Source organism: Sphingobium trunci (assembly GCF_022664535.1).
Classification (GTDB): Bacteria; Pseudomonadota; Alphaproteobacteria; order Sphingomonadales; family Sphingomonadaceae; genus Sphingobium.
The window spans coordinates 1-94882 of record NZ_JAKUJY010000019.1; the positions used below are offsets into that span (position 1 = coordinate 1).

Here is a 94882-nt window from a genome sequence, read left to right on the forward strand (position 1 = left end):
GCAGCAGCTTCCAGATCGGGAGCAGCAGCCCCGAGACCATGTGCAGCGTCGAGGTATCATGGCTCGGCAGTCCGCCAAGCTCGGTGGCCCAAGCCGCGCTGAACGTCGCACGATCCGTCTCCTCCCACGAACTTGCCGCCAGCATCTCGGCGCGCATCACGCTGTCAGTGAGCGGCCAGATCAGGCGGACGCGCGGGTGGATCGCGCCGTCATCATCGGTGACGCTGCGCGCGCGGCGCTGGACGGCCACCCGGCCGGTCTTCGCGTTGACCAGCAGCTTGCCGCCACGATCGTCGGCCATGGCCAGCGCATCGGCGAGCGAAAGCGGCATCAGCCGATCCTTGCGCTCGATGGTGAGCAGCGCGGTTTGAGCACCGGTGCCAGGATGGGTATAGATCGGCGCGCGCGCGATGATGCGGAAGCTCTCGGCCTGCAAGGTCTCCAGCCCCACCTCATAGCTGCCGGACGCCTGCGCCTGTTCGATGCGGGCGGTCAGCAGCCCTTCGAACGCCTCGAACAGCAGGTTCTGCATGGCGACCGTCAGCGCCAGCATGCGGTTCAGGAAAATGTTGATGCCGGGCAGCTCATCCTTGAGACCACCGTCGCTGTCGAGCAGCGACAGGCCGGTCGCCGCCTCGAAGCGGTCGAGCGAGCAGCCCTCGACCTTGCCGCGCGACAAGAGCACATAGAGCTGGCGCAGCGCATCGCGCGCTTACCAGCTCTCCTGATTGTCAGCCGCGCTGAACATATTCTGTCCGCCGGTCTGGCGCTGGCCGCGCGTGATCGCGCCGAGCGTGTCCAGCCGCCGGGCGATGGTCGAGATGAAGCGCTTCTGCGCCTTCACGTCGGTCGAGACCGGCCGGAACAGCGGCGGCTGCTTCTGGTTCGTGCGGTTCGTCCGCCCGAACCCCTGGATCGCGGCATCGGCCTTCCACCCGGCTTCGAGCAGATAATGGATGCGCCGCCGTTGATTCATCGCGCCGAGATCAGCGTGGTAGCTGCGACCGGTGCCGCCTGCGTCGGAGAAGATGAGGATCTGCTTCTTGTCCTGCTGGAAGGCATCGGTCTCGTGGAGCGCTGCCGATGCCGGACGGTTCTCGACTGCGAAGCGGACCGAGCCGTCGTCGTTGTGCTTCGGCACGACGCGGCGCGACCGGCCCGTCACCTCCGCGACCATCTCTGTCCCGAAATGCTGGACGATCTGGTCGAGCGCGCCGGGCACCGGCGGCAAGGCCGCGAGCCGCTCGATCATCGCGTCACGGCGACGCACCGCCTCGCGATTGAGGACGGGCACGCCATTCTCGTCGCTGACCGGGCGCGAGGAGAGATTGCCCTCGCCGTCGGTGAACGGCTCGTACAGCTGCACCGGAAAGCTGTGCTGGAGGTAGGAGAGAACGCCGTCCCTCGGAGTGATATCCACCGAGACGTCATGCCATTCATCGGCCGGAATCTCGGCGAGGCGGCGTTCCTGCATCGCCTCACCAGTCGAGACGATCTGCACCACGGCCGCATGGCCCGCCTCCAGATCGCGCGCGATGCTGGCGATGACGGCGGGCGTCTGCATGCTGGTGATGAGGTGGTTGAAGAAGCGCTGGAGCATGCCCTGATAGGCGGACTTGGCCTGCGCCTTGGCCTGCCGGTTGAGCGTACCGTGAGCGGAACTGGTGACGCCAGCCGCTTCCAGTGCGGCATCGAGATTATTGTGGATCACCTCGAACGCCGAGGCATAGCTATCATAGATGCGGACCTGTTCGTCCGTCAGCTTGTGCTCCAGCATCTCATATTCGACGCCGTCGAACGAAAGCGACCGGGCGGCATAAAGGCCGAGCGCCTTCAGATCGCGCGCGAGCACCTCCATTGCCGCGACACCGCCATTCTCGATCGCGGAGACGAACTCGCCCCGCGTCGCGAACGGGAAGTCCTCGCCGCCCCACAGGCCAAGACGCTGGACATAGGCAAGGTTCTGCACGGTAGTGGCGCCGGTCGCCGAGACATAGACGATGTGGGCATTGGGCAGCGCATGCTGCAGGCGCAGTCCTGCACGGCCCTGCTGCGAGGGCGCGACATCGCCGCGCTCGCCCTTGCCGCCGGCGGCGTTTGCCATCGCATGGGTCTCGTCGAATATGATCACCCCATCGAAGTCGGCGCCAAGCCATTCGACGATCTGGTCGACGCGCGACTTCTTGCCGCCGCGTTCCTGCGAGCGCAGCGTTGCATAGGTGGTGAACAGCACGCCTTCCTCAAGCCGGATATCGCTGCCCTGTTTGAAGCGCGACAGCGGCGTCACCAGCAGGCGTTCCTGCCCAAGCACCGACCAGTCGCGCTGCGCGTCTTCGAGCAGCCGGTCCGAGACCGACAGCCACAGCGCGCGGCGGCGGCCTTTCAGCATATTGTCGAGGATGATCGCGGCGACCTGCCGACCCTTGCCCGCGCCGGTGCTGTCACCGAGGAACCATCCCCTGCGGAACCGGACGGCCCCTTCGGCATCTTCCGACGCCGCAGTGATCGTGTCGAACATCTCGTCGACCTTCCACGCGCCCGACAGATACCCCGCATGGGCTTCACCAGCGTAGATCACGGATTCCAGCTGGGCGTCCGACAGGATGCCGAGCGTCACAAGCTGGGACGGCAGATGCGGCCGGTAAGAGGGCCTGGGCGGCGCGACCGAGGCCATTGCCGCCGACTGGACCAGTGGGGTCGGATGCGGTTGCGCGCCCTCGATCCGTAGCGACTGGGGCGCATAGGGCTCGTAGATGCTGTCGCCCAGACGCTCGGCGGGCGGTGTCCAGTCGATCGTCCCATAAGCGAGTTCGACCGCCGACGTGTCCGGGACAGAAGGAGCAGCCACCGAAGCCACGGCCCGCGTCTTTGCGCGCGCCGGCATGGCGGAGGTGGTAACCGGCAGCGCCGCAACCGGCGATGGCGTGATCGGTGCGCGCGGCGGCACCTGGTCGAGCACCCACTGAAGCAAGGTCGCGGTGTCGGGCGCTTTGCCGGCGCTCTCGACAAAGCTGGCCGGATCGTCGGCGGGCAGCTTGTCGATGACGGTCAACCGCGTCTCGATCGCCGTGCCATGTTTGGCATAGACCTTCCCGTCAATCGCGGCGGTGAACACCACGCGCGCCTGTTCCTGCAGTCGGGTGAAGGCCCTGCGCCAGTCGGACGATGCCGGCGCGCAGCTTGCGCCCGTGATCGCGACCAGGCGACCGCCCGGTTCGAGGCGCGCGAGGGCGGATTGAATGTGCTGCATAGCGGCGTCGCGCATCGTGCGATCGACGTTCGCGACCGCCGAGAAAGGCGGGTTCACCAGCACGATGGTCGGCCGGATCGGCATGGGCAGTCGGTCGTCGATCGAGGCGGCATCATGGCCGGAGACAGCCACGTCCGGGAACAGCAGCCGCAGCATCTCGGCGCGGGTCTCGGCCAGTTCGTTGAGTGTGAGGCCCGCCCGCGCGAGCACGGCGTGGACGGCGAGCATTCCAGTGCCGGCGGACGGTTCCAGCACATGATCGGCGGGCTGGATCGAAGCCGCCACAGCGGCGACAAAGACAAGGCCCGGCGGGGTCGAGAATTGCTGCAAGGCCTGGGAGGTCTCCGAACGACGGGTGTGCGTGGGCATCAGCGCCACGATGCGTTCGATCAGCGCCAGCGCGCTTAGCGGTGCGCGGCCGACGATCGTCGGGCCATAGCGGCGCAGGAACAGGATCTCCGCCGCCTCGCAGGCGTCATAGGCGGTCTTCCAGTCCCAGGCGCCGGTCGCGTCGCTGTCGCCGAAGGCGTCGGTCATCGCGGTGCGGAGTTGCGCGGCATCGATCGTGCGCCCCGCTTCGAGTGCCGGCAGAAGGGCGCGCGCGGCGGCCAGCAGGGCGACGGCCCGGCTGGCGAAAGGGCATGCAGCGGTGGAAGGCGCGGCGCGCAGCGCCGCGTCGGACAGGATATGGGTCATCGGTGGAAGTCTCCGGGAGAGCGGGAAGCGGAAGCCCCAGCGGACGCTCTCTCTAAGCCCGACCGGGTTCGCTCCTCCGGCCGCGCCTCTCCCTCTCACACGGGATTGCATCCCGTCCATTACCGTCGGCGGCAACAATCCCCCTCAGAGGCTTCGGTGACGAACGCATCTTCAGGCGCCGTCATATGCGTGAGGTGTTTGCCGATCCAGCATTGGAGAACCCAGCGTTCGCAGCGCCCCCATGCAGAAACGGCAAGCTTCGCGTTGGAGACCCGGTCAAGGCGAGAAGGGCATTTGCAATCGCGGGCGCGATCGGCGGCACGCCGGGTTCGCCCATGCCGGACGGCCGGTTGGTGGATGGGATGATGTACGTCTCGATCGCAGGCATCTCGTTCATGCGCACGACGGGATAGGTATCGAAATTGGTTTCCTGGACTATGCCGTCCCTGAGGGTGACAGCGCCGTAGAGCGCTGCCGAAAGGCCGAAGCCTATCCCGCTTTCCATCTGCGCGGCGATCTGGTCGGGCGAGACAGCGATCCCGCAATCGACCACCGCGACGACCCGGCGCACAACGGGGCGGCCGTCTTGCAACCGGACCTCTGCGACCTGCCCGACGACCGTGCCGAAACATTCATGGACGGCGATACCCTGCGCCCAGCCGGGTTCGAGAGGTTGGCCCCACGCTGCCTTGCCGCACAGTTCGTCCAGCACCGCCAGATGCCGCGTCGCGCCGGCTCTTTGGTAGATCGCCCGCCGATACGCTGCCGGATCGCGCCCAACACGCCGGGCAAGTTGATCGACGACATGCTCCATTACCATACCGTTGAACGAATGGCCGACCGAGCGCCAGAACGCGACCGGCACCGGAAAGTTCGGCGAGAAAATCTTGCCATCGATGACTTCCGCGGCGGTCAGGTAGGGCGATTCCGCGATACCCTCGACAGCCTGCGCATTGGGTCCGACCGGTAGCAGTGGCTGGGCAACGACGTGGTGGCGCCAGCGCGACGGAAAGCCGTTCGGGGCCAGTTCGACCCAGATGCGGTGGTGCGCCATCGGCCGGAAAAGCCCTGACGACATCTCATCTTCCCGCGTCCAGATCAGCTTGACCGGTCGCCCGGATGCGCGCTTGGCGATCCGCACGCATTCGACGAGATAGTCGGCGGCCAGGTTGCCGCGCCGGCCGAACGAGCCACCCGCCGGCACAATCTCGACATCGACGCGACCGGGGATGGTGGCGGCTGCCCGCGCCGCCTGCACCTGATCCACCGTCGCCAGGTGCGAACCCGAGATGATCTTCACGTCCCATCCGCTGACTTGGGCGACGCAATCCAGCGTTTCCATCGGCGCGTGCGCGAGATAGGGGAAGTCGAACGCGAACTCGATCGCGTCGGGACCGAATGCGACCTCCGCATCCTTTCCCTTGCTGTGAAAGTCGCTCGGTTCCAGGTCGGTTCGCCGGGCGGCGGTTTCGTGATAATAGCGCACGAGTTCAGGCGTGGATCGCGTCTCCGCCACGCTGTCGTCCCATTCGACCCTGAGTGCATCGCGCCCTTGTCGGGCGGCGAAGGTGCTTTCCGCGACCACGGCCACGCCCGTCTCGATCGCGAAGACGTCGACGACGCCCTTGACCTTGCGCGCATCGGAGGGATCGAACTTTGCCATCCGTCCGCCGAAGCGCGGGCTGTGCGCGACCATCGCCACCAGCATATCCGGAAGTTGGATGTCCTGAGCATAGATTTGGGCGCCCGTGCTCTTGGGAAGGCTATCCTTGCGCCGCACCCGGTCGGTGCCGATCAGTCGATAGTCCTTGGGTTGCTTGAGCGCCGGTTGCTGTGGCGGCGTCTGGCGCGCGGCGTCGGCCAACAGTTCCGCAAAGGTCGCTGACCGTTTTGAGGCGGGGTGCGAGACGACACCATTGTGCACATCAATCAGCTTGCGCGGCACGCCCCAGCGTAACGCGGCCGCGGCCACGAACATCGCGCGGGCTGCTGCGCCAGCATTGCGCATCGGATCCCAGTTGGTTGCGATGGAGTTCGATCCGGCAGGCCCCTGCATACCATAAGCGCGGAAATTGGCGTGTGCGTCGATCACGCGGACGCGGTCCCAGTCCGCATCGAGTTCCTCGGCGATCATGGCCGCCATGCCGGCGTGGACGCCCTGGCCCAGTTCCTGCTGCTTGTTGACGATCGTCACCCAGCCGTCTGGAGCGATTCGGATAAACGACCCGAAGGCGCTCGGCTCCGGATCGGGACCGCCGCCCTGGAAGATGGCGCCGGCGACCTGCATCGGGTGGGTCGCGGTGTAGCCCACGACCATTGCGCCGCCGACCAGCGTTCCGCCCAGGATCATCTTGCGGCGCGTCATCTCGAAGCGGCGTTTGGGTGCCGATGCCTCTATCACAGGCGTTCTCCTATTCGCTGGCGGATCAGGCGGGGCATTTGCCACCCGTATCCAGCCAGGCCTTGATGAGCGCACCAAACTCCGCCTGCGTGCCCGGCGCGGGTGTACGCTGGCCGCCGGGGTGCCAGGCCCAGCCGACAAGCTCGTCTTCTGTCATGTGGTGCAGCAGTTGTTCGCGATTCATATGCGCGCGGGGCGGGTCGAGAATTTGCCGACATATCTGCCCAAGCGTCTTGCCCTGCCAGGCCATCTCGATGGGCGCGAGTCGCCACTTGGGATTGCCGGGCACGCCCGAGGCCGCGAAGTTCGCATCATGGTGACAAGTCGCGCAACGCAGCGTCTGCGCGCCGGCATCATCGGTGCCACGCGTGACCCACGGCATGTGCGGACGCATCGCGTCGGTCTGCGTCGGCCGGTCCGTGCGGGGATGGCAATTCATGCAGCGCGGGTGCTGGATCACCCGGCCCGCCTCCTCGAACAGCGCAATCGAACGCGCCTGCGGGTTGGCGATCGACGCGAATGCGGCGACAGGGCGCAACTGCACGACTTCAGTACGCAGATGATTGGCAGGAAGCGACTGTGCCTGCGGCAGCGGCTGGGGACGCAGGAGGATCGCCAGCGCGAGGACGATAGCCACGACGACCAGCGCCAATATCGGCAAGCAGCCGAAGCGTCGACGCTGGCTCTGCCCGGAGGAACGTCGCCACCTCACGACTGGCCGGACCCAAGCCTACCAGCAGCGTCGTGAATCGCTGCGCGGATCCGATTGTAGGTGGCACAGCGGCAGATGTTACCGCTCATGGCGATATCGATATCGTCGTCGGTCGGCGCGGGAATCGCACGGAGCAGCGCTACCGCGCTCATGACCTGACCTGATTGGCAGAAGCCACATTGCGGCACGTCGCGCGCGACCCAGGCATCCTGAATCGCCTTGGTTTCTGCGCCGTCCACAGCCTCGATCGTCACGATCTGCGCCGACGACACGGCCTCCAGCGCAAGAGAGCAGGAGCGCATCGGCTGACCATCGACATGCACGGTGCAGGCGCCGCATTGCGCCACGCCGCAGCCGTACTTCGTGCCCGTAAGCTTCAGCGTGTCGCGAAGCACCCAGAGAAGCGGGGTCTGGCCGTCCTCATCGACGTGGTGGATCCGACCGTTGATCGATAGCGAAAAACGCATGGATTAGGTCCGAATAACGATGGTCATGGCTATAAGGCTACGCGGCTTCGGCGGAGCAAAGAACGCCGGATCCCACATAAAACATGCCTATTCCTATTGTGGCGGATCGATGATGCTTCTTGAACGCTCCCAGGCAAGTGCGCGACCCGACAGAAACGGAGCGATGTCAAGGAGTGCGATTATTGCGATACGAACTTTCAGATGATTGCGGATGTCCGAACGACTGAAATCTTGCGGACATATCCCACGTCATCAACCAAGGTCAGCACAACGTCGGCAGTCGCCGCACAGGCGAGGAAGAACCATAAGCCATGTCCGACAGCCAATCCTGACAGGCAGCACCGCGACGATGAAGATATTCACTGTCCAGTCCAGCCGTTGGTCCAGCTTCATCGAGTGATCGCGTTCCGGTTGGGCGGGCCAGAACATCAGCCGGCATCCGCCCGGGACGCGAGCCGGTACACAGATGCCGGTGGGACGTTACGGAGGGTTGTCCCCACCCGATCCGCGACGAGCCCGAGACGGGTCAGCACGTCCACCGGCACCGAGCATCGTCGGCCATAGGTGAAGAGGTAGAACGCCGCGTCAGGCGTCATGCGCGAGAACGCGGCATGGATGATGGCTTCGATTTGCTCGGCATTCATGCTTCGCAGACCCAGTCCACAGATGGTGGCGCCGAAGTCGCTGCTGTCAGCCTTTTGGGCGTGGGTCAGATCAGCGGCGTCGATGCCGAGGACCGTCGCGCGAGGAAAGCGCTGCTTCAGCAGCCGCGCGAAGGTCGGATTCTGTTCGACAAGTGTGAGGTCCCACTCGGCGACACCGCGCGCGATCAGATTCTGCGTGAACACCCCGGTTCCCGGACCAAGTTCGAGTACCGGGCCAGTCCATTTATCCACGCTGCGGGTTATTAGCGACGCCAACGCCTTGCCGGATGGCGCGACTGCCGCGGTGCCGGCCGGGTTGCGCATCCATTCGAGCAGGAACCGGAGCGTGTCCAGCCGTTCCCCATTCGCTGATCCGAGGGCCGTCGGTCCAGCCTCATCGCTGTTCCAACCTCGACCATCCGTGAGAACGCTGGCAGCGCGCCGCCTTGGCAATACCCGGTCATTATAGTGTCGATCGTCCTTGCCGCCGACATCGATGCCGAAACATTTCCACCATGGTGGAGCGGCGCTTTCCGATGATGTCATCGATCTAGCCGCCATCAGTTCGTGAAGGTCCGCATATTCTCGCGCGCATCCGGTTCAAACCGCACGGCGGTCAGCGCTTCGGACACCTGCCAGAGACGGGCGGCAACCGCCTCGTCCAGAGCGTTCGGCGGCACCTTTGCCAGCGCCGGGAACCCTCGCGTCTCCCCCATCTTGTCCGGGCCGTAATAGGCACCGCCCTGTGCATCGGGCGATGTTGCCGCGAAAAGCGTCGGGAGGGCGCCTTGGGAAGCGGGCTGGAAGAGAAACGGCAGGATGGATCGCGCGATGCCGTGTGCGCTCCAGCGACCAGGCGCATTGTGCAACAGATCCGTGCGCGCAATGCCCGGATGGGCGGCAATGCTGGTTATGCCCCAGGCGCCGGCCTTGCTGCGCCGCTCCAGTTCGAAGGCGAACATCAGGCAGGCGATCTTCGACTGGCTGTAGACGGGCATCGGCTTGTAGCTGCGCTTGGCATTCAGATCGTCGAAATTGATCGCGCCGCTTGCGGCAGCGACGCTTGAAAGCGATACGACCCGAGCATTGCTGCCCTTGTGAAGAAGGGGCAGGAGATGGGCAGTGAGCGCGAAATGGCCAAGATAGTTGGTGCCAAGCTGCAATTCGAAACCGTCTTTGGTTTCCTGTCGCTTTGGCGGAACCATCACACCGGCGTTGTTAATCAGGAGGTCGAGGCTGTCCCGTGTCTTCCCGAGCCGGACGGCGCACTGCGCAATTGACGCGAGGTCGGCGAGGTCGAGCGGCTCAAAGCTGATCCGCGCCTGCGGCACGGCCCTTCGAATTCTGTTGACCGCCGCCGATCCCTTCTGGGGGTCGCGACCAGCGATAATCACATCGCCCCCCGCCCGCGCGAGTGCGAGCGCATCCTCGAAGCCGAGGCCGCCGGTGCCGGTGACGACGGCCGATCGGCCATGCTGCGGCGGAATGTCGGATGCTGTCCAACGGGTCATGATACTGTCTTTCGAAGGTTGCGCTGGTTGCATCCAGAGATACGCGCGAGCCACGCAAGCGCCATGCCGGAACCTGCGAGACACGTGCCTATTCCTACGATTTGGATATTTGGGCCTGCCTGCCGATCATGTCAGATAACTCCCGACGTTGCGATGCCGAGAAGCCGGCTTCCTCCAGGCTCATCGTTGGGACGCTTCGCGGGAACAGTGCGCGGGCAAGTTCGGCATAGGCGCGCAACGCCTCCAGGCGCGGATTGGCAAGGGAGACGGGTGTCGGCCTTGCGAAGAAGATGAGGACGTTTGACAACCGCGATCGATTGCGAACAATCTCGCCGTCCTTGATCCCGATCTTGATGGCCATTCGTTCCAGATACGAGAAGACGGGCGCGAGGACGGCGGGCTTAGCCTCGCCGATCGACCTCGTCGGCGACAGGTCCATGAACATTGGGCTTCTCCATCGATCAGAGTTGCTGAGCGACTGTTCATGCCGATCCACGGACCAGGCATCCTGTCATCTCGTTCCCAATGTGCCCGCAACCGCCCTGCGGCGAAATGCCCGAACCCGTCTAATATTTGCCCATTTCTCTATGGGACTAGGCGTGAGGCGCACGCGGTAGAATCTTTCAAGAACATGGACGGGCGCGCAGACCCGAGGCGCGCCCGTGAGGCTGCTACTTGTGAAAGCTACGTCAGCGCGGCCTTGAGGCTCATCGCATCGCGTTTGGGCGCGACACCAAAGGCGCGCGAATATTCGCGGCTGAATTGGGACGCGCTTTCGTAGCCGACCTGGTAGGCCGCCTCGGCGACATTTACTGCATCCGCGATCATCAGGCGGCGCGCCTCCAGCAGGCGAAGCTGCTTCTGGAACTGGAGCGGCGTCATCGAGGTCAGCGCCTTGAAATGCTGGTGGAACGAGGACGGGCTCATATGCGCAGCCTCCGCCAGACGCTCGACGCGCAGCGTTTGTGCGAAATTATCGCGAAGCAAATGAATCGCCCTGGCGATGCGCTCAAGATGTGAGTCCGGCATGGCCTGCTTACAGAGTTCAGCGCCGTTGGGACCGTTTAGAAGCCAGTAGTAGAATTCACGCATGAGCGCCGGGAAAAGTATTCGGATGGCCTTGGGCGTGTCGGTCAGCCGGACCATGCGCGTGACGCAGTCTGCAAGTGGGCCTTCCACCTCGGCGACGAACATGCTCCGAGCGGTACTTGTGGTCGGAACCGGAGGGCTTTCGAGCTGCTCCAGCACCTCGCGCATCATCATGACGTCAAATTCGACCGAGACGCCGACAAAGGGTTCTTCCGGGCTCGCGGCAACGATCCGTCCGCAGGCAGGAAGATCCACGCCCACGATCAGGCACTGCATCGGACCGTAGCTGAGCGTCTCATCACCAACGAGGATGTCCTTGGCGCCCTGCAGCGTGATGCAGAGCGACGGCTGATACACATAATGGTTGTCCATATGATGGAACGACCGGATCATGTGAATGCCGGCGCCAGGCACCGGGAAGTACCCCTCTCCGCCGCCATGTGCATCCATGAAGGCATTCACCACCCTAAGAAGCTCTGAAGATACGCCGCTCTTTTCCGGGCGACGTGCAATCACACCGCGATTCGCAGACACCCGCGTCGGGCCACTTGTAGGAAAAGGCAAGATTTTTCCGGTTTCCGGCATTCTGGTCATCGAACATTCCCTCTAGCTTACTGGTGCCAACCAAAGCGAGGCGAGAGACAAACATGACAGAAATCTCAGCCTCGTCAATAGATGTTATAAGTTACACTTCACGCATTCAGAAGGATGCCGATCACAAATATATAAAGAGTACCCGTATAATTCCTACTTCTTATGATGTTATTATTGGCCATAATTTTCAGAAATTCCGAAAGCTTTCCTCAATCTATTCTCGATAAATCGATAAATACAGATCTGTCTCCTAACGATAGGCAGATCGATTTACTGGCAAGCATAGTATTTGCGGGGTGCTATGCGCCGTTATTGCTACCGCTCGCGCGGGCCTCCGATCGTGGATCGCCACGTTTCGTCCTCGTCGCTTGTATCGCCATCTGGAGCGCGATGACAGTACTCGGTGGCCGCGCCGCCAGCTTCCTCCTTCTGGCTTTCACGCGGTTCGGTGTTGCGTTCGGTGAGATACCCCCTTCTCGCAGCTCCGTAGCGGGGTCGTCATCTCCTCCGCCCAGGGCGACCCCGCAGGCCACCGAAGGAGAACCGATCAACCGGGTCCCGTCGGTGGCCCTACTACCACCCTCCCCAAATAGGATCGTGCATGCGTACACTATTCCTGACCATTTTAACCTGCGGCGTCGCCGCGATGACCGCTGGCACTGCTCAGGCGCAGGCTGGCCCTCCTGACGACGGCTCGCCGCATGGCGTGGTGGCCATCGGACCCGGCGTCGTTCCTGAATTCGACGGGTCCGGGGACATGCGTGTGTTCCCGTTCGTGGTTGCCGATGTCCAGTGGCGTGGCATCAACGTTCAGGTGGGTGGCCCCGGCCTGCGTATGGACGTTGTTCCAGACCCGCGGCTCGCGTTTGGACCGGTGATCGGAATGCGTCTTCCGCGCAACGACGTGGACGGACCCGTCGGATTGCTGCCCAACATCGGCACCGCGATCGAGGCGGGTGCTTTCGTCGGTTATCGCATCGGCGGCAGCGCGTCGGGCCAGGGCTCGCTCCAGATAGAGCTATCCGTGGTCCACGATGTCTCGCAAACCCACAACGGGCTTCTCGCAACCGCGAGCGCTAGCTACGCTGCCGTTCGCCAGAGGGATTTCTTCCTCTCACTCGGCGCGCAGACCACCTGGGTGAACCAGGACTATGCGCGCACCTATTTCGGCATTGATGCGGCCGGCGCCAGGGCGAGCGGCCTTCCCGCCTATCGTCCGGACGCGGGGGTCAGGGACATTGGGGGCGGTGTGACCGCTGGCTACTGGTTCAGTGATCACCTGGGCGTCACGGCACGTGCCGGTGCGAGCTACCTCGTGGGTGATATCGCCGACAGCCCGATCACCGACAACGGCAGCCGTTGGCAGCCCGCCGCCGGTGTCATGCTTTCCTACCGGTTTTGAGGGACAGTCATGACCGACAATCCGCTTTGCGATATCCTCCTGTTCGCAGCACCGCCAAGCCTCACCGCCTTGCAGCGGTGGAGAACTGGCGCTTCTTCGCCACGAAGAGCAAGTGACGCAGGGTTAGTCTCCCCGCTGGAAGCTCCCCAGGCGTCATCTCGTTAGCCGGCAGCGAATGCGCTGTACCGTTTTTTGGATGCTAAGCGGCCCAAAAATCAACATCCCGTCAGGAGATTACCATGCATGATAAGGCCGTAGCACTGGTCACAGGTGCCAACCGAGGCATCGGCTTGCAGATCGCCAAAGAGTTGAGCGCCAAAGGCTTAACCGTATTGGTTGGAGCGCGCGACGTCGCGCGCGGCGAAGCCGCGGCCAATGTGGTGGGACAGAGCGCGGTCGCGCTCCAGCTGGACGTGACGGATCAGACATCGATCGCGGCGGCCGCGGAACGGGTTCGCCGGGAGTTCGGGCGTCTCGACGTCTTGATCCAGAATGCCGCGATCGCCAAGACCGAAGGAAGCGATCAAACCGGCGAAGAATTTGCGCAAGCCAACCGGCCAAGCATCGTCTCGCTCGATGACATGCGCGCCGTCTGGGACACAAATGTGTTCGGCGTGCTGGCGGTCTATCAGGCGATGTTGCCGATCCTGCGCGCCACGCCGAACGCGCGCATCGTCAACGTCTCCAGCGGGGCTGGGTCGCTGACGGTGGTTTCGGACCCGGACTCTCCGTTGCGGCCCCTGTTCGAGGTTAGCTATGCGGCCTCGAAGACCGCGCTCAACGCGTTGACGGTCGCGATGGCGATTGAGCTGGAGGCCGAAGGTATCAAGGTCAACGCTGTCTCGCCGGGCTACACCAAGACGCGGCTGACCAGCTTTGCTGGCACGGAGAGTGTCGAGGAGGGGGCCGCCGAGGCCGTGCGCGTGGCGCTGCTTGGCTCCGACGGGCCGACAGGGGCGTTCACGCATGCCACATTGGGCGTCGTCCCTTGGTAACACGATTATTGCGGGTCGATCGATTCTTGAGCCGCCGCGACACGATCGCCGTACGGCGCGCGAGCGCCTGGTGAGCGGTCTTTGCGGTCTGAATTACTATGCGCCTTGCCGTTAAGTAGTCAGCTCCGCCTGTCGTCGTCCGTATTGTCGCGGCGAAATGCCCATAACGCGCTTGAAGGCGGTGCTGAAGGCGCTCTCCGACTCATATCCCAGCGAAGCCGCTGTTTCGACCAGCGCGTCGCGCGAGTTGACCAATCGATCGCCGGCGAGAAGCATGCGCCAGCGCGTGAGATACCCCATTGGTGTCTCGCCGACGGTCTCGCGGAATCGCTGCGCGAACGTCGAGCGGGACATGCCCGACTGATCCGCAAGTTCCTGCAGGGTCCAGCGGTGGGCGGGATCTGCGTGCATTGCTCCGATGGCCTTGCTGATCTGTTTATCACCGAGCGCGAAGAACCAGCCCACCCGTCCTTTCAGGCCTTCGGCAAGATGCAGGCGGAGGGCCTGGACCAGCATCATATGGGCGAGATGTTGAGCAACGAGCGACGCGCCAGGCTGTGCTTCGCGGAGTTCGGTCATCATTCTCTCGACCGACCAGCGTAGCGCGGCCTGCTCGGCCTCGCGGCGAATAAGAATGATCGGAGGCAAAGTACGGAGCAGCATCTCGGCGTGGCGTCCGCTGACCGCGAAACGGCTCCCGACCAGGAAGAAGTCGCCACCTCCATTATGCGTAACCACTCCACCGGTGCGGGCAGGCGGAAACACAGTGCCTGCCAGCACTGGCTCAAGGTCGAGGTCGCTGGCAAGTCTGAATGGCCGGCCGGTCGGTAGAACGAAACACTCGCCGGCGACTAGGCGCACGGGCTCTTCTACACCCTCGACCGCAAGCCAGCACTGACCCGAGATGACAGCATAGCATTTGATCCGGCCATTCTGGTCGTCGAACTGGATCGCCCAGCTTCCGCCCGCGTCAAAACCGGCTGACACGTAACTCTGGGGCTTTAGGAGCGAGAGCACATCAGATAGGGGATCCATTAGCATCATCCCGGACGATCGCAAAGAAATTGTGGACTTAGAGGCATGGATAGTGCGGACGTCGCGGATTATCCAGAGCTTGGATTGCTTGGGACGGACGCCGCGGTGCGGGACGTCCCGACCTCGAAGATAATCCCGGCAGCAGCGACAATTTTGCAGAAAGGAAGCGGCAATGAGCACCTCTCATGTCGATGCCAAAACCACTTCGCGCGAACCGCGACACCAGCAGACTCGCGGTCAGTTCGTCCTTTTCACGGCGATCGCCGCGATTGTCGCAGCAGCTGCGGCATGGTTGAGCGAGGCCTTGGCACTTGAGGTCTGGATCATGTTCGCCGGTTTCATAGCATGGTTCACCCGCCCAACGTCGACGCGCGACGGCATCCATTCGATGATCTGCCTCTGGCTCGGCATTCTACTTGCCGCCATCTCCTACTGGGCGACCGGCAGTCTCATCTCCCTTGCAGCATCGCTCGCATTGCCACTCGTCGTTTTCGCGGTGGCGCTCCTCGTGGTTGGGCTGCGCACGACCCCTGTGCTTGACAATATGCTGGGCTGGTTTCTCGGGCTTGTGACCTACTTCGCAGCCGAACTTGAACCCCAATTGACTAGCTTCGCCAATCTCGGACTGGCCACCGCCATTGGCGGATTCGCGGGCTGGGCTTGTCAAGCTCTCAACCGGCGCTTCGCCGAAGCCTGAACCTACCTGCGTTACCCAAACGGAGACAATCATGATCGTGCTAACTGCCCCCACGGGCAATATCGGGCATCAGGTGCTGCTGCGGCTGCTCGACGCTGAAGCGCCCGTCCGCGTAATCGTGCGCGATGCTTCGAAATTGCCGGAAACGGTCCGCACCAGGGTCGAGGTGATCGAAGGCTCACACGGCGACCAGGAAGTCGTGGATCGGGCTTTTGCCGGTGCCGATACACTCTTTTGGCTGGTGCCCCCGAACCCGACCGCCAAGACCGTCGATGAGGCTTATGTGGACTTTACGCGTCCGGCGGCCGAAGCGCTGCTGCGTCATGGTGTGAAGCACGTCGTCGATATTACCGCGCTCGGTCGCGGAACGCCGTGGGCTGGCAAAGCGGGATTAGTCACGTCTTCGTTCCGCATGGATGATCTGCTTGCCGGCACCGGCGTTGCCTTCCGCGCGGTCGCCAACCCGTCGTTCATGGACAATATTGCCCGCCAGGCGACGGCGATCCGCGAAAAGGGCATGTTCTTCCTCCCTTTCAATGGCGACAAGAAGATGCCGGCGGCCGCTACCCGCGACATTGCGGCGACAGCGGTGCGCCTTTTGCTCGACACAAGCTGGGTGGGCCTCGGTCACGCCGCCGTGCTCGGGCCGGAAGATCTCTCCTTCAACGAAATGGCCACGACCATGTCCGAGGTGCTCGGCAAGCAGGTCCGCTACCAGCAGGTGTCGTTCGAGACGTACAGGGCTGGTTTCGTCGAGCGCGGCATGTCGGATGCGATGGCGCAGGGCATGACGGATATGGCTTGGGCCAAAAACGAGGGCCTCGACAACGCCGAGCCGCGCACGACCGAGAGCACGACACCGACCAGCTTCCGCCAATGGTGCGAGGAAGAGTTGAAACCGGCCTTGGTCGGCTGATCGAACATAATCTGGAAAAAGGAAATCCGTCATGGAAATGACCGGCAATACGATCCTCGTTACGGGCGGAACGAGCGGCATCGGCCGCGCCCTCGCCGAGCAATTTCACAGCCGCAGCAATCAGGTGATCATCGCCGGGCGGCGCCAGCCATTGCTGGACGAAATCACGGCCGAGCGCCCCGGGATTCGCGGTATTCAAGTCGATCTCGACGACGAGAAAAGCCTCGTGGCATTCGCCGACGGCGTGGCGGCCGAGTTTCCCGACCTTAATATGCTCGTTAATAATGCCGGCATCTCGCGGGAGGAGAACATCGTAGGTGAGGATTTCGACTTTGCTACCTCTCGTGAGATGATTCACACCAACATCCTCGCCAAGCTGCAACTCACGGGACTGCTGCTTCCGGTCCTTCGGCAGCAGCCGACCGCGACCATCATCACAACATCGTCGGGGCTGGCGTTCGTCCCGCGCCACAATTTCCCCACCTATTGCGCGACCAAAGCGTTCCTGCATTCCTGGGTTCAATCGCTTCGAACCCAACTGCGCGAGACGGCGATCAAGGTGCTGGAACTGATCCCGCCCTACGTCCAGACGGAGTTGGCCGGACCTGATCAGGCGCGCGACCCAAATGCGATGCCACTTGGAACCTATATCGCTGAAGTGGTCGGACTTCTGGAAAGTGGTGACTTGCCAAACGGCGAAATCCTAGTCGAGCGCGTCAAACAGCTCCGCTCGGCCGAACGCATGGGCAAGTATGACGAGGTCTATTCGACGCTTAACGCCAGCTAGGAGACCTATGCGCGGGAGGGTGAACGGCACTCACGACTCCACTTTCTCACCCTACAACCTTTGCCTCTGAGCGGTTTCGCTTGGAGGCAAGAAAGCCACTACAACGATGATATCGATCGGATCACATCAGCATTTCTCGCGCTGCCTGATGGACCGTCCGTACGACGGGCTGAAAGCCAAGGCTGCGCGCCAGTGAGACATCCATGTGGAGATGCCATGGATTGATCAGCGGCTCCGACGAAGGCTCCATCGTTCCGCCGGCGAGACCGACAAGCTCATAGATGGATGTGGGCGCTTCATCAGCGATATTGACGACGTGTCCGTCCATGGCGCCGGTCAGAGCGAGGGTCATGACCGTGGCGATGTCGCGGTGATGCACCATGCTCATCCGCTGCGCCGGATGCATTTTGAAGTTGGTGACCAAGCGCGGCAGTTCTTCCAGATGCCCGTCTCCGTCGCCATAGATGAAACCGAACCGCTGAACGCACCAAGTCAGCCCGCTCTCGCGCAGCACATTCTCGGCGGCGAGCTTGCTGGCGGGATAGGCCTGCTGCGGGTCCACCGCATCCGTCTCCAGTCCGGGGCGAGCAGTGCTTGCGTCATAGATGTTGGAGGTGCTGGCGAGGATGAAGCGCACCTCGGGCACGTGCGCGCGCGCTGCGGCGATGAGATTGCGCGTCCCTTCGAGGTTGCTCTTCCAGATGAGGTCGGTGTCGGGCGTCCGAAAGACCGCCGCAAGATGGATGATCGCGGACACGCCCTCCACAGCCTTGGCGAGTGAGATGGGATCAAGAAGGTCGGCCTCCACCGCGCTCACGCCCGCAGGCGGCGTCTTGCCCTCGCGCATGAGCGCGAGACAAGCAAAGCCTGCATCGACGAGACGCGGCAAGAGGCGCGCGCCGACAAGGCCGCTGGCCCCGGTCACAAGAATGGTCATGATAATGTTCCTTTCCGGGAAATATTCTCAAGGCGCTCCGTTGCGGCCCGGAGCACGCGGACCACGGTGGCGATGTCGGCCTCATCGATGCCGTCGAACGCGGCCGAACGAATGAAGGAGAGATCGGGTAGTTCGCCCCAGAGCTTCGCGCCGGTGGGCGTGATGCGCAAAAGCCTCTGCCGCTGGTCGGCCTTGTCGGACTCCTGTTCCACAAGGCCCTTGCGTACGAGCGTCGCGACTAGACTGGTCATCGTTGCGCGCTCGATCCCGAGCAGCCGCACGAGATCGCGCTGCATCGTCGGCCCATCATGCACGAGTTGGTGAAGCACATACCATTGCACGGAGCCGAGTTCATAGGGACGCAGGGCAGAATCCATGACTGCCCGGCCGGCGAAGTAGCACCGCTTGGTCCAGACTCCGATGCCGTCGCGCCCTGACTCTCGCGGCTCATCGCTCATCGGCACACCTTACATATTCGCTAGTTATCTAGCAAATATGTAAGGTAGCTAGCGAATGTCAACCCGCACATCCAATCGACTGCTGTCACTCGGCGAAGCGGCGATTAAGAGCCTTGCAGACGAAGCCGGATGCGCCGCCGATCACTGCGGCGGCAACGAGATGGACGAAGATGCGGCATCAAGCCCGGCTCCGCAGTGCCGTGCGCCGCCGTGTATCCCCTTTCTATCACTTGGACCGCACTGGCTACGTCCGGCCGGCCTGTCACCCAGCTCTGCTCGTTCTAAGCGCCTCCTTGAACAACTCGAAGGCCGTCGTGCCCTGCCGATCGGGATAATAGAGATGGTAGCCGGCAAACGGCTCGCACCAAGGCTCCAGAAGGCGGGTGAGACGGCCTTCGGCAATGGGCGAAGCTACCAGATCCTCCAGGATGTAGAGCATGCCGCACCCTTCGACGGCGGCAGCCACCAGCAGATCGGCGTCGTTGAATATCGGCCCTCGCCCTGGCACGACAGTCACGGCGTGGCCGTCGCGCTCGAACGACCACGGCGACAGGCCGCCATGCCCATCGCGATAAGCGATACAGCGATGCGCCGTAAGGTCGGCGGGTTCCATCGGCACCGGATGGTCGCGCAGATAGCTGGGAGTGGTCACCACCGCGACACGAAGCGGCGGCCCGATGGGCAGCGCGATCATGTCCTTCTCCAAATGCTCTCCGAGCCGGATACCCGCATCGTAGCGGCCCGCGACAACGTCGGTCATCCCGTTGTCCACGCGCACCTCCACCTTGATGCCGGGGTGGCTGCGCATGAACGACGGGAGCATCGGCCACAGCAACGTGTCCGCGGCGTGCTTGCCCGTCGTGATCCGGACGGTGCCGATCGCCGCCCCGCGTGCCTGGGACAGCGCCTCGATCTCGTCGTCTAGTTCCGCAAGCGCCGGCGACAGGGTCGCGAGCAGCCGCTCGCCGGCCGCGGTCGGGGCGACGCTGCGCGTCGTGCGGGTGAGCAGGCGAAAACCTAGCTGGTTCTCCAGCCGCTTCATGGTCTGGCTCAACGCCGACTGCGTCACCGCCAGTCGCCGCGCGGCGCGGGTGAAGCTGCCGTCGTGAGCGATGGCCGCGAAGATGGCGAGGTCGCCGAGCCGATCCGGACGCATTCGTGATCCCTGCTACTGGGGCATATTACTTATGAGGCGGTTATCTCTATCCATTAGCATTATAACTTAGTCTGCGACAGCAGGAGTGAGGAATGAGCTATGGCAAAGGTTTGGCTGGTGACGGGCGCGAGCCGGGGACTTGGGCGGGAGATCGCCCGCGCGGCGCTGAATGCGGGTGAAACAGTCGTGGCGACAGCGCGGTCCGTCGAAGAGGTGCGCAATGGCTTGGGAGCCGAACACGGTCTGCACGCCCTCGCGCTCGACATCACCGACGCCAAAGCCGCGAACTTGGTCGCCACCGAGACGGTCGAGCGGTTTGGCGCGATCGACGTGCTGGTCAACAATGCCGGCTATGCCGAACTGGGCTTCTTCGAGACCTTCACCGATGCGGAGGTGCGGCGTCAGTTCGAGGTCAACCTGTTCGGCACGATGAACGTCGCCCGCGCGGTCGTCCCCCACATGCGGGCGCGTCGCTCAGGCCTCATCGTCACCATCTCGTCGGTCAGCGGGCTGGTCTCCAACGGCGGGGGATCGGTCTATTCGGCGTCGAAGTTTGCAATCGAGGGGTGGATGGAAGGCTTTGCGCAGGAGTTGGCACCGCTCGGCGTCCGCTCGCTGCTCGTCGAGCCGGGGATGCTTCGCACCGACTTCATGGACCGGAAGTCGGCAAGCTTCGGCAGCATTGACATTCCAGACTATGCCGAGGCGATCGCGCAATATCGTGCGTTCGTGGACGAGGCGAACGGTAACCAGCCCAACGACCCGAGTTTGCTCGCTGCGCGAATCGTGGCGCGGGCGTCGCAAGACGGGTTGTCGTCGCGGCTGATATTTGGCGACGACGCGCTTGCGTGGGCGGGCGCGAAGGTCGACCAGTTGCGGCAGGAGATCGCCCGATCCGCCGACCGGGATTAAGACGGCGGAACAGGGCCGCGTGCGGCACAGGAGGTTATCGATGCATGTGGCCGTGACACGGACATCTTCTGCCGTAGATTTAACGAGCTCTCAGCCTGATCAATGCGGATTCACCTCTTGTCGGCTCGGGATTAAGGCATGCGCGCTAAAATGGCGAACAACCGATTTAGGGGTTGGACGTTTATCGGCGGAGTAGGACGGGAGACGGCAGCACAATCATAGTGCTACAGCGGAGACGTAGTGCTCATCTTCATCGGGCGCGTCCCGCCATACCGCCGTGCGCCGCCTTTTGCCGACGCTTCCAACTCTTGAGCCGCCGCCGGCACTCCATCTCGCTGGTCGATCTCATCGGGGTCGGCTTCCCGCAGCTTGTCGCGGACCATATCGGCGGCGCAGGTGCGAGACGGGTTCGCGTCGCGTAACATGTCCTTCAGCTCGGCGATGTCGAGCCAGACGGTGTCGGAGGGTCCGTCGCTGGCATAGAGATCTGGCATAGAGATAGAGCGCATCCCCATCCGACTCGTGATCGAACATGCCGGTCAGCAGCGCATGCTCGAGGCGGGTGATCGCGTGCGAGGGGATGTTCGGCCGAACGACGGTCGAGGAATGATAGTCAGCCATGATAGGTCTCCAGATGCGCGAAAGCCCAGCACGTGGCCGGGCTTTCGCGGGTTGGTTGGGAGGTGATGCGAGCCGCGTCAGGAGGGCGGATCGGAATCGTCGGTGCTGCGCCCCGCGAACGGATCGACATCGCGGTGGATCGGCTGGGCGCGCCCCATCCAGCGTACGGGCCGGATACAATGCACCCAATCCGCGAAGCCCGGAATGAACCCTAAATCCTCGCGGACATGCTGTTCGCCTATGAGGCGGACAGGCACGACGCGCCCCGTCGAGATGGTGATCGTCGGCCCGAAGGTCCGCTCCAACTGGAATACGCCCTGGGCATGGTGACGCAGGGCATGGTGCCGGAAATCGGCGATGATCTCCTTCGATTCGTCGAATCACTGATGGAGTGCCAGATAGTCTTCCGGCGTCCCGCCCCACTTGCGAACCGAGGAGAGCGCATGATGATAGCAATGTCCCATCGTCGCCTCCCTACAGTTCGTAGCTGTGGTTCTCGGACGTTTCGATCCGATAGTTGAAGTCGAGGGTGATGGCGCCCTTGGCGACATCGAATATGATCTCGCCATAGAAGAGCGTTTCGATGGCGTCGCGAGCGGTTCGGTCAGGCGCTCGATCGCGTCATCGCGAAAATGGGCGGGTGCGATCTCGACGGGGACGTTGGGTAGCGTGGCATCAGCGTCGCCGGGCTTGATCTCGATGCCGTCGATCTGGCCGCTGTCGCCATAGCCGTCGAACGTGAGAATAACGCTGGTGATGCCCGCGTCGGCCAGCGCCGCGAGAAGAACCGCCTTGTTGGCGGGATGCAGTTCGGCCGCACGCAGTTCTTAAGCGTGATAGCGGGCCATGAAATCGTCCATGTCGATCGTCGGCACCGGGGTTGGGGTGTCATCGGTCATTGCGGATCTCCTGAAAATGATGAAGCTCGACGCGGGTGCGCCGGGGTTTCGCTGGTCGTTGGTGATGGGAACGGGGCGACCGCAGCCGCCCCGCCCAGAGGGTCAGGCTGCCGCGGCGATATCGTCGCCCTCGTCGCCGGCCGGTTCCGGCTCATGCTCGAGGAACGCGGGCAGAACCGCCGGCTCGGCATCCACTGCCGCATCGGTCGCGGACGCGCCCTGCAGTTCGGGCGTCCGCATCGGCTCGGGCAACCAGCCGGCATCCTCCAGCAGCCGCTCGGCCTCGTTCGCCATGTCGCCCTTTTTCAGATGGTCGATCATTTCGGCGAACTTCGAGCCCTTCGCTTGCGCCACATCGGCAAGGATGCGCGGCTTGGTCACGCTGCGGAAATACCCCTCGACCGTGGGACGCCAGCCCGCGCCAACCACATCGAGCCCCACCGCCCGCGCGAGGACATGGCTATGGGTGATGCGGCGCTCGACGCTGTGCTTCGAGATGCGGCCATTGTCGTACTTTGGCACCACCTCCAGCTGCGCGTTCAACGCCTGCGAGGCACAATGCGCGAACAAGGCCGCCTGTTCGGCGCCGTCGAACGCCAGCAGCGCGTCCCACAGTTCCTTGTCGTCATCGGGCAGACGGTCGGCCCAGCGCTTGTGGCGCTCGTCGATCGCCTTGGCCGGTGCGCTGCTGCGCAGGCCAGAAGGCGCGAACCCGAACGACGCCTTGCTGAGCGACACCTGCAGGCAGGATTCGCGGCTGTAGCTGTAGAAGGTGTCGAGCACGAAGGCGTGCAGGACCGCCGCGAAGGCCGTCGACGGCTCCTGCGCGAACGCATCCTGCAGGGCGAGCGTGCGCCAGGCAGTGAGTTCGGCGACAAGACGGTCGGGCAAGGGTTTAAGGATCTCGCCATCCTCATCATCGTCGCTCGGCGCGGCGTCGATGGGGACCACGTTGGATCCGGAAACGCGGGCATCACCGGCATCATCTTCGCCATCGATATCGGCACCAGGCGTCCCCGCGACCACATCCGCCTCGCCGGGTTCGATTTCGGCGGCGGGCTCATCCTCGGGGCGGACATAGCCGCGCTCGATGCAGAGCGATCCGTCGGTCTCGATCGACACGAACGCGCCAGCGCGCGCCATCTCCGCTTGGTCGAAGACCTTCGGCCGATCGACCAATGCGCCGATCTCGGTCTCGATCGTGTCGAGGCGCTCATGCACCTCGTCGGGGACATGGGGTTCGTCGGACCATTGCTCCTCGATCCGTTCGGATTCGGCCTCCAGTTCGGCGAGCCGCGCATCTTCGTCCGCCGTGCGCGGCACCGGCACGCCGTCGATCTCGCGCAAGCCGCTGGTCACATTCCAGGGCAGATCGACAGCGGTCGCAACCCATTTCCAGCCCTCGGCGCCGATGATCTCGCCCTCGGCCTGGAGCTTCTCGGTCACCAGCCGGTCGAGCAATGCCGGATCGGTGAGCCAGCCGCCGTCGTCGGGTTGGAACAGGTCCCGCATCGCTTCCTGCCCACCGGCCGCCAGATAGGCATCGATGCCGACGAACCGCACGCGCTTGTCGGAGACCCTGACGGTCCCTTCGGTCAGCTTTTCGCGGATGAACTGCGCCGACTTGTTGTAGCTGTGGGCAAGCAGTTCCCAGACCTGCTCCTGATGCGCATGATCGTCCGACACCGAGAAGGCGATGAGCTGTTCGAGCGTCATGCCGTCCTCGGCATAGACCTCGTGCAGCTTCGGGGACACCTTGGCGAGGCGCAGGCGCTGGTTCACCACCGCGGGGGTCACGAGGAAATGCGCGGCGATCGATTCGATGCCCTCGCCCTTGTCGACCATCGCCTGCATGGCGCGGAACTGGTCGAGAGGGTGGAGCTGCTCGCGGAAGGTGTTTTCCGCGAAGCTGTCCTCTTCGGCCGAGACGGTGTCGTTGGCCGCCTTGACGACACAGGGGATGGGCGCGTTCTTCGCCAAGCGCTTCTGCTTGACCAGAAGTTCGAGGGCGCGGAACCGCCGGCCACCGGCCGGCACCTCGAAATCACCCGTCTCCTGCCCTTCCGGATCGAGGATGGGCCGGACGTTGAGGCTCTGGAGCAGGGTGCGGCGGACGATGTCCTCCGCCAGCTCGCCGATCGAGACACCGGCCTTCACCCGGCGGACATTGGACTGGGACAGACGCAGCCGGTCGAACGGAATGTCGCGCGATCCGGCGAGGACGATCTTTTGAGGCGCTTTGGCCATGGGTCTTCTCCATGACGGGCCGCCGCGAGACTCTCTCCCGGCTCCCAGCCCGTCACGAAGCCACCGGCTTCCCTCTTCCTCTCAAGGGATGGCCGGCGGCCGCCCAGCCTGCGCGGGGCGAGGCGCCACCGTTCGCCGCAACCATCTTGCCATGAAGTTCCTGATTTGTTCTCATGTCGCGATGGAACGAATCGAACGAGATCAACTCTCCGCCATTCTGCTGGCAGCGCCAGGATGGGCGCGGGTCGGCCTGACGATGCCAGACGAACGGATGCGCGAGCGCGCCGCTGACCAGCGGGTTGCCGCGCGAACGGGTTGCGTCGGATTTGGGGATCGGCAAATCGACCCTGAACAAATGGGTTTCGCATTATCGTCCGTCAGATCTGGTGTCCGCGCCGCAGGCAGACCTGGCCCGAGAGAATGAACGGCTCCGCCTGGAGAACCGTATCCTCAGGGAGGAGAGGGAAGTCCTAAAAAAGGCCACTCAGTTCTTCGCGAGCCAAAGGCCGTGAGGTTCGCCTTTGTGCATAGCTGGCGGCATCGTTGGCCGGTGGAACTGATGTGCCGTGTCCTGCAGGTCAGCGAGCGCGGCTATCGGTCCTGGCGCTCGCGGCCGATCAGTCGCCGGGAGCGGACAGACATGAGGGTGCTGGCCCATATCCGGGAGCAATATAGCCTGAGCCTTGGCAGTTACGGTCGCCCCAGGATGACGATGGAGCTCAAGGAAGCAGGGCTCGACGTTGGCGAGCGCCGGGTTGGCCGCCTCATGCGGATCAACGGGATCAAGCCAGTCCGTACACGCAAGCACAAGGTCACGACGGACAGCCATCACCGCCTTGGTGTCGTGGCGAATTGGTTGGACGGCGACTTTGCCGCCGATGCACCCAATCAGAAATGGGCGGGCGACATCACCTATATTTGGACGTCGGAGGGCTGGCTCTACCTTGCCGTCATCCTCGATCTGCATAGTCGGCGTGTCGTGGGCTGGGCAGTCAGCGACAGGATGAAGAAGGACCTGGCGATCCGGGGGCGGTGCGCCTGCGCCAGCCACCCCAAAGGCTGCCTTTTCCATTCCGATCGCGGCAGCCAATATTGCTCCTATGATTATCAAAAGAAGCTGCAGGCCTATGGCCTGCGTCCATCGATGAGCGGCAAGGGTAATTGCTACGATAACTCCGCCGTCGAAACCTTGTTGGCTTCGCCGCCCTTCGGGTCAAATCCCTGAAGGCCGAAATGATCTGGCGGCAGAGCTGGACAACCCGGCGACAGGCTGAAGCTGCCATCTTCCAGTACATCAACGGCTTCTACAATACTCGCCGCCGCCATTCATATCTGGGTGGCATCAGCCCGCTCGCATTCGAAGCCAAGGTGGCATAAGAGATAGGTGACCGGCGCAAAACCGTTACAAGTCCAGACTCCTTGCGGAGATAAAGACAATCCCATCTGGCGCGAGCCGAAGGCGTGTTGCCTACAACGAGATCGGAATGATCGGTGAGAAGTGTCCGCTGCGCGAACGCTAAGCGGGCTTCCTCCTGAATGGCCGCAAACTCGGCGGCTCCATCGAGTTGCGGCAGGCTGCCCGGATCAAAATATGGTCCCTTAGCCCTCATCGTAAGAACGCGATCTTCGCAGGGTCAGACGAGGGCGGGGACAACTGGGCGGTGATCGCCACGCTGATCGAGAACTGCAAAATCTCGGGCATCCACACGCATACTTGGCTCACCGAGACCCTCGAGCGGCAAGGCTTCCTCAGGTCCATTTTACGGGTCGAGTCCGAACTACATAAGCTAAGGGCGCGTCCAAACGAGCTTGGCGTTGCAGAATTCGCGAAGCCCGAAATGCGATAGTTCACGGCCGAAGCCGCTGGCCTTGATGCCGCCGATCGGCACGCGCGGGTCTGACGCGGCGACTCCGTTGATGAAAACGCCGCCTGTATCGAGCCGCTGCGCGATGGAGTAGGCTTTCGCGGGGGTCGAACTCCACACCGCGCCTGCAAGGCCGAAGTCGCTGTCATTGGCGATGCGGATGGCGTCATCGGCATCTTCAGCGACGATGATGGGGGCGACCGGGCCGAATGTTTCTTCGCGAAACACCGGCATGTCGGGCGTTATATCGGTCAGCACCGTGGCCGGATAAAAATAGCCCGGCCCCTCGGGAATGTCTCCACCCAGCAGCAGGGTTGCGCCACGCCGGAGGCTTTCGGACAGCTGCGCGTGGATTTCCTGCCGCGCACGGTCGCGCGCCATCGGCCCAAGCTGGGTGTGCGGATCGGCGGGATCGCCCTGCGCGAGCTTGCGGACAGCGGCCACGAACCGCTCGGCAAAGGCGGCCGAGACGGGGCGTTCCACGATCAGCCGCTTGGCGGCGATGCAGACCTGACCGCAATTCTGGAAGCGGGCGGTGACGGCCGCCTCGACGGCCCGGTCGAGATCGGCATCGGCCAGAATGATGAATGGATCTGTGCCGCCCAATTCGAGGAGCGACTTTTTCAGGTGTCGGCCCGCGTCGGCGGCAATGGCTGCCCCGGCGGACGCGCCCGCCGTCACCGTGACCGCCGCGATCCGGCTGTCCGCGATCAGCCGGGACAGGTCATGCCGCCGGACATTGAGCACGCCAAATAGGCCGGCCGGAAAGGCCGCCGCATCGAACATATCGGCGAGCGCGCGCGCCGATCCCTGCACATTGTCTGCGTGCTTGAGGACAAAGCCGTTGCCGGCCGCCATGATCGGAACCGCCGCTCGCAGCACCTGCCAGAAGGGGAAATTCCAGGGCATCACGCCTAAAATCGTGCCGAGCGGCTGATAGATGACACGGGCGGTGCCGTTGCCACCGACATCCGGCTCCTCGTCGCGCAGCAGCGTGGCGCTATTCGCCGCATACCAGTCGCACATGAACGCGCATTTCTCGATCTCCGCCCGTGCGGCGGTGATCGGCTTCCCCATTTCGGCCGTGATAAGGTTTGCCAATTGGTCGAGACGATCTCTGAGCACCGCGCCCAGCCGGGCGAAGGACCTCTCGCGGTCCTGCACGTCGATGTCGCGCCAGATTCGCTGAGCCGTGCTAGCTGCATCCAGGATCGCGTCCTGCGCGTCGATATCATGGCATGGGTAGCGCCCCACTTCCTCGCCGGTGGCCGGATTGACCGAGACCGAGAAGGGCGCGTTGGCGAGGATCGGTGCCGTGAGGTCTGTCTGGAGCATCTCAATATACCTGCTTGGGGCCGGCCGCCGGCGCGGCGTCGGTGGACTTGAAGCGCCGCGCGAGGGCCTCTGCACCGCACGCGAGGATCGTTACGTCGGTTCCCACCGCGACGAAGCTCGCTCCAAGCTCCAAGTAGCGGCGCGCGAGCGCTTCATCGGCGATGAGGATGCCGGCGGCCTTTCCGGCGTCGCGAATCTGGCCAATGCCGCTCTCGATCGCCTTCTGGACTTCGGCATGGCCTGGATCACCGAGATACCCTAGAGCAGCGGCCAGATCGGACGGGCCGATGAAAACGCCATCGACGCCATCGGTCGCGGCGATGTCAACAATCGCCTCCAGCCCGCTGATGCTCTCCACCTGCAACAGCAGGCAGATTTCCTCCTGCGCCTTGTGAAGATAGCCGGGCGTCCGGTTCCACTGGCTGGCGCGGCCGATCGCTGAGCCGACGCCGCGAATGCCCGCCGGGGGATAGCGGGTCGCGCGCACCAGCAATTCGGCCTGCGCGGCGCTTTCCACCATGGGGATGAGAAGGCTGCGCGCGCCGATGTCGAGGAGCTGCTTGATGAGCACCGGGTCGCCCACCGGCGCACGGACGACGGCTTCCGCTTCGTAAGCGGCCACCGCCTGCAAGTGCGACAGGATCAGCGGCAGGTCGTTGGGCGCATGCTCCCCGTCGATCAGCAGCCAATCGAACCCCGCGCCGGCGCAGATTTCCGCCGTATAGGGCGATGCGAGCGCCTGCCATAAACCGATTTGCGGGCGACCCTCGGCAAGAGCGGCTTTGAACGCATTGGCTTTCATGCCGTCGGCCTCGTCTTTAGAACTGACATTCGACCGCTCCCAAGGTGCCGAAATCCGCCGTGATCAGCGAGCCCGGCGGCGCTTCGACCGGACGGATGAAAGAGCCGGACAGGATGACCTGCCCCGCCTCGATCCGGTCGCCATAGGCGGCGAGCCGGTCCGCGAGCCAGGAGACGGACAGCAGCGGATCGTTCAGCACGCCCGCTCCAAGGCCGGTTTCCTCGACCTCGCCATCGCGCGCGACGATCGCGCCGATCCAGCGCAGATCGACCGTCGCGAAGTCGTGACAGGGCGTTCCCATAACGATGCCGGCATTGGCGGCATTGTCCGAAATCGTGTCCAGCACGGTGCGAAGTCTGCCAGAGCGCTGGTCTTTCCGGGTGATCCGCGTATCGAGGATTTCGAGCGCGGGCACAACATGGTCTGTGGCCGCGAGAATATCCGCGCCGGTCAGATTTCTGCCGGAAAGCGGTGCCTTCATCACAAAAGCGATTTCCGCCTCGATGCGTGGCTGGATGAACCGGTTCGGCGCGATGCGCGCACCGTTCTCGAACACCATGCTGCGTAAAAGGACGCCCGAATCCGGTATGTCGATGGATAACGCGGCCTGCATCGCCTTCGACGTCAGGCCGATCTTAAAGCCGACGAGATCATCGCCCGCTGCGCACTTGCGCCGTACCCATTCCGCCTGGATGGCATAGGCATCGTCCATCGTCATGTTCGGATGGTCGTCGCTCAGCAGCGGGATCTGGACCCGATTGCGTTCGGCCGCATCGAGCGCGGCCGCGGCCGCTTGGATTGTTGATGGGTCCAGACTCATCTTGTCCCCCGTCAGGCGGTCGCCGCGGCGCGGTTCGTGAGGAAGCCTTCCTCCGCACCGAGCAGCGCGGGTGGCTCTTTCAGGCTTTCCTGCCACAGCAGCGATTCCATGGCGATGTTGAGCGGCTGGTCCTGAATCGTCAGTTCATAGACCGGCTCGTCATAGCTGGCGTGATTGTGCACCGACCAGCCGGGCGCGGAAAGCATGAGATCGCCCGCCTTCCATTCATAGGTCTTGCCGTCGACGGTCGAACGCCCCGATCCGGAGAAATAATAGTTCACCGCCGCCGACGAATGGCGATGCGGCCGATCCACGATCTTGGGCGGGCGAACGGTCATCGTCGCGAAGAAATTGGGCGTGGTCCCATTGGTACGGCCAGTCATCGGATTGTAGAGGAGATAGAGGCGGCGGCCGATATAGTCCTTGCCCAGCCCCTCAAGCTTGTCGAGGTGATGGCGGACTTCTTCCCATGGCCAATATAGAGCAGGGCTGGTGACGGACGGCGGGTTGATAAGCCTTTCGTAGGGCATCATCCAGGCGCCGTCTTCATTGAGCTGGAAGGTACCAAAGGGGCTTTGGCGGCGGGCATCCGGTTCTGGTTGCTCCATGTCCTGATCGATGCTCCTGAGCAGGGGTTGCGGATCCTCCTCGACGACATGGATGTTCATCATTTCCAGCAGGGAGCCATTGCTGTAGGTCAGCCGGACATAGAGGTCTTCGCTGATATTCTTGTGTCGATAGATGCGCATCGACGGCGTATTCCAGACATCGTGCAGCGCCGTCTGGCGACGCTTGCCGCTGATCTCCGTCTCTCCCTGCCCACGGATGACGAAGTTCACCTGCGTGGAATTCTGCCGGAAGGTGCTGGTTTCTTCGCCGGGCAGCAGAACGTCCAACGAGACCTGGATGCCAGGGGCGAGGCCGATGGAACGCTGGTTGCGGGGATGCTGGAAGAAGGAGCGGCGGCGGCCATTGTGCGGACGCGGCAGCGCTGCGAGTCGCCCAATCTCGGCGTCGATCTCCTCCTTGCTGATGACGATCGGCTCCCAGGGCGCATCCCTTTCGAGAAGCGCGCCGCTTGCATCAATGAAAAGGGGTTGGGTCATCAACATGGCTCCTGTTTCAGCGGTTCGTCAGACGCGGCCTTGCGCGACCGGGGCGAGGGATGGGGCGGCCGACACCGGCTTTGCGCGCGCTTTCCAGCAAAACGAGGCCGAGTGAGAGGTCGGAAATGCCCATCCCCATTGCCTTAAATATGGTAAGATCGGCGTCGGCAGGGCGGCTGGCCTCCGCAGCGACGAGTTCCGACAGGGGACGCACCCGCGTCCATGCTGTCTCATCCGATCCGAACGCATTCAGGAATTCGCGGCTATGTTTGCGAATCTGCGGCACGCTGTCGGCGGCGATGACGGTCGCTCGCTGCAGCAGATCGGTTGCGAATTCGACCCGGTCGGGCAGGATCGCGCCCACGGCATTCAGATGCGTACCCGGCGCGAGCATGTCGCGCTGAAGGAAAGGCGTTGTCGCCCGCGTGCAGGCCGTCACGACGTCGGCCCGATCCAGCGCCTCCTCCAGCGTGGCGGCCGCTACCGCGTTAATGCCCAGCGCCTCGCTTGCGGCCTGCGCCAGCGCCTCGCGATTGGCGGGGGTTGGGCTCCAGATCGCCAGATGCGCAAGCGGACGGACGGCGTTCACCGCGGCGATCTGAGTAAGGCTCTGCTTGCCCGCGCCGATCATCGCCATCCTCGCCGCGTCGGCCTTCGCCATTACGCCGGTGGCGACGCCGCTGATGCCGCCGGTTCGCATCTGCCCCAAGGCGAACGCCTCAATGATGGCGAGTACTGCGCCATCGTTGGAGTCGATGAGGATCAGCAGCGGCATCGCGCCGCGCGCGGTGTGCGCCCAGGTTTTGGTGCCCGCCACCCCGCGACCTTCGATCACCGCGCCGATCGCATGCAGGGTCGAATGCCCGTCCCAGGCGGCATGCGTCTTCACCATGTTGATCGCCTTGCCGGCGGCCTCCTGGCGCAGGCCGTTCTGAAGCGCACCGATCGCCTGTGGCAACGACATGAGGTCGACGACCTCCTGTTCGGTGATCCAGATCGGATCGCTCATCCTTGGGTTTCCTCTTCAAATATCGACGGGACCGGTGGCGCAAGCGACAGGACGTTCACGATAATCGCGTGGGTGAGATAGCGCCCCACGAGAAAGAGGATCGCGATGGCCTGGTCCGGTCCGATATGATCGATCGAGGTATCCAGCAACGGACCGACATCATGGCCGCGCTGCTCGATCGCGGCGATGACGAGCCGCTGGACCGCGCGCTCGGCGTCGGACAGGCTAGGCGCGGTGTCCGGCTTCAACTGCTCGACGGCCGCAACCCACGCATCGCCGAAGCCGAGCTTGCGCGACAGCCGCTCATGCTGGTGGCGTTCATAGTCATTTCCCATGACCGACGCGACGGTGAGCGCCCCGAGTTCCGTCAGGCGATCGGGAAGCGCATTTTTGAGCGCTTCAGTCATCTCCATGAACGGCACGAGGATGTTGGGCTGATGCCCTGCGCATCGGAAAAATTCTCCGAGATAGCCCAAACGCTTGACGCGGGCCTCCAGCACGGATTGAGCGGCCGGCGCGAGTTGGTCGAAAGTCAGGCGTTCAATGCGGTCGGTCATGATGCCCCCTCACAAGGCGTCGTGATGGGATAGAGAGGCAGATTAGGGAAATATATTGTAGGATGTGCAGCTATACCTTATCCGTATAGCGATGGATTTACGCCAACTTCGTTATTTTCTGGTGCTTAGCGAGGAACTCAATTTCACGCGCGCTGCAGCCCGATGCAATGTGTCGCAGCCGCCGCTGAGCCGTGCCATCGCGCAACTGGAAAATGAGCTTCAGGCCACGTTGTTCGTCCGGGATACGCATCGCGTGTCGTTGACCGCAGCCGGGACAAGCCTGGTCGAAGATGCGCGCCGGATATTGGCCGGGGTCAATGAAGCGGGCGAAAAGGCGCGCAGCATCGCCCTGGGACAGAGAGGCACACTCAAACTCGGCTTTGGCGGGTCCACCGTCTATTCGCTCTGGCCCCGCTTGGTTCGGGGGTTTCGCGCCGCTTCGCCCAACGTCACCATCAAGTTCCTCTCCATGCCGGTGATCGAACAGATTGAAGCGCTGCGCGACGCGCGGATAGATGTCGGTCTGATCCGGGAGCCCATCCTTGACGAATTGCTCGCGACCCAAACGGTCTATCGCGAAACGCTGGCGGTAGTCTTGCCGTCCGCGCATCCACTCGCCGCGACGGAGGGAGCCATCGCGATTCAGGAGCTCGCATCGAGTCCGTTCGTGACATATGAACCCCGGCGTGGCTTCAGCTATCATGCCGATCTCCATGCCCAGTGCCGAATTGCCGGTTTCGAGCCGATGATCGCGCATGAGGCTCCTTCGACCGAGGCGGTGATCGGCATCGTCGCTTGCGGCGAGGGCGTCGCCATCGTGCCCGCCTCGGCGGAGCGCCTGCACATGCATGGCGTCTGCTTCCGACCGCTCCGTGCGACCGAACCGCCTCAGCCTTTCGAATCGGTCACATTCGGCCTCGCCTGGAACAAGCTGTCCGCTTCGGCGGTGGCGCTGGAATTCGTCGCCCATGCGCGCGCATGGGCGGAAAAATCCGGCATCTCCGAAGCCTCGCTCTCGAGCGCCAATATCGCCTCGGGGTCCGGCAGCCCGATGGGCGCTATTTCGTCATGATACAGGCGCTGCTGATAGATGCTGCTCAAATGCCGCAACGCCGACGGTAAGGCTCGCCTATCCGTTCTTGAGCGCTTCACCATAAGGCCCGCGAGGCAATTGGAGGACGATCTGCAAAATGTCCGGGGTCACCGCAGGTCGGACATGAGGAGCTGATGGCCGTTAGCGCGGTCACTGGTCGAAGCGAGCGGAAGTCGGCAAGCTTCGCTGAATGAGCGTCAACGTTTGCCCGCCGCCGGTAGGCGATCACCAAGGGCGGGCGATGCAGGTAAGGTCAGTTTATGCGGCGGCGCGTTCCCCCAGAGGGCGGCGGCGAAGTGATGCCGACGCGATGGCCGGTGGGACATAGGCCGCGCCTTCGAGCGGTGCGATATCGACGCCCGGCGGCACGATCGCATCGATCTGATCCAGTATCTCGTCGCTCAGTCTGACCTCGATACCAGAGAGATAGCCCTCGAGCTGTTCGGGAGTGCGTGGGCCGATTATGGCCGAAGTAATCGCTGGATGCGCCATGACGAAGGCGACCGCTAGATGGATCAGCGAAATGCCTGCGGCCTCCGCAACCGGGATGAGCTGTTCGACTTTATCCAGGCTGTTTTCATCGGTCATGGCGTTGGGGAAAAATTTCGCGCGCATCGTATCGGGCGTCTTTTCACCCTGACGATACCGGCCAGAGAGCATTCCCTTTGCAAGCGGACTCCAGGACATGACGCCCATGCCGAAACGCTGGCAAGCCGGCAGGACGTCCCTTTCGATGGAGCGGTTGAGGATGGAATAGGGAGGCTGCTCGGTGCGGAAGCGCGTTAGGCCACGCCGCTCGGCAACCCACTGTGCGTCGACGATATCGGCCGCGGGGAAGGTCGATGCGCCTATGGCCCGCACTTTCCCGGCGCGCACTAGGTCCGTAAGGGCCGACAGCGTTTCTTCGATGTCCGTGTCGGGCACCGGCCGGTGCAACTGGTAAATGTCGATATAGTCCGTCTGGAGGCGTCGAAGGGAGTTATCGACCGCGCGGGTGAGCCAAAGACGCGATCCGCCCCGGTCATTCGGGTTGTCGCTCATCGGCTGGAAGGCCTTTGTCGCCAAAACCACCCGATCCCGCCGGTCTTTGAGCGCCTTGCCCACCACTTCCTCCGATTCGCCGCGGCTGTAGGCGTCCGCCGTATCGATAAAGTTGATGCCGACGTCGGTAGCGCGATGAACCATGCGGACGCATTCGTCATGATCGCCATTTGCCATTTTCCCGAACATCATGGCACCAAGGCAATAGGGACTGACCTTGATGCCGGTGCGGCCAAGCGGACGATAGTGCATGAATGTCTCCTGTTCAGGGTCTGGCGCAAAGTGGGGAAAAGAGCTACATCACAACAAACGGAATCGTGTTCCACTTTATATGGACGCATGTTCCGTTTAGCAAGAGGTCCGTTTGGCGATGCGTTTTAGAATTTTGGAATGCCGATGACGGGACGATCCAGTACGTCTTTGCGGGCCGACGCGCGCCGGAACATCGATGCCCTGCTTCAGGCGGCTCTGGCCGTGTTCAGCGATCAGGGCATAGACGCGCCCATGCGAACGATCGCGAACCGCGCCGGGGTGGGGGTCGGCACTTTGTATCGCCACTTCCCGCAGCGTTCGGACCTCATCAAGGCCATTATTCGACGCGAGGTCGAGGCGCTGGTCGAAGCCGCTAACGATCTTGTTGAACAGCATGAGCCGGGGGCAGCCCTCGCGACCTGGTTGAGCCTTGTCGTCGATCTGGTCGCGACGAAGCGTGGGCTGGGGCCGGCGCTTCATTCCGGCGATGCCGCTTATCAGTCGCTTCCCGATTATGTCTTCGGCGCCTTGATCCACCCCTTGCACATGCTTCTTGCCTCCGCCGCGGCGGCGAACATCATCAGATCTGACGTCGATGCCGGCGACCTTCTGAATGCGGTCCTTCGCGTCGCCACGCCCGCTAGTGAAGGCGATGTCGCCCAGGCAAAACGGATGGTCGCGCTTCTGGTCAACGGCCTCTATCATCGTCCGAATGCGGCCCTTCCAAGCTGATCGGCGTGGGCCTTGGCTGCAAGCGAAGGCTGCACCGCGACGGGATTTCGGCCGTCAGGCCAATTGCGCCGCCGAGGCAAACCGACCGTCCACCCAGATCAAGGGGTCGATCGTTGGATGGTTCGCCACATGGCTAACCTGACCGATGAACAAGGTGTGCGTCGCGACCTCCAGCGTTGTAATGACCGTGCATATCAGACTGGCCACCGAGTCGCTGAGCACGGGCAGGCCTTCATCCGACGCATACCAGGAGCCGTGCTGAAAGCGGGCGCTACCCTTCGTCGGTCCGCTGAAAAGGGAGACGAGTTCGCGATGCCGTTCAGACAGCAGATTCACACAGAACTGGCGATGTTCCGACAGGACAGGGGATAGGCTTGTACTGCGGTTCACCGCGACCAAAATCGTAGGCGGATCGGCTGTGACCGAGGTCAGGGCCGTGGCGGCCATTCCGGTCCACTTGTCTCCGGTGCCGGACGTCACCAGCGCGATCGTGGTCGCCAGCCGGCGCATGGCTTGCTTGAAATCATTTTCGATAGTGGACGCGGACATACCCTCTCCCATTTGACTGCGAACGTCGCGGGGCTGGTCCGAACAGGCGGCAAGCGTCGATCGACGGAGGCGCGACCCGCAAGCCCAAATTGACTTGACCACGCGAACAGAATATATTGATAGTATATTCTGATTGCTTGGCTTGTCAACGGTACGACATATAGCGAACCGGAGAACAGGGGAGAGAGATGAAGCTAGGTCCACAAGGATTTCAAAGTGTTCGCATGACGCAGGCGATAGCGAGCAAATGGTGGTTGCCTGACAGCCGAGACGCGCTCCACCGCGTCATTGCGACCGCCGCATCGGTAAAGGCCAGCCGATGATCGCAACCATTGCTGAGCTCAGCGGTGCCGCAGCCGCGCGATACGGACCACGCACCGCCGTGACAATCTTGGGCGGTTCAGCGCTGAGCTTCCACGATCTCGATGCCAAGGCGGGGCGCTTGGCGGGTGGTTTGGCCGCGCACGGCCTAGGCCAAGGCGATCGAATCGCACTGCATCTTCCCAACGGCCTGGATTGGATTATCGCTTACCATGCAATTGCCCGCCTTGGTGCGGTGGTGGTCCCTTGCAACATTCTCCTGGCCCCGGAAGAGGTGGGTTGGATTACCGACGATGCAGAGGTCGCCGCGCAGATCATTGCCTCGGATCGCACCGATGCGATCCGAGGTGCGCAAAAGGTTCTCCCGCTCACGATCACGGAGAAAGATCTTGATCGGCTGATGACAAGCGACTGGATCAAGGCTGTCCGTTGCGAACCAGACGATCTGTTCACCATCGGCTACACCTCCGGCACGACCGGGCGGCCCAAGGGGGCGACCCAGACCCATCGCGCCGTGACCGCAAGCGTGGGAATGACCGCAACCATCCACGCGCGGCACGATGGGGACCGCATATTGACCGCCCTGCCTTTTCCGCATGTTTATGGCAACGTCGTGCTCAACACGAGCCTGCTCGTGGGCAGCACGCTCTTCGTGCTACCGCGCTTCGACGCGAGCGACGCGCTGGCCGCCATCGGTCGGAATGGGATAACGCTGTTCGAGGGCGTTCCGACCATGTTCTACCAGATGCTTGCCCATCCGGATGTGCGATCGGCGCAGCTTCACAGCCTGCGGCGGTGCACCGTTGGCGGCCAGACGATGCCGCGCGCCAAGATCGAGGAAGTCATAGAGCGGTTCGGTTGCCCGCTGCTTGAGCTGTGGGGCATGACCGAAGTGGCGGGGCCGGCGATCACGCACTCGCCCTACTGGCCGGCTCGGCACGGCTCGATCGGGCTCCCGTTTCCCGGAATGGAGGTGCGGATCGGTTCGCTTCAACAAGCTGGCACCGTATCCAAGCCTATGGAAGCCGGCGAGATACTGGTGCGCGGCCCGCTCGTCACCAAAAGCTATTGGCGTAATTCCGGCGCAACTGCCGAAGCGATCGATGCCGCTGGATGGCTCGCGACCGGGGACGTGGGCTATGCCGACCCGGATGGGTATATATTCGTCGTGGACCGGTTGAAGGACATGATCATCACCGGCGGCTACAATATCTATCCGGCCGAGGTTGAACAGATTCTTGCGCTCCACTCCGCAGTGGCGATGTCCGCAGTGGTGGGCGTGCCGGATGCTGAAAAGGGCGAGCTTGCCCATGCTTATATCGTGCTCGCTGGTGAGAGCGAGGCGGATGAAGCCGTCCTCAACGCACACTGCCGAGTCCATCTCGCGCCCTACAAGGTGCCGCGGCGCTATATTTTCGTGGACGAACTGCCGCGAACCAGCACCGGCAAGATTTTGCGACGTGCTCTGCGCGGGCCGTCCAGCCTGATCAACGAATGAGGATCTGAAAGATGACTATTGATTTTGACGCCGGCTACGAGATGACGATCGATGGTCGCGCGGTTCCGGCGCACGCGCATTTCGATGCCTTCAATCCCGCGACGGAAGAAGTGATCGCGCAGGTTCCCGACGCTTCGCGCGTGCAACTCGACGAAGCGGTCGCGTCGGCACGCAGGGCATTTCCTGCCTGGAGCGCGACGCCACTTGCAGAGCGACAGAAGGCCGTCGCGCATATCGGCGACGTGATCGACGAGAATGCCGAAGCGTTCATGCGACTGTTGACGCGCGAACAAGGGAAGGCGCGCAAAGGGGCCGAGTGGGAGATCGGCGGTTCAGTGATCTGGTGTCGCGAGATCGCGACCCAGGAACTCCCGCTGCATGTCGTCGAGAAAACGGAGACTCGAAGCGTCGAAACGCGGCGTGTGCCGTTGGGCGTTGTCGGCGCGATCACACCCTGGAACTTCCCGCTTCTGCTGGCGATCTGGAAGATCGCTCCAGCGCTCATAACCGGCAACACGATGGTTTTGAAGCCATCGCCTTACACGCCGCTTTGTACGCTCAAACTGGGTGAATTGCTTCGCGACGTCCTTCCTGCCGGTGTCCTTAACGTCGTCTCCGGTGGGAACGAACTGGGAGCTTGGCTGACGCAGCACCCGGACGTCAGCAAGATCAGCTTCACAGGTTCCACCGCCACCGGCCGCAAGATCATGGAGTCGGCGTCGGGCAACCTGAAGCGGATCACCCTGGAGCTTGGCGGCAACGATCCCGCGATTGTCTTGCCCGACGTAGACGTTCAGGCGACCGCGCAGGCGCTATTCTGGGCGGCGTTCCAGAACAGCGCACAATTTTGCGTCGCGGCCAAGCGCCTTTATATCCACGAAGATATTTATGACGAACTGTCCGCCGCCCTGGCGGCCTATGCCGCCACGGTGAAGGTCGGCGACGGTTCTCAGCAGGGAACCGATCTCGGCCCGATCCAGAACAAGATGCAGTTCGAAAAAGTGAAGGATCTGCTCGCCGATTCCGCGGCGGCCGGCCATCATTTTCTGACCGGCGGCGTTCCCGAGGCCGGGCAGGGCTATTTCGTGCCAGTCACCATCGTGGACAATCCGCCGGAGGACAGCCGGGTGGTGGTCGAGGAAGCGTTCGGTCCGGTCCTGCCGCTCCTCAAGTTCCGCGACATTGACGATGTGATCGATCGCGCCAACCGCACCGAATACGGCCTTGCCGCATCGGTGTGGAGCCGTGATACCGGGCTGGCTCGGTCCATTGCCGAACGGATCGAGGCAGGAACGGTCTGGATCAACGAAATCCACAGCTTTTCGCCGCATGTCGCCTTTGGCGGGCACAAGCAGTCGGGCGTGGGCATTGAAAACTCTCTCGAAGGGCTCGCCGAATATAGTAATGCCCAGACGATTATCACAAATAACGCCTGACAAAATCGGCCCGCGTATCGCTGCGCGGGCCGCGTTTGCCTGGCTATAACAGGGGCGCGTTGTAGGAGTGTTCAGGCCAAGGCCGTTCAGACGGTCATCACTTTTTCACAATAGGCGGCTTCGGGCCTGTCATTGAACAGGGGGACCAAACGCGCCAGCAAGGCGCTGGCGTCCGGGTTCTTTGCTGACTTGTGGGCATCGATACTCTCCCACGTCTCAAGAAAGATGAAGCGGCGGCCATTGTCGAGATCGTGCAGCAGGTCAATTCCGTGACAGCCGGGAGCGGATCGCGCAAGCTCGGCCAATTCGATCAAGCCCGCTTTCACGCTCAGCTCCTCACCCTGCCTCGCGTGGATGATATAATGTCTGGCTATCATGGTTCTTCCTGCAAGCGACAGAAGCTACTGGTGTCGCCTGTGCAGGCGGCAACCGGACCTTTCATTCAGGCGCTGATTGGACGATACCCCACTACAGCCAGGTCATAGCCGTCCAGGGCGATGAGGCTGTGATGGGAGTTAGTGAGAAGGATCATATCCTGAACCCCCAGTTCCGCGAGGATTTGCGCGCCTATCCCGTAGTCGCGCAGTTCGTCCATGTCCGTCTGTGTCTCGCCACCCGCTTTCAGCGCTTGAAATGTACGGCTGAACATGTCCGGTGTCCGCCGATTCAAAATAACGATAAGTCCAGCACCCTCATCGCCAATAATCTCCATCGAACGGGATAAGAGATGGCTGCGCGGCGCTTCCTGCCCGAAGGTGTCCGCGAATGGCGACATCTGGTGCATCCGTATAAGCGTCGGTCGATCTGGATCGACATGCCCCTTCTGCAATACGAGCTGCTCGGTGCCGGTCGCGCGGTTGAGGAAGATGATGGCCTTCCACTCGCCGCCCCATCGGCTGGTGAACGTCAGGTCGGAGCGCCGTTCAACGAGGTGATCATTGCGGCGGCGGTAGGCGATTAGGTCGCGTATCGTTCCTATCTTGAGACCATGTTCTTTTGCGAAGGGAATGAGATCGTCGAGGCGCGCCATCGTCCCGTCGTCCCGCATGATCTCGCAAATCACGCCAGAGGGATTGAGGCCCGCAAGGCGCGCCACGTCGACTGCGGCCTCCGTATGGCCGGTACGGACGAGGACGCCACCATCGCGTGCCACCAGCGGAAAGACATGGCCCGGCGTCACGATGTCCGACCGCCCCTTTGCCGCGTCGATCGCGACGGATATGGTGCGTGCCCTGTCGGCCGCGCTGATGCCGGTCGATACGCCCTCCCGCGCCTCGATCGAGACGGTGAAGGCGGTTTCATGTCGCGTCCCATTTTCACGGCTCATCAGCTCAAGGCCGAGTTGGCCGACACGTTCGGACGTCAACGCCAGGCAGATCAGCCCGCGGCCGTGCGTTGCCATGAAGTTTATCGCATCGGGAGTCGCCATTTGCGCTGGTATTACCAGATCGCCTTCATTCTCGCGGTCCTCGTCGTCTACGAGGATGAACATCCGTCCGTTTCGCGCCTCATGGATGATTTCTTCGGGAGGAGCGAGCGCGAGGCCCGCTTCGCGCTTTGCCAGATAGGTTTCGAGCCTGGAGATAGTCTCGGCGTCCGAAACCCAGTCATCGTCATCCAGATGGCGAAGGCCGCCGCTGGGGAGGCCAGCCGCGCGCGCCAGCCCGGACCGGGATAATCCGCTTTCCCTGATCAGTCTGCGGATCTTTTCAATAGTGCCATCACTCATAGTTTCGGTTCCTGTGGCGAGTGCCGGACCGACCCACCGCGCTTGAAGTTCGACGATGTTCGCGCTCGTAGGCGCGTAAGCCATGATGCCGAGGATCGCGACCGGCATGGAACGGGCGGCGCCTTTCACATGGCTATGCTGGGCAAAGCGCCAAGCGGCATGCTGGCGCCCAGTGCCGGTCCAGCGAAGGCGAACCGAACGGTTTCCCAACGGACGGCAATAAACCGGAGAGAACGGAGCGCGTTTGATTCGCCGACGCCTGATTGATTGCTTACCACCCCAGGTCCAGAGCGAAGCTGTCACCATCCCTTCGCACCCGGCCGACATAAGGCGCTTCGAAATGGCCGGGGATGAGCAGGGCGTTTTCGTCGGCGCAAAATTCCAGGAGATCGCGCCTAGCGGTGGCCGCCATGTCTTGATTCCAGCACACGACACTGCTCATATTCCAAAGTGGAACCTGCATCGGGGAGTGGAGCAGATCCCCGGCGAAGACGCCCGTATCCCCGTCCGACCGCAACTCGATGCGAATATGTCCCGGCGAATGTCCGGGCGCCTGACGAAGCAGAAGGCAATCGAACAGTTCGTGCAGGTCTTCCACCAGCATCATCTTGCCGCTTTCCACCACCGGATGGATGGAATCCTCAAACGTCTCCCGCAGATAGGGCGCGCAGTCTGGATCGGCCGCCTCCGCCTTCGCCGCCTCATATTCGACGCGCGAAAAGACATAGCGCGCATTTGGAAAGGTCGGAACCCAACGCCCGTTCACCAGCCGCGTGTTCCAGCCGACATGATCGACATGGAGATGGGTGCACAAGACGAAATGGATGTCTTCGGGTTGCAGGCCATGCTCCGCCAACCGCTCCAGATAGCGATTGGCCAAGTGGTGCATCTCGGCGAAGGCCCGTCGGTTCTTGTCATTACCCATGCAGGTGTCGATGAGGACATTATAGTCACCGACTTTCAGCAACCAGCTATGCACCGGCATGGGGAAGCGGCCCGTCTCGGGATCATAATGATCGGGGCAGAGCCAATGTTCGTGCGGCTTCACCGCTTCCCGGCTGAATTTGGGAAACCATGTCTGGGCGGTGAAGCCGAGCAGCGAGCTATCATATACACGGCCGATCTCCACCTTGCCGATCTTGCCAAGCGTTTTCATCGTCAATTCCTCTCCTTGATGGCCGCGTTCAGGCGGTGGGGCTCTTCAGCCGAATGTGGATGTTCTTTTCACGGGTGAACGCGAGCAGTTCCTCGAGGCATTCCTCGCGCCCCAGCCCGGACTGGCGCACGCCGCCAAACGGCGCGCCCAGGAAGTGCCGCGCCACTTCATTGACCCATACATAGCCGGCCTCGACGGCGCCCGCGAGCCGATGCGCGCTATGAAGATCGTCGGTCCAGATTGAGCATGTCAGGCCAAGGTCGTTCTGGTTCACCTGCGCAATGAGTTCGGCCTCGTCCTGCCAGCGAAGCACCGAGAGCACCGGGCCGAAAATCTCTTCCCGCGCGATCGCCATATCCATCGTCACGTCGGCAAAGAGGGTCGGCTCGAAGAACCAGCCGCTCGCGAACGCGCTTCCATCGGGATGCTTGCCGCCCGAGACAAGGCGAGCGCCTTCGGCAATTCCTTTCTGAACGAAGGAAACCACCCGATCATATTGAGCCTGAGAGGCGATGGCGCCCATCACGGTGTCAGGATCGGACGGGATGCCGGGGCTGAAGCGCTGAATCTTCTCGGCGGCCTTTTGAAGCACTGCATCGTAGAGCGAGTCATGAATGAATGCCCGGCTCGTCGATCCGCACGATTGTCCGCACCAGTCGAAGTTCATGCCGCGAATGACCGCATCCGCAACATCCTCCACGTCCGCGTCCGGAAGCGCGATGAGCGCATTCTTGCCCCCCAGTTCCAGCAGCACGGGCTTGATCGTCTCGGCCGCCGCTCGCATCACCGCCCGGCCGGTGGCGACGCTGCCGACGACGGTCACCATAGCGATGCCGGGATGCGCCGCCAGCGCGGTTCCGGCCGCCCTGCCGCCCGGCAAGATGTTGAGCACGCCGGGCGGAAGCAGCGCGTCCCATATTTCGGCCAGTTTCAACGATGAGAGCGGCGCTTGCTCGGGCGGTTTCATGATGACGGCATTGCCGGCTGCAAGTGGCGCCGCCGCCTTGCCAGCGCAGAACATGAGGGGATGATTGAACGGAATGATCCTTGCGACCACCCCTTGAGGTTCGCGCGTCGAGAAGTTCACGGTGTCCGGACCCATCGGTATCGACGCGCCCTTCATCTCGGTGACGAGGCCGGCGAAGAAGTCGAGCTGCCCGGCCGCGAATTCGACATCGCCGCGAAGCATTCGGACGGGGTTGCCGCCGTCTATGGCATCCAGGAGCGCCAGTTGGTCCACCCGCCCGCGCAGTCGAACAGCCATTTCCCGCAAGATTTTCGCGCGTTCCAGCGGCGCTACGTCACGCCAGATCGCAAAGCCGGCACGGGCCGCAGCGACGGTCTGATCCACGTCTGCCTCGTCGGCATCCGCGATCTTGCAGATCTCGGCTCCCGTTGCCGGATTATATATAGTGCGGGTGCCTCCGCTTAGGGCGCCATGCCACCCTCCTCCATAATAGAGGTCGCGTCGCGAAGGCAGTGTGTCTTCATAATCGCGATCGCTCGGCTTGAGGCTGGGGTGAGGTTGCATGCTGAAACATTCCATTCACAAGGTGTGGATCAAAGGGCGGCTTCGGTTTCGACAGAAGGGGCGCGCGCCGACGCGATCGCCTCGCCAAGGATTATGTCCGCCGCCTTTTCTGCGATCATCATCACGACGGCATTGATGTTGCCCCCGACCATATCGGGCATGACCGAAGCATCCACGACGCGCAGACCCTCGACGCCGCACACCCGTAACTGCGGATCGACGACCCGCAGGGCGTCGCCTTCGCCGCCCATTTTGCATGTGCCCGCAGGGTGGTGAACGGTCACAGCATTTGACCGGACGAAGGCGTCGAGTTCTTCGTCCGTCTGCCTTGCATCGCCCGGCAGAATTTCCGATCCTGTATGCGCACGCATGGCGTTCTGGGACATCACGGTGCGCGCCATTCTTACACCTTTCCTCAAACCGGCACGGTCGGCTTCCGCCTGAAGGAAGCGTGGCTCGATCAACGGTGGGGCCGCGGGGTCGGAAGAAGCCAGCCGAACGGCGCCGCGGCTCTCCGGCCGCAGGAGGGCGACCCGGCAGCCGAACGTGTTCGGCACCGGATGGATGAACGGCTTGAGCCAGGGCTTCGCGGGAAAGGGCGCAGCGAGGAAGAGAAACTGGATGTCGGGCAAAGCCTCGCCGCTGTCCGATTTCAGAAAGGCTGTGGCGCCAATGGGCACGTCACCGGCGAAGCTCTCGCGGCCCAGCAAAGAGTTCAGCATCGAAATCGCGAGGCGGTCATACCGCATCGCACGTTCGAACGGGGCTGGATCAGTCCTGCGATGCACTGTGATGACGCTGAGATGATCCTGAAAGTTCGCGCCGACGCCCGGCGCTGGGACATGCACAGGGATCCCCAAAGAGCGAAGCTGTTCGGGATCGCCGACGCCCGAGAGCATGAGCAGTTTCGGGCTGTCGATGACGCCACTACACAAGATTACCTCGCGACGCGCGTGCGCCACCTGCTCGACGCCGCGCCGGACATAGCGAATGCCTGTAGCGCGGCCCTGCTGGATGATGATCTGGCGGGCCGCTGCCTCGGTCTCGATACGCAAGGAGGGACGTTTCAGAGCAGGGCGCAGATAGGCGTCGGCGGAACTCCAGCGCCGTCCGCGATGGATTGTTGACTGGACCATGCCGAAACCTTCCTGATGCCTGCCGTTATAATCAGCCGTTATCGGGTAGCCTGCTTCCGCCCCGGCCTCGATGAAGGAACCGAGGATGGGGTCGCGATAACGCGTTGCCTGAGTGTGGAGCGGCCCGTTCGCTCCGCGATAGCCATCGCCGCCATGCTCCCATCGCTCCGATTTTTTGAAATAGGGGAGGACGTCAGCATAGGACCAGCCGGTGGCGCCATTCGCGGCCCAGCGGTCGTAATCGCCCGCATGGCCGCGCACATAGACCATGACGTTGACCGAGGACGAACCGCCGATCACCTTGCCGCGCGCACACTCGATAGCGCGTCCGTCGAGGCCGGGGTCCGGCTCCATGAAATAGCCCCAGTCGTGCAGCCGTTCCGGGAAAATCTTGCCGATGCCGACAGGAATGTGGATCAGTGGATCACGGTCCCACTTGCCAGCCTCCAGCAGCAATACGGAAGAACCGTCTTCCGTAAGGCGGCTCGCCATCACGCATCCGGCAGAGCCCGCCCCTACGACGATATAGTCGAACATATGCCCGAAGATGCCTTCCTTTCCCGACACGGATTACATCCCCTCCGCAATGGACGATGGAGCGAACGCCATCATTTCCGGTCCTGCCTTTCCGGACCAATGAAACGGCAACAGGCGTCCTTTGCTCTTGCTGAACATGGCCATCGTCTTACCCTCTCCTCAAGATTTCCTTCCGATACCGCAAGTCCTGCGGCAACTGCATCCTCGATTTGATAAAATCTTATACTTCATTCCATAGGATAATCACGTTCCGAAGAATTGTGGAAACGTATAAGAAAAATTCTGGTTTGGAGTTTCATCAATGAAGGATGGTTCGGAAGCTCTCAAGCGCGGAAATATAGCGCCGAAAACGGTCATCCTCTTACCGACGTATCGAGCGTTATCGCGCGACTTTGATCCGCTGGCAAAAATATTCAAGATGACCAATCGTCATCCTTCCGTCTTTGGCGTCCTCTGCAAGCAATGTGGCGTCAATTGATAGTGCGCCCCATCCCCTTCGAACTACACTTGGAACGCCGGCAGACCGGCGCCAAGGAGGGGAATGAAGAGCGATGCATGCGACAGGGCGGTTTGAGTCTGTGGCAGTCGGCATGTGCGTGCGCACCCGATGGTATGCTTTGGAAACGCGATGACGAGACCGATCACTGATCGCTGCAGCTTTCCCTCGACTTTGTGGCGGGCAATGCGGGTGGTTGGAATCGATCCTGCAGCCGTATTGCACATGGCGGGGCTGCCCGGCAGCGTCCATCTGGACCCCGCCACGTCGCTTTCCACTTCACAATATTTCGCAATCTGGAAGGCGATCAAGGCTTTGGCGAGTGAACCCTGCATCGCCCTAAAAATCATCAAAGCGGGCGACTCCACGGGTCAGCAACCGGGCTTTCTCGCTGGCCTTTACGCCGCGAACTTTCGTGATGCGATCAGCCGCCTTCTTCATTTCAAAAGCATGGTGACATCCGAAAAGATCTGGACGAAGGAAGAACAGGGACAATGGTCGATGGGCAGGGACTGGCCCTTTGCGACGGAACCTGAACCCTCGCTTTGCATTGATCTTGCCTTTGCTTTCATGGTGGAACTGGGAAGGCGTGGAACCGGGCGGCGCGTCACGCCGATCCGCGTGCAATATACCAGGGACCGGGCCGGAGACGAGGGACTCGAAATCTATTATGGTTGCAAGGTCCATTTCGGCGCGCGGCACAACAGCATAACATTCGCCAACGAAGACCTGGACATTCCTTTTCCGGGGCACAGTCCGGAGTTTCTCGAACTCGTTACCCGCAGCGTCCTTGATGCGTTCGCCAAACTTGCCGGGGAGGACACAGTCGTCGATCGCGTCAAATCCGCGATGAAGCGAGCCATGGCCACAGGACGGCCTGAGGCAGCGGCGATCGCGAGCGAACTCGGCATGAGTGAGCGCACGCTTCAGCGACGGATAACCGCAGAGGCATCATCCTATCGCGCGCTGCTCATCGAAGCGCGGCGAGAGCGCGGTCTGGAGCTGCTTAGAAACCCCAGCTTCGATATCAACGCGATCACCTCGATGCTGGGGTATGAAAGTCCCACATCCTTCTATCGCGCCTTCAAGGAGTGGGAAGGCGTATCGCCCGGCGAGTGGCGGCTGCAGCGCGGAATGGACCGCGGGATCTGATGGCGACTTCCTAATATTTCGTGATTGGCGTCATTCGAGAGAGTTTTGGCATCATCCGTCATTGTCCGGACGGGGAGGTGCCGTAAGTTCAAGGGGCATCCGGAACCTAGGGTTGCGGATAGCTTCAATGTGCGACGACATGTGTTGACGGGGGATACCGCTCAGTCAGCACAAGAAATTTGAGAGGATAGCGAGGGCGCGCGGGCCTGCCCTGCACGCTGTACCCGTCGAACCCGGTGACGCTCCAGTGTCGAGCGCGGAGCTTGTCGCCGAACGTCAGGGAACTCGTATGTTGAGGATTTATCGCCGATGCGTAACCTGCAGCTACGTTGCTCGATCGATGGGTCGAGCTATTCCGCCAAGCAGCTTGATGAGGTTCAATATCAGCGCCATATTCATGGCCTTCATTCCCTCCTGCGTCTGGGAGCCATCATCGAGCAGGACGGACAGCCGCTTTCGCACGATGCCATAGATCGCCTGCTTCCTGAGGATGCTCGCGCGGTTTCGATCGCGACCCGGCAATCCTATGGGCCGGATGGGCTTAAGGAACTGTACCGCGACCAGCTCCTGGAATCGGACAAGATGTGGAAGGCAGCGAATGACGCGCCCGCCGACGCGCCGCTGCTGCTGGCGCAAACGGATGTTACGGTAACGGGCGTATCGCTGGAAGATCTCGCCAAGGTCGTCAGCCTCGATCATATTCATCACGCCTATGCCGCGCTGCATCCGGACCATGACTTTGCGTTGGGCGACAACACATGCCTCGAGCATATGGAGACCTTCGGTCATTTCGGCGGGCCGACCTGGCTCTTTGCCCACCCGGACAAATCTATTTCCGTCCCGGTCGAGCGGGATGAGGAATATCCGATGCTCATGGCCGGTCACACGACCCTGGCCAGCGATGGCACGCCCATGAATCTCTACGCATATCACCAGTTCAAGCCGTTAGAGAACGGCTTCGCCATCAAGCAGTGCGCTGCTTTTCCGCCAAAGACGCCGCTGCCGATCGTGGATGGACACAAGCTGCATCTGGCGATCGAGATTTGGGAAGCGGCGAAACTTGCCGCCAAAGATTGAACTACAGGAGGCCGAAATGCAGGTAACACCATCTTTGCCCGATAGCGTCCGTCCCTTCGCAGGACGCATCACCGACATCGACAGCCACGAGATGGTTCCCGCCCAGCTCTGGGTGGAGGAATGGGGCGAAATCACCCGCCCCTGGGCCGAGCGCGCGATCCAGATCAATCCCAACGGCGGAGCGCAGAACATCATCAGCGTCCCCGGTTTCGCCGGCGATGTTGCCGAGATGGATCCGAAGGCGGTCTGGACCGCCAAAGGCCCGACCGCGCCAGGCGCTGCGGACATGGGGCGTCGCCTTGACCTCATGGATACGATGGGCCTCAGCCGGCAGCTCATGTTTCCCTCCGGCCCCGGCCTCGGTGGTCTGGCTCTTTACGGTTCGCCGAATGAAGCCGCCAAATATGGCGTCGGCAGCTTCGGGGTGACGGATGACGGTTTCTACAAATATGCCCGCGACCTGATGGACAGCTACAACCGGTGGTCGGTCGAAGTCGCGTCGATTTCTTCGCGTTTCCGCCCTGTCGCGCCGATCTACGGGGATACCCCCGAAGAATTATATGCGGTGACCAAGAAGCTGATAGACAAAGGCATCCGCGCGGTGCTCATTTCGGCGCCGCGCCTGCCCGGTGGCTGTTCGCCGGCGTCCAACGATCTTGATCCCTTTTATGCGATGGTGGCCGAAGCGAAAGTGGCGATCACGCTGCATATTGGCGGTGAGGATCTGTTCTTAAGGACGAATGACTGGGTTAAGGCGAAGGCATTTGAAGGATATAAGGAGACGACAGAAATCCTCCTGAATCCGTGGAAGCTGTCGACCTACCATCTGGCGGCACAGAATTTCATCGGAACCATGGTCGTCGGCGGCGTGTTCGAACGGCATCCGACGCTTCGCATGGGCGCCACCGAATTTACCGCGCATTGGGTCGGCCCGCTCGCCCGCTCGCTCGACATCTGGCACGAGCATGATTATTCGCTGAAACCCAAGGGCGTATCGAATGACCATGAAGGGCGGCGCCTGCCGATGAAGCCTTCTGAATATATCAATCGCAATGTTCGCGTCTCGCCGTTCGATTTCGAGCCGGTCGGGGAATATATCGAAATGTATGGTCTTGAGGATGTCTATTGCTTTGCCAGCGACTTCCCGCATGTTGAAGGCGGCAAGGATCCGGTAGGCGAATTCGCTTCCTCGCTGGAGCATCTTGGCCCCAGGATCATGGAGAAGTTCTTCGTCACCAACGGGGAGTTCCTTCTGCCAGAATGATTGATAGGGCGTTCGGCCGCACGGAGAAGGTGCTGCCGAGCGCTTGCCCGCCGGATAACCTGCACAGCCTCGCGACGGGCTACGAAGCTGGCGGGACGGGGTCAGGCGCCGTTATCGAAATGATCGACCTCAAGACATGTCTTATGTCGCTTCTTCAGGCTCGCGGCGGCGGATCAGGATGGTATCGAGGATCGACAGCAGCAGGACGCCATCGCTACGCCTGAGTTCGCCCAAATGCTGAGCGATGCCACAGGACGGCCGCGATTTCGAAGGCCGTTTCGATCTCCAGCTGAAATGAAGTCGCACGACATCACCCGGCCGGGCCGGAGCATGGTAGCGCGTCTCGTCAGATCCGAAGCTGGCGATGACGGTAGGGCCGAGGTTAAACTCATGCAGCAGCCGCTGCTTGACCGCGAGCATATGAGTCCCCGAAGCGGTAAGTCCTTCAAATCCGGCCGCCTTTGCAGCATCATCATTTAGATGGACGGGGAGGGGATCCCATTGCTGAGCAAAAGCGATGATCGCATCACGCTCAAAAACGACAGCGCTCGATATTTGCACGGGACCGACATCTATATCTTCAAAATATGTGCCTTGGGCGGATAGCTCGATCATTCTTGTCCCCTTAAAGATCGGGTGTTCACATCAATCACTCAATATACGAAAATGATTTTCGTAACAATCGGTTGATGTCCTCCTAGTCGCACGCTAGCCAGGAGAGCAGCCATAGCGACCGACCAACGGGCGCTGGATCTTGATTTGGAAATTGCATCAGCAGACAGCGAGTGGGGAGAGACATGTTCGATTTGACGGGCCGGGTCATCATCGTAACCGGCGGTGGCGGAGGGATCGGCGGGGCATCCGTGAAGGCGCTTAGCCAATTGGGTGCGACCATAGTGGTCGCCGACATCGAAATGGACCGGGCGCGCGCGATTGCGGGTGCAACCCGGCGGCCCGTAGTGGCCGCGCAACTCGACGCCACGGTCGAGGCGAGCTGGGCGGATCTTCTCAAACAGGTCGAGCGCGACCATGGCCGGCTTGATGCCCTCGTCAACGCTGCCGGCGTGCTGCGGCCGCGCCCTTTCAGCGAAGCCACCGTCGAGGAACTGGACGCGACCCTAAACCTCAATGTGCGCAGCGTCTTCATGGGCTGCAAGGCAGCCTCGCCGTTGATGATCGAAACCCATGAAAAACTGGGCGCCAAACCTTCGATCGTCAACCTGTCGTCGATATATGGGCTTTTCGCGGGTGTCGCGCACGTTGTTTACTCGACGAGCAAAGGCGCGGTTCGCATGATGAGTAAGGGTCTGGCGCAAGAACTGGCCAAGCATCAGATACGCGTGAATACGGTCTTCCCCGGCCCCGTCAACACATGGCTCATGACGAACTCTGTAGCACAGCTCGGTGAGTTCGGACTGCGGCCCAAGGGTCAGGACGGACTGGATCTCGTCGCCAAAATGCATCCGATGGGACGGCTGGCCGAGCCTGAAGACATTGCCGGCGTCATCACCTTCCTGTGTTCGGACGCGTCTTCCTTCATGACCGGTGGCGAGCTGGTCGTCGACGGGGGTCTGACGCTAACGTGAATGGGGTGCTTGCGCCGGGGCCTGAACACCAGATGCCGCCAGGAATTGGTCGCGTAAAACATGCTTCCGGATTTTGCCGGAGGCATCGCGATGCAATGTCTCGACCTGCCTTATCAATTTGGGAACCTTGTAACCCGCTATCGTCTCTCGCAAGCGCTTGCGCAGCCCATCCGCGTCGAGATTGTCGCCGACCACGAAGGCCACGATCATTTCGCCAAATTCGGGGTCGGGAACCCCGAAGGCTGCGCAGTCCGCGACGCCCGGGATAGCGAACAGCGCCTTTTCTACCTCAGCCGGATAGATGTTCACGCCGCCCGACACCACCATGTCGCGCGCGCGATCGCACAGGAACAGATACCCGTCCTCGTCCTGATAGCCGATATCGCCGAGCGAAACGAGGTCGCCCAGCCCGACTTCCGCGCGCTTTGCGGGATCGTTGTGATAGGTGAAATCCGGATAGGAGCGCAGCCGGCCGAAAATCTCACCTGCTTCTCCGCGAGCCACGTCCACTCCTTCCGCATCGACAATCCGGAATTCGACATCTTCAAGCGGCTTTCCGCATGTTCCCGGGCGGTCAAGCCATTCCGCGCTGCTGCACAGGGTAAGTGCGCCAACTTCCGTGCCGCCATAATATTCTGCGACGATCGGCCCCCACCAGTCGATCATGGCTCGCTTGACGTCGTCGGCGCACGGGCCGCCGGCATGAAGCGCCCAGCGAAGGGATGAGAGATCACAGGCCTGGCGGGTTTCGGCAGGCAGGCGCAGCAGGCGAACGAACATGATGGGCGCGAGGGCGACCGACGTGATCCTCTCCCGCTGGATGGTGGCCAGCATCGCCTCCGCGTCGAAGCGGGGCATGATCTCCGTATATTCCGCCGTAAGCACGCCATGGATGGCGAACTGGTTCGGGAATGCATGATACAGCGGACCGGGCACGAGAACGCGACTGCTTGCGTCCATTCGATAGAGATCGGATCGGATCGCCCGCATCGACGCCTGCTGTTCAGGCGTGGGTGGGCAACGCTTCACGCCCTTGGGCCGTCCGGTGGTGCCTGACGTGTAGACGATGCTGCCAGGCGCCTGCCTGTCGGGGCCGTTGAAGAGGTCGCTTCCATCCCGCCAGGATGCATAGGGTGAGGGTGCATCGTCCGCGCCGACGAACATTGTGCGCCTGTCCTGCTTCCAGCTTTCAGGAAGACTGGCCCCGAGATCTTCATGGACAAAAATGGCAGCGGGGTCGCAATCCTTGAGCAGGACGTCGATTTCTACGGCGGCGAAATGCCAATTGATGGGCACAGGGAAGGCACCAAGCCTGCCTATGGCAAGGCTGATCTCGACGAAGGCGATGCTGTTCTTCAGAAGCAGGGCGACGCGATCGCCCTGGGTGATACCCAGCTTCTCCAATCCACCGGTGATTCTGGCCACATTCGCATCCAGGGTCGCGCGATCGAGAGCCGCAGCGCCGCATCGTATGACTTCAACAGACATCGACATATTTTTCTATCATCTCAAAGATTGGGGGGAGCGGCATCGGTTCCTTCGGGGGACTGGGCCGCATCGCCTGTGAGCAGGATGTCTTCTACCTGCCGGGCGATGGCGATGAGGTCGGGGGCAAGCTGTTCGCGCAAATCCTTTTCCGGCAGTGCATAGGCCGGACCGCCCAGGTTGAGCACATAGATGCAATCTCCGGGATGGGCGGCGATGGGCACGGCCACGCCGCTGATGTCCTTCTGCCAATCGCCGATGCTGGTGCAGTAGCCCAGCCGGCGATGTTCATTGATGGCGTCTTCGACACCTTTGCGTATCCGTCCCCATTCGTCTCCATAGTGGGATCGCAGCCGGTCCAGAATATCCTCTCGCTCATCACTTCCGCATGCAGCAAGATAGGCCCGCCCCATAGCGGAGGTTGCCAAGGGTAACCGCGATCCGGGAAACAGTCTCAGAGCGATGAGCGCGTCGCCTTCTGCGGTATCGGTATAGATGACCTGGAGATCATCTCGAGTGCCCAGTCCGACATTGAAGTGACTGCCGGCCGCCAGGCGTCGCATCAACGGCAGGGCCAGGATGCGAACATTTGTGGTAGCCAGCGCGATCGCGCCGAGCCGAATGGCGCGAGGGCCAAGCCGATATTCACGGGAGCGAGGATCGAAAGACAAATAATTATGCAGGGCTAGCGTGTAGGCCAACCGCGACACGGTCGGCTTGGTGAGGCCGGTGCGTTCGGCCAACTCGGCATTGCCGAGGCTTGCGTCATTGCGGCTGAAAGCATCGAGCAGGGCAAGGCCGCGGCCGAGCGCGACGACAACCTGAGAATCGCCATCCTCTTCACGAGCGGCATTGCCCAATTGCCCCGCCTGACGCGGCTTCGCCCGTTCAGTTGGACTGGCTTGTGCTTTCATCTGGACCTCTTGAAATAGTGCCATGTTTGTGGGCGCTCCGCGCATGGTCCCGAAGATAACCTGCGCCGTGCCCCTCAACCATGTCTAACCAGCACTTGCACATTAGTATATTCAAGGAGGCCCTCCGTGGCGTTCTCGACCCCGAATCCCGATTGCTTGTGTCCTGAAAAGGGCAGGGTGGGCGTCATACCGTGAATCGTGTTGAGCCAGACCGTGCCGGCCTCCAACTGCCGGCCGACCTTTGCCGCCTGCTCGATGTCGGCGCTCCATACCGACGATGCGAGACCATATTCGCTGTCATTCGCGCGGCGAACAGCATCTTCGATATCGCTGTACCGCAGCAGCGGGACAAGGGGGCCGAACGGCTCCTCGCGGACCACCCGGCTGTCGTCCGGCGGATTGTCGATCAGCGTCGGCGCGATGAAGTTGCCCGGTCCGGTCATCTCGCCCGGCTCGCTCAGGAAATGGAGACCTGCGGCGCGGGCTTCCTCTATCATCGCCCTGACGCGCTCGAATTGCGCACGGTTCTGCACAGGTCCGATGCGTGCGCCCGGCATATTGCCGGGAACCGGCGGGTTCGCTCTGGCCAGCTCCGCCATCCTGGCGGCGAAACGGTCATAGATATCGTCATGCACGTAAATGCGCTTGGCGGCGATGCATACTTGTCCGGCATTGCGGAATGCGCCCCAGAACAGGCGCTCCGCAACCGATTGGACGTGGGCGTCGGGCAGCACGATTGCCGGATCGTTGCCACCCAGCTCCAATGTCAGGCGTTTGAGGTTGCCTGCGGCCCCGCGCATCACCGCTTTGCCCGTCGCCGTCGATCCGGTGAATGAAATCTTGTCGATATCGGGATGTTCGGACATGAAGGGGCCGAGATGATCGCGGCCCGAAATGGTGTTCAGAACGCCCGGCGGCAGAACGTCCAAGAGCATTTCCCCGATTCGCAACGTCGTGAGCGGGGTGAAGGGCGACGGCTTGGCGACCACGGTGTTGCCGGTCTTGAGCGCCGGCGCGAGCTTCCACGCCATGAGCTGCACCGGGAAGTTCCATGGCGCGATGGCGCCGACGACTCCGATTGGCACATGCCGTATCTCGGCAACACGGCCATCGGGTTCGCGTTGCTGCCGCACGGGGAGCGGGTGATTTGCATAGGCTTCAAACCACCGCGCGGCCGTTTCGATTTCGTGACGTGCCTCTTCGAGGGGCTTGCCCTGCTCCTGAGTCAAAAGTTGTGCGAGCGGTTCGATCTCTCCGCGCAATCGGACGGAGGCGGCGAGAAGCATGGCATCCCGGCTGGCTGATTCGATGCGTTTCCACGCCGGAAACGCATCGCGTGCCGCAGAGACGGCTTCCTCCAGATGGCTTGCTTCGCAGTCGGGCGCCTGGGCAAAGGCTTCACCGGTTGCCGGATTGATGACCGGCATGGAGAGCGGTGTATCCACGCGACGACCATTGATCGTCGCGCTGCAAATCGCGGGAAGGCCTGCCTCAACCATGGCCGATCAAATTTCTGGCGCTTCGAGGATCGTAACGACGCAAGCTGCTTCCTCAAGTCCATGGAAACCGCCGCCATTTTCCGCGAGACCGATCCGCGCGTCCTCAACCTGCCGGTTGCCGGCCTCCCCGCGCAGTTGCGTCACTAGTTCGAAAATCTGGATAGCGCCTGTCGCTCCAATCGGATGCCCTTTGGATAAGAGGCCGCCAGACACATTGATCGGCAACCGGCCGCCAAGCTGCGTTTCCCCACTTTCAGCCCAAGCGCCGCCGTCGCCATAGGTGCAGAAGCCGACATTCTCGGAGTGGAGGATTTCTGCGATGGCAGAGGCATCGTGCAGTTCTGCAACCGACACATCTTCCGGTCCGATGCCCGCCCTTGCATAGGCCCGGTCGGCCGCGACCCGCGTGAGATGTCGGTCATATTGTGCAGCGGTGCGATTGCTGCTGCTGCTCACGCCGATGCCCCGGATGTTTACTGCCCTCCGACCGCCGTTCAGTGTCTGGGTGAAGCGGCGGGATGCGATGATGAGCGCGCACGCGCCATCGCTCATTGGGGCGCACATCGACCGCGTGATGGGCCAGACGACCATTCGATCGGCAAGGACTTCATCAATGGTCAGTGGAAAGCGATATTGCGCGAAGGGGTTGAGCTGGGAGTGATTGTGATTCTTTGCGGCGACGGCGGCGATCTGCCGGGCCGTCGTTCCAAATGTCTTCATGTGAAATCGGGCCTGCGCCGCATAGATATCCATGAAGACCGAGCGTTCGGCGGAATCGACATTGCCCTCGGGGGGATCGACGCCTTCGCCGATCGCGAGCAGGGCAGCGATGTGATCGTCGGCAAGCTCCCGGTCCCAACTGCCCTTGAACGCCTCAAACATCTCGATCCGCTTGTCCGGGTAGTTCATCTTCTCCGCACCTACGACAAGCGCCACTTCGACAAGGCCGGATTCGACTGCGGCGAATGCCTGAAAGACGCCTGAGCTTGAGCTGGCGCAGGCATTGTCGGTGTTGAAGATCGGAATACCCTCAAAGCCATAGGCGCGCAGCGATGCCTGGCCCCGAACGCCATGCTGCCCTTCCAGCGCGCCTTGCCGCGTGTTGCAGAACCAGGCGGCGTCAATACGCTCCTTGCCCAGCCCCGCATCGTCGAGAGCCGCCGTGACAGCCTCCGCGGCCAAGGACCGCACGGAACGATCCAGATGCTTCCCGAGTGGCGTCATGCCGGCGCCGATTATGACAGTGTCGCTCATGAGCGGGATGTAGAACACTCAGCTTACCATGTGAAGGCGAAAATGATTTTCGCGTTTTGTTGACGAGTGAGGCCGGAAGGCTTAGCCGTGGCGACGGGCAAGCTGATAAAGAGGTGTAAATGAATCTGGGCATCCAAGATCGCGTAGCGTTCGTAACCGGAGCGGCGGGGGGTATCGGCGCCCGAACCGCAGCGATGCTTGCCGAGGAGGGCGCTTCAGTCGCAATTGGCGATATCAATTCCGACGCCGCCGAGGCCGAGGCCGAGCGGCTCCGCGACACGGGCTGCAAGGCAATGGCTGTTCAAGTTGACGTGGCGAGCGCAGCGTCGGTGGATCAGGCGTTGACGACCGTTGTCCGGGAGATCGGCGTCGTGGATATCCTCGTCAACAATGCGGGCTTTACCCGGGACAAGCGCATTGGCCGGATGGAAGAGAGCGACTGGGATGCAGTCGTCGACGTCGTCCTCAAAGGCGCTTTTCTCTGCACCAAATCTGTCCTGCCCGGCATGATAGAAAAAAACTGGGGCCGCATCGTCAATATTTCGTCACGCGCTTATCTCGGCAACCCAGGACAGGCGAACTATTCATCCGCGAAAGCAGGTCTGCTCGGTCTGACACGGTCGACGGCGCTGGAAAATGGCCGCTACAATATCACCGTAAATGCGGTGGCGCCCGGCATCATCGACACGGCGGCGGTTCGAAACCTGCCGCATTATGAGAAGGTCAAGGCGAATGCGGAAGCATCCTTGCCGTTGCCTCGGCTTGGGCGGCTCGAGGATGTTGCCGCCGCGATAGTTTTTCTCGCTTCCGAGCAGGCGGGATACATTACCGGCGACGTGCTCCATGTGTCAGGGGGGCGCTATGGCTGACTCCAAAGCCGCGGTGGACCGGCTGGCGGAGCCACGAGTTCGTTCGGTGATGGATCCGGAATCGCTGCTCAACCTTCCCCCCAGGATCATTCGTCACAGCTATACCAGACGCGATACGATGCTTTACGCGCTGGGGGTGGGGGCCGGACGCGATCCGATGGGCGAGGCTGATCTGCCATATGTCTTCGAGGATAATCTGCGTGCGTTGCCGACCATGGCGGTCGTGCTCGCGTACCCCGGATTCTGGCAGATGGAACCGCGTTACGGCATTGACTGGCGGCGGGTTCTGCACGCCGAGCAATCCTGCGAATTCCATACGCCGCTGCCGGTCGAAGGCACGGTGCGGGGCGAGTTCTCGGTCGATGCGATCGTCGATAAAGGGGCTGAAAAGGGCGCGCTGCTTCGCGCGCGACGCCTCATTTATGATGAGGCCGACCAAAGGCTGCTGGCAACGGTGAGGCAGATTTCCTTCCTGCGTGGCGATGGAGGGAGAGGCGGTGGCGGCACGGCGCTGATTCCCTTGCCGGCCGTTCCCGGTCGCACGCCCGACAAAAGGATCATGTTCGAGGTTCGGCATGAGCAAGCGCTCGTCTATCGTCTTTCGGGAGATTATAATCCGTTGCATGCGAGCCCGGCGGCTGCGCGCGACGCGGGCTTCGCCAAGCCGCTGCTGCATGGGCTGTGCACCTATGGATTCGCCGGAAGGGCTGTTCTCGCAGCGGCTTGCGGCAATGATCCTGTACGCCTGAAGACGTTGGAATGCAGGTTCACGGCGCCGGTGCACCCCGGAGACAATCTGGATGTCCTCATCTGGCAGGAAGCAGCGCAAGATATAGCATTCCAAATCATCGTTCCCGAAAGGCAAGAGGTCGTGATCGACAATGGAAAGGCGCAAATAGCCTCCTGTGTGAACGCATAAAGCCATGGGACCGTCTGGGTAGCCGGTCTGACGATGGGCTTATCGGGCGCAAATCCACCAGGGCCGCCAAGCTCGACGCGCAGATCGAGATCATGGTTAGGTAAATTGAGAGAAGGTGCAGTTGAGATGACCAAGATGGAAACCCCTTACGGACCTGTGTTGGTGACCGGTGCGACCGGCTATCTTGCTGGATGGGTCGTAAAGCTCCTCCTCGATACCGGGGTGACCGTTCATGCGAGTGTTCGAGATCCCGACAACATTGCCAAGGTGCGCCATCTGCTGGACATGGCGGACAAGGCGCCCGGATCGCTTCGCCTGTTCAAGGCCGACCTTCTTGATCCCGGCAGTCACGAGGCGGCGATGGACGGCTGCCGCATTGTCATGCACACCGCATCACCCTTCCTCCTCCCTTCGGGCATTTCCGACCCGCAACGCGACCTTGTCGAACCGGCGCTGGCGGGGACGCGTGACGTTCTCGAAACCGTCAATCGGGTTGCCAGCGTCGAGCGGGTGGTGCTGACCAGTTCCACCGTTGCGATTGTCGATCCGGTCCAAATTACCGACAAGATTCATACTGAGACGGACTGGAACGATTATGCGTCGATCGAAACGACGGCCTATCCCTATTCCAAGGTGCTTGCCGAACGTGAAGCGTGGAAGATCGCCGACAGTCAGGCGCGGTGGAAACTCGTCGCCATCAATCCTGCATTCATAGTCGGACCGGGAACCGCGTCCCAACAGACTTCGGCAACATTCGACCAGTTTCGCGCCATGTCGAATGGCACCTTCAGCAAGGCGTTGCCCTCGCGCGATGTCGGCGTGATCGACGTCCGTGATGTCGCGGAGGCGCATCTCCGGGGCGCCTATGTTCCCGGGGCCGGCGGTCGGAATATCGTTTATGCCGAGGTGCTGAGCTTCAATGACATTGCGACGATCTTGAAGGAAGAATTTGGCGAGGATACGCGTTGGCAATTCCCGCCAGAGACGCCTTGGGATTTTTCGACACCCCATTGGCGTGCCGACAACAGCAAGGCCGCGTCGGAACTGGGCATGGTCTATCGACCGCTTCGTCCCGCAATCATCGAGACTTTTCGACAGCTCACCGCCCAATCGTCCTAACCTTTCATAAGGCGATGGATCGCAGGCTTTTTGTCGCCAGAATTCCGGACCAAGGCGCAACAGCAGTTCCGGCGCGGCGCTCGCCTCGATTGGGCGGAAAGGCGGCACTTGTCGGATGGGCAACTGCCCCATTTCGTTCGACGCAAGCCCGGCGGGCACGGCGCCCGCCGCGTGCTTCACTTGACTCTTTTCTAGTCAGAATATACTTAAAGTATAATATGATTCGTGGCAGCTTGGCTCCAGAGGCAAGCGCCGACGAGAATGAATGGGAGAGCCATGAAACTGGGCCTGGTAGACGATTATATTCCCGCGTTGATCGACGGAGATTTGGTCAGGCTGCTGGCTGAGGATCTGCCGCAGATCATGGCTCTGCCGCCCCATGCGCGTCTGGCCGGACTGATCGAGCGGTGGGATGCGCTTGCTGCTCATATCAAGGCGAGCACCCGCCCGTGCGTGCCCCTCGACGACGTCGTGTTGCGCGCGCCTTTGCCGCGGCCAGCCAAGCTGCTTTGCGGACAGCTCAGCTTCAAGGAAGGCGTTGCGGAGGCCAAGGTCAAGCCGGCATTCTTTTTGAAGTCATCGACGAGCGTCATCGGGCCCGGTGAAACGGTCGAGCTTCCTCCGGTGGACGCTCCCGTGTTCCATCATGAAGGCGAGTTAGCGGTCGTGATCGGCAAACGCGCCAAGTCCATCACGCCGGCCGAGGCGATGGACCATGTCTTTGGCTACACCTGTTTTCTCGACATGTCGGCGCGGGGCGTCGGGCACGGCACCAGCTTTCAGGACAAGTCCTATGACACATTCGGGCCGATGGGGCCTTGGGTTCTCACCGCCGATTGTGTTCCGGACCCTCACGAACTCCAAGTCCGTCTTTGGGTGGATGATGAGCTTCGCCAGGATTATCCAATGTCCGACATCGGCAATCCCGTGGCTGACCTGGTTGCCTATGCCTCGTCCATCGCCGCGCTCGAACCTGGCGACGTGCTTGCGCTCGGCGTCAACCATCAGGGCATAGGTCCGATCCAGGACGGCGACACGGTGCGGATCGAGATCGAGCCGATCGGCGGCTTTTCGGTCCAGGTGAAGGACGCTCTCGGACGGCGCTGGGAGAAGGGCGTGGATACGAGGCTGGCTGCCGTCGTGCTCCGCATGGTGCGCGGAGAGCCCTTGGGCACCGTGGACTTTTCCCCACGGCTCGACCGCTGAGCGCTCCGGCATGAGGCTGATCGACTATCTCGACAAAGGCGCCGAACTCGGCAGTGCCGTCTCCTGTATCCTTCGGGGAGATCAGGCATGGTCCTATTCCCAGGTCATTGAGCGCACGCATCAGATTGCCTGCGCCTGCGCGCGGGATGGCTTCGGAAAAGGGGGCAAGGCAGCTGTTCTCAGTCCGAACGAGCCGGACACACTGGTGGCGATCCTGGGAATATTGCGGGCCGAATTGATTTGGTTGCCGATCAATCCGCGATATACGCTCGACGACATCACCGAGCTTTTGCATCGTTTCGATTGCGAACTGCTCATCGTGCATCCTTCATTCGAGCCGGCGATCGATCAGATCCAGGCCGCGGCGCCGGCCATCCGGCTCGTTCTCACTCTTGGGGAAGGAAGCGATGCGGTTGCATCGCTTGATGGCTGGATAGAGCCTCCCGGATCGCGGCACGAAGGCTCGGCCCCCAACGCCGAAGATGTCTGCGCGATCATGACGACCGGCGGCACGACCGGCCGGCCCAAGGGCGTCCTTCAAACCAACCGTGGGTTCGAGACCTATGTGGCGAACCATATCGCCACGATGGGACATGACGAACGTCCGCGGTATCTGGTCGTGGCCCCGCTGACCCATGCGGCGGGCTTCATGTGCTTCTCCATGCTCGCGCGCGGCGGCACGATCTTCATCGCGACTGGCACCGAGCCGCGAACGGTGGCGGATGCGATGAGTCGCCACGGCATCACCGATCTCTTCGCGCCGCCGACCTTGATCTATACCATGCTGGCCGATCCGGAAATCCGGGCCATGCGCTTTCCCGCGCTTAAATGCCTGTTATATGGCGCGGCGCCCATGTCGATCGAGAAGCTGCGCGAAGCGCTCGAATGGCTCGGCCCCGTCATGTACCAAGGTTTCGCGCAAGTCGAAGCCATCATGATCTGCACAGTTCTGCGGCCGCAGGACCATTTTATCGACGGCCAGATCGCCGGGCCGAAACGCCTGTCCAGTTGCGGTCGGCCAGCGCCCTTCGTGATGATGGCGGTGATGAATGAAGAAGGCGAATTGCTGCCCGACGGGTCGGTAGGCGAGATCGTCGTTCGGTCCGGAAATGTCATGCTGGGCTACTATAATGACCCGTCCGCCAGCGCCGAGGCGTCCCGTTTTGGCTGGCATCATACGGGGGATATCGGCTTTCGGGATGAGGAAGGCTTCTACCACCTCGTCGATCGCGCTCGGGACATGATCATTTCCGGGGGATATAATATCTATCCGTCGGAGATCGAGCAGGTGCTCTGGGGCCATCCGGCCGTTCAGGATTGCGCCGTCGTGGGCGCTCCCGACCCGAAATGGGGTGAGGCGGTCACTGCTGTCGTGCAGTTGAAGGCGGGTAAAACGGTCGACGCTGCCGAACTTGTCAGCCTTTGTCGGACCCGCGTCGGCTCGATCAAGGCCCCCAAGACAATTCTCTTCTGGCCCGAACTGCCCCGTAGTCCGGTGGGCAAGGTTCTCAAGCGCGACATCCGGGACAAACTGTGGGCGGGTGAGGCTCGCCGCATATGATGAGGATCGACTGATGCAACAGGTCTATGTAGTGGGAGTGGGAATGACGCCGTTCGGCCGGCTCCCCGATCTCAGCGTCAAGCAACTCGCCGCCCAAGCGACACAGGCGGCTTTGCTTGATGCCGGTATTCCCGCGAGCGCTCTTGAGGCAGCCTTCTTCGGCAATGCGACCCAGGGCCATATGGAAGGCCAGCATATGGTCCGGGGAGAGATCGCGCTTCGCGCCATGGGCATACAGGGCATCCCGGTCGTCAACGTAGAGAATGCCTGCGCGACCGCCAGCACCGCCTTCATCCTAGCGGTCAACCACCTCAAGGCGGGGGAAGGCGATGTCGTTCTCGCGCTTGGGGCCGAAAAAATGGTTTCGAGCGACAAGAGCCTTATGTTTTCGGCGTTCGACAGTGCCTGGGATGTGCATGATGTTGAAGGCAATACCGCCCGGCTCAAGAATCTGGGGAACGGCGTCACGGCTCCGCCCGGAAGCGCCTCGGAGAGACCTTATAGCGTGTTCATGGACGTCTATGCCGGGCTGGCGCGCCAGCATATGGCTCGCTTCGGAACGACGCAGCGTCAGATCGCGGCGGTCTCCTCGAAGAACCATAACCACTCGCAGCATAATCCGCTTTCGCAATTCCAGCGCCCCTTTACGATCGAAGAGGTTCTTGCGGCGCCGCCGATCACCTACCCCTTCACGCTGCCCATGTGCTCACCGATATCCGACGGCGCCGCCGCTGCCGTGATCATGACCGAAGCCGGCATGAAGCGCCATGGGATCGATCGCAGCCGCGCCATAGTCGTGCTCTCCGCCGTGATGCAGACGGGCAGCGACCGGCCGGCCGAGGCGATTGAGCAGCATTGCACCGTCATCGCCGCCAGGAAAGCCTATGAGCGTGCAGGCGTCGGGCCGGAGGACGTGTCGGTTGCCGAAGTGCATGACGCGACCGCCGTCGGAGAAATCATCCAGATCGAAAATCTCGGGCTTTGCTCATTCGGCGAAGGCGGGTTCCTGGCCGAGCGGGGCGAGACCGCTCTGGGCGGACGCGTCCCGGTCAATCCTTCCGGCGGTTTGCAGTCCAAGGGGCACCCGATCGGTGCGACAGGTCTTGGTCAAATCTACGAGCTTGTGACGCAGCTCAGAGGCGAAGCCGGGCCACGCCAGGTCGACGGTGCAAAAATAGCGATCGCGGAGAATGGCGGCGGCTCGTTCGTCGTCGAAGAAGCGGTCGCGACAATCATCATGCTTGGCCGTTAGAGGAGGGACATCATGTCTGTCATCAAAGCGATCGACCTGGCCTATGTCCGCGTTCGCGCTCCCGATTTCGATCAGGCGCGCCTGTTCCTCGCCGACTTCGGACTTATTGAGAATTCGCGCGATGGAGAGAGGCTTGGGTTCCGTGGGCTCGGGCCGGAGCCGGAAATCCTGACCGTCGAACCCGGCGGGCGTGGACTGGTGGCGATCGGGTTTGCCGCGGGCGCAAGAGACGATCTTGAGCGTTTTGCACAGGCCGCGAACAGCAGGGTGACGGAAAGGATGGGGCGTGGAGGCGGCTGGCAGGTTGTCGTTCACGACCCGGACGGCAATCAGATCGAGCTGATTTGGGGGGTAACCCCGGTCGAGCCCGTCGCGGTCGATCGTCCGCACACCAATGAAGGCAGCGACCGCTATCGTCGGCAAGGGTCTGTGCGCCGGCCGGCTTCCGGACCGGCCCATGTGTTGCGGCTGGGGCATGTCGTCCTTACCACGCCCCAGCCGGAGCCGCTCGCGCAATGGTATCGCGACATGTTCGGATTTCTGGTGTCGGACGTGGTTTACGACGGCAGCGAAGACAATGTGCTGCTTTCGTTCAACCGGCTCGACCTGGGCGACGAATATGTCGATCATCATGTCTTCCAGACCATGATCGGCCCGCCCCGCGGAATTCATCATATCTCGTTTGAAGTTCTCGACATCGACGATCTCTACATCGGCCACCAATTTCTGACGGAGCGCGGTTATCGCCATATGTGGGGCGTGGGCCGACACAAGCAGGGGAGCCAGATTTTCGATTACTGGATCGATCCATCGGGAGTCATGTATGAACACTGGACGGATACCGACCTGCTGAACGCCGACTGGACGCCTGGCATTGAATCGGCGGCCGCATCTCAAGGGCCTTGGGGGCCTCCGATGCCCGCCGAATTCATCACCCAGGTGGGGTAGCGGCGTTTGACAGCCGCGATCGCTGGCCTCGTCCCGTAATTTCCCAAGCGCCTGTTGCAGCGGTGCCGCCTGATCGAGCGCCAATCCGATTGACGCCCACGTAAAATAACAATATACTTGGTGTATATTATGCTGATCGAATGGACGGAGAGGTGAATGAAGATGGCGGCGCCTAGTAAGGTCGAGCGCTCCGGTACGGGCTTCATGACACGCAAGGAACGGCGGCAGGCGCTGCTGGCGGCCGTCGATGCCGTGGCGCCGGTCCTGTCCGCAGAGGCGCCCGATGCGGAAAAGCAACGCCATCTGACGCCGGCCGCGATCACCGCTTTGCAGGCATCGGGTCTGCTGGCGCTCAAGCTCCCGCTCGAACTTGGCGGTTTCGAGGCGGACAATGCGCTTCAATATGAAGTCATAGAACGCATCGCCTATCACAGCACCGCCGCGGCCTGGTGCATGTTCATTTACACGGACATTCTTGGGAAGGTCGCCTCCACATTGCCGGATGATGGCCTTGCCGACCTCCTTGCAGGCCAGGATCTGCCGCTCACATGCGGGGGCGGCGGCCTCATTCCTGGCTCGCTCGTTCCGGTGGAGGGCGGCTATCGGATCAGCGGTCGATGGATTTACGGCAGCGGCAATAGCGGGTCCGACTTTTTCATGGTGCTCGGTATCGACGAGACCGGTCCGGAACCGGAATTCAAGCTTTGCGTCGTGCGCTCGTCCGAGATGAGTGTCGACGATAATTGGCATGTGGTGGGCATGCGCGGCACCGGGAGTTCCGACTACCGGGCCGACAACGCATTCATCCCTTCATCCATGGCAGTGCCATTTCCTCCGGTGCCGCTGCGCGGCGGGGCCATTTTCCAACTTGGGCTGATGGGCTATTCCGCTCATACCATCGCATCCGTGGCAATCGGGGGCACCTTGCGCGCCTTGGACGAAATCGCTCGGATGGCGGAGACCAAGGCGCGTGGTTATTCCAAGAACAAAACCCCACTGGCTCGGCGTGGCGTATTCCAGACTTTCCTGGGCCGTTCCCGCCTTAGCTTGATGGCTATGCGGGCGATGATGCTTGAAGTCGGCGAGCGGATTGTTGCCGACGCCGAGCGTATCGGTGGCAACCCGTTGGCGACGGAGATCGAGAGTCGCGCCGCCGCTTCGCTCGCGACGCAGACCGCGGTCGACATCATGAGCGGCATCGTGCGTTATTCAGGAGGGGAGGGCGCTCGGGCAGGCCATCTCATCGAGCGAACCATGCGCGACGTGCAAATGGCGCAAACGCACTTCTATATAAGCGACAGCGCGCTAGAGTTGCATGGCCGCAGTCTCCTGGGTGAGACTGATCTCGACGCGGCCTCCTAAGGCGACAATCGCCGCCCGTCGTCAATGAGGCCGACGCCGGTCAGGCGCTGGCGCCGCGCAGACTTCAGAAGGCTCACTATGGTGTCTGCGGCTACCTCATAGCTCAAACCGTGTGGCGGCCTTATGTTGGAGACGCAGTTGCGCTCGCTATCCCGCCGACCCGGTCGCGGATCCCAAGTAAGGTAAGCCCCCAGGCTGTCCGAAGCACTCAAACCCGGACGCTCCCCGATAAGTATCACCGTCATATCGACGCCAAGCGCCGCCCCGATTTCGTCTGCCAACGCGACACGCCCTTGTCTTGCCAATATGACGGGAGCGATTTTCCAGTCGGGAAGGCGCGCAAGCAACGCCCCTACGACAGACGCGGCATGAGCATGCACCGCCATGGCCGAGAGGCCGTCGGCGACGATGATGGCCAGGTCTCCACCCGCCGCCGGGAGAGTGGCTGCATCGCCAGGATCAAGGGTGCGCCCCAGGTCCGGGCGTTGCAGATATTCCTGACGGTCCTTCGCGCGGCTGGCTACCTCGATGACGGGCCGCTCGATCAGATCGGCAAAGCCATCCGCCGCTAGCGGACTGTAAACGGCGTCGCGCGCCCGCGCGTGATCCATTTGGAAGTCGAGAAGCGCCCGCGTAGGCAGTCCCTGCCCGGCACGACCGAGCAGCAGCCGGGCCTGCGTTAGCGCGCGAAACCGATCGCGAATGCTGGGGAGTTCAGCCACGAGCATCTCTGAGCAGCGGAATGTGGTCGGCTAAAAGCGTTGGCGGCAAATGATCGGCAATCCGGCCATGTTCCAGCAGTCCCATATTCTGGAGCCATGTCTCGAATTCAGGGGCGGGCCGTCGATCCAGCACCTCGCGAAGGTAAAGCGCATCGTGGAAGCTGGTGGATTGATAGTTGAGCATGATATCGTCCGCTCCGGGAACGCCGATAATGAAGCTGACGCCAGCTACTCCCAGCAGGGTCAATATCGTGTCGCTGTCGTCGCCGTCCGCTTCTGCGTGATTTGTATAGCAGATGTCCACGCCCATCGGCAGGCCGAGCAGTTTCCCGCAGAAGTGATCCTCCAGGGCCGCGCGCGCGATCTGTTTGCCATCGAACAGATATTCTGGGCCAATGAAACCCACGACGCTGTTCACGAGCAGCGGTTCGAAGGCCCTCGCCACCGCATAGGCACGGGCTTCCAGAGTCTGCTGGTCAACGCCGTGATGCGCGTTCGCCGACAGGCATGAACCCTGGCCAGTCTCGAAATACATCACATTCTGGCCCAGCGTGCCACGGTCCAAGCCCCGCGTCGCGTCATGGGCCTCGCCGAGCAGGGCAAGGTCAATTCCGAAACCACGATTGGCCGCTTGGGTGCCAGCAATGGACTGGAAGCACAGATCGACAGGAGCGCCGCGTCGGATGAGCTCAAGCGTCGTGGTAACATGAGCGAGGACGCAGGACTGGGTAGGGATTGCACAGCTCAGGCGGATTTCATCGATCAGTTCGAGCAGAGTCGCTGTGGTGTCCGTATCGTCAGTCGCCGGGTTGATGCCGATAACCGCGTCGCCGGCGCCCATCAGGAGACCGTCCAATATGGACGCGGCTATGCCCGCCGGGTCGTCGGTCGGGTGATTGGGTTGCAGCCGGACCGAAAGCCGCCCGCTAAGCCCGATCGTGTTGCGGAACCGCGTGACCACCTCGATTTTCCGGGCGACCGCGATCAGATCCTGATTCCGCATGAGCTTCGAGACCGCAGCCGCCATCTCCGGAGTTATGGCGTCGGCGACGGACGCAATTTCGGCGCCGTCCACCGCGTTCGACAGCAGCCATTCCCGAAAGCCCCCCACCGTCAAATGGGAAATCGCGGAAAAAGCGGGCGCTGGGTGACTGTCCACGATCAGCCGGGTGACTTCATCCTCTTCATAGGGAATGACGGCCTCATTAAGCAGGGCGGCCAATGGCAGATCGGCCAGCGCGAACCGCGCCGCCATGCGCTCTTCCGCACTTCGCGCCCCGACTCCGGCCAGCATGTCACCCGATCGAGCGGGACTCGCGGCCGCGAGCACGGCGCGCAGATCGTCGAAGGCGTGGCGAGTGCCGCCCAGATCGGCGTGATAGCGTGGCAAGTGCGTTTCCAATCCGTTTCTTGCGCGTCGCTCCGGCAATCCGCCCTTCATCGAGGCTAGCCGCCCAATCGCCTAGCCGAAGCGCCAGTAAGTGAACCCTTGGTCAGTTATCGGCTGCTATTCACCCTGTCAATCCGCGCGCACGAGGGCGCGTCTGTTCTGGCTTGAGGCATTCCGCTCTTGCTTACCTTCGGGGACGATTCTGCGCCGCTATCGTTTCGATTTCAAGGCGGCGTTTGCGGGATTGCCGCGCTATGTGGGGCGAAGCTAAAGGGTATGAAAATACGTTCAGTCACCTTCTTTCGCTCGGAATCCCTCTATTGGGCGAAAAATCCACTTTCGCTTCGTTCATTAATGTAGTAATTGCCCATATAGTCATTTTGTCGGACCGTGCGAGAGTCGTCATTGTTGATCCAGCTTCTCTATGTGCGTGCGAGCAAGGCATGCTCTGCCGATCGGCCCCCGCGGAGCGCGGCTGCGTTGGGTGAGGCCGAAATGCCGGAGGCTGTGGGGCGTCGCCCTCGTGGCGCGACAAGCCGGCGCGAGGCGTCCTCTCCGTCGATAAGGGTAAGGGGCTGGAGATGACCGTCAAGAAGGACACGATTCTCCTTTGGATGCCCGCCTATCTGGGGTTCCACTCGATGGCGTGGCGGCAGGAAGCCGGGCGGCGCCAGTCGGAGATGGATTTCGACATGGTCCGCCGGCAGATCCAAATTGCCGAGCGCGGCAAGTTCCATGCGGCCTTCTTCGCGGATACGGTGGCGGTCGGGGTCTATTCGGCCGACGTCAGCATGGAAGCGCTGAGCCGGACGGCCAAGGCCTCCGCATGGGAGCCGGTCACGCTGCTGTCCGCGCTTGCGGCCTGCACGAACAATATCGGCCTGCTCGGCACGGTGACCACCAGCTACGCCGAGCCATATAATGTTGCCCGGATGTTCGCTTCGCTCGATCATATTTCGGGCGGGCGGGCAGGGTGGAATGTGGTTACAACCTCACATCCCAAGTCGGCGATGAACTTTGGTCGCGACGCGCATTATGGTCATGGCGAGCGTTACGAACGCTGCGAGGAATTCTTCGATACCGTCGCAGGGCTCTGGGACAGTTGGGAGGATGATGCGTTTCTGCGCGACAAGGCGTCGGGCCGCTATTTCGATCCGGAAAAGCTGCACAGTCTGAACCATCGCGGCAAGCATCTGTCGGTCGCGGGACCGCTCAACATCGCGCGGCCGCCGCAGGGGCATCCGGTCATCGCCCAGGCCGGTTCTTCCGTCGAAGGGCGCGCCTTCGCGGCGCGTCACGCCGACCTCATCTATACGATGCAGGCCGAGGTTAAACACGCCAAGACATTCTACGACGACGTTAAGGCGCAAGCCGCCGACAGCGGGCGCAATCCCGACCATGTCAAGATCATGCCGGCGATCGGTCTCATGGTCGGCCGGAGCCGCGCCCATGCCGAAGACAAGATCGCCGCCCTGGACGAACTTGTCGATCCGGTCTTCGGGATGGAAGTACTGTCCAGCTACATCAAGGCCGATCTCTCAGGCTACGACCTGGATGGCCCGGTGCCGGAGATAGCCGAAGATCAGGCGGGATCGAAGACCAGCCAGAAATATTTCCTCGATCTGGCCAAGCGCGACAATCTCAGCATCCGCCAATTGATGCAGGTCGCCGCGCGGCTGGGCACGGCCCCTGGCTCGGCAATGGATATAGCCGACATGATCGAGGAGTGGATGGAGGCAGGGGCCGCCGACGGCTTCAACATCACCTTCGCCAGCGACGAGGATTCGCTGGAAATCTTCGTGGACGACGTGATTCCCGAACTGCAACGGCGGGGGCTCTTCCAGCGCGAGTATCGCGGCAGGACCCTGCGCGAAAATCTCGGCCTTCCGCACCCGGATAACCGCTTCGTGCGCGGACAGGCGACCCGTCAGGCCCGGCGGACCCTGGTGCCGGAGACCTGAGATGCGCCTGACCCATGACGATAAGACCGATCCCGGCGCGTGCCGCGCAACAGGCCGCTTTCAGAAGTGGCATCCCCAAATGGCAGGAAATTAGGATGTACAATTTACCTGAAAGTGTCGCCCCGTTCGTGGGTCGTATGACCGATGTCGACAGCCACGAAATGATTCCGGCTCAGCTTTGGGTGGACGAATTTGGCGAAGCCGTGCGGCCTTGGGTCGATCTGGTCGTTGCTGCGTCAGAGAATACGAAGACCAACGCCAACAATATGAGCATACCGGACTTTGGCGGCGATGTGGGCGTTATTGATCATGATACAGTGTGGACTGCGAAGGGCGCCACCGCTCCCGCCGCCACCGACATGCGCCGTCGCCATGACCTCATGGACGTCATGGGCGTGAACCGCCAGTTGATGTTCCCAACCGGACCGGGACTGGGGGGCTCTATTCTTTACGCTTCAGCGGAGGACCGGCATTTTTCGATGGACCGCTTCGGTGTGCCGAAGGGGCAGGGCTATGCATTTGCGCGGGACCTTATGCGGGCGAACAATGAATGGGCCGTGGGCGTCGCCGCGATCTCGGACCGGTTCCGCCCTGTCACGCCCATATTCGGCGACACGCCGGAAGACCTTTATGCCATGGCGAAATCGCTGATCGAACGCGGTATACGCGCCGTACAGCTTTCCGCGCCCCGCCTGCCGGGCGGCGTGTCGCCGGCGCATAATGGTCTCGATCCCTTCTACGCACTTCTGGCGGAAGCCAAGGTCGCGATGACCTTGCACATTGGCGGTGACTCGCTGCTTTTCCGCACCAACGACTGGAACAAGGCCAAGGCGTTCGAAGGGTTCAAGGACACCCCCGAGGTGGGGATGGACCCCTGGACGCTGTCCGCGCTTCATCTCGCTCCCCAGAATTTCATCGCGACGCTGGTGACCGGCGGCGTGTTCGACCGTCATCCCACGCTCAGGGTCGGCGTGCTGGAATATTGCGCGCACTGGGTCGGTCCGCTCGCCCAGCTGCTGGACCTGTGGCACGACAATAACCAGTCAATTCACCCGGTGTCCTTCGCCGATGGTTCGAATGGACGGCGGCTCCCGCTGCGTCCATCGGAATATATCACCCGCAACGTCCGCGTCGCGCCCTTCGATTTCGAGCCCGTTGGCAAATATATCGGCATGTACGGTCTTGAAGACGTCTACTGCTTCGCCAGTGATTATCCTCACATAGAAGGTGGCAAGAAGCCGGTGGACAAATTCGCGGCATCGCTCGAGCCTCTGGGGCATAAAGTGATGGAGAAGTTCTTCGTCACCAACGGGGAACTGCTTTTGGCCGAGTGACGGGAAGGCGCTGTTATGCAGCAGCTTAGGCGATTCACTGTGGTCGCCGCGACATATTGACGCTTAATATTCGGATTCATAGGAGATGGCATATGTATGAACTTCCAGAGAGCGTGCTTCCCTTCGCGGGCCGCATCACCGACGTGGACAGCCATGAGATGGTTCCGGCGCAGCTCTGGGTCGAGGAATTTGGCGAAACGGTTCGGCCCTGGGCCGAAATCACGATGGCTGCGCCGATCCGCCCGAACGGAAACAACATGAACATCCCCGGCTATCCGGGCGATGTGGGTGAGATCGATCCCGAGACGGCTTGGACGACCAAGGGCTCCGCCGCGCCCGCCGCGACCGACATGAACCGTCGCAACGACCTTATGGATACGATGGCGATCAGCCGCCAGCTCATGTTTCCGTCGGGCGTCGGACTTGGCGGATCGATTCTCTACGGATCGGCGGAAGGGACCGCCCGTTACAAGACCTTCGGTGAGAAGACCTATTCCGTCGCGCTCGACCTCATCAAGGCGAATAATGACTGGGCGGTGCGCGTCGCGAAAATTTCGGATCGCTTCCGGCCGGTCACGCCGATTTTCGGCGACACCCCGGAAGAACTGATGGACATGACCAAATCGCTGATCGATCGCGGCATCCGGGCGGTGCAGATCCAGGCGCCGCGCCTCCCCGGCGGGGTTTCGCCCGCATCAAAGAAGCTTGACCCATTCTATGCTATGCTGGCCGAAGCCAAGGTGCCGCTGACACTGCATACCACCGGCCTTGAGTCTTTGTTGTTCCGCACCAACGACTGGGGCGACGCGGAAGAATTTCAGGGTTATAAGATGACCGAGGAGGGCAGCCTCGATCCCTGGACCCTGTCGATATTTCACCTCGCGCCTCAGAACTTCATTGCGACACTGGTCACTGGGGGCGTGTTTGATCGGCACCCGACCCTGCGCGTCGGGGTCATGGAATATACCGCGCACTGGATCGGCCCGCTGGCGCGCATGCTTGACCTGTGGCGCGACAATAATCAAGCCATCCTGCCAAAGACGTTCGCCGATGGATCGGAAGGCCGCCGCCTGCCCATGCGGCCGTCGGAATATATCTCGCGCAATGTCCGCGTTTCGCCCTTCGATTTCGAGCCGGTGGGCGAATATATCGAGAAATTCGGCCTGGAGGACGTGTATTGCTTCGCCAGCGACTATCCTCATGTCGAGGGCGGCAAGAAGCCGATCGACAAGTTTGCGGCCTCGCTCGAGCCGCTAGGGCATCGCGTGATGGAGAAGTTCTTCGTCACCAACGGCGAGCTGATGCTGCCGGATTGATGTGGCAATAGCTGCCGGTCGGGCGAACTGGCGCCTATAGGCTTGTCGGCGGCGCGCGTGCCGACAAGCGAGGGCATTTACGCTTTCATGGATTGAAGAGGCTTAGCAGCTGAAAGGGCTGGGCCAAGATCAATTGCCCCGAGAGACGGCGAAAGGGGTCGTTATGATTAATCTGGACGGCGATCTCGGCATTCCGAAATTTTCGCTGGCTGAGCGGGAGCATCGCTGGGCGCGGGTGCGCCGGCTCATGGAGCGGGACGGCATGGATGCCATATTCGTGCCGCCCCATACCGGCCTGTTCGATACGCAGCAGGCGAACACCCGCTACCTGACCGGACTTGGCGGCAATCATTGGACTCTCGCAACGATATTTCCGATCGAAGGCGATGTGACTGTTTTCACCAGCGCTGATGTCCATCCCACCATCTGCATGCAGCGCCAGGACTGGGTCGATGACGTGCGGGTCATGACCGGGGCCTGGGGCTTCACGCGGTCGGCGATCGAGCGGCTGAAGGAACTGCGGGGACTTCGACGCCTTGGCGTATTCGGTCTGGCCGGCAACACCCGCTTTCCGGAGGGAACGACCTCGCACGGCACGGTCCAACTCTTGCGCGAAGCGCTTCGCGATGTGGAGCTTGTCAATGCGACGTCCCTCATGGCGGAGGCCCGCTTCATCAAATCGAGAGAGGAGATCGCGTTCCTGCGGAAGGGGACTGAAATACTGGAACGGGCCATCGACGTCATCGTCCAGGAAGCGCGGCCAGGCGTTCCCGAGAATGTGATCTACGCCCATATGGTTGCCTCGCTGGTGGAGTCAGGCTCCGAACTGCCCGCTTTCATCCTCTGGTCAGCGGGGTCGCCGCAGCCGCTCTCCAACGCCTACATGCCTTCCCGGCGCGCCCTGCGTGCGGGAGACGCCATCATGACCGAGCTTCAGGCTCGTTATGCCGGCTGTGACGCCGCCGGCGCGCAAGCGTTGTTTCTGGGGCGCGCGCCGGATGACTATCATGAGATGTTCGCGCGCCAGCAAGAAGCGGTCCGCATCTGTCATGCGATGTTGCGGCCGGGTCAACCGGTGGGGGCCATTGCCGAAAGTATCAACGGCATGACAGATGCGCGGTTCGATGTTCGCGTTCTGATGCACGGCCGGGGAATGGGGGACGATTCTCCCCTTGCGGTTTTCGGCGTTCGCGATGCCGCGATGGCGAATTGGACTGTCGAGGAGAATAGCGCGTTCGTCGTGAAGCCGATCGTGTCGACCAAGGACCGCAGCAAGTGGATCTACTGGGGTGACACCGTGATCTGCACGCCGCAGGGTGCGGAGCGACTTGGCAAGCGCGCGCCCGCCATCATTGAGATACTGTAAGAAACCGGCGTCGGGCGATTAAACCTCATCAAGCCGGAGACGGTGTCGGGGGCCATCCGGTCTTCTCGTCTTCAACATCGGAAGCGGGAGGCCGCATAGTGTGGCCTCCCGTTAGATCGTCAGGCGCCCGAAGTAGGCGGCTCGAGAGATGGCAGACGCTCCCTAGAAGTTATACTTGATGCCCACGCCATAAGTCCTGGGATCATTGGGAGGGCTGACGACGAAGTTGATGGGCGTGTAGAGCGCCCGGATCGGATAGGATGCGAAGCGCCGGTTGGTAAGATTCTGCCCATATGCGTAGATTTCAAAGCCATCAACCTTGTAACCGACGCGCGCGTCCAGCTTGTCGATGCCACCTCGGCTAACCGGAAGTTCGTTCGCAGGCGAGAAGTATGCCCTGGACGAGAAATTATAGCCTATATTGGCGCGGAACTCGCCTGGACCCACCGGCAGGTTGTAATTGGCCGACACGCTGCCCGACCATTTGGGCGAGTTGCTGAGATAATTGCCCGAGCGGTCCCAGCCGGCGATGCCATTGACGTTGATGCAGGCGGCATCGTCTGCCTGGGGGGCACTGCCGCCATTGCCTTCGCAGAAGGACTTGTAGGTCGCATCCGTCCAGGAAAGGTCGCCACTGAGCGTCAACCCGCGCACAGGGCGCAGGACAAGACTGGCTTCGAGACCTTTGATCTTCGCGCTAGCGGCGTTTTCGATGATCTGGACGCCGACCGTCACGATGTTCCTGACCTGAAGATCCTTATAGTCATAATAGAATCCGGCGAGATTGAAGGTAAGGAGGCGGCCGAAAAACTGCGACTTTATACCCGCCTCATAGGCCAGGAGCGTTTCCGGCCTGAATGTGAAGGCGCTTTCTGAGCGGATCGAGTTGTTGAAACCGGGCGCCTGATAGCCTTGGCTCACCTTGGCATAAAGCAGGATGTCGCTGTCCGGCTTGTAATTGACGCCGCCGTTGAAGATCGGCTTGTTCGCCCTCACCGAGCCGTTGATCAGCGGTCCGGGAACCGCCGCCTTGCTGTAGTCGATCACGAAATCCTGCGTCTCGTGAATATAGCGCGCTCCGCCCACCAAGGTCAGGTCGGGCGCGACGGTAATTTCGGCCTGGCCGAATACGCCCACTGCCTCGAGGTTGGATGTGTCGCGTGGGTTGGCGTAAGGCAGGGTCGTGCCCAGCGCATGCGGCGATTGGGTCGCGTAAAGTTGATCGCTTCTATAATAGTTGACGCCTGCGGTAATCGTTAGCCAGTCGCCGGTATAATTGCCGCGAAACTCGGAGTTGAAAGTCTTGTATCGGATGATCGAGCCGCCGGCCAGATCAAATACCGGAGTATAATAGGAAATATCAACACGATAATTGCGGTGCGTCGTGATGGATGTGAATTGCAGTTCGGGCGATGCCTTGTAGGTCAGCGTTATTGCCTGACCCTCTGACTTGTTGTCGTTGATATAGGTTTCATCCGCCCTCGCCGGAACGGTGATCATGCTCGGGTTCGGCAGGCCGATGAAGACGTTCCCGGCCGGATTGTAGAGCGAACTCCAGATCGTCGAGGGATTGTCGCGGCGCCATGTATCTGCTGCTGCAAGAATTGAGAAATTCTCGTCAGGTGACTGATAATGTAATTTTCCACGGAGGACGTAGGATCGCAGATCATCTATCGGGTTGCCCGTCGTCGAGTTCTTGATGAAACCGTGGCGGGTCTCATAGCTCGCGGAGACGCCCGCGCTCAAACCGGCCGCCAGCGGCCCGCTGACGGATCCGCGCGCTAGGACATGATCGTAATTGCCGTAGCTGACGTCGAAGCCGGCCTTAAGCTCCTGGCCCGGCACGCGCGTGATGATGTTGATGGCGCCGGCCGTGGAGTTTCGACCGTAAAGCGTGCCTTGCGGGCCGCGAAGAACCTCCACGCGCTCGACATCATCCAATGTAAAGAAGGCGGCGTCCGTCGTCGGCAGATATTCCCCGTCGATATAGGTCGCAACCGGCTGGGCGGTGCCGATCGGGCTTCCCTGCCCGGATATGCCGCGGATCGAAACCTGATGATTGCCTGACACGCCGCCCGCGCCGGTGATCTGGACCGATGGAGCGACGGAGGAAATCGACTGGAGGTCGAACACGTTGCGTGCGGTCAGTTCCTCCGAGGTCACCGCCGTGATTGCGATGGGAACGTCCTGGAGCTTTTGCTCGCGCCGCTGGGCTGTTACGACGATGTCCGTCCCGCTGCCTTCGCTGGTGGGAAAGGGCGTCTCGCTCAGGCCGACATCGGGCGCCTGTGCATGGGAGGTCGAGCACATCAGCGCCGCCATGATCGGCGCAAGGCTGGAGCAAGTAGCGAAGCGAATGATGTTTTTTGGCATGAGGCCCCCTTTTTGCCGCCCTCAGATTTCTGACCAAAAGTATGATCAAGCGACAAATGCGATAAAAATGATAACCATGTCGGCTTGTCAATAGGCAAAAATCAGCAATAAAATGATCTATAAGTCATTATTGGATTGTTTGACGAGGCTGGGGGAGGCGATAAATGTCTGAATTTAGGCCAATTCTTCGGCCTGGCCGACGCAGCTGGTGAACAGCGTAAAAATATAGACAAGTCGTCACATTGCTTCGGGGGGCATCCGAATGCGCCGTTCCCCGGCGGGCGCGGCCTACCCGACTTCCGAATGCAGCGATCGTTCGATCAACCGCGCTTCGCAACGATATGACGATGCGTCATAAAGCATGGCAGGTTGCCAGCGGTTTCCCCACTGGCTAGGTAGCGCTTATGACAGTTTCTCCCATCACTGCCAATGCCGTGCCAGCGATCGACCAAGAGGCAAAGGTCCGGGGCGGGCGCCGTGACCGGACGCGCCAGGCCCTGATCGATGCGGGCCTGCATCTGATTGCGCGCACATCGCTCAGCGCGGTGTCGATCGATGAGATCGTTGCCGAAGCTAATGTAGCAAAGGGCACATTTTACAATCACTTCGTCGATAAGGACGAACTGTTCAATGCGATAGTGGATTCCGTTCGGCACCAGGTTCATTCGCGCGTGGTCGCGGAGACCAAAGCCTTGCCGGATCCAGCGCGGAAGGTCGCCAGAGCCTTTTGCGTGGGCTTGCGCTACCAGCTTGACCATAAGGAACAGGTTCTGTTCCTGATGCACAGCCGCTTTTCCATACGGCCGTTGAACGATCCGGTCGATGTCGGAATCGTCAGCTATATCGCCGAAGGCATCGCTTCCGCCCGCTTTAGGCTCGCGACCACCGAAGGGGGCGTGCTGCTCGTGCACGGCCTCAGCGGCGCGGCCTATGCCTATTCGATCGACGAGGCCGACGCATTCGGCATCGTGGCGAGAGGGCAGCAACTGGCCGCGATCATGTTGCGCGGCCTGGGTCTGCCGACCGAGGAGGCGGAAATGATCGCCGCGCAAGAGGCCGATCTCATCCTGCGACGGCATTTCGCGGCGGGGTAAGGCTGGCGCACCGGCGCGCGGGACGGGCCGCCGATGCCGAGCCAACCAGCCGGGCCGGCCAGGATCGCCAGCTACGACATGAACGCCAGCGAAGGCTGAGCAAAGCCGCCGGCATGATCCGGCGGGTGCATATCTCCCTTCGGCAGGCGATTGTCGCCTTATGCAGCCCTTTTGTCATCTCCCGCGATTGCTCCGCCAGCGCTGAGCTTGGACATTCCCCAATGCAAGGGGACGGCGGCTTTTCGACGCCACGCATCGACTGTGCGCTAATAATGGCGTCACAGGCGGGTGGATCCGCGGGTTCTCAATCCCGGCCTGACAAGGATCGCCGGCGCGGCGCGAGCTGACCGTCCGACCACCTATTATCAGTTCTGGAGGCAATGGCAGTGACATCTCAAGCTGCGACGCGGGCGTCGGTTCAGGATCGACTCGATCGGGCGCATTATGCGATCCACTTCGCCAATCGCGCCCTGGTGAAAAATGACTGGAGCGAGCCGGCTTATGTGCCGGCCCGCAAAGCGCTGGACGAGGTTATGCTGATCCTGTCCAAGGCGAAATGGCTGTTGGGTCGCGTAACAGGCGCCTTGGCCGGATATGCCGACCCGTTCGAGTCGCCAGATGCCGAAGCCGATGCTTTGCAGGAGGTGTCCGATCTCTTCGAGCAAGTCATCGCGCGGGCAAAGGATGTCCAGGATTGCCTCGAAACTGGGCGGTCGTTGCAGCCCTTCATCTTGTCCGGGGCACTGGAAAGCCAAGGAACCGAAACTCTGTTCTATGATGGCGTCCCGATCGTGCCGTCGATCAACCCGATCGTGGTTCTGAAGGGTTCCAATCGCGACATGGGCCGCCAATATGCCGAACAGGTACTGGATATCTATGGCCCCTTCATCTTCGATTGGCATGGCCGGCGGCTGTTTTCCGCCGATGATCTTGCGGAGTTGCGTCGCTGGGAAGCTGAGCTTCGGACGCATATGCCAGAAATCCTCGACTTTGCACGCGGCTGGGCAGACGGCGCGACCCGGCGGGGCGTGGCGATGAGCTATTACCAGGCGCTCGCCATCTGGACCGGCGTCAATCCTCCGGCGAGGGCAGAGGAGTTGATGGAGGATGCTGGCCTGTTCAACGCCGAGAAGAGCGCCACCGCATTACATGCGAGCGACCGGAACGACATGTGCAGCGGCGTCGCCGCCTGGGGCCAGGCGACCACCGATGGCGCGCTGCTATTGGCCGCCACGCAGGACCAGGACTGCACGTTCGAGGCGACCATCGTCGCCTTTCCCGACGAAGGGAACGCCTTCATCTACACCCCCTTCGCCGCCAACGGTTCGATACCGGTAATGGGGCCGCATTTCATGGCGGGGCATCCGGGCATGAACAACAAGGGTCTGGCCTATGTCCACCATGCGGGCGCCGGTGGGACGGAGCTTCCCAACGAATGGGGCTATGGCATTCGACGGGGACCGATGACCTTCCATATCCTGCAATATGCCAGTTCGGCCAAGGAGGCTCTGAGCAAAATCCTAACCTATCCGGTCGGCGATCTGGGCGTCGTTCTCGGCAGCGTCGGCGGGTTCTGGGCCGACAGCGCCTATGGCTTTTCGCTCGAGGGCCGCCCGGGCGCGCCGAATCCGCCAAGCCCCGTCATCCGCGAAGCGACCTACGACAGGCAAGGCAATGCCTATCAATTCCTCTACGCCAGCAACAATTCGATCAGTCCCCAGTCCGGCCATGCTAATGCGGCCCCGAGCCAGGAGCTCGGCGGGTATACATATGAACTGGAAGCGGGCTGGTTTACGGCCGATCCCAATCTCATTCATGCGGACGGTTTCATAAAGTCGATGTGGCGTCGCGCAGCGCGATGCAGCGCCGCTCGCAATCGCTATCAGCACCGGATGATGCTCAACGGCTATGGCCGCGTCGATCTGGATTACATGACCGTAGTCGTTCGCCAGAGCGGCGAGCTTCCTTTCGGCACGTTCGACGAGATTTCAGCACGCTTCAGTGACGGCGAGGAGTGGAGCGTCTCGATAGGCCACCGCATGAACGCCTTCACCGTCGTGGCAAAGCCCGATAATGGCGATCGCGGCATCTACCGCGGCTGCATCGGTCCGGCCAACCGTGCCGTGAACAGCAAGGATCCCGGCCATGGCTATTATTATCATGACGAGACGGCGGCCTTCTGGGAGCTGACGCTTGCAAAAGACCCCGAGGCCGTCTGTGCAAAGGCGCGCCATGTGGCCCAACATAATATCGCGGAGGCTGATGGACTGTTGGCGACGGTTGAAGGGCAGAGCTTCGCGGGTTTCGGAGCGCTGGAGGGTTTTCTGCTCGAAGCACGCGCCGCTCTCCAGGACGGCGAAGAGATCCGGGAGCAAGCGCTGGCGCTGGAGGGCGATACGCGCTGGGCAGCGATTGCGCGGGCGGTGCGTCGTTTCACGCGCGCGCAGGTAAGGGCAAGCCAGGTTTGCGACGCCATCGTCAAGCCAGCCGACAAGGCCGAGGTGCTGAAGCAGTGCGAAGGGGCGGCGTAACAGCCGCCCGGTCCGGGGACTGTCCGGCAACGTCCTAAAATCCTTGGATTGCCCTTACGTCCACGCTCTTGGCAGAGCGGTTGAGGGGCATGGCTGCATCGGATATTCGGTCCTGGTGGCCTACCACGATCGGGTCTGGACAAGTCCCCGACGCTGCGGCTCGGGCACCGCCCGCTGGCCATGGGCTTCGGACCTTCGCCTGTCTCACCCTTGAAAAATAGAGGCCCGCATGCGCTTTCGCGGCGCATGCGGGCCTCAGGCGGGTAGGATCAATATTTGAAGCCGACGGTCACGCCGTAAGTGGCAGGCTTGCCCATATAGTCCATGGCGGTATCGATGCCGAACCGGTTGGTGAGCGCATAAGTCTTGTTGAAAACATTGCGTCCCCACACATAAGCGCGCCATTTTCCGTTAGGGGATTCCACGCCGGTCGACAGATCGACCAAGGTGTAGCCGTCGACCTGCTCGCCCGAAAGTTCTCCCAGGTAGCCGGGGTTGGCGGCAGCAACCTGGGCAGGCGAGATTTCGCCCAATACCGTCTGGGAACTGCTGCGATAGGTCAGGCTTCCGCTCACGAACATGTCCATCCGCTCGCTTACCGCCCATTGATAGCGCGCCGTGCCGTTCACCTGCCAGCGCGGCGCGTTGGCAAGGTCGGTCTTGTGGAAATCGACCACATTGCCCAGATCGTTGGTGTCGGTATAATGACCAAGCACGTCGGTCCGGGTGTAGCCGGCCGCGGCGCTGATGGTCAGTCCCTTCACAGGCGCCGCCTGGATTTGCAGCTCGGCGCCATAAACGCGCGCCTTGGGGATGTTGGTGAGGCCGCCGAGCGGACCCAGCACGGGATCGACGATCGTCCCGATTTCCTGCTTGTCCTTGTAATCGCCGTAGAAAACCGCGCCATTCAGCTGGACCTTGCGATCTGCCAGGCTGGCCTTGAACCCGGCCTCATAGGCAAGCACCGATTCCTGGCGCGCGGGGGTCAATGCCCCGCTGAAGGTGGCGTTCACGAACGGGTGACCGCCCATCTTGTAGCCTTTCGATAGGCTGGCATAGAGCATGACGTCGTCGATCGGTTTTAACTGGATGCCGGCCCGCCATGAGAGATTATCCTCATCATAAGGGGTGGTGACGGGCCCCGGCAGCAGGGTAGGGGGACTCGTGCTCGCATCCAGCGTGGTGCAATCGCCCGCGCCCAGGGGCGCGCTCAACGGATCGTAGCCGAACAGGGAACGCAGATAGTTGCTCAGATTGGTATAGGCCGGTCCCGCGCTGCCGTCCGCCGACACCGCCAGACATCCCCGATAGGCGATCTTCGAGCGGGTGTAGCGCAAGCCGCCCTGCAGCGTCAGCTTGGGCGTGAGTTCAAACTCGATATTGCCGAAGGCGGCGTAGCTTCTGGCCTTGGAACGAGCCTTGACCTCAAGTTCGCGCACGTCGGTTCCATCGCCGAAGCCGAGCGAAAGGCCGATGATGGGGGAGGCGGTGGGAAGCATCTCCACCGTGGATTCAGATGGCCGGTCATGCTGAAAATTGGCTCCCACCGTCAGCCGCAGACGATCGATCTGCGCGGTCGCCCGCAGTTCCTGGGTGAAGGTCTTGTTCCGCGAATTTGTGATGAACGCCGTATTTTCGGTGGGCACGCCGTCGGCTTCGCTGTTCACATATGTTTTGAAATGGCTGTAGCTGGTCAACGATGTCAGCGTAATCTGATCGGTCGCATCGAAGTCGATCCGACTTGTCAGCATGGTGAGCCGGTTGTTTTTGGCGAGATCCTGGCCCGGATCCCAGTCCGCCCAGCGATTGCCACGATGCCGATACGGGTAGTCCGCAATCCCCGTAAGCGCACCCAGCGAAGGCTCCTGCGGCTTGAACATGTAAGCCTGCGAAACGGCGGCGTCGGAACGATCCACCCAACGCTGCGCGGTAAGCGCGATGCGCAGCCGATCGGTCGGCTTCCACAACAGACTCAGGCGGCCATTGTTGAAATTCTGCTGGCCCGCTGTATCCGATGGCCGCGAGATGCTCTTCTGCCAGTCACCGCTGCCCTGATGCTCGACCGCCAGCCGAAGGCTCAGCGTGTCGGTAACAGGACCGCTGACATAACCGCTGACGTCGAACTGGTCGAAGCGACCATAGCTCGCCGTGGCTCCAGCCTCGAAACGGTCGGACGGCTTGGCCGCGACATAGTTGATGGCGCCGCCGGTCGAGTTGGCGCCGAACAGCGTTCCCTGCGGGCCTTTCAGCACCTCGACATGATCGGCGTCCAGCCCGGCGCCCCGCGTCATCGCGGCAAATGGAATGGGCGCTTCGTCGACATAGACGGTCACCGCCGGGCGCGTGCTGAGCGAGGAGTCATTGAACCCAACGCCGCGAAGCGTATAGACGCTCACGCCCGTCGGCGTCTGGACGACATTGAGCCCCGGCGTAATCCTCGGCAGATCCTCCACCGCCTTAATTCCCGCCAGTTGCAGTTGCTCCCCGGTGGCTACCGTGATCGTCATCGGCACCGCGTTCGCGCTCTGCTGATATTTCTGCGCCGTGACGATGATGTCCTGAAGCTGGTTGTCGTCGGCCGACGGCGCCGCGCTTGACTGGGCAAGCGCCACGCCGCTCATCGTCGCGAGCGAGAATAAGCAGCATCCTGAATAGAATATGGCTTTCACGGTCATGTATCTCCCCTTCCTAACTGTGATTTATCTGCTGCAATGGTGAATGTGGCGCGCGCTTGCGCAAGCAGAATGATTTTATAGTATAATGTGAGTCGGAATGGCCCTCTATCTGCCGCGACTCGTTCGAGGCGAGGTCGAGCGGGCAGCCTGCCGCGCAGTGGGCCTGCGGGTTGAGCATCGGCATGGATGGAGCTTTTCGCTGCCCGATCGGCAAAGCCACTGTTTTGGAACCGCTCCGCGCGACGTGACGATAAGGCGGATCTGAAGCGCCGGACCTCAATGCCCATGCAAGGTCTCGACGCCATCGGGCTGAGCGCCCGAGGCCGCTTCCTCATGGGACTGGCTGCGACCGGGAAGATCACGGTCGCGCTGTTACTCAGGCAGGCTGTCATTGCCGATATCACCGCATCCTCACCCAACATCATATTCTTCGTTTATCACTGCTTATTCCGATCTGACGGAACGGCCAAATCGCTTCTCACATTTGGATTCGCCCGCTCAGAGCAAGCTTCGCACTTGCCGCCCCCGGCCCTGCCTAGCGTCCATATTTCGCCTCGTGACAAGCTTATCCGGATGTCGCGTCAATCAGAATGAACATGAAATATATTCTAAAGAAAAATCCGCGTCAAGGGAGTGATGGGGCAGCCGTGCGCCGCATCGCCTGGCGCGCATTTGCAGGCTATCGAAAGCAGCCGCCATCTATAGTGCCTTCCAAGCGGAGACTTGCCGGCCGGCCGAACCTGGATCGAGCCGAAATATGACTAAGATGCAATGCGCCGACCGCATTTTCGTTGAGCAAGCGCGAAGGAGGGCGTCATATACGCGCTCCGAGCCACTCATTTTGCCCGCGACGAACGATCTCTGATTGCCAGTCCGACGAAAATGACTTATCGTTCAATTCATTCGGCGCCCTTGCTGCGAAAGCCTCAGCGAGTTGGTGGCGGACAGCTATCAAAATTCTGGGCAGGAAATATGGCGGCCTTTAGCGACCTTGATGCTGCGCCCTCGGCCTTCGGCGCTCAACGGCGCCAGGCGCCGCTGCTGTCCTTATCCTTGTTGATCGCGGCCTTTTTTCTCGGGCGCTTCAATCAAAGCTCGCTCTACCCCCTGCAAGAGGCGATGGCGGCGGCCAAGGGGCTGACCGACAATGATGTCGCCCTGCTGCATGGGCCGGCCTTCATCCTGCCGTTTGTGATTCTTTCCATTCCTGTCGGCATGGCCGTGGACAGGGCGCTGCGCGCGCCGTTGCTCATTGCTGCCCTTCTAATGGGAGCGATCGGCAGCGTGGCGACCGCTTACGCCGATTCTCTCGCGACTATGTTCCAGGGCCGCGCCTTGGTCGGCCTTTCGACTAGCGCGGTTACGGTGACCGCGTTTTCGATGATCTCCGATATTTTTCCCGCCGAGCAGCGCGGTCGCGCGAAGTCGGCCGCCGACGTTGCCGGACAGATCGGCGGTTCCGCCGCCTTTCTTTTCGGCGGCTTCCTGCTGGCGGCTAGGGGCGATGGAGGGCAGGGCTGGCGTTCGGCATTGCTGATCATGACGATGCCGCTGGTGGTCGGCGCCGTCCTCCTGCTGGCTCTGCGCGAACCTGTCCGCACGGAAAGGCAGGTTGTCGGTTCATCGACAGGGCAGATGCTTGCCGAGTTGCGCCCCTGCCTCCCTCTCATTCTGCCATTGATTATGGGCGCTGTCCTCATCGAGATCCCGATCATCGCGGCCTTCACCTGGGGCGCGCCGATATTGACGCGAAGCTTTTCGCTGAGCGCGGCGGAGGTGGGTGGCATCATGGGCGCCATCCTGCTCCTCAGCGGACTAGCCGGGCCGATATTGTGCGGGCTGTTGAGCGATGTGTGCTATCGAGCGGGCGGTCCGCGCAAGGCGATTGGCGCGGTGGTCCTGCTCATCTTCGTAAGCACGCCGGGCGCTCTGTTCGTGGCAGCGCCCAGTGCCGCCATAGCGGCGATAATCCTGGGGCTGTTCATGACGTGCCTCATCGGTGCTCTCAGCATGATCGTGACCGCCTTCACGATCATCATTCCCGGCCAGCTCAGAGGCTTGTGCCTCTCTATGCTATCCGCCTCGGCGGCGGTGGGCGGGGTGGCGCTGGCGCCGCTGCTGATCAGCTGGCTGTCCGTCGCCTTCGGTGGGCCGGCCATGATCGGTAAGGCCCTTGCCTGCATATGTATCCCAAGCAGCTTGCTTACATGTGCGAGCCTGCTCCTTGGGATGCGCTCTCTCGCGCGGATCGGTGACAAGCCGCCCGGACGGGTAATCGGGCCATAGCCTCCGCTTCTGCCCGTCTGCCTGCTGTTTCCGCCATCGACAAAAAAGGATAATTTTCGGATGCCTGACGTTCATGTAGCGTGTTCCATCGGCGGCCAAAGCTTTTCCTACGCTCAAATCCGAGACGTCCAATATCATCGCAACCTGCGCCTACTGCACGAGATGAAGCGGCTGGGCGCCGACATAGTATCGGCGGACGGCGCGGCGTTGTCGAACGAGGACATTGATTTGCTCGGCAGGCAAGCTGCCAATCGTCTTTCCGTCGATGTCCGCAAGGCGTTGGGCGCCGCTGGACTGAGGGACTTGTTCAAGGCGCAACTGCGCGCGTCCGACCGGATGTGGAAGAAATTAAGCGCCTCGCCGAGCGACGCGCCGCCGAAAGTCTGTTTCGCCGACATGAAAGTGACGGGTCTCGCGTTCGAGCAATTCCAGGAAGCGATCGCGCTTGAAAATTTCCAGCGGAGATATGCCGAGATCAATCCCGATCACTGTTTCCTCAATCTCCGTGACAACGGCATTCACAGCATGGAGATTTTCGGAATGTATGGCGGGCCGTCCGAGGTCCACCTGACCATCGACCCGAATATCGACCTCCCGTTTGAACCCGATCCCGATTTTCCGACCCTGGTAAAGGGTTTCACCACGCTTGCCAGTGACGAAACACCGATCAACATCTTTGTCGCACACCAATATAAGCCGCTGGAAAACGGCGTGGCCATGCGGCTGGGATGTATCTTCCCCGCGGCGACGCCGCAGGAACTGGTGGACGGCCATAAATGGCACTCCGCCATAGAATTCTGGGAACTGGTTCAGCCCGGCGGCCCCGATTGATGGCGCCAACAACGACCGGCGTGCTTTGGCCGCCCAGCGATTCACCAACACGATTTCCGATCGGACTAGAAGGACCGACCGCATGAGCAAGATGCTGCACATGGCTTTTTTTTCCCAGGCCGGGAATGGGAACGCCAACCGGGCGGGCAGCTGGGCGCGGACCGTCGACGGCTATGACTGGCGCTATCCCGAATTGCATCAGGACATTGGGCGCCTCGCCGAACGCGCCAAGTTCGACATGGTTTTCTATGCCGACGCGCTTGCCGCGCCCATGGTGTATCAAGGCTCTTTCGATCATTATGCCCGCGCGGGGATCATGATGCCGGTCCATGATCCGATCCCGATCATGGGAGTGCTCGCCGCCTCTACCAATCGGATTGGGCTGGTGTCGACGATATCGACGTCTTTCTACCCTCCGTTCATGGCCGCCAGGGTTCTGTCCACACTCGACCATCTCAGTCGCGGACGGATGGGTTGGAACATCGTCACATCAGTCCAAAAGAATGCTGCCGAAAACCTCGGTCTGGATGATTTGCCGCCGCATGACACGCGTTATGACATCGCCGAAGAATATCTCGATCTCTGCCGCAAGCTGTGGGACAGCTGGGAGGCCGATGCGATGGTCAAGGACCGGGCGAGCGGCGTTCTCGCCGATCCAAGGAAAATCCGTGCCGTCAATTTCGTGGGGGAGCATTTCAAGAGCCGCGGTCCGCTGAACATATCCCGCTCGCCCCAAGGGTACCCCGTGATCGCGTCCGCAGGTCAGTCGCCGCGCGCGAGACGCTTCGCCGGAAAACAGTCCGAGATCACGATATTCGCCAAGCGCACGATAAGCGAGATCAAGGCATTCACCAGCGAGGTCCGCGCCCAGGCGGTCGCATCTGGGCGGGACATGCGGTCCTGCAAAATATTCAACGTCATCCAGCCGTTCATCGGCGAAACAGCGTCGATCGCGCAGGAACGCTACGCCGCTTTCCTGGAAGGCATCGAGGTCAAATCGGTGCTCGCCAGCATGTCGGACGGGCTCGGCTTCGACCTGTCCACTTTGGACGCCGACAAACCGATCCCGCCTGAGGCGTTCGAGGGGAGCAACGCCATGCCCCACGCCTTCCGCGACTATTACACGGATGGAGCCAGTCCGACCCTTGGGGACATCGCGCGGGACATCAGGGGCAAATATCTCCTGACCCCCGTCGGAACGCCCGATGATGTGCTCGACATCATGGAGGAAGTGGCAAGGGAGGGCGATCTGGACGGCTTCTTCCTCGAATATGCCATTACCGACTATGCCGCTTTCGTCGAGTTCGTGGACAAGGTCGTGCCGCGCGCGCAGCAGCGGGGGATGATGCGGCGCGACTATACGGGTTCGACGCTGCGCCATCACCTCACCGAATTTTAAGCCGGGCTCGTGGGAAGCACCATGTCGATCACGCATGCCGAGCTCTTGTCGGGGCCTCCTCATGGACACCCGGTTGGCCTTGAGCGTGACCTGGATGGATCAGGCGCCGCCTACACATGGTATGTCATCTCCATCATCTTCCTGGTCAATATCTTCAATTTCATGGACAGGATGGCGCTCGCGGTTCTCGCGCCTTCCATTCAGCAAGAGATCGGCATTTCCGACTCCGAGCTTGGTCTGCTGACGGGGTTTGCCTACGCCATTTTCTATTCTTGTGCGGCAATCCCCATCGCACGGCTGGCCGACCGTTCCAGCCGCAAAAATATCATCGCGGTCTCCCTCGCGATCTGGAGCCTGATGACGGCGCTGACCGGCGCTGCACAGACCTATTGGCAGTTGTTCATAGCGCGGATGGGGCTGGGCGCCGGGGAAGCGGGTGGAGGACCGCCGGCGCAATCGCTGCTTTGCGACTATGTGTCACCGGCCAAGCGGCCACTGGCTATCGCGGCCAACTCGATCGGCTTCGGCGTGGGGATCGCGGTCGGGATGGCGCTGGCAGGATTGCTCGGCAAGCTGCTGGGCTGGCGCTTGGCCTTCGTAGCTCTGGGAATGCCAGGCATGTTGCTTGCGTTGCTCGTCTTCCTGTCGGTGCGCGAGCCTCCGCGTGGGAAGTTCGATGGGGCAAGTGATGGCGTTCAGCCCTCGCTGCTCGCGACTTTCAAGATGCTGCGGGCGAACCGCTTCTATCTCTGGCTCATGATTCACGCCGCGGCAGCCAGCATCTCTCTGTTCGGGCTGAACCAGTGGTGGCCGGCATTTCTGGTGCGGACGCATCATCTCCCGCTACCCAGCGCCGGCTTGCTGCTGGGCGCGGCTATGGGATTAGGTGCGAGTGGCGGGCTGCTGGCCGGTGGCTTGATCGGCAACAGGTTAGCGCGCAATGGCTACCGCCCGGCGTTGATCGCCTGCATCATAGCCATGCTGTCGCTGGCGCCGATTGCGATCGCTGCGAATCTTGCCACCGATCCGCATATCGCCGTCGCCCTTATGGGGCTCAGCATGTTCTTCCACGGTTTCGCCACGACGCCCACCGCCGCGGCCGTCTATAGCGCCGTCAGGCCGGAGATACGCGCGACAGCAGGCGCGGTTGCGGTGTTTTTTCAGACCGTCATCGGGTCGTCCGTGGGGCCGCTGATTGTCGGCGTAGTCAGCGAATATCTTTATCCAAGCGTCGGAGCGGACGCCCTGGGCTACGCCTTGATGCTTCCGGCCCTGGCGGCCGTCCCTGCGGCTCTTGCGCTGGCGGCGGCGATCAACGCTCTGACCAAAACAGAGGTTGTTTAGGCCGTCGTCGCCTTTCCCCCAATTCGTCATCGCCTGAGAGGAGACCGAAGTGACCATCATGAAAACAGATATCGACGTCCAAAGCGCCGACGGGCAATTCAGCGCCTATGTCGCCTTGCCCGAACAGGGCAATGGCGTTGCCGTGATCGTGTTTCAGGAGATATTCGGGGTCAACGCCAATATCCGCCAGATCGTCGATGACTTCGCGGCCGCCGGCTATGCGGCGGTGGCGCCCGACCTCTACTGGCGCCAGCAGCCCGGCATCCAGCTGGACCCCGGCAGCGACGTGGGGCGCGCGCAGGCCATGGCGTTGATGGCGGGGCTGAACCGCGATCAGGCCGTGCTGGACGGAGCGGCGACGTTGAACATGCTGCGGGATCGTGTGGCCGGCCTCATGCGATCGGCGGCGGTCGGCTATTGCTTCGGGGGCGGGGTGGCGTATCTGATGGCGGCGCGCGGACTGGTCGATGCAGGCGTATCCTATTATGGCACGGGTCTTCAGCAATTGCTGCCGGAAATGGTCGATTCGCAGAGCCGGCTGCTGCTTCACATCGCGGCCGACGATCACCTATGCCCGCCGGAGGCGCAGCATTTGATCGCCGAAGCGGCGCATGATGCGGGCTCCAAGGTATCCGTGTCGATCCACGCCGGGGTAGGGCATGCGTTCGCGCGCATTGGTGGCGCGACATATAATCGCGAAGCCGCCGATCGGGCCAATGCCGAGACAGTTGCGCTTCTCGAAACGCTGGCCTCGACCGCATGACGTTCATTTTTGCGGCATGTCCGATGGCCTCTGCCGTGTGCGGCAAGGGCCGGCGGTTCCAGCGGCGGGCATATGGGCAACGAAGCACAGCGATGCTATCATCGCGAGGGCCTGGTGACGGGCCTGTCGAATGATCTGGGAGAAGGGCGGCAGTGACGAGGCTGAGCGCGGATATCTGTCGCTTTCCATCGACTTTATGGCGGGCGGTTCAGGCTCTGGGCATCGCGCCATCCGCCATATTGCGGCAAGCGGGCTTGCCTTTCGGGGCGTTCCTCGATTCCGCCACACCGCTTTCCACGCCGCAATATTTCGCTATCTGGAAGGCGATCGAAGCGCTTGCTAACGACCAGAATTTGGCGATGCATATCGTGGAGAAAGCCGACCGTACCGGGCATCAGCCCGGCTTCATCGCCGGCCTTTATGCGTCGAGTTTCCGCGACGCCGTGAATCGTCTGCTCCACCTGCGCGCCATGTCGTCCGAACAATTATGGACCCGAGAAGAACATGGCCGCTGGACGATCGGCAGAAGCTGGATTTACGCGACTGAAGCCGAGCCGGCCTTGTCTATCGACCTCACCTTCATCCTCCTGGTAGAACTGGGTCGGCGCGGCAGCGGCCAGCCCATCAAGCCGGTCAAAATCGAATATGCAAGAAGCCCGCAACCCAGTGCGCGGCTTGAGGCATTTTACGGATGCCCCATTCATTTCAACGCGCCGCAAAACGCCATCACCTTTCACACCGTCGATCTGGACATAGCTTTCCCCAGATACAGCCCGGAATTTCTGGAGCTGGTCACGCAGAGCCTGAAAGCCGCGGTGGAGGAGCTCAAGGACTGCGGTAGCCTCTGCGATCACGTAAAGTCGGTGATGAAGCATGAAATGATGAAGGGGCGGCCGGAGATCGCTCATGTCGCGAGCGAATTAGGGATGGGCGTGCGAACACTTCAGCGGCGCATCACGGATGAGGGGACGAGCTATCGCGCCCTGCTGATCCAGGCGCGGCGCGAACTGGGCCTGCAACTGGTGATCAATCCCGATCTCGATATCGACTATATAACTTCGATGCTGGGATATCAGGATGCGGCATCCTTCTACCGTGCGTTCAAGGAATGGGAGGGAATGTCGCCGGGCGAATGGCGGGCGCATCATAGCCTGGCGAACGTCGCCCTTGATGGGGAGCCAGCCCTTCAGCCGTGAAGCGCCATATTTCTTGGATTGAAAATCCGAAAATGATTTTCGTGTATAGAATGCGCCGCTATGAAGGAGCTTGTTAAGAGGAGCCAGTCTCGATGGTGATGAAGGGCGGATGCCTGTGCGGGGCGATTCGGTATGAAATAGCCGACGACGCCACCCCATCGGCGGTATGTCACTGCCGCAATTGCCAGAAGCAGAGCGGGGCGAGCTTTTCCATCAATCTGCTGGTCAGCACGGCCGATTTCACGATGAGCGGGACGCCGCGCCGCTTTATCGACACATCTGATCGTGGCACCGAAGTCCATCGGGAGTTCTGCGGGCAATGCGGATCGCCGCTTGTTTCACGCAGTCCCGCCCGGCTCGACCGGATCGCAGTGAAGGCCGGGACGCTGGATGATCCATCGGGGTTGAAGCCCAGCATCCAGGTCTGGTGCGATTCCGCTCAGCCTTGGCTGTCCTTGCCCGACCTGCCGTCCGTCGCGCGGCAGCCAACCCCGGCGGACACGTCTCTGGCTTCGCCGACCGGAGATCGATGAGGCGGGCTGCAGCCTCCGCTTTTTCGCGTATTGAGCAATCGGTCATATAATTGCCATGTATCGCGCCCTCATTAGCTCTTGGAAGCATTGCTGATATAAAATTCCGGATATTTTTTGTCCTTATAGTCATATAATGGTTGAAAATGTCGCCTGTTGGTGCATTCTCTCGTCAGAGGCCGCTACGGCCGTCTGCGCCTTTCCGATCGGCGCGGGTGACGGGGGCGGTCATGGCATATTGTCCCGCGGAAGGATGATCGATGCGTGCAAAACGGGAAGCTGTCCTCTTCTTCATGCCGACATATCGTGGTTTTCATACCGCGGCGTGGCGGGCCGAGAAGGATATCGAGCACAGCGTGGAGATGGATTTTTCCATCGTCCGGCGTCAGATTCAGCTGGCCGAGCGTGGCAAGTTCCACGCTGCATTCTTCGCCGACGGTCTGGTCGTCGGGATGGGGCCGGCCGACGTCAGTCTGGACGCCTTGAGCCGCACGACGGCGGGATCCAAGTGGGAGCCGTTGACATTGTTGTCGGCGCTTGCGGCTTGTACGAAGCAGATCGGCTTGCTCGGGACCGTCAGCACCAGCTACTCCCAGCCCTATAACATCGCCCGCATGTTCGCGTCGCTCGATCATATTTCCGGCGGTCGAGCCGGCTGGAACGTGGTCACTTCTGCGCATCCCAAGGTCGGGCTCAATTTCGGCGATGAGGCGCTCATGCCCCATGACGAGCGCTATGCCCTTGGGGAGGAGTATTTCGACGTCGTCGCTGGACTATGGGATAGCTGGGAGGATGACGCCTTTCTTCGAGACAAGGCAAGCGGGCGCTATTTCGACCCGGCAAAGCTTCATGCGCTCAACCATCGCGGCAAATATCTGTCGGTGGCCGGTCCTCTCAACATCGCCAGGCCCTTACAGGGGCATCCTGTCATCGCGCAGGCAGGCTCCTCGGCGCCGGGGCGGGCCTTCGCCGCGCGGCATGCCGACGTCATCTACACGATGCAGGCAGAGATCGCACAGGCCAAGGCGTTCTACAGCGACGTCAAGAATCAGGCTGATGCGGCGGGCAGGAATCCCGATCATGTGAAAATCCTGCCCGCGGTCATTTTTTCGGTGGGTCACAGCATGGCCCATGCCGAAGACAAGCTTGCCAGGCTCGATGCGCTGGTCGATCCGGTCGTCGGGATGGAGTTGCTCGGCGCGGTCTTGAAGATGGATCTCACGCCATTTCCACTCGACGGGCCGCTACCCGAGGTACCGGTCGACCAGAGCGGATCGAGGACGACCCAGCAATATTTCGTCGACATCGCCCGTCGGGACAAGCTCACCATCCGCCAACTGATCCAGGTCATGGCGCGCGTGTCCAGCATTGCCGGCGACGCGACCAGCATCGCCGACCGGATCGAAGAATGGATGGAGGCGGGTGCGGCGGACGGCCTCAACATCCAGTTCGCCAATGACGAAGACTCGCTGCCCATCTTCGTCGAAGAGGTCATCCCCGAATTGCAGCGGCGCGGTCTTTTCCATCGGGACTATCGGGGCAAGACGCTGCGTGAGAATCTGGGCCTGCCGAGACCGGCCAACCGATTTGTGCCCGATCCGGACGCTGCTTCGGTGAAGCAATTGACGCCCGCCATGTGACGGGGCGCGGGGCGCGCCCGGACGGCAGGAAAGATGTTCAAGCGAATTAGCGAGTTAAGGATCAATAATGCCAGTCACATATAGCTGTGGACCCAAAGATGGTCCGGTGCTCGTAACGGGAGCGACCGGCTATGTCGCGGGATGGGTCGTCAAAATGCTGCTCGACGCGGGCATCGCCGTCCACGCAGCGGTGCGCGATCCCGACGATGGACGAAAGGTCAGTCATCTACATGCGATGGCGGATGCCGCGCCAGGGACGCTCACGCTGTTCAAGGCGGATTTGCTTGAGCCCGGAAGCCATGAAGAAGCGATGCGCGGGTGCCGTGTCGTGATGCACACGGCATCGCCTTTTCTTGCGCCGTCGCGCATTTCTGATCCCCAGCGCGATGTGGTCGATCCCGCGCTTAAGGGAACCCAGGACATCCTTGAAACCGCAAATCGCGTGGACAGTGTCGAACGCATCGTGGTCACAGGCTCGATCATCGCGATCGCGGATCCGCAATGCGCGCGCGAAGATGCCCGAACCGAAGCCGACTGGAACGAATCCCCCACGCTGGAAACGGGAGCCTATGCCCTGTCCAAGGTTCTGGCCGAGCGCGAGGCATGGAAGATTGCCGCTGAACAGGAACGCTGGAAGCTGGTGGTCATCAATCCTGGATTCGTCGTCGGGCCAGGCGTTTCGGCGTCGCAAACCTCCGCGTCGTTCGACTATTTTCGCGCCTTCGTCGATGGCACCTACAAAGATGGCGTCCCAAGTTTCGACGTGGGAACCGTCGACGTTCGCGACGTTGCCGACGCCCATATGCGCGCCGCCTTCATTCCCGAGGCGGAGGGACGGCATATCGTCTTCAATCAGATTTTAAGCCTGAACGAGAAGATCGGGATTTTGAAGGCGGAACTGGGGGAGGATAAATATAGTCTCCCGCCCGATACTCCGTGGGATCCCGCGTGCCGCCATATGAATCTCGATAACGGCAAGTCCAAAACCGCGCTGGGAATGACCTACCGGCCGCTCGAGCCGGCATTGGTCCGGATGTTCCTCCAGGCCGTCGAATATAAGCAATAAGCGCGCAGGTCGGACGGACGCCAGTCGGGAGTATCGATGAATGACGAATATCGTGTCCGCCCCCTTCGGTTCCACGGCGGCGCAAGGCGCGCCGACCAACAAGGAAAGAATGGTAAGGCTGCTCGCGGAAGAATGGCGGGAGGGATGGCGGCCAGGCTTTGCGGCTGTGCTTGGCTGTGCGCTGGGCTACACATTGTGGCTGGTGCTCTCCAGTTTCTTCGTAGAGCCGTTGCAGAAGGAGTTCGGCTGGTCTCGCGGCGATATCGCCTTCGCCAATTCGGCCGGGATCGTGACCGGTTTCGCTGCACCGCTCCTTGGCCGCATCGTCGATCGGCTCGGGGCCAAGACCGTGATCCTGGCGGGCCTGGCGACAAGCACCCTGTGCTATCTCGTCATGGCGATGATGAGTGGATCGCTGGTCCTTTATTATGCCGTCTATTTTCTGCTGACGGTCGCCGGCATGGCGACCACCGGCATTACTTACGCGCGGATCATCGTCGGCACCTTCGTCAAGACTCGCGGCACATCGCTGGCGATGTTGCGGGTCGGTGTCGCCTTGTCTCACGCGCTTATGCCGCTGCTGCTGTTCCCCGTGATCGCACGCTTCGGATCGGCAGGCGGCTTCCTGATGTTTGCCGCCATCAATGGGCTGGTCACCTTGCCCATCGTGCTGCTATGCGTGCCGGTCAGAGTTTCGCCCGTAGGCGTCAGCCGCGAACATGCGGCACGCGACGCGCCGACACGATGGCAGTTGCTGCTGCGGCGTCCGAAAATCCTGGTGATTTCGCTCGCCGCGATGCTCCACACCGCGCCCGTCATGGCGATCATGACTCAATTGAAGCCGATTGGCGTATCCCTGGGGCTCGGCCCCGCAACAGCGGCCGGGGCGCTATCGGCGCTGGGCGTTGCGGCGATCATCGGGGCTCTCGTCGCTGGGCTGTTCGTTGATCGCATCTGGGCACCGGCCATCGCCTTCCTGCTCTGTTGCGCGGTTCCAGCGGGTGGGTGCATCATGCTCGCGATGCTGGGCGATGGCATATCGGGCTCCCTCTTCTATGTTGCCGTGATCCTGATCGGAATCGGCATGGGCGGGGAGAGCGACGTGCTGAGCTACATGGTCGCCCGCTATTTCGGCGTTCAGGACTTCGCCACCATCGCCGGAATAGCGGCGCTCACGGTCACGGTGGGCATTGCCGCAGGGGCTTCACTCATCGGCCGGACCTATGACATCTTCGGCAATTATGAGGTTTCGCTGATCGCTGCCGCCGCAAGTCTGATGCTGGCGGGTGTGGCTTACCTGATGATGGGCAGATATCCCACAGCGCCGGCATCCGGGCATTAAACGACTTTGCTCATTCCGGTGGCGTGCCGGCGGATGGTGTCACCTTCTTCTGTTCCGATTTCCACCACGGCAACAGCCCAGGGGCGCGCTGTTTCAGATCCTGTTCCGCCCAGCGAACGGCTTGCGAAGCGCGCTCCTCGGATGTTCCGGCAGCCAACAGCAACATGCGCGAGACTTCACGGATGTAGGTCGCGCGCCCACGCTTTTTCGCCTGAAGCTGTTCGGCTCCACGTACAAGTGCGCCGATATGGAGATCGACCGCCGCGTTAATATCAATCAAGCGAAAATCGCCTCTTTTCCTGCCCTCGACGAGGTGACCCCGAATCGCTGCCACAAAGTCAGAGCGCTTAGAGAAATCTTCGCTCTGGGCGATGATCTTTCCCCAGCTCGGTTCCATCATCGCACGGGCTAACACCAGTTGCGGGCCGACCGCGGTGTGCAAAACAGGATCGGATATGTGCGCATACATCGTTCGGAATACATGCACTGCTTCGTCTGCTAGCTCATGGCCTAACGTTGCAATTGCCTTTTGAAGAGAGTCAAAATGGGCGTAGAACGTGCCGCGCGAAACGCCCGCTGTGTTGAGGACGTCTTCGATTATTGCTGCTTGAGGTCCGCGCTCGGCACAAACGGCCATAGTTGCTTCAAGGAGCTTCGCCCGCATCCGCTCACGCTTCCTTGCAGCTGACCGGACGCGAAAGTCCTCGCCTTCTGTGGCGGTCTTGAGCTTCGTAGCTCCCATAAATCCTCCTGGTTCACCAAAAGCTCTCGCATGGCGGATGCGCGACAGCAATAGCCTGCGCATTTTACCCGGATAGTCAGATAAGAT

The 94882-nt window shown here is 61.7% G+C and carries 77 protein-coding genes and 6 pseudogenes; 43 read left to right on the forward strand and 40 right to left on the reverse strand.

Features of this window, described 5'->3' with window-relative positions:
* The 8 genes and pseudogenes from MJ601_RS15690 to MJ601_RS15725 all read right to left on the reverse strand — a co-directional run.
* Positions 1–3946, reverse strand: a pseudogene (locus MJ601_RS15690) (strawberry notch-like NTP hydrolase domain-containing protein); the annotation flags it as partial.
* Positions 3947–4127: 181 nt separating this feature from the next.
* Positions 4128–6347: a xanthine dehydrogenase family protein molybdopterin-binding subunit gene (locus MJ601_RS15695; protein WP_242128083.1), complete on the reverse strand. Its 2220-nt coding sequence runs from the start codon at positions 6345–6347 to the stop codon at positions 4128–4130.
* 25 nt (positions 6348–6372) lie between these two features.
* The gene (locus tag MJ601_RS15700) at positions 6373–6999 is read right to left on the reverse strand and encodes an Isoquinoline 1-oxidoreductase subunit (RefSeq protein WP_242128085.1); all 627 of its coding nucleotides are present in this window, start codon (positions 6997–6999) and stop codon (positions 6373–6375) included.
* A 56-nt stretch (positions 7000–7055) separates the two neighbouring features.
* Positions 7056–7526: a (2Fe-2S)-binding protein gene (locus MJ601_RS15705; protein WP_242128086.1), complete on the reverse strand. Its 471-nt coding sequence runs from the start codon at positions 7524–7526 to the stop codon at positions 7056–7058.
* A gap of 428 nt (positions 7527–7954) precedes the next feature.
* Positions 7955–8716: a class I SAM-dependent methyltransferase gene (locus MJ601_RS15710; protein WP_242128088.1), complete on the reverse strand. Its 762-nt coding sequence runs from the start codon at positions 8714–8716 to the stop codon at positions 7955–7957.
* 14 nt (positions 8717–8730) lie between these two features.
* Positions 8731–9681, reverse strand: a complete 951-nt coding sequence (locus tag MJ601_RS15715; RefSeq protein ID WP_242128090.1) for an SDR family oxidoreductase — start codon at positions 9679–9681, stop codon at positions 8731–8733.
* 94 nt (positions 9682–9775) lie between these two features.
* The gene (locus MJ601_RS15720; protein WP_242128092.1) at positions 9776–10126 is read right to left on the reverse strand and encodes a hypothetical protein; all 351 of its coding nucleotides are present in this window, start codon (positions 10124–10126) and stop codon (positions 9776–9778) included.
* Between the two features lie 239 nt (positions 10127–10365).
* Positions 10366–11364, reverse strand: coding sequence for an AraC family transcriptional regulator (locus tag MJ601_RS15725; RefSeq protein ID WP_242128094.1), 999 nt, complete (start codon positions 11362–11364; stop codon positions 10366–10368).
* Positions 11365–11529: 165 nt separating this feature from the next.
* Between MJ601_RS15725 and MJ601_RS22120 the strand changes: the two genes are divergently transcribed.
* From MJ601_RS22120 to MJ601_RS15735, 3 genes are all read left to right on the forward strand, one after another.
* Positions 11530–12051 (forward strand): MFS transporter, encoded by a 522-nt coding sequence (locus MJ601_RS22120; protein ID WP_491572925.1) that lies wholly within the window; start codon positions 11530–11532, stop codon positions 12049–12051.
* Positions 11966–12766, forward strand: coding sequence for a MipA/OmpV family protein (locus MJ601_RS15730; protein WP_242128096.1), 801 nt, complete (start codon positions 11966–11968; stop codon positions 12764–12766). The genes MJ601_RS22120 and MJ601_RS15730 overlap by 86 nt, the downstream gene beginning before the upstream one ends.
* Positions 12767–13005: 239 nt before the next feature.
* Positions 13006–13761 (forward strand): SDR family NAD(P)-dependent oxidoreductase, encoded by a 756-nt coding sequence (locus MJ601_RS15735; RefSeq protein ID WP_242128098.1) that lies wholly within the window; start codon positions 13006–13008, stop codon positions 13759–13761.
* A 111-nt stretch (positions 13762–13872) separates the two neighbouring features.
* On the opposite strand, the gene MJ601_RS15740 is transcribed toward MJ601_RS15735, so the two are convergent.
* Positions 13873–14796: an AraC family transcriptional regulator gene (locus tag MJ601_RS15740; RefSeq protein WP_242128100.1), complete on the reverse strand. Its 924-nt coding sequence runs from the start codon at positions 14794–14796 to the stop codon at positions 13873–13875.
* A 172-nt stretch (positions 14797–14968) separates the two neighbouring features.
* Here MJ601_RS15740 and MJ601_RS15745 point away from each other — a divergent pair, with 172 nt between their 5' ends.
* From MJ601_RS15745 to MJ601_RS15755, 3 genes are read left to right on the forward strand one after another with little or no spacing between them, the layout of a single operon-like run.
* Entirely contained in the window at positions 14969–15493 is a 525-nt protein-coding gene (locus MJ601_RS15745; protein WP_242128102.1) for a DUF1097 domain-containing protein, read from the forward strand.
* Positions 15494–15524: 31 nt separating this feature from the next.
* Positions 15525–16409, forward strand: coding sequence for an NmrA family NAD(P)-binding protein (locus MJ601_RS15750; protein WP_242128104.1), 885 nt, complete (start codon positions 15525–15527; stop codon positions 16407–16409).
* 31 nt (positions 16410–16440) lie between these two features.
* Positions 16441–17196: an SDR family oxidoreductase gene (locus MJ601_RS15755; protein ID WP_242128106.1), complete on the forward strand. Its 756-nt coding sequence runs from the start codon at positions 16441–16443 to the stop codon at positions 17194–17196.
* A 121-nt stretch (positions 17197–17317) separates the two neighbouring features.
* Here the strand turns inward: MJ601_RS15755 and MJ601_RS15760 are convergent, their stop codons facing one another.
* The 3 genes from MJ601_RS15760 to MJ601_RS15770 form a co-directional block, all read right to left on the reverse strand.
* Complete coding sequence (locus MJ601_RS15760) at positions 17318–18133, reverse strand: NAD-dependent epimerase/dehydratase family protein (protein WP_242128109.1); 816 nt, start codon at positions 18131–18133, stop codon at positions 17318–17320.
* On the reverse strand, positions 18130–18591 hold the full coding sequence (locus MJ601_RS15765; protein ID WP_242128110.1) for a MarR family winged helix-turn-helix transcriptional regulator: 462 nt from the start codon (positions 18589–18591) through the stop codon (positions 18130–18132). Before MJ601_RS15765 ends, MJ601_RS15760 begins: the two co-directional genes overlap by 4 nt.
* A 262-nt stretch (positions 18592–18853) precedes the next feature.
* Positions 18854–19747, reverse strand: a complete 894-nt coding sequence (locus MJ601_RS15770; protein WP_242128113.1) for a LysR family transcriptional regulator — start codon at positions 19745–19747, stop codon at positions 18854–18856.
* 99 nt (positions 19748–19846) lie between these two features.
* Here MJ601_RS15770 and MJ601_RS15775 point away from each other — a divergent pair, with 99 nt between their 5' ends.
* Complete coding sequence (locus tag MJ601_RS15775) at positions 19847–20659, forward strand: SDR family NAD(P)-dependent oxidoreductase (protein WP_242128115.1); 813 nt, start codon at positions 19847–19849, stop codon at positions 20657–20659.
* A 224-nt stretch (positions 20660–20883) separates the two neighbouring features.
* Here MJ601_RS15775 and MJ601_RS15780 read toward each other — a convergent pair whose 3' ends face one another.
* The 5 genes and pseudogenes from MJ601_RS15780 to MJ601_RS15790 form a co-directional block, all read right to left on the reverse strand.
* Complete coding sequence (locus MJ601_RS15780; protein ID WP_242128117.1) at positions 20884–21153, reverse strand: hypothetical protein; 270 nt, start codon at positions 21151–21153, stop codon at positions 20884–20886.
* 204 nt (positions 21154–21357) lie between these two features.
* A pseudogene (locus MJ601_RS15785) lies at positions 21358–21744 on the reverse strand (DUF6915 family protein).
* 10 nt (positions 21745–21754) lie between these two features.
* Positions 21755–21865 carry a DUF6878 family protein gene (locus MJ601_RS22125; protein ID WP_491572926.1) on the reverse strand — a complete coding sequence of 37 codons (111 nt, stop codon included), beginning with the start codon at positions 21863–21865 and terminating at the stop codon, positions 21755–21757.
* A gap of 17 nt (positions 21866–21882) precedes the next feature.
* Positions 21883–22104 (reverse strand): annotated as a pseudogene (locus MJ601_RS22130) (DUF6878 family protein); the annotation flags it as partial.
* 177 nt (positions 22105–22281) lie between these two features.
* On the reverse strand, positions 22282–24426 hold the full coding sequence (locus MJ601_RS15790; RefSeq protein WP_242128119.1) for a ParB/RepB/Spo0J family partition protein: 2145 nt from the start codon (positions 24424–24426) through the stop codon (positions 22282–22284).
* 181 nt (positions 24427–24607) lie between these two features.
* Here MJ601_RS15790 and MJ601_RS22045 point away from each other — a divergent pair.
* The 3 pseudogenes from MJ601_RS22045 to MJ601_RS22135 all read left to right on the forward strand — a co-directional run.
* A pseudogene (locus tag MJ601_RS22045) lies at positions 24608–24667 on the forward strand (DUF6771 family protein); the annotation flags it as partial.
* Positions 24661–25803: pseudogene (locus MJ601_RS15795) on the forward strand (IS3 family transposase). The pseudogenes MJ601_RS22045 and MJ601_RS15795, both read left to right, overlap by 7 nt.
* 221 nt (positions 25804–26024) lie before the next feature.
* A pseudogene (locus tag MJ601_RS22135) lies at positions 26025–26273 on the forward strand (hypothetical protein); the annotation flags it as partial.
* Here MJ601_RS22135 and MJ601_RS15800 read toward each other — a convergent pair.
* Genes MJ601_RS15800 through MJ601_RS15825 form a run of 6 tightly spaced genes read right to left on the reverse strand, consistent with a single transcriptional unit; the run spans position 26214 to position 31920 of the window.
* Entirely contained in the window at positions 26214–27626 is a 1413-nt protein-coding gene (locus MJ601_RS15800) for an NAD-dependent succinate-semialdehyde dehydrogenase (RefSeq protein WP_242128121.1), read from the reverse strand. The pseudogene MJ601_RS22135 and the gene MJ601_RS15800 sit on opposite strands and share 60 nt — an antisense overlap.
* A gap of 1 nt (position 27627) precedes the next feature.
* Positions 27628–28428: a 4-hydroxy-2-oxoheptanedioate aldolase gene (gene hpaI, locus MJ601_RS15805; protein ID WP_242128122.1), complete on the reverse strand. Its 801-nt coding sequence runs from the start codon at positions 28426–28428 to the stop codon at positions 27628–27630.
* A gap of 16 nt (positions 28429–28444) precedes the next feature.
* Complete coding sequence (gene hpaH, locus MJ601_RS15810) at positions 28445–29344, reverse strand: 2-oxo-hept-4-ene-1,7-dioate hydratase (RefSeq protein WP_242128124.1); 900 nt, start codon at positions 29342–29344, stop codon at positions 28445–28447.
* Positions 29260–30354 (reverse strand): cupin domain-containing protein, encoded by a 1095-nt coding sequence (locus MJ601_RS15815; protein WP_242128126.1) that lies wholly within the window; start codon positions 30352–30354, stop codon positions 29260–29262. The genes hpaH and MJ601_RS15815 overlap by 85 nt, the downstream gene beginning before the upstream one ends.
* Before the next feature lie 16 nt (positions 30355–30370).
* Positions 30371–31363 carry an ornithine cyclodeaminase family protein gene (locus MJ601_RS15820; protein WP_242128128.1) on the reverse strand — a complete coding sequence of 331 codons (993 nt, stop codon included), beginning with the start codon at positions 31361–31363 and terminating at the stop codon, positions 30371–30373.
* Positions 31360–31920, reverse strand: a complete 561-nt coding sequence (locus tag MJ601_RS15825; RefSeq protein ID WP_242128130.1) for a carboxymuconolactone decarboxylase family protein — start codon at positions 31918–31920, stop codon at positions 31360–31362. Before MJ601_RS15825 ends, MJ601_RS15820 begins: the two co-directional genes overlap by 4 nt.
* 91 nt (positions 31921–32011) lie before the next feature.
* Here MJ601_RS15825 and MJ601_RS15830 point away from each other — a divergent pair, with 91 nt between their 5' ends.
* Positions 32012–32992: a LysR substrate-binding domain-containing protein gene (locus tag MJ601_RS15830; protein WP_242128132.1), complete on the forward strand. Its 981-nt coding sequence runs from the start codon at positions 32012–32014 to the stop codon at positions 32990–32992.
* Positions 32993–33271: 279 nt separating this feature from the next.
* Here MJ601_RS15830 and MJ601_RS15835 read toward each other — a convergent pair whose 3' ends face one another.
* Positions 33272–34306: an aldo/keto reductase gene (locus MJ601_RS15835; RefSeq protein ID WP_242128134.1), complete on the reverse strand. Its 1035-nt coding sequence runs from the start codon at positions 34304–34306 to the stop codon at positions 33272–33274.
* Between the two features lie 144 nt (positions 34307–34450).
* Here MJ601_RS15835 and MJ601_RS15840 point away from each other — a divergent pair, with 144 nt between their 5' ends.
* On the forward strand, positions 34451–35038 hold the full coding sequence (locus MJ601_RS15840) for a TetR/AcrR family transcriptional regulator (RefSeq protein ID WP_242128136.1): 588 nt from the start codon (positions 34451–34453) through the stop codon (positions 35036–35038).
* Positions 35039–35092: 54 nt separating this feature from the next.
* Here the strand turns inward: MJ601_RS15840 and MJ601_RS15845 are convergent, their stop codons facing one another.
* Positions 35093–35587, reverse strand: coding sequence for a flavin reductase family protein (locus MJ601_RS15845; protein ID WP_242128137.1), 495 nt, complete (start codon positions 35585–35587; stop codon positions 35093–35095).
* 319 nt (positions 35588–35906) lie between these two features.
* Between MJ601_RS15845 and MJ601_RS15850 the strand changes: the two genes are divergently transcribed.
* Together MJ601_RS15850 and MJ601_RS15855 are read left to right on the forward strand one after the other, a co-directional pair.
* Positions 35907–37406, forward strand: a complete 1500-nt coding sequence (locus tag MJ601_RS15850; protein WP_242128139.1) for a class I adenylate-forming enzyme family protein — start codon at positions 35907–35909, stop codon at positions 37404–37406.
* A gap of 11 nt (positions 37407–37417) precedes the next feature.
* Positions 37418–38842 (forward strand): aldehyde dehydrogenase family protein, encoded by a 1425-nt coding sequence (locus tag MJ601_RS15855; protein WP_242128141.1) that lies wholly within the window; start codon positions 37418–37420, stop codon positions 38840–38842.
* An 86-nt stretch (positions 38843–38928) separates the two neighbouring features.
* On the opposite strand, the gene MJ601_RS15860 is transcribed toward MJ601_RS15855, so the two are convergent.
* The 5 genes from MJ601_RS15860 to MJ601_RS15880 form a co-directional block, all read right to left on the reverse strand.
* Positions 38929–39219, reverse strand: coding sequence for a putative quinol monooxygenase (locus MJ601_RS15860; RefSeq protein WP_242128144.1), 291 nt, complete (start codon positions 39217–39219; stop codon positions 38929–38931).
* A gap of 65 nt (positions 39220–39284) precedes the next feature.
* Positions 39285–40571, reverse strand: a complete 1287-nt coding sequence (gene ribB, locus MJ601_RS15865) for a 3,4-dihydroxy-2-butanone-4-phosphate synthase (protein WP_242128229.1) — start codon at positions 40569–40571, stop codon at positions 39285–39287.
* A gap of 271 nt (positions 40572–40842) precedes the next feature.
* On the reverse strand, positions 40843–41727 hold the full coding sequence (locus MJ601_RS15870; RefSeq protein WP_242128145.1) for an MBL fold metallo-hydrolase: 885 nt from the start codon (positions 41725–41727) through the stop codon (positions 40843–40845).
* Positions 41728–41755: 28 nt separating this feature from the next.
* A complete protein-coding gene (locus tag MJ601_RS15875; protein ID WP_348635588.1) occupies positions 41756–43273 on the reverse strand; it encodes an aldehyde dehydrogenase family protein in 1518 nt (505 codons plus the stop codon).
* Between the two features lie 14 nt (positions 43274–43287).
* Positions 43288–44931, reverse strand: coding sequence for a GMC family oxidoreductase (locus MJ601_RS15880; RefSeq protein WP_242128149.1), 1644 nt, complete (start codon positions 44929–44931; stop codon positions 43288–43290).
* A gap of 301 nt (positions 44932–45232) precedes the next feature.
* Here MJ601_RS15880 and MJ601_RS15885 point away from each other — a divergent pair, with 301 nt between their 5' ends.
* The 4 genes from MJ601_RS15885 to MJ601_RS15900 all read left to right on the forward strand — a co-directional run bounded on the left by MJ601_RS15885 (position 45233) and on the right by MJ601_RS15900 (position 48920).
* Complete coding sequence (locus MJ601_RS15885; protein ID WP_242128151.1) at positions 45233–45409, forward strand: hypothetical protein; 177 nt, start codon at positions 45233–45235, stop codon at positions 45407–45409.
* Between the two features lie 114 nt (positions 45410–45523).
* Complete coding sequence (locus tag MJ601_RS15890) at positions 45524–46579, forward strand: helix-turn-helix transcriptional regulator (RefSeq protein WP_242128154.1); 1056 nt, start codon at positions 45524–45526, stop codon at positions 46577–46579.
* A gap of 309 nt (positions 46580–46888) precedes the next feature.
* A complete protein-coding gene (locus tag MJ601_RS15895) occupies positions 46889–47656 on the forward strand; it encodes a hypothetical protein (RefSeq protein WP_242128156.1) in 768 nt (255 codons plus the stop codon).
* Positions 47657–47672: 16 nt separating this feature from the next.
* Positions 47673–48920, forward strand: coding sequence for an amidohydrolase family protein (locus tag MJ601_RS15900; protein WP_242128159.1), 1248 nt, complete (start codon positions 47673–47675; stop codon positions 48918–48920).
* A 141-nt stretch (positions 48921–49061) separates the two neighbouring features.
* Here MJ601_RS15900 and MJ601_RS15905 read toward each other — a convergent pair whose 3' ends face one another.
* Entirely contained in the window at positions 49062–49535 is a 474-nt protein-coding gene (locus MJ601_RS15905; RefSeq protein WP_242128160.1) for a MaoC/PaaZ C-terminal domain-containing protein, read from the reverse strand.
* 182 nt (positions 49536–49717) lie between these two features.
* On the opposite strand from MJ601_RS15905, the gene MJ601_RS15910 reads away from it, so the two are divergent.
* Positions 49718–50506, forward strand: a complete 789-nt coding sequence (locus MJ601_RS15910; protein ID WP_242128162.1) for an SDR family NAD(P)-dependent oxidoreductase — start codon at positions 49718–49720, stop codon at positions 50504–50506.
* On the opposite strand, the gene MJ601_RS15915 is transcribed toward MJ601_RS15910, so the two are convergent.
* The 4 genes from MJ601_RS15915 to MJ601_RS15930 all read right to left on the reverse strand — a co-directional run bounded on the left by MJ601_RS15915 (position 50498) and on the right by MJ601_RS15930 (position 55676).
* Positions 50498–52000, reverse strand: a complete 1503-nt coding sequence (locus tag MJ601_RS15915) for an AMP-binding protein (RefSeq protein ID WP_348635589.1) — start codon at positions 51998–52000, stop codon at positions 50498–50500. The genes MJ601_RS15910 and MJ601_RS15915 overlap by 9 nt on opposite strands.
* A 14-nt stretch (positions 52001–52014) precedes the next feature.
* Positions 52015–52905 carry an IclR family transcriptional regulator gene (locus MJ601_RS15920; protein WP_242128166.1) on the reverse strand — a complete coding sequence of 297 codons (891 nt, stop codon included), beginning with the start codon at positions 52903–52905 and terminating at the stop codon, positions 52015–52017.
* Between the two features lie 74 nt (positions 52906–52979).
* Positions 52980–54332 (reverse strand): aldehyde dehydrogenase family protein, encoded by a 1353-nt coding sequence (locus tag MJ601_RS15925; RefSeq protein WP_242128168.1) that lies wholly within the window; start codon positions 54330–54332, stop codon positions 52980–52982.
* Between the two features lie 78 nt (positions 54333–54410).
* Positions 54411–55676 (reverse strand): thiolase family protein, encoded by a 1266-nt coding sequence (locus tag MJ601_RS15930; RefSeq protein WP_348635590.1) that lies wholly within the window; start codon positions 55674–55676, stop codon positions 54411–54413.
* 101 nt (positions 55677–55777) lie between these two features.
* On the opposite strand from MJ601_RS15930, the gene fabG reads away from it, so the two are divergent.
* The 8 genes from fabG to MJ601_RS15970 all read left to right on the forward strand — a co-directional run bounded on the left by fabG (position 55778) and on the right by MJ601_RS15970 (position 64894).
* Positions 55778–56527 carry a 3-oxoacyl-ACP reductase FabG gene (gene fabG, locus MJ601_RS15935; protein WP_242128170.1) on the forward strand — a complete coding sequence of 250 codons (750 nt, stop codon included), beginning with the start codon at positions 55778–55780 and terminating at the stop codon, positions 56525–56527.
* Entirely contained in the window at positions 56520–57446 is a 927-nt protein-coding gene (locus tag MJ601_RS15940; RefSeq protein ID WP_242128172.1) for a MaoC/PaaZ C-terminal domain-containing protein, read from the forward strand. The genes fabG and MJ601_RS15940 overlap by 8 nt, the downstream gene beginning before the upstream one ends.
* A 33-nt stretch (positions 57447–57479) precedes the next feature.
* The gene (locus MJ601_RS15945) at positions 57480–58565 is read left to right on the forward strand and encodes an NAD-dependent epimerase/dehydratase family protein (RefSeq protein ID WP_242128174.1); all 1086 of its coding nucleotides are present in this window, start codon (positions 57480–57482) and stop codon (positions 58563–58565) included.
* Positions 58566–58841: 276 nt separating this feature from the next.
* On the forward strand, positions 58842–59771 hold the full coding sequence (locus MJ601_RS15950) for a fumarylacetoacetate hydrolase family protein (RefSeq protein ID WP_242128177.1): 930 nt from the start codon (positions 58842–58844) through the stop codon (positions 59769–59771).
* Positions 59772–59781: 10 nt separating this feature from the next.
* Positions 59782–61332, forward strand: coding sequence for a class I adenylate-forming enzyme family protein (locus MJ601_RS15955; protein WP_242128180.1), 1551 nt, complete (start codon positions 59782–59784; stop codon positions 61330–61332).
* A gap of 13 nt (positions 61333–61345) precedes the next feature.
* Entirely contained in the window at positions 61346–62584 is a 1239-nt protein-coding gene (locus MJ601_RS15960; RefSeq protein WP_242128182.1) for a thiolase family protein, read from the forward strand.
* 12 nt (positions 62585–62596) lie between these two features.
* Positions 62597–63532 carry a VOC family protein gene (locus tag MJ601_RS15965; protein ID WP_242128184.1) on the forward strand — a complete coding sequence of 312 codons (936 nt, stop codon included), beginning with the start codon at positions 62597–62599 and terminating at the stop codon, positions 63530–63532.
* A 156-nt stretch (positions 63533–63688) separates the two neighbouring features.
* The gene (locus MJ601_RS15970) at positions 63689–64894 is read left to right on the forward strand and encodes an acyl-CoA dehydrogenase family protein (protein ID WP_242128186.1); all 1206 of its coding nucleotides are present in this window, start codon (positions 63689–63691) and stop codon (positions 64892–64894) included.
* On the opposite strand, the gene eutC is transcribed toward MJ601_RS15970, so the two are convergent.
* Both eutC and MJ601_RS15980 read right to left on the reverse strand, forming a co-directional pair.
* On the reverse strand, positions 64891–65616 hold the full coding sequence (eutC, locus tag MJ601_RS15975) for an ethanolamine ammonia-lyase subunit EutC (RefSeq protein ID WP_242128188.1): 726 nt from the start codon (positions 65614–65616) through the stop codon (positions 64891–64893). The genes MJ601_RS15970 and eutC overlap by 4 nt on opposite strands.
* Positions 65609–67057 (reverse strand): ethanolamine ammonia-lyase subunit EutB, encoded by a 1449-nt coding sequence (locus MJ601_RS15980; RefSeq protein WP_242128190.1) that lies wholly within the window; start codon positions 67055–67057, stop codon positions 65609–65611. Before MJ601_RS15980 ends, eutC begins: the two co-directional genes overlap by 8 nt.
* 530 nt (positions 67058–67587) lie before the next feature.
* Here MJ601_RS15980 and MJ601_RS15985 point away from each other — a divergent pair.
* The 4 genes from MJ601_RS15985 (at position 67588) to MJ601_RS16000 (ending at position 72983) form a co-directional block, all read left to right on the forward strand.
* Entirely contained in the window at positions 67588–68967 is a 1380-nt protein-coding gene (locus MJ601_RS15985; RefSeq protein WP_242128192.1) for an LLM class flavin-dependent oxidoreductase, read from the forward strand.
* Positions 68968–69062: 95 nt separating this feature from the next.
* On the forward strand, positions 69063–70301 hold the full coding sequence (locus tag MJ601_RS15990; RefSeq protein WP_242128194.1) for an amidohydrolase family protein: 1239 nt from the start codon (positions 69063–69065) through the stop codon (positions 70299–70301).
* 92 nt (positions 70302–70393) lie between these two features.
* Entirely contained in the window at positions 70394–71617 is a 1224-nt protein-coding gene (locus MJ601_RS15995; protein WP_242128196.1) for an amidohydrolase family protein, read from the forward strand.
* 163 nt (positions 71618–71780) lie between these two features.
* Complete coding sequence (locus tag MJ601_RS16000; protein WP_242128198.1) at positions 71781–72983, forward strand: M24 family metallopeptidase; 1203 nt, start codon at positions 71781–71783, stop codon at positions 72981–72983.
* 162 nt (positions 72984–73145) lie between these two features.
* On the opposite strand, the gene MJ601_RS16005 is transcribed toward MJ601_RS16000, so the two are convergent.
* Complete coding sequence (locus MJ601_RS16005; RefSeq protein ID WP_242128200.1) at positions 73146–75356, reverse strand: TonB-dependent receptor; 2211 nt, start codon at positions 75354–75356, stop codon at positions 73146–73148.
* A gap of 404 nt (positions 75357–75760) precedes the next feature.
* Here MJ601_RS16005 and MJ601_RS16010 point away from each other — a divergent pair, with 404 nt between their 5' ends.
* The gene (locus tag MJ601_RS16010) at positions 75761–76450 is read left to right on the forward strand and encodes a TetR/AcrR family transcriptional regulator (protein WP_242128202.1); all 690 of its coding nucleotides are present in this window, start codon (positions 75761–75763) and stop codon (positions 76448–76450) included.
* Between the two features lie 386 nt (positions 76451–76836).
* Positions 76837–78981, forward strand: coding sequence for a C45 family peptidase (locus MJ601_RS16015; protein ID WP_242128204.1), 2145 nt, complete (start codon positions 76837–76839; stop codon positions 78979–78981).
* Positions 78982–79250: 269 nt separating this feature from the next.
* Here the strand turns inward: MJ601_RS16015 and MJ601_RS16020 are convergent, their stop codons facing one another.
* Positions 79251–81656 carry a TonB-dependent receptor gene (locus MJ601_RS16020; RefSeq protein WP_242128205.1) on the reverse strand — a complete coding sequence of 802 codons (2406 nt, stop codon included), beginning with the start codon at positions 81654–81656 and terminating at the stop codon, positions 79251–79253.
* A gap of 972 nt (positions 81657–82628) precedes the next feature.
* On the opposite strand from MJ601_RS16020, the gene MJ601_RS16025 reads away from it, so the two are divergent.
* The 10 genes from MJ601_RS16025 to MJ601_RS16070 all read left to right on the forward strand — a co-directional run bounded on the left by MJ601_RS16025 (position 82629) and on the right by MJ601_RS16070 (position 94053).
* On the forward strand, positions 82629–83942 hold the full coding sequence (locus tag MJ601_RS16025) for an MFS transporter (RefSeq protein WP_242128208.1): 1314 nt from the start codon (positions 82629–82631) through the stop codon (positions 83940–83942).
* Between the two features lie 162 nt (positions 83943–84104).
* Positions 84105–84773, forward strand: coding sequence for a hypothetical protein (locus tag MJ601_RS16030; RefSeq protein ID WP_242128210.1), 669 nt, complete (start codon positions 84105–84107; stop codon positions 84771–84773).
* Positions 84774–84873: 100 nt separating this feature from the next.
* Positions 84874–86172, forward strand: coding sequence for an NtaA/DmoA family FMN-dependent monooxygenase (locus MJ601_RS16035; RefSeq protein WP_242128212.1), 1299 nt, complete (start codon positions 84874–84876; stop codon positions 86170–86172).
* A gap of 21 nt (positions 86173–86193) precedes the next feature.
* The gene (locus MJ601_RS16040) at positions 86194–87516 is read left to right on the forward strand and encodes a spinster family MFS transporter (protein WP_242128214.1); all 1323 of its coding nucleotides are present in this window, start codon (positions 86194–86196) and stop codon (positions 87514–87516) included.
* A gap of 58 nt (positions 87517–87574) precedes the next feature.
* A complete protein-coding gene (locus tag MJ601_RS16045) occupies positions 87575–88279 on the forward strand; it encodes a dienelactone hydrolase family protein (protein ID WP_242128234.1) in 705 nt (234 codons plus the stop codon).
* 152 nt (positions 88280–88431) lie between these two features.
* Positions 88432–89475 carry an AraC family transcriptional regulator gene (locus MJ601_RS16050; RefSeq protein ID WP_242128217.1) on the forward strand — a complete coding sequence of 348 codons (1044 nt, stop codon included), beginning with the start codon at positions 88432–88434 and terminating at the stop codon, positions 89473–89475.
* Positions 89476–89567: 92 nt separating this feature from the next.
* The gene (locus tag MJ601_RS16055) at positions 89568–90008 is read left to right on the forward strand and encodes a GFA family protein (RefSeq protein WP_242128219.1); all 441 of its coding nucleotides are present in this window, start codon (positions 89568–89570) and stop codon (positions 90006–90008) included.
* A gap of 257 nt (positions 90009–90265) precedes the next feature.
* Positions 90266–91645: an LLM class flavin-dependent oxidoreductase gene (locus MJ601_RS16060; RefSeq protein ID WP_242128221.1), complete on the forward strand. Its 1380-nt coding sequence runs from the start codon at positions 90266–90268 to the stop codon at positions 91643–91645.
* Positions 91646–91712: 67 nt separating this feature from the next.
* Positions 91713–92711 carry an NAD-dependent epimerase/dehydratase family protein gene (locus MJ601_RS16065; protein ID WP_281061348.1) on the forward strand — a complete coding sequence of 333 codons (999 nt, stop codon included), beginning with the start codon at positions 91713–91715 and terminating at the stop codon, positions 92709–92711.
* A gap of 40 nt (positions 92712–92751) precedes the next feature.
* Positions 92752–94053 carry an MFS transporter gene (locus MJ601_RS16070; RefSeq protein ID WP_242128225.1) on the forward strand — a complete coding sequence of 434 codons (1302 nt, stop codon included), beginning with the start codon at positions 92752–92754 and terminating at the stop codon, positions 94051–94053.
* 10 nt (positions 94054–94063) lie between these two features.
* Here MJ601_RS16070 and MJ601_RS16075 read toward each other — a convergent pair.
* Positions 94064–94882 (reverse strand): TetR/AcrR family transcriptional regulator (locus tag MJ601_RS16075; protein WP_242128228.1); only part of this gene is annotated, 819 nt, incomplete at its 5' end.

Coding starts and splice junctions, on each gene's coding strand:
- MJ601_RS16030 (WP_242128210.1), top strand. CDS start 84,105: ATGAAGCGGCTGGGCGCCGACATAGTATCGGCGGACGGCGCGGCGTTG.
- MJ601_RS16005 (WP_242128200.1), bottom strand. CDS start 75,356: ATGCCAAAAAACATCATTCGCTTCGCTACTTGCTCCAGCCTTGCGCCG.
- MJ601_RS15850 (WP_242128139.1), top strand. CDS start 35,907: ATGATCGCAACCATTGCTGAGCTCAGCGGTGCCGCAGCCGCGCGATAC.
- MJ601_RS15980 (WP_242128190.1), bottom strand. CDS start 67,057: ATGAAGGGCGGATTGCCGGAGCGACGCGCAAGAAACGGATTGGAAACG.
- MJ601_RS15755 (WP_242128106.1), top strand. CDS start 16,441: ATGGAAATGACCGGCAATACGATCCTCGTTACGGGCGGAACGAGCGGC.
- MJ601_RS15730 (WP_242128096.1), top strand. CDS start 11,966: ATGCGTACACTATTCCTGACCATTTTAACCTGCGGCGTCGCCGCGATG.
- MJ601_RS15790 (WP_242128119.1), bottom strand. CDS start 24,426: ATGGCCAAAGCGCCTCAAAAGATCGTCCTCGCCGGATCGCGCGACATT.
- MJ601_RS15815 (WP_242128126.1), bottom strand. CDS start 30,354: ATGACCCAACCCCTTTTCATTGATGCAAGCGGCGCGCTTCTCGAAAGG.
- MJ601_RS15845 (WP_242128137.1), bottom strand. CDS start 35,587: ATGTCCGCGTCCACTATCGAAAATGATTTCAAGCAAGCCATGCGCCGG.
- MJ601_RS15860 (WP_242128144.1), bottom strand. CDS start 39,219: ATGATAGCCAGACATTATATCATCCACGCGAGGCAGGGTGAGGAGCTG.
- MJ601_RS15950 (WP_242128177.1), top strand. CDS start 58,842: ATGAAACTGGGCCTGGTAGACGATTATATTCCCGCGTTGATCGACGGA.
- MJ601_RS15725 (WP_242128094.1), bottom strand. CDS start 11,364: ATGACCAGAATGCCGGAAACCGGAAAAATCTTGCCTTTTCCTACAAGT.
- MJ601_RS15905 (WP_242128160.1), bottom strand. CDS start 49,535: ATGATCGAGCTATCCGCCCAAGGCACATATTTTGAAGATATAGATGTC.
- MJ601_RS15960 (WP_242128182.1), top strand. CDS start 61,346: ATGCAACAGGTCTATGTAGTGGGAGTGGGAATGACGCCGTTCGGCCGG.
- MJ601_RS16000 (WP_242128198.1), top strand. CDS start 71,781: ATGATTAATCTGGACGGCGATCTCGGCATTCCGAAATTTTCGCTGGCT.
- MJ601_RS15880 (WP_242128149.1), bottom strand. CDS start 44,931: ATGTTCGACTATATCGTCGTAGGGGCGGGCTCTGCCGGATGCGTGATG.
- MJ601_RS15825 (WP_242128130.1), bottom strand. CDS start 31,920: ATGACCGACCGCATTGAACGCCTGACTTTCGACCAACTCGCGCCGGCC.
- MJ601_RS15955 (WP_242128180.1), top strand. CDS start 59,782: ATGAGGCTGATCGACTATCTCGACAAAGGCGCCGAACTCGGCAGTGCC.
- MJ601_RS15995 (WP_242128196.1), top strand. CDS start 70,394: ATGTATGAACTTCCAGAGAGCGTGCTTCCCTTCGCGGGCCGCATCACC.
- MJ601_RS15910 (WP_242128162.1), top strand. CDS start 49,718: ATGTTCGATTTGACGGGCCGGGTCATCATCGTAACCGGCGGTGGCGGA.
- MJ601_RS15745 (WP_242128102.1), top strand. CDS start 14,969: ATGAGCACCTCTCATGTCGATGCCAAAACCACTTCGCGCGAACCGCGA.
- MJ601_RS15920 (WP_242128166.1), bottom strand. CDS start 52,905: ATGAAAGCACAAGCCAGTCCAACTGAACGGGCGAAGCCGCGTCAGGCG.
- MJ601_RS15985 (WP_242128192.1), top strand. CDS start 67,588: ATGACCGTCAAGAAGGACACGATTCTCCTTTGGATGCCCGCCTATCTG.
- MJ601_RS15895 (WP_242128156.1), top strand. CDS start 46,889: ATGCGTAACCTGCAGCTACGTTGCTCGATCGATGGGTCGAGCTATTCC.
- MJ601_RS15965 (WP_242128184.1), top strand. CDS start 62,597: ATGTCTGTCATCAAAGCGATCGACCTGGCCTATGTCCGCGTTCGCGCT.
- MJ601_RS15720 (WP_242128092.1), bottom strand. CDS start 10,126: ATGTTCATGGACCTGTCGCCGACGAGGTCGATCGGCGAGGCTAAGCCC.
- MJ601_RS15705 (WP_242128086.1), bottom strand. CDS start 7,526: ATGCGTTTTTCGCTATCGATCAACGGTCGGATCCACCACGTCGATGAG.
- MJ601_RS15775 (WP_242128115.1), top strand. CDS start 19,847: ATGGCAAAGGTTTGGCTGGTGACGGGCGCGAGCCGGGGACTTGGGCGG.
- MJ601_RS16025 (WP_242128208.1), top strand. CDS start 82,629: ATGGCGGCCTTTAGCGACCTTGATGCTGCGCCCTCGGCCTTCGGCGCT.
- MJ601_RS16035 (WP_242128212.1), top strand. CDS start 84,874: ATGGCTTTTTTTTCCCAGGCCGGGAATGGGAACGCCAACCGGGCGGGC.
- MJ601_RS15900 (WP_242128159.1), top strand. CDS start 47,673: ATGCAGGTAACACCATCTTTGCCCGATAGCGTCCGTCCCTTCGCAGGA.
- MJ601_RS15990 (WP_242128194.1), top strand. CDS start 69,063: ATGTACAATTTACCTGAAAGTGTCGCCCCGTTCGTGGGTCGTATGACC.
- MJ601_RS16070 (WP_242128225.1), top strand. CDS start 92,752: ATGACGAATATCGTGTCCGCCCCCTTCGGTTCCACGGCGGCGCAAGGC.
- MJ601_RS15855 (WP_242128141.1), top strand. CDS start 37,418: ATGACTATTGATTTTGACGCCGGCTACGAGATGACGATCGATGGTCGC.
- MJ601_RS15780 (WP_242128117.1), bottom strand. CDS start 21,153: ATGCCAGATCTCTATGCCAGCGACGGACCCTCCGACACCGTCTGGCTC.
- MJ601_RS15765 (WP_242128110.1), bottom strand. CDS start 18,591: ATGAGCGATGAGCCGCGAGAGTCAGGGCGCGACGGCATCGGAGTCTGG.
- MJ601_RS15710 (WP_242128088.1), bottom strand. CDS start 8,716: ATGACATCATCGGAAAGCGCCGCTCCACCATGGTGGAAATGTTTCGGC.
- MJ601_RS15770 (WP_242128113.1), bottom strand. CDS start 19,747: ATGCGTCCGGATCGGCTCGGCGACCTCGCCATCTTCGCGGCCATCGCT.
- MJ601_RS16065 (WP_281061348.1), top strand. CDS start 91,713: ATGCCAGTCACATATAGCTGTGGACCCAAAGATGGTCCGGTGCTCGTA.
- MJ601_RS15750 (WP_242128104.1), top strand. CDS start 15,525: ATGATCGTGCTAACTGCCCCCACGGGCAATATCGGGCATCAGGTGCTG.
- fabG (WP_242128170.1), top strand. CDS start 55,778: ATGAATCTGGGCATCCAAGATCGCGTAGCGTTCGTAACCGGAGCGGCG.
- MJ601_RS16060 (WP_242128221.1), top strand. CDS start 90,266: ATGCGTGCAAAACGGGAAGCTGTCCTCTTCTTCATGCCGACATATCGT.
- MJ601_RS16020 (WP_242128205.1), bottom strand. CDS start 81,656: ATGACCGTGAAAGCCATATTCTATTCAGGATGCTGCTTATTCTCGCTC.
- hpaI (WP_242128122.1), bottom strand. CDS start 28,428: ATGAAAGCCAATGCGTTCAAAGCCGCTCTTGCCGAGGGTCGCCCGCAA.
- MJ601_RS16040 (WP_242128214.1), top strand. CDS start 86,194: ATGTCGATCACGCATGCCGAGCTCTTGTCGGGGCCTCCTCATGGACAC.
- MJ601_RS15820 (WP_242128128.1), bottom strand. CDS start 31,363: ATGAGCGATCCGATCTGGATCACCGAACAGGAGGTCGTCGACCTCATG.
- MJ601_RS15830 (WP_242128132.1), top strand. CDS start 32,012: ATGGATTTACGCCAACTTCGTTATTTTCTGGTGCTTAGCGAGGAACTC.
- MJ601_RS15945 (WP_242128174.1), top strand. CDS start 57,480: ATGGGCTTATCGGGCGCAAATCCACCAGGGCCGCCAAGCTCGACGCGC.
- MJ601_RS15800 (WP_242128121.1), bottom strand. CDS start 27,626: ATGCTCCAGACAGACCTCACGGCACCGATCCTCGCCAACGCGCCCTTC.
- MJ601_RS15885 (WP_242128151.1), top strand. CDS start 45,233: ATGAAGGATGGTTCGGAAGCTCTCAAGCGCGGAAATATAGCGCCGAAA.
- MJ601_RS15715 (WP_242128090.1), bottom strand. CDS start 9,681: ATGACCCGTTGGACAGCATCCGACATTCCGCCGCAGCATGGCCGATCG.
- MJ601_RS15875 (WP_348635588.1), bottom strand. CDS start 43,273: ATGGAATGTTTCAGCATGCAACCTCACCCCAGCCTCAAGCCGAGCGAT.
- MJ601_RS16045 (WP_242128234.1), top strand. CDS start 87,575: ATGAAAACAGATATCGACGTCCAAAGCGCCGACGGGCAATTCAGCGCC.
- MJ601_RS15925 (WP_242128168.1), bottom strand. CDS start 54,332: ATGCCGGTCATCAATCCGGCAACCGGTGAAGCCTTTGCCCAGGCGCCC.
- MJ601_RS15835 (WP_242128134.1), bottom strand. CDS start 34,306: ATGCACTATCGTCCGCTTGGCCGCACCGGCATCAAGGTCAGTCCCTAT.
- MJ601_RS15970 (WP_242128186.1), top strand. CDS start 63,689: ATGAAGATGGCGGCGCCTAGTAAGGTCGAGCGCTCCGGTACGGGCTTC.
- ribB (WP_242128229.1), bottom strand. CDS start 40,571: ATGAGTGATGGCACTATTGAAAAGATCCGCAGACTGATCAGGGAAAGC.
- MJ601_RS15840 (WP_242128136.1), top strand. CDS start 34,451: ATGACGGGACGATCCAGTACGTCTTTGCGGGCCGACGCGCGCCGGAAC.
- MJ601_RS22120 (WP_491572925.1), top strand. CDS start 11,530: ATGTTATTATTGGCCATAATTTTCAGAAATTCCGAAAGCTTTCCTCAA.
- MJ601_RS16055 (WP_242128219.1), top strand. CDS start 89,568: ATGGTGATGAAGGGCGGATGCCTGTGCGGGGCGATTCGGTATGAAATA.
- MJ601_RS16010 (WP_242128202.1), top strand. CDS start 75,761: ATGACAGTTTCTCCCATCACTGCCAATGCCGTGCCAGCGATCGACCAA.
- MJ601_RS15940 (WP_242128172.1), top strand. CDS start 56,520: ATGGCTGACTCCAAAGCCGCGGTGGACCGGCTGGCGGAGCCACGAGTT.
- MJ601_RS15735 (WP_242128098.1), top strand. CDS start 13,006: ATGCATGATAAGGCCGTAGCACTGGTCACAGGTGCCAACCGAGGCATC.
- MJ601_RS15915 (WP_348635589.1), bottom strand. CDS start 52,000: ATGTCGATGTCTGTTGAAGTCATACGATGCGGCGCTGCGGCTCTCGAT.
- MJ601_RS15740 (WP_242128100.1), bottom strand. CDS start 14,796: ATGGATCCCCTATCTGATGTGCTCTCGCTCCTAAAGCCCCAGAGTTAC.
- MJ601_RS15760 (WP_242128109.1), bottom strand. CDS start 18,133: ATGACCATTCTTGTGACCGGGGCCAGCGGCCTTGTCGGCGCGCGCCTC.
- MJ601_RS15870 (WP_242128145.1), bottom strand. CDS start 41,727: ATGAAAACGCTTGGCAAGATCGGCAAGGTGGAGATCGGCCGTGTATAT.